The 111,999-nt window shown below is 67.4% G+C and carries 110 protein-coding genes, 2 other RNA genes and 1 pseudogene (1 of these 113 only partly in view); 56 read left to right on the plus strand and 57 right to left on the minus strand.

The genetic code is table 11. The features are described 5' to 3' along the window. Window positions 1-102: 102 nt before the first annotated feature. Entirely contained in the window at window positions 103-1,047 is a 945-nt protein-coding gene (locus tag LRP66_RS05225) for a hypothetical protein (RefSeq protein WP_230481461.1), read from the plus strand. A 196-nt stretch (window positions 1,048-1,243) separates the two neighbouring features. Here LRP66_RS05225 and LRP66_RS05230 read toward each other — a convergent pair whose 3' ends face one another. Together LRP66_RS05230 and LRP66_RS05235 are read right to left on the minus strand one after the other, a co-directional pair. Then, complete coding sequence (locus LRP66_RS05230; RefSeq protein WP_230481462.1) at window positions 1,244-3,457, minus strand: alpha-galactosidase; 2,214 nt, start codon at window positions 3,455-3,457, stop codon at window positions 1,244-1,246. Between the two features lie 101 nt (window positions 3,458-3,558). After that, window positions 3,559-4,815 carry an NAD(P)/FAD-dependent oxidoreductase gene (locus LRP66_RS05235; protein ID WP_230481463.1) on the minus strand — a complete coding sequence of 419 codons (1,257 nt, stop codon included), beginning with the start codon at window positions 4,813-4,815 and terminating at the stop codon, window positions 3,559-3,561. Between the two features lie 139 nt (window positions 4,816-4,954). On the opposite strand from LRP66_RS05235, the gene LRP66_RS05240 reads away from it, so the two are divergent. After that, entirely contained in the window at window positions 4,955-5,170 is a 216-nt protein-coding gene (locus LRP66_RS05240) for a DUF4170 domain-containing protein (RefSeq protein ID WP_230481464.1), read from the plus strand. A gap of 82 nt (window positions 5,171-5,252) precedes the next feature. On the opposite strand, the gene LRP66_RS05245 is transcribed toward LRP66_RS05240, so the two are convergent. The 5 genes from LRP66_RS05245 to carA form a co-directional block, all read right to left on the minus strand. After that, the gene (locus tag LRP66_RS05245) at window positions 5,253-5,891 is read right to left on the minus strand and encodes a rhomboid family intramembrane serine protease (RefSeq protein ID WP_230481465.1); all 639 of its coding nucleotides are present in this window, start codon (window positions 5,889-5,891) and stop codon (window positions 5,253-5,255) included. A 4-nt stretch (window positions 5,892-5,895) separates the two neighbouring features. After that, window positions 5,896-6,372: a transcription elongation factor GreA gene (greA, locus tag LRP66_RS05250; RefSeq protein WP_230481466.1), complete on the minus strand. Its 477-nt coding sequence runs from the start codon at window positions 6,370-6,372 to the stop codon at window positions 5,896-5,898. Window positions 6,373-6,467: 95 nt separating this feature from the next. Beyond that, the gene (carB, locus tag LRP66_RS05255; RefSeq protein ID WP_230481467.1) at window positions 6,468-9,800 is read right to left on the minus strand and encodes a carbamoyl-phosphate synthase large subunit; all 3,333 of its coding nucleotides are present in this window, start codon (window positions 9,798-9,800) and stop codon (window positions 6,468-6,470) included. Then, window positions 9,800-10,069, minus strand: coding sequence for a hypothetical protein (locus LRP66_RS05260; RefSeq protein WP_230481468.1), 270 nt, complete (start codon window positions 10,067-10,069; stop codon window positions 9,800-9,802). The genes carB and LRP66_RS05260 overlap by 1 nt, the downstream gene beginning before the upstream one ends. After that, the gene (gene carA / locus LRP66_RS05265; protein WP_230481469.1) at window positions 10,066-11,250 is read right to left on the minus strand and encodes a glutamine-hydrolyzing carbamoyl-phosphate synthase small subunit; all 1,185 of its coding nucleotides are present in this window, start codon (window positions 11,248-11,250) and stop codon (window positions 10,066-10,068) included. The genes LRP66_RS05260 and carA overlap by 4 nt, the downstream gene beginning before the upstream one ends. Window positions 11,251-11,391: 141 nt before the next feature. On the opposite strand from carA, the gene LRP66_RS05270 reads away from it, so the two are divergent. The 4 genes from LRP66_RS05270 (at window position 11,392) to rpoD (ending at window position 16,529) form a co-directional block, all read left to right on the plus strand. Then, window positions 11,392-11,844, plus strand: a complete 453-nt coding sequence (locus tag LRP66_RS05270; protein WP_230481470.1) for a GatB/YqeY domain-containing protein — start codon at window positions 11,392-11,394, stop codon at window positions 11,842-11,844. 22 nt (window positions 11,845-11,866) lie between these two features. Next, on the plus strand, window positions 11,867-12,427 hold the full coding sequence (locus LRP66_RS05275) for an endonuclease domain-containing protein (RefSeq protein ID WP_230481471.1): 561 nt from the start codon (window positions 11,867-11,869) through the stop codon (window positions 12,425-12,427). Between the two features lie 126 nt (window positions 12,428-12,553). Then, window positions 12,554-14,356, plus strand: coding sequence for a DNA primase (gene dnaG / locus LRP66_RS05280; RefSeq protein ID WP_230481472.1), 1,803 nt, complete (start codon window positions 12,554-12,556; stop codon window positions 14,354-14,356). Between the two features lie 142 nt (window positions 14,357-14,498). Then, window positions 14,499-16,529 carry an RNA polymerase sigma factor RpoD gene (gene rpoD, locus LRP66_RS05285; RefSeq protein WP_230481473.1) on the plus strand — a complete coding sequence of 677 codons (2,031 nt, stop codon included), beginning with the start codon at window positions 14,499-14,501 and terminating at the stop codon, window positions 16,527-16,529. A gap of 67 nt (window positions 16,530-16,596) precedes the next feature. Here the strand turns inward: rpoD and LRP66_RS05290 are convergent, their stop codons facing one another. Beyond that, the gene (locus LRP66_RS05290) at window positions 16,597-17,679 is read right to left on the minus strand and encodes an energy transducer TonB (RefSeq protein WP_230481474.1); all 1,083 of its coding nucleotides are present in this window, start codon (window positions 17,677-17,679) and stop codon (window positions 16,597-16,599) included. Between the two features lie 130 nt (window positions 17,680-17,809). Between LRP66_RS05290 and LRP66_RS05295 the strand changes: the two genes are divergently transcribed. After that, window positions 17,810-18,451 carry a peptidylprolyl isomerase gene (locus LRP66_RS05295; protein ID WP_230481475.1) on the plus strand — a complete coding sequence of 214 codons (642 nt, stop codon included), beginning with the start codon at window positions 17,810-17,812 and terminating at the stop codon, window positions 18,449-18,451. Between the two features lie 215 nt (window positions 18,452-18,666). On the opposite strand, the gene rplS is transcribed toward LRP66_RS05295, so the two are convergent. The 4 genes and pseudogenes from rplS to LRP66_RS05315 form a co-directional block, all read right to left on the minus strand. After that, window positions 18,667-19,059 carry a 50S ribosomal protein L19 gene (gene rplS, locus LRP66_RS05300; protein ID WP_230481476.1) on the minus strand — a complete coding sequence of 131 codons (393 nt, stop codon included), beginning with the start codon at window positions 19,057-19,059 and terminating at the stop codon, window positions 18,667-18,669. A gap of 15 nt (window positions 19,060-19,074) precedes the next feature. Further along, window positions 19,075-19,790 (minus strand): annotated as a pseudogene (gene trmD, locus LRP66_RS05305) (tRNA (guanosine(37)-N1)-methyltransferase TrmD); the annotation flags it as partial. After that, window positions 19,787-20,170, minus strand: a complete 384-nt coding sequence (locus tag LRP66_RS05310) for a type II toxin-antitoxin system VapC family toxin (RefSeq protein WP_230481478.1) — start codon at window positions 20,168-20,170, stop codon at window positions 19,787-19,789. The gene LRP66_RS05310 and the pseudogene trmD, both read right to left, overlap by 4 nt. Next, window positions 20,163-20,435, minus strand: a complete 273-nt coding sequence (locus LRP66_RS05315) for an AbrB/MazE/SpoVT family DNA-binding domain-containing protein (RefSeq protein WP_230481479.1) — start codon at window positions 20,433-20,435, stop codon at window positions 20,163-20,165. The genes LRP66_RS05310 and LRP66_RS05315 overlap by 8 nt, the downstream gene beginning before the upstream one ends. An 86-nt stretch (window positions 20,436-20,521) precedes the next feature. Here LRP66_RS05315 and LRP66_RS05320 point away from each other — a divergent pair, with 86 nt between their 5' ends. Beyond that, the gene (locus LRP66_RS05320) at window positions 20,522-21,430 is read left to right on the plus strand and encodes an NAD(P)/FAD-dependent oxidoreductase (RefSeq protein ID WP_230481480.1); all 909 of its coding nucleotides are present in this window, start codon (window positions 20,522-20,524) and stop codon (window positions 21,428-21,430) included. Here LRP66_RS05320 and rimM read toward each other — a convergent pair. From rimM to ffh, 3 genes are all read right to left on the minus strand, one after another. Then, window positions 21,420-21,980, minus strand: a complete 561-nt coding sequence (rimM, locus tag LRP66_RS05325) for a ribosome maturation factor RimM (RefSeq protein ID WP_230481481.1) — start codon at window positions 21,978-21,980, stop codon at window positions 21,420-21,422. The genes LRP66_RS05320 and rimM overlap by 11 nt on opposite strands. 156 nt (window positions 21,981-22,136) lie before the next feature. Further along, window positions 22,137-22,523, minus strand: coding sequence for a 30S ribosomal protein S16 (gene rpsP / locus LRP66_RS05330; protein WP_007404083.1), 387 nt, complete (start codon window positions 22,521-22,523; stop codon window positions 22,137-22,139). Window positions 22,524-22,580: 57 nt separating this feature from the next. Further along, window positions 22,581-24,101 carry a signal recognition particle protein gene (gene ffh / locus LRP66_RS05335; protein ID WP_230481482.1) on the minus strand — a complete coding sequence of 507 codons (1,521 nt, stop codon included), beginning with the start codon at window positions 24,099-24,101 and terminating at the stop codon, window positions 22,581-22,583. 277 nt (window positions 24,102-24,378) lie between these two features. On the opposite strand from ffh, the gene LRP66_RS05340 reads away from it, so the two are divergent. Next, entirely contained in the window at window positions 24,379-25,923 is a 1,545-nt protein-coding gene (locus LRP66_RS05340) for a putative bifunctional diguanylate cyclase/phosphodiesterase (protein WP_230481483.1), read from the plus strand. On the opposite strand, the gene LRP66_RS05345 is transcribed toward LRP66_RS05340, so the two are convergent. Beyond that, entirely contained in the window at window positions 25,898-26,473 is a 576-nt protein-coding gene (locus LRP66_RS05345) for a DUF924 family protein (protein WP_230481484.1), read from the minus strand. The two genes, LRP66_RS05340 and LRP66_RS05345, sit on opposite strands and share 26 nt — an antisense overlap. Here LRP66_RS05345 and mtaB point away from each other — a divergent pair. From mtaB to LRP66_RS05360, 3 genes are read left to right on the plus strand one after another with little or no spacing between them, the layout of a single operon-like run. Further along, on the plus strand, window positions 26,472-27,716 hold the full coding sequence (mtaB, locus tag LRP66_RS05350) for a tRNA (N(6)-L-threonylcarbamoyladenosine(37)-C(2))-methylthiotransferase MtaB (protein WP_230481485.1): 1,245 nt from the start codon (window positions 26,472-26,474) through the stop codon (window positions 27,714-27,716). The genes LRP66_RS05345 and mtaB overlap by 2 nt on opposite strands. Then, window positions 27,713-28,648 carry a signal recognition particle-docking protein FtsY gene (gene ftsY, locus LRP66_RS05355; RefSeq protein ID WP_230481486.1) on the plus strand — a complete coding sequence of 312 codons (936 nt, stop codon included), beginning with the start codon at window positions 27,713-27,715 and terminating at the stop codon, window positions 28,646-28,648. Before mtaB ends, ftsY begins: the two co-directional genes overlap by 4 nt. Further along, window positions 28,645-29,259 carry a septation protein A gene (locus LRP66_RS05360; RefSeq protein ID WP_230481487.1) on the plus strand — a complete coding sequence of 205 codons (615 nt, stop codon included), beginning with the start codon at window positions 28,645-28,647 and terminating at the stop codon, window positions 29,257-29,259. Before ftsY ends, LRP66_RS05360 begins: the two co-directional genes overlap by 4 nt. Window positions 29,260-29,353: 94 nt before the next feature. On the opposite strand, the gene LRP66_RS05365 is transcribed toward LRP66_RS05360, so the two are convergent. Next, window positions 29,354-29,965 carry a superoxide dismutase gene (locus LRP66_RS05365; RefSeq protein WP_230481488.1) on the minus strand — a complete coding sequence of 204 codons (612 nt, stop codon included), beginning with the start codon at window positions 29,963-29,965 and terminating at the stop codon, window positions 29,354-29,356. Between the two features lie 66 nt (window positions 29,966-30,031). Next, on the minus strand, window positions 30,032-31,081 hold the full coding sequence (gene pspF, locus LRP66_RS05370) for a phage shock protein operon transcriptional activator (protein ID WP_230481489.1): 1,050 nt from the start codon (window positions 31,079-31,081) through the stop codon (window positions 30,032-30,034). Window positions 31,082-31,256: 175 nt separating this feature from the next. On the opposite strand from pspF, the gene LRP66_RS05375 reads away from it, so the two are divergent. From LRP66_RS05375 to LRP66_RS05415, 9 genes are all read left to right on the plus strand, one after another. Beyond that, a complete protein-coding gene (locus LRP66_RS05375) occupies window positions 31,257-31,406 on the plus strand; it encodes a hypothetical protein (protein WP_230481490.1) in 150 nt (49 codons plus the stop codon). 31 nt (window positions 31,407-31,437) lie between these two features. Further along, the gene (pspA, locus tag LRP66_RS05380) at window positions 31,438-32,106 is read left to right on the plus strand and encodes a phage shock protein PspA (RefSeq protein WP_230481491.1); all 669 of its coding nucleotides are present in this window, start codon (window positions 31,438-31,440) and stop codon (window positions 32,104-32,106) included. 1 nt (window position 32,107) lies between these two features. Further along, window positions 32,108-32,401 (plus strand): envelope stress response membrane protein PspB, encoded by a 294-nt coding sequence (pspB, locus tag LRP66_RS05385; protein ID WP_230481492.1) that lies wholly within the window; start codon window positions 32,108-32,110, stop codon window positions 32,399-32,401. Window position 32,402: 1 nt separating this feature from the next. Beyond that, entirely contained in the window at window positions 32,403-32,786 is a 384-nt protein-coding gene (gene pspC, locus LRP66_RS05390) for an envelope stress response membrane protein PspC (protein ID WP_230481493.1), read from the plus strand. Between the two features lie 39 nt (window positions 32,787-32,825). Beyond that, on the plus strand, window positions 32,826-33,122 hold the full coding sequence (locus tag LRP66_RS05395; RefSeq protein WP_230481494.1) for a hypothetical protein: 297 nt from the start codon (window positions 32,826-32,828) through the stop codon (window positions 33,120-33,122). A gap of 13 nt (window positions 33,123-33,135) precedes the next feature. Then, entirely contained in the window at window positions 33,136-33,435 is a 300-nt protein-coding gene (locus LRP66_RS05400; protein WP_230481495.1) for a hypothetical protein, read from the plus strand. 26 nt (window positions 33,436-33,461) lie between these two features. Next, window positions 33,462-33,725 carry a hypothetical protein gene (locus LRP66_RS05405; RefSeq protein ID WP_230481496.1) on the plus strand — a complete coding sequence of 88 codons (264 nt, stop codon included), beginning with the start codon at window positions 33,462-33,464 and terminating at the stop codon, window positions 33,723-33,725. A 22-nt stretch (window positions 33,726-33,747) separates the two neighbouring features. After that, the gene (locus tag LRP66_RS05410) at window positions 33,748-33,987 is read left to right on the plus strand and encodes a hypothetical protein (protein ID WP_230481497.1); all 240 of its coding nucleotides are present in this window, start codon (window positions 33,748-33,750) and stop codon (window positions 33,985-33,987) included. 74 nt (window positions 33,988-34,061) lie between these two features. Next, window positions 34,062-34,463 carry a SufE family protein gene (locus LRP66_RS05415; RefSeq protein WP_230481498.1) on the plus strand — a complete coding sequence of 134 codons (402 nt, stop codon included), beginning with the start codon at window positions 34,062-34,064 and terminating at the stop codon, window positions 34,461-34,463. Window positions 34,464-34,683: 220 nt separating this feature from the next. On the opposite strand, the gene LRP66_RS05420 is transcribed toward LRP66_RS05415, so the two are convergent. Together LRP66_RS05420 and LRP66_RS05425 are read right to left on the minus strand one after the other, a co-directional pair. Then, window positions 34,684-34,977 carry a (2Fe-2S) ferredoxin domain-containing protein gene (locus tag LRP66_RS05420; protein WP_230481499.1) on the minus strand — a complete coding sequence of 98 codons (294 nt, stop codon included), beginning with the start codon at window positions 34,975-34,977 and terminating at the stop codon, window positions 34,684-34,686. Then, window positions 34,974-35,513 carry a J domain-containing protein gene (locus LRP66_RS05425; RefSeq protein ID WP_230481500.1) on the minus strand — a complete coding sequence of 180 codons (540 nt, stop codon included), beginning with the start codon at window positions 35,511-35,513 and terminating at the stop codon, window positions 34,974-34,976. The genes LRP66_RS05420 and LRP66_RS05425 overlap by 4 nt, the downstream gene beginning before the upstream one ends. 184 nt (window positions 35,514-35,697) lie before the next feature. Here LRP66_RS05425 and LRP66_RS05430 point away from each other — a divergent pair, with 184 nt between their 5' ends. Both LRP66_RS05430 and LRP66_RS05435 read left to right on the plus strand, forming a co-directional pair. Continuing rightward, a complete protein-coding gene (locus LRP66_RS05430; protein ID WP_230481501.1) occupies window positions 35,698-37,278 on the plus strand; it encodes a SulP family inorganic anion transporter in 1,581 nt (526 codons plus the stop codon). Continuing rightward, entirely contained in the window at window positions 37,275-37,913 is a 639-nt protein-coding gene (locus LRP66_RS05435; protein ID WP_230481502.1) for a carbonic anhydrase, read from the plus strand. The genes LRP66_RS05430 and LRP66_RS05435 overlap by 4 nt, the downstream gene beginning before the upstream one ends. Window positions 37,914-37,953: 40 nt before the next feature. Here LRP66_RS05435 and LRP66_RS05440 read toward each other — a convergent pair whose 3' ends face one another. From LRP66_RS05440 to LRP66_RS05485, 10 genes are all read right to left on the minus strand, one after another. Further along, window positions 37,954-39,933, minus strand: coding sequence for an energy transducer TonB (locus LRP66_RS05440; protein WP_230481503.1), 1,980 nt, complete (start codon window positions 39,931-39,933; stop codon window positions 37,954-37,956). Window positions 39,934-39,981: 48 nt separating this feature from the next. Next, an RNA gene (gene rnpB, locus LRP66_RS05445) (RNase P RNA component class A) lies at window positions 39,982-40,362 on the minus strand. 160 nt (window positions 40,363-40,522) lie between these two features. Then, window positions 40,523-41,212, minus strand: a complete 690-nt coding sequence (locus LRP66_RS05450) for an N-acetylmuramoyl-L-alanine amidase (RefSeq protein WP_230481504.1) — start codon at window positions 41,210-41,212, stop codon at window positions 40,523-40,525. A gap of 66 nt (window positions 41,213-41,278) precedes the next feature. Beyond that, window positions 41,279-42,175: a CheR family methyltransferase gene (locus tag LRP66_RS05455; protein ID WP_230481505.1), complete on the minus strand. Its 897-nt coding sequence runs from the start codon at window positions 42,173-42,175 to the stop codon at window positions 41,279-41,281. Beyond that, complete coding sequence (cheB, locus tag LRP66_RS05460) at window positions 42,172-43,248, minus strand: chemotaxis-specific protein-glutamate methyltransferase CheB (RefSeq protein WP_230481506.1); 1,077 nt, start codon at window positions 43,246-43,248, stop codon at window positions 42,172-42,174. Before cheB ends, LRP66_RS05455 begins: the two co-directional genes overlap by 4 nt. A 14-nt stretch (window positions 43,249-43,262) precedes the next feature. Continuing rightward, window positions 43,263-43,628, minus strand: coding sequence for a response regulator (locus LRP66_RS05465; RefSeq protein WP_230481507.1), 366 nt, complete (start codon window positions 43,626-43,628; stop codon window positions 43,263-43,265). Between the two features lie 92 nt (window positions 43,629-43,720). Further along, the gene (locus LRP66_RS05470; RefSeq protein WP_230481508.1) at window positions 43,721-44,149 is read right to left on the minus strand and encodes a chemotaxis protein CheW; all 429 of its coding nucleotides are present in this window, start codon (window positions 44,147-44,149) and stop codon (window positions 43,721-43,723) included. Beyond that, window positions 44,146-46,473, minus strand: a complete 2,328-nt coding sequence (locus LRP66_RS05475; protein ID WP_230481509.1) for an ATP-binding protein — start codon at window positions 46,471-46,473, stop codon at window positions 44,146-44,148. Before LRP66_RS05475 ends, LRP66_RS05470 begins: the two co-directional genes overlap by 4 nt. A gap of 60 nt (window positions 46,474-46,533) precedes the next feature. Beyond that, on the minus strand, window positions 46,534-47,178 hold the full coding sequence (locus LRP66_RS05480) for a histidine phosphotransferase family protein (RefSeq protein WP_230481510.1): 645 nt from the start codon (window positions 47,176-47,178) through the stop codon (window positions 46,534-46,536). Beyond that, window positions 47,175-47,630, minus strand: coding sequence for a M67 family metallopeptidase (locus tag LRP66_RS05485; RefSeq protein ID WP_230481511.1), 456 nt, complete (start codon window positions 47,628-47,630; stop codon window positions 47,175-47,177). The genes LRP66_RS05480 and LRP66_RS05485 overlap by 4 nt, the downstream gene beginning before the upstream one ends. 17 nt (window positions 47,631-47,647) lie before the next feature. On the opposite strand from LRP66_RS05485, the gene LRP66_RS05490 reads away from it, so the two are divergent. From LRP66_RS05490 to LRP66_RS05505, 4 genes are all read left to right on the plus strand, one after another. Next, window positions 47,648-48,595, plus strand: a complete 948-nt coding sequence (locus tag LRP66_RS05490; RefSeq protein ID WP_230481512.1) for an RluA family pseudouridine synthase — start codon at window positions 47,648-47,650, stop codon at window positions 48,593-48,595. A 68-nt stretch (window positions 48,596-48,663) separates the two neighbouring features. Then, window positions 48,664-49,569, plus strand: coding sequence for an RNA polymerase sigma factor RpoH (gene rpoH, locus LRP66_RS05495; protein ID WP_230481513.1), 906 nt, complete (start codon window positions 48,664-48,666; stop codon window positions 49,567-49,569). Window positions 49,570-49,571: 2 nt separating this feature from the next. Beyond that, entirely contained in the window at window positions 49,572-50,807 is a 1,236-nt protein-coding gene (locus LRP66_RS05500; RefSeq protein WP_230481514.1) for a flavin monoamine oxidase family protein, read from the plus strand. A gap of 11 nt (window positions 50,808-50,818) precedes the next feature. Then, window positions 50,819-51,244: a GNAT family N-acetyltransferase gene (locus tag LRP66_RS05505; protein WP_230481515.1), complete on the plus strand. Its 426-nt coding sequence runs from the start codon at window positions 50,819-50,821 to the stop codon at window positions 51,242-51,244. A gap of 8 nt (window positions 51,245-51,252) precedes the next feature. Here LRP66_RS05505 and LRP66_RS05510 read toward each other — a convergent pair whose 3' ends face one another. Continuing rightward, complete coding sequence (locus LRP66_RS05510) at window positions 51,253-51,483, minus strand: isochorismatase family protein (protein ID WP_230481516.1); 231 nt, start codon at window positions 51,481-51,483, stop codon at window positions 51,253-51,255. Window positions 51,484-51,586: 103 nt separating this feature from the next. Beyond that, window positions 51,587-52,243, minus strand: a complete 657-nt coding sequence (locus LRP66_RS05515) for an alpha/beta hydrolase (RefSeq protein ID WP_042483786.1) — start codon at window positions 52,241-52,243, stop codon at window positions 51,587-51,589. A 109-nt stretch (window positions 52,244-52,352) separates the two neighbouring features. On the opposite strand from LRP66_RS05515, the gene LRP66_RS05520 reads away from it, so the two are divergent. From LRP66_RS05520 to LRP66_RS05555, 8 genes are all read left to right on the plus strand, one after another. Then, the gene (locus LRP66_RS05520; RefSeq protein ID WP_268992436.1) at window positions 52,353-53,405 is read left to right on the plus strand and encodes a cysteine desulfurase family protein; all 1,053 of its coding nucleotides are present in this window, start codon (window positions 52,353-52,355) and stop codon (window positions 53,403-53,405) included. Next, a complete protein-coding gene (locus LRP66_RS05525) occupies window positions 53,402-54,463 on the plus strand; it encodes a cysteine desulfurase family protein (protein ID WP_230481518.1) in 1,062 nt (353 codons plus the stop codon). The genes LRP66_RS05520 and LRP66_RS05525 overlap by 4 nt, the downstream gene beginning before the upstream one ends. Beyond that, complete coding sequence (locus tag LRP66_RS05530) at window positions 54,460-54,765, plus strand: 2Fe-2S iron-sulfur cluster-binding protein (protein WP_230481519.1); 306 nt, start codon at window positions 54,460-54,462, stop codon at window positions 54,763-54,765. The genes LRP66_RS05525 and LRP66_RS05530 overlap by 4 nt, the downstream gene beginning before the upstream one ends. 97 nt (window positions 54,766-54,862) lie before the next feature. Beyond that, window positions 54,863-55,159, plus strand: a complete 297-nt coding sequence (locus tag LRP66_RS05535; RefSeq protein WP_230481520.1) for a hypothetical protein — start codon at window positions 54,863-54,865, stop codon at window positions 55,157-55,159. Window positions 55,160-55,221: 62 nt separating this feature from the next. Next, window positions 55,222-55,319: signal recognition particle sRNA small type (gene ffs, locus LRP66_RS05540), an RNA gene on the plus strand. Window positions 55,320-55,465: 146 nt separating this feature from the next. Beyond that, window positions 55,466-57,142: a DNA polymerase III subunit gamma/tau gene (locus LRP66_RS05545; protein WP_230481521.1), complete on the plus strand. Its 1,677-nt coding sequence runs from the start codon at window positions 55,466-55,468 to the stop codon at window positions 57,140-57,142. Window position 57,143: 1 nt separating this feature from the next. Continuing rightward, the gene (locus tag LRP66_RS05550; RefSeq protein WP_230481522.1) at window positions 57,144-57,467 is read left to right on the plus strand and encodes a YbaB/EbfC family nucleoid-associated protein; all 324 of its coding nucleotides are present in this window, start codon (window positions 57,144-57,146) and stop codon (window positions 57,465-57,467) included. Between the two features lie 80 nt (window positions 57,468-57,547). Then, entirely contained in the window at window positions 57,548-57,799 is a 252-nt protein-coding gene (locus LRP66_RS05555) for a hypothetical protein (protein WP_230481523.1), read from the plus strand. A 186-nt stretch (window positions 57,800-57,985) separates the two neighbouring features. Here the strand turns inward: LRP66_RS05555 and mtgA are convergent, their stop codons facing one another. The 3 genes from mtgA to LRP66_RS05570 form a co-directional block, all read right to left on the minus strand. Beyond that, window positions 57,986-58,660 (minus strand): monofunctional biosynthetic peptidoglycan transglycosylase, encoded by a 675-nt coding sequence (gene mtgA / locus LRP66_RS05560; RefSeq protein WP_230481524.1) that lies wholly within the window; start codon window positions 58,658-58,660, stop codon window positions 57,986-57,988. 66 nt (window positions 58,661-58,726) lie between these two features. Next, window positions 58,727-58,894, minus strand: a complete 168-nt coding sequence (locus LRP66_RS05565) for a hypothetical protein (protein ID WP_230481525.1) — start codon at window positions 58,892-58,894, stop codon at window positions 58,727-58,729. Further along, complete coding sequence (locus LRP66_RS05570; protein ID WP_443026661.1) at window positions 58,894-59,856, minus strand: threonine ammonia-lyase; 963 nt, start codon at window positions 59,854-59,856, stop codon at window positions 58,894-58,896. The genes LRP66_RS05565 and LRP66_RS05570 overlap by 1 nt, the downstream gene beginning before the upstream one ends. Before the next feature lie 141 nt (window positions 59,857-59,997). Between LRP66_RS05570 and LRP66_RS05575 the strand changes: the two genes are divergently transcribed. From LRP66_RS05575 to LRP66_RS05590, 4 genes are all read left to right on the plus strand, one after another. After that, window positions 59,998-61,233, plus strand: coding sequence for a type III PLP-dependent enzyme (locus LRP66_RS05575; protein ID WP_230481526.1), 1,236 nt, complete (start codon window positions 59,998-60,000; stop codon window positions 61,231-61,233). Window positions 61,234-61,416: 183 nt separating this feature from the next. Next, window positions 61,417-62,466, plus strand: a complete 1,050-nt coding sequence (locus tag LRP66_RS05580) for a 1,9-bis(guanidino)-5-aza-nonane synthase (RefSeq protein WP_230481527.1) — start codon at window positions 61,417-61,419, stop codon at window positions 62,464-62,466. Then, entirely contained in the window at window positions 62,466-62,612 is a 147-nt protein-coding gene (locus LRP66_RS05585; RefSeq protein ID WP_230481528.1) for a hypothetical protein, read from the plus strand. Before LRP66_RS05580 ends, LRP66_RS05585 begins: the two co-directional genes overlap by 1 nt. Window positions 62,613-62,719: 107 nt before the next feature. Continuing rightward, window positions 62,720-63,709 carry an alpha/beta hydrolase gene (locus LRP66_RS05590; protein WP_230481529.1) on the plus strand — a complete coding sequence of 330 codons (990 nt, stop codon included), beginning with the start codon at window positions 62,720-62,722 and terminating at the stop codon, window positions 63,707-63,709. A gap of 123 nt (window positions 63,710-63,832) precedes the next feature. Here the strand turns inward: LRP66_RS05590 and LRP66_RS05595 are convergent, their stop codons facing one another. From LRP66_RS05595 to LRP66_RS05650, 12 genes are all read right to left on the minus strand, one after another. Next, the gene (locus tag LRP66_RS05595) at window positions 63,833-65,716 is read right to left on the minus strand and encodes an XrtA/PEP-CTERM system amidotransferase (RefSeq protein WP_230481530.1); all 1,884 of its coding nucleotides are present in this window, start codon (window positions 65,714-65,716) and stop codon (window positions 63,833-63,835) included. 6 nt (window positions 65,717-65,722) lie between these two features. Further along, window positions 65,723-67,234, minus strand: coding sequence for an exosortase A (xrtA, locus tag LRP66_RS05600; RefSeq protein WP_230481654.1), 1,512 nt, complete (start codon window positions 67,232-67,234; stop codon window positions 65,723-65,725). Between the two features lie 2 nt (window positions 67,235-67,236). Continuing rightward, window positions 67,237-68,397: a TIGR03087 family PEP-CTERM/XrtA system glycosyltransferase gene (locus LRP66_RS05605; protein ID WP_230481531.1), complete on the minus strand. Its 1,161-nt coding sequence runs from the start codon at window positions 68,395-68,397 to the stop codon at window positions 67,237-67,239. Next, complete coding sequence (locus tag LRP66_RS05610) at window positions 68,394-69,431, minus strand: FemAB family XrtA/PEP-CTERM system-associated protein (protein WP_230481532.1); 1,038 nt, start codon at window positions 69,429-69,431, stop codon at window positions 68,394-68,396. Before LRP66_RS05610 ends, LRP66_RS05605 begins: the two co-directional genes overlap by 4 nt. Further along, on the minus strand, window positions 69,428-70,300 hold the full coding sequence (locus LRP66_RS05615) for an XrtA system polysaccharide deacetylase (protein WP_230481533.1): 873 nt from the start codon (window positions 70,298-70,300) through the stop codon (window positions 69,428-69,430). Before LRP66_RS05615 ends, LRP66_RS05610 begins: the two co-directional genes overlap by 4 nt. Beyond that, the gene (locus LRP66_RS05620) at window positions 70,290-71,621 is read right to left on the minus strand and encodes an ExeA family protein (RefSeq protein ID WP_230481534.1); all 1,332 of its coding nucleotides are present in this window, start codon (window positions 71,619-71,621) and stop codon (window positions 70,290-70,292) included. The genes LRP66_RS05615 and LRP66_RS05620 overlap by 11 nt, the downstream gene beginning before the upstream one ends. 19 nt (window positions 71,622-71,640) lie before the next feature. Then, complete coding sequence (locus tag LRP66_RS05625; protein WP_230481535.1) at window positions 71,641-73,386, minus strand: hypothetical protein; 1,746 nt, start codon at window positions 73,384-73,386, stop codon at window positions 71,641-71,643. Beyond that, on the minus strand, window positions 73,383-74,495 hold the full coding sequence (locus tag LRP66_RS05630; RefSeq protein ID WP_230481536.1) for an AAA family ATPase: 1,113 nt from the start codon (window positions 74,493-74,495) through the stop codon (window positions 73,383-73,385). The genes LRP66_RS05625 and LRP66_RS05630 overlap by 4 nt, the downstream gene beginning before the upstream one ends. 8 nt (window positions 74,496-74,503) lie before the next feature. Further along, window positions 74,504-76,015 carry an XrtA system polysaccharide chain length determinant gene (locus LRP66_RS05635; RefSeq protein WP_230481537.1) on the minus strand — a complete coding sequence of 504 codons (1,512 nt, stop codon included), beginning with the start codon at window positions 76,013-76,015 and terminating at the stop codon, window positions 74,504-74,506. Window positions 76,016-76,027: 12 nt separating this feature from the next. Next, window positions 76,028-76,666: an XrtA/PEP-CTERM system exopolysaccharide export protein gene (locus tag LRP66_RS05640; RefSeq protein WP_230481538.1), complete on the minus strand. Its 639-nt coding sequence runs from the start codon at window positions 76,664-76,666 to the stop codon at window positions 76,028-76,030. 93 nt (window positions 76,667-76,759) lie between these two features. After that, the gene (locus LRP66_RS05645) at window positions 76,760-77,986 is read right to left on the minus strand and encodes a pyridoxal-dependent decarboxylase, exosortase A system-associated (protein WP_230481539.1); all 1,227 of its coding nucleotides are present in this window, start codon (window positions 77,984-77,986) and stop codon (window positions 76,760-76,762) included. Then, complete coding sequence (locus LRP66_RS05650) at window positions 77,983-79,473, minus strand: AMP-binding protein (protein WP_230481540.1); 1,491 nt, start codon at window positions 79,471-79,473, stop codon at window positions 77,983-77,985. Before LRP66_RS05650 ends, LRP66_RS05645 begins: the two co-directional genes overlap by 4 nt. Before the next feature lie 656 nt (window positions 79,474-80,129). Between LRP66_RS05650 and LRP66_RS05655 the strand changes: the two genes are divergently transcribed. The 5 genes from LRP66_RS05655 to LRP66_RS05675 all read left to right on the plus strand — a co-directional run bounded on the left by LRP66_RS05655 (window position 80,130) and on the right by LRP66_RS05675 (window position 83,385). Beyond that, a complete protein-coding gene (locus LRP66_RS05655; RefSeq protein WP_230481541.1) occupies window positions 80,130-80,402 on the plus strand; it encodes an acyl carrier protein in 273 nt (90 codons plus the stop codon). Further along, a complete protein-coding gene (locus LRP66_RS05660) occupies window positions 80,399-81,094 on the plus strand; it encodes a hypothetical protein (protein ID WP_230481542.1) in 696 nt (231 codons plus the stop codon). The genes LRP66_RS05655 and LRP66_RS05660 overlap by 4 nt, the downstream gene beginning before the upstream one ends. Continuing rightward, entirely contained in the window at window positions 81,082-81,906 is an 825-nt protein-coding gene (locus tag LRP66_RS05665) for a hydrolase 1, exosortase A system-associated (protein WP_230481543.1), read from the plus strand. The genes LRP66_RS05660 and LRP66_RS05665 overlap by 13 nt, the downstream gene beginning before the upstream one ends. A 75-nt stretch (window positions 81,907-81,981) precedes the next feature. After that, complete coding sequence (locus LRP66_RS05670; protein ID WP_230481544.1) at window positions 81,982-82,839, plus strand: SDR family oxidoreductase; 858 nt, start codon at window positions 81,982-81,984, stop codon at window positions 82,837-82,839. A gap of 24 nt (window positions 82,840-82,863) precedes the next feature. Then, a complete protein-coding gene (locus LRP66_RS05675; protein WP_230481545.1) occupies window positions 82,864-83,385 on the plus strand; it encodes a ferritin-like domain-containing protein in 522 nt (173 codons plus the stop codon). Window positions 83,386-83,506: 121 nt separating this feature from the next. Here the strand turns inward: LRP66_RS05675 and LRP66_RS05680 are convergent, their stop codons facing one another. Then, window positions 83,507-83,884 carry a hypothetical protein gene (locus LRP66_RS05680; protein WP_230481546.1) on the minus strand — a complete coding sequence of 126 codons (378 nt, stop codon included), beginning with the start codon at window positions 83,882-83,884 and terminating at the stop codon, window positions 83,507-83,509. A gap of 169 nt (window positions 83,885-84,053) precedes the next feature. On the opposite strand from LRP66_RS05680, the gene LRP66_RS05685 reads away from it, so the two are divergent. After that, window positions 84,054-85,328, plus strand: a complete 1,275-nt coding sequence (locus LRP66_RS05685; protein ID WP_230481547.1) for a M20/M25/M40 family metallo-hydrolase — start codon at window positions 84,054-84,056, stop codon at window positions 85,326-85,328. Window positions 85,329-85,427: 99 nt separating this feature from the next. Here the strand turns inward: LRP66_RS05685 and LRP66_RS05690 are convergent, their stop codons facing one another. Further along, window positions 85,428-86,411: an RcnB family protein gene (locus LRP66_RS05690; protein WP_230481548.1), complete on the minus strand. Its 984-nt coding sequence runs from the start codon at window positions 86,409-86,411 to the stop codon at window positions 85,428-85,430. Window positions 86,412-86,539: 128 nt separating this feature from the next. Next, a complete protein-coding gene (locus LRP66_RS05695; protein WP_230481655.1) occupies window positions 86,540-87,025 on the minus strand; it encodes a GAF domain-containing protein in 486 nt (161 codons plus the stop codon). 21 nt (window positions 87,026-87,046) lie between these two features. Between LRP66_RS05695 and LRP66_RS05700 the strand changes: the two genes are divergently transcribed. The 4 genes from LRP66_RS05700 (at window position 87,047) to LRP66_RS05715 (ending at window position 89,972) form a co-directional block, all read left to right on the plus strand. After that, window positions 87,047-87,409, plus strand: coding sequence for a hypothetical protein (locus tag LRP66_RS05700; RefSeq protein ID WP_230481549.1), 363 nt, complete (start codon window positions 87,047-87,049; stop codon window positions 87,407-87,409). 84 nt (window positions 87,410-87,493) lie between these two features. Beyond that, window positions 87,494-88,384 carry a 2-dehydro-3-deoxygalactonokinase gene (locus LRP66_RS05705; RefSeq protein ID WP_230481656.1) on the plus strand — a complete coding sequence of 297 codons (891 nt, stop codon included), beginning with the start codon at window positions 87,494-87,496 and terminating at the stop codon, window positions 88,382-88,384. Further along, window positions 88,381-89,025: a 2-dehydro-3-deoxy-6-phosphogalactonate aldolase gene (locus LRP66_RS05710; RefSeq protein WP_230481550.1), complete on the plus strand. Its 645-nt coding sequence runs from the start codon at window positions 88,381-88,383 to the stop codon at window positions 89,023-89,025. Before LRP66_RS05705 ends, LRP66_RS05710 begins: the two co-directional genes overlap by 4 nt. Before the next feature lie 5 nt (window positions 89,026-89,030). After that, on the plus strand, window positions 89,031-89,972 hold the full coding sequence (locus LRP66_RS05715) for a Gfo/Idh/MocA family protein (RefSeq protein ID WP_230481551.1): 942 nt from the start codon (window positions 89,031-89,033) through the stop codon (window positions 89,970-89,972). 134 nt (window positions 89,973-90,106) lie between these two features. Here LRP66_RS05715 and LRP66_RS05720 read toward each other — a convergent pair whose 3' ends face one another. Continuing rightward, the gene (locus tag LRP66_RS05720; RefSeq protein WP_230481552.1) at window positions 90,107-93,154 is read right to left on the minus strand and encodes a TonB-dependent receptor domain-containing protein; all 3,048 of its coding nucleotides are present in this window, start codon (window positions 93,152-93,154) and stop codon (window positions 90,107-90,109) included. 349 nt (window positions 93,155-93,503) lie between these two features. Between LRP66_RS05720 and LRP66_RS05725 the strand changes: the two genes are divergently transcribed. Continuing rightward, window positions 93,504-94,529, plus strand: a complete 1,026-nt coding sequence (locus LRP66_RS05725) for a N(4)-(beta-N-acetylglucosaminyl)-L-asparaginase (protein WP_230481553.1) — start codon at window positions 93,504-93,506, stop codon at window positions 94,527-94,529. Between the two features lie 133 nt (window positions 94,530-94,662). Here the strand turns inward: LRP66_RS05725 and mprF are convergent, their stop codons facing one another. After that, window positions 94,663-97,245 carry a bifunctional lysylphosphatidylglycerol flippase/synthetase MprF gene (mprF, locus tag LRP66_RS05730; protein ID WP_443026662.1) on the minus strand — a complete coding sequence of 861 codons (2,583 nt, stop codon included), beginning with the start codon at window positions 97,243-97,245 and terminating at the stop codon, window positions 94,663-94,665. 337 nt (window positions 97,246-97,582) lie between these two features. Here mprF and LRP66_RS05735 point away from each other — a divergent pair, with 337 nt between their 5' ends. The 3 genes from LRP66_RS05735 to LRP66_RS05745 are packed head-to-tail and all read left to right on the plus strand — an operon-like array spanning window position 97,583 to window position 100,021. Beyond that, on the plus strand, window positions 97,583-98,011 hold the full coding sequence (locus tag LRP66_RS05735; RefSeq protein ID WP_230481554.1) for a hypothetical protein: 429 nt from the start codon (window positions 97,583-97,585) through the stop codon (window positions 98,009-98,011). Next, window positions 97,980-98,669: a winged helix-turn-helix domain-containing protein gene (locus LRP66_RS05740; RefSeq protein ID WP_230481555.1), complete on the plus strand. Its 690-nt coding sequence runs from the start codon at window positions 97,980-97,982 to the stop codon at window positions 98,667-98,669. Before LRP66_RS05735 ends, LRP66_RS05740 begins: the two co-directional genes overlap by 32 nt. A gap of 8 nt (window positions 98,670-98,677) precedes the next feature. Then, window positions 98,678-100,021 carry a sensor histidine kinase gene (locus LRP66_RS05745; RefSeq protein WP_230481556.1) on the plus strand — a complete coding sequence of 448 codons (1,344 nt, stop codon included), beginning with the start codon at window positions 98,678-98,680 and terminating at the stop codon, window positions 100,019-100,021. 171 nt (window positions 100,022-100,192) lie between these two features. Here the strand turns inward: LRP66_RS05745 and LRP66_RS05750 are convergent, their stop codons facing one another. Beyond that, entirely contained in the window at window positions 100,193-103,510 is a 3,318-nt protein-coding gene (locus LRP66_RS05750) for a glycosyltransferase (RefSeq protein WP_230481557.1), read from the minus strand. 188 nt (window positions 103,511-103,698) lie between these two features. Here LRP66_RS05750 and LRP66_RS05755 point away from each other — a divergent pair, with 188 nt between their 5' ends. Next, window positions 103,699-104,448 (plus strand): virulence factor, encoded by a 750-nt coding sequence (locus LRP66_RS05755; protein WP_230481558.1) that lies wholly within the window; start codon window positions 103,699-103,701, stop codon window positions 104,446-104,448. A 20-nt stretch (window positions 104,449-104,468) separates the two neighbouring features. Here the strand turns inward: LRP66_RS05755 and LRP66_RS05760 are convergent, their stop codons facing one another. Beyond that, window positions 104,469-106,139 (minus strand): alkaline phosphatase D family protein, encoded by a 1,671-nt coding sequence (locus LRP66_RS05760; RefSeq protein WP_230481559.1) that lies wholly within the window; start codon window positions 106,137-106,139, stop codon window positions 104,469-104,471. 175 nt (window positions 106,140-106,314) lie between these two features. Between LRP66_RS05760 and LRP66_RS05765 the strand changes: the two genes are divergently transcribed. Further along, entirely contained in the window at window positions 106,315-108,744 is a 2,430-nt protein-coding gene (locus tag LRP66_RS05765; protein ID WP_230481560.1) for a TonB-dependent receptor, read from the plus strand. A gap of 105 nt (window positions 108,745-108,849) precedes the next feature. Next, complete coding sequence (locus LRP66_RS05770; protein ID WP_230481561.1) at window positions 108,850-109,791, plus strand: cell wall hydrolase; 942 nt, start codon at window positions 108,850-108,852, stop codon at window positions 109,789-109,791. Between the two features lie 92 nt (window positions 109,792-109,883). On the opposite strand, the gene LRP66_RS05775 is transcribed toward LRP66_RS05770, so the two are convergent. The 3 genes from LRP66_RS05775 to LRP66_RS05785 all read right to left on the minus strand — a co-directional run. Next, window positions 109,884-110,579 carry an HAD family hydrolase gene (locus LRP66_RS05775; protein WP_230481562.1) on the minus strand — a complete coding sequence of 232 codons (696 nt, stop codon included), beginning with the start codon at window positions 110,577-110,579 and terminating at the stop codon, window positions 109,884-109,886. A 29-nt stretch (window positions 110,580-110,608) separates the two neighbouring features. Further along, window positions 110,609-111,325: a hypothetical protein gene (locus LRP66_RS05780; RefSeq protein WP_230481563.1), complete on the minus strand. Its 717-nt coding sequence runs from the start codon at window positions 111,323-111,325 to the stop codon at window positions 110,609-110,611. A 65-nt stretch (window positions 111,326-111,390) separates the two neighbouring features. Continuing rightward, window positions 111,391-111,999: the end of a PAS domain-containing hybrid sensor histidine kinase/response regulator gene (locus tag LRP66_RS05785; protein ID WP_230481564.1), read on the minus strand. The gene runs 1,980 nt beyond the window's last position; the window shows 609 of its 2,589 coding nt (coding positions 1,981-2,589); its start codon lies off the right edge, out of view; it ends in the stop codon at window positions 111,391-111,393.

Below are 111,999 nucleotides of genomic sequence, written 5' to 3' on the forward strand. Positions count from 1 at the left end.
CTCGATATACGCCATGCCAGAAGATTACACTGCCGAGATGCGCACGGGAATCAGGATCCGCGTTTTCGGACGGTTTCGAACCAATAACGAAAATCCAATCGCATGGATCGCAACGGCCTCCACACCGAGCTAGGCCGTGCCGCCGATCGACTCTTTCACACCATCATCCTCGAGGCGACCGGCAACGATTCCGGCGTGGCTAAACGCATCAAACCCCGCCAGCGCGTCGGATCCAACCTGCGTCGCGTCCAACTCGATCGTGGTTCGGCTGCCTCCCCAATCGTCGTCGATGGGGTCAGACCTGCCGCCCCGCACATAGCCGATAGCTTCCATGGTGAATGTCATAGCCACCTCCGCGTCGTGGCCTTCCTTGCCACGGCCGATCGAGAAATGGAAAACGCCAATGCGCGTGTTCCCGATACCATCTCAATGTTGATCGTACTTGCCGCTGAAGCTTCTTCTGGGTCACAAGTCGGCATGCTGATCGCTTTCCTGCTCGCCGCCGCCGCCCCCGACTGCACGTATGACCGCGCTGCAATGATGGCGCTGCCGCAGCAGGCATTCGATCAGGATACGACCGGCGGTTGGCGCGCGCTGTCGATGCGTGGCTGCGAAGCAGAGGCGGCAGACCTGATCCGTGACTGGCGCGAAACCAACAAACCCGAACGGAACGCGAGTATTCTTTACTGGCATGAGGGTCAGCTTCGCGCCGATCTAGGCCAGAGCGCCGCTGCGATCACGCTATTCGAACGGTCGCGCAAGACGGTCGAGGAAGATCATGGCATGGGCTGGAATCTATATGTCGATGGTAGCATCGCGTTCCTCCGCCGCGACCGCGCTGCCTTCGATCAGTCGCGTGCCGCGCTCGCGGCGTTGCCCAAGCCCGATGGCTTCGATCCGCGCGGCCCCGATGGAAAGCCGATCGAGATTCGTTGGCCGATGAACCTCAATGTACTCGATGGCTTCGCGCGTTGCTGGGATAAGCCGTATAAGGAAGCCTACACGATCTGCTCCGCACCGTTCCGGGTAATGAAGGCAGGCGGATAAGGTCTCTTCTCGGCAAGTAACCAATCATGGGGAAAGAGGCGCATGGATCGGGATGACGGCCGCCTGTGCGGCGCGCTTTCCCATGGCCCGTTCCCAATCCACAATTCCTGAGACTTCCAATTTCGACGGGGAAGCGGGAAGGTCATTCAGACCGACGACGTTCATCCCAGCGATCGAGGTGCCATGCGGCTCCCCCCTACCCCACCGCCTCGAACACGAACGCCGTACCGACGAAATCGCCCTTGAGCGGTGCGCGCAGACCTCGGTTCATCCAATAGGCGCCCGACGCGCGCTCGGGGACGCCCGCGGGTCTTGCCGATCCGTCGAGCATCTTGACCGTGTAGACCCGCGCCGGGTCCAGCCCCTGGGCATGGATCGCCGCCGGATTGTCGCGCCACATCGACGAATGCAGCATCTGGAACAACACGCCCTGCCGCTTGTCGCGGCCGACATACATGGTCGCCGCGGTCGCATTGTCGCCGGTCGGCGACTCCAGTCGGTAGAGCGCGCCGCGCTGCACCGTCTCGCGGATGGTCTTGTACGCCGCGACCCATTTGCGCGCGGTGGCGAAGTCGGCGTCGTTCCACTTGTCGAGGTTCGCGCCGATGCCGAGCCCGCCCTGCATCGACGACAGGAAGCGGTAATCGAGACTGGTGACGCGGGTATTCGCCCAATTGGGGCTGTCGGTGACCCAGGCCATCATGACCGCGACCGGATAGGCGCGGGTGAAGCCGTCCTGGATGCTCAACCGGTCGGCGGGATCGGTATTGTCGGAGGGCCAGACCTCATCGGTCAGCCCGATGATACCCAGATCGACTCGCCCGCCGCCGCCCGAACACGCCTCGATCTCCAGCTTCGGATGCCGCCGCCGCAGTTCGGACAGGATGTAGTAGAGGTTGCGGACATATTCGACATAGACGCGCTGCTGGTCGGCGACCGGCTGTTCGGGCCAGCCCGCCTCGGTCCAGTTGCGGTTATAGTCCCATTTGAGGAAGGCGATGTCGTTCTCAGTCACCAGCTTGTCGAGCACGGTCAGCAGGTGATCCCGCACATCGGTGCGTGCGAGGTTGAGGACGAGCTGGTTGCGCCCCTCGGTACGCGGCCGGTCGGGGAAGTTGAGCACCCAGTCGGGATGCGCGCGGTACAGGTCGCTGTCGACATTGACCATCTCGGGCTCGACCCACAGGCCGAAGTCCATGCCCAGCCCCTTCACCCGGTCGATCAGCGGCTTCAGGCCATTGGGGAATTTGGTCGGGTTGACGGTCCAGTCGCCCAGGCCCGCCTTGTCGCTGTTGCGCGCGCCGAACCAGCCGTCATCGACCACGAACCGCTCGACGCCGATCTTCGCCGCCTTATCGGCCAGCGCCATCTGCCCCGCTTCGGTCACGTCGAAGGCCGTCGCTTCCCAGCTATTATAGAGGACCGGACGCACCCGCGCCTTGTCGCCGTGCGGCAGGATATGGGACACCTCGAACCGGTGGAAGGTCCGCGACGCGCCGCCCATTCCCTCACTCGAATAGCCCGCATAGAAGATCGGCGTGTCGAGCGTCTCGCCGGGCTTCAACGTCCACGAAAAGTCGTAAGGGTTGTACCCGCCCGCGATCCGCACCCGGCCGAGATTGTCCGACGCGACGCTGATCCGGAACGATCCCGACCAGGCCAGTGCGCCGTACCAGACCGGTCCGTCCTTTTCGCTGGTCAGGCCTTCGCGACCGATCGCGAACCAGGGATTGTTGCCATGACCGGTCGATCCGCGACGGCTCTCCAGCACGGTCTCGGCCGCCTCGACCGGCACGGTCTTCTGGGTCCATTCGGCGGCATGGCGACCGGTCAGGTAATGCAGCCGGTAATCGTCCCCGACCGGCAGCGAGAAGACCGCGGCGGCCAGTTGATCGACCCGTACCGGCTTCGCATCGCCGTTGCGCACCCTGGCCGAGCGCGCGACGATGCCGGTCTCCGGATCGATCGTGTAGGTCAGCGTGACGAACAGCGGGCGGCGGATATCGGCCAGTTCGACGGTCAGCGTCTCGCCATTCGCCTTGTGGCTGCGATATTTGAGGACGAGGTCGCGATTGCCGTCGGCGAACAGCGCCTTGACGCCGGGCTCGCTGACCAGCCCTTCGCCCTGCCCCGGATATTCCTGAAGCGTCACCGACCCGGCGGGGTCGAAGCCTGACAACTCGCCCGGCGCCTTCAGGACGATGGGATCACCCGTCTTGACCGGATCGCCCGACACCAGCGGATCGTTCTCCGCGAGCGACGCGCCCCAGTAGAGCGGCTGGAGATAGCCCTTCTCGTCCACCCCCATGGCATAGGTGACGCCACCGCCGTCCAGGCGAAAGACGCGCGCCCCCGCCGGGGCCGTGACCTTTGCGGAGAGGGGCGTTGCGCCAACGGCCAATGCCATCATGCCCACACCCGCCAAAACGACGTTCCGCCACCCCATCACGCTCTCCTGCAAACCTTTGCATTAAGTCTGACATAGCGACGGGGCTCGACGCAAGGCTTTGTTTACGCGGACGGTATGTCCTGTTTCGGCCAAAGCGTCTTCAGCGGCTGCGTGGCGTCGGCCAGTGCCGCCGCGGCGATCACCGCGCCATCGGCGACCAGCGCCTTGCCCTGGACGAAGTCGCGCATCGCGTTGACGCAATCGAGCGCGATCACCCGGCCTTCGCGCAGATACACGACCGAAAAGCTTCGCGTCGCCGGATCACCGCGCAGGATCGCACGATCATGGCCGGTCGACAGGCCGACCGTCTGCAACTTCAGGTCATATTGGTTGGACCAGAACCAGGGCACCGCGTGATAGGCGACGTCGCGACCGACGATCGTCCGCGCCGCGACGGTCGCCTGGTCATGCGCGTTCTGGACCGACTCCAGCCGGATGACCGCCCCGTCGGCGAATGGGTTCACATGCGCGGCGCAGTCGCCGATCGCGAAGACGTGCGGCAGGCTGGTCCGCCCCTGCGGATCGATCGCGACCCCATTCCCGCCCGCCGCCCCCGCCGCGATCAGCGGGGCGACCGAGGGGATGATGCCGATCCCGACGATCGCCATCTGCGCCGCCAGCACCGTGCCGTCCGACAGCCGCACGCCGGCAATCGCTCCGTCGCCTTCCAGGCAGGTGACGCTCTCGTTCAGCCGGATCGTCACGCCATGCGCCCGGTGCTCGTCCTCGTAGAAGCGCGACAGCGCCTCGCCCGCGACGCGCGCCAGCACGCGATCCTGCGCCTCGACGATCGTCACCGCCTTGCCGAACCTGGTCAGCACCGCCGCCGCCTCCAGCCCGATATAGCCGCCGCCGATCACCACGACGTCCCGCACGTTCGGCAATTCGGCGATCAGCCGATCGACATCCGATCGGGTTCGCACCGAATGGACGCCCGCCAGGTCATACCCGTTGCACGACAGTCGCCGCGCATGGCCACCGGCAGCCCAGATCAACGTGCCATAATCGACCAGATCGCCCGCCGCCGTGGTCAGGCATCGTGCCTCCGCATCGACCGCGACGACCCGCTCCCCCAGGCGAAGGGCGATGCGCCGTTCGTCCCAGAAACGCTCCGGGCGGATCAGGATACGCTCGAACGCCTTGCCCCCGGCCAGATATTCCTTGGACAGCGGCGGGCGCTCATAGGGAGGATAATCCTCCTCGCCGATCATCGCGATCGTGCCGTCGAAACCTTCCTGCCGCAGCGCGATCGCGGCCTGCGCGCCCGCATGGCCGGTGCCGACGATGACGATGTCGTAGGAGGTGGGGGTTTCGGTCATGCGCCCGTCCTAGGCGCGAACGCCGCGCGCTGCCAAGGATGATGACCCGATGGCATGACAAAGCGTTGCGATCGCCAATCAGCGTCTTCAATCGGAGCGCGCTTGCCGCTAGGGGAAGGGTAAATCTTCAGGAGACACCATGAGCAAGCTGCACCTCGTGTTCGGCGGCCGCGTCAGCGACCCGCAGACTCTCGATTTCGTCGATCCCGCCGCCCTGGAAGTGGTCGGCGTCTTCCCCGACTATGCGAGCGCCGAAAAGGCCTGGCGCGCCGCCGCGCAGCGGACGGTGGACGATGCCGAGATGAAGTTCGTCGTCGTGCATCTCCACCGCCTGCTGGAGCCGACGCTCGGTTGATTTCGGTGATGGGCGAGGTCGGGGGCGTGGCCTTCGACTTCGCTCGGGCTGAACGGAGGGTGGGGGCAGAGCCCGGCCTTCGTCAGGCGTTACGATAGCGCCACAGCAGCAAGGGCTTGGCGAAGACCAGCCCGGCGACGAAGCCGCCGATATGCGCGGCGACCGCGATCGCGCCCATGCCCATCCCGGCATAGCCGAGCAGCAACTGGATGCCGATCCACCCCGCCGCCAGCCACAGGACATGGGTCATCTCGGCCGATAGCCCCGCCACGCCTTTGACAGCGCGTCGCCGACCGTAAAGCAGCGCATAGGCCCCGACGATCGCCGAAATCGCACCGCTCGCGCCGATCATCGGCATGGCCGAGCCGGGATCCGGAAAATATTGCGCGATCGCCGCCGCATAGGCACCGACGACGTACAGGATGACGACACCGCGCGGTCCCAGGGCCCGCTCGGTCTGCGCGCCGCAATAGACCAGCATGACGAGGTTGAACGCGATATGCGCCAACCCGCCATGGATCAGCGTCGCGGTCAGCGGGGTCAGGATCGTCGGCACGGCAAAGCCGAAATCGGGGGGGAGCGCCGCGCCCTCGAACCGCAGGGGGATGAATCCCGCCGCGACCGCCGCTTCGGGCACCATGCCGGTCAGGATCAGGATCAGCGACACGATCACCGTGACGGCCGCGATGGCCGTCGTCGCCCGTGCCGCTGCCCAGTTCATCGGATCAGATGAATTCGATTTTGCTGACGACGTAGTAGCGGTCGCCCGACGGCACCGTCACCTCGACCTCTTCCTCGAGCTTGCGCCCGATCAGCGCACGGCCGAGCGGCGAGTTGTAGCTGATCCGGCCGGTCTTGGCGTCCGCCTCGGTCTGGCCGACGATCTGATACCTGACCGGCTTGTCGTCCTCGTCGAGCAGCGTGACGGTCGCGCCAAACACGATCTTGTCGCCCGACAAATCCTTCGGGTCGATGATCTGCGCACGGCTCAGCTTGTCCTCGATATCGGCGATCGTCGCCTCCACCTGGCCCTGCCGCTCCTTGGCCGCGTGATATTCGGCGTTTTCGGACAGGTCGCCATGGGCGCGCGCTTCCTCGATCGCGTCGACGATCAGCGGCCGTTCCTCTTTCAGACGCCGCAGATCCTGGGTGAGCTTGTCATAGCCCTCCTGGAGCATCGGCATCTTTTCGACGGTCGCCATAATCCTAGTCCCCAATTCCATACGCATTCCCGGTACGGACCGCCCTCCCCCAGGGGACGAGCGGCCCGCCAGCACATCATGTTCTCATGTCGGGATCAGTTGTGCGAACGCGAATAGTAGGATTGCAGAGGGCGTACTTCAAGACCACGGGTGCCCGCGGTCGCAATCGCCTTGGCCGCCTCGACGCTGGCGGGCGCCGTGGTGAAGTAGGGAATCTTCTGCCCCAGCGCGGCTTCGCGGATCGGCTTGGAGTCCTTCAGGCTCTGCCACCCCTCGGTCGTGTTGAAGATCAGGGTGATGCCGCCGTCCTTGATCCGGTCGACGATATGCGGCCGCCCCTGCGCCACCTTGTTGATCTTCTCGACCGTCACGCCAGCGCGGTCGAGATAATCGGCGGTGCCCCCCGTGGCGACGATGGCGAAGCCCGCCTCCGCCAGCATCCGGGCGGCGGGAACGATCTGCTCCTTGTCGCCGTCCTTGACGCTGATGAACACCGCGCCCTCGGTCGGCAGGACGGTGCCCGCGCCCAGCTGCGACTTGGCGAACGCCGTGGTGAAGTCGGGGTCGATGCCCATGACCTCGCCGGTCGACTTCATTTCGGGCGACAACACCGGATCGACACCGGGGAAGCGCGCGAAGGGGAAGACCGCCTCCTTGACCGCATAATAGTCGATGTGGCGGTCGATCTGCGGCAGGTCGGCCAGCTTCTCGCCCGCCATGACGCGCGCGGCGATCTTGGCGATGGGCGTGCCGATCGCCTTGGCGACGAAGGGCACGGTGCGGCTGGCGCGCGGATTGACCTCGATCAGATAGACCAGACCATCCTTCACCGCGAACTGGATGTTCATCAGGCCGCGAACGTTCAGGCCGCGCGCCAGCGCCTCGGCCTGACGCTCGATCTCCGCGATGATCTCCGCCGACAGGCTGTAGGGCGGCAGCGAGCAGGCCGAGTCGCCCGAATGGACGCCCGCTTCCTCGATATGCTGGAGCACGCCCGCCACGACGACCTGGTCGCCGTCGCAGATCGCGTCCACGTCGACCTCGATCGCATCGCGCAGATACTGGTCGATCAGCACCGGCGCGTCGCCCGACACCTGCACCGCCGTCTGGATATAGTCCTCCAGCTGCTGCGGCCCGTCGACGATCTCCATGGCGCGACCGCCCAGCACGAAGCTGGGGCGCATCAGCACCGGATAGCCGACCCGCTCGGCGACGATCAGCGCTTCCTCGCGGCTGCGCGCGATGCCGTTCTTGGGCTGGTGCAGCTTGAGCTTGTCGACCAAAGCCGCGAACTGCTCGCGATCCTCGGCCAGGTCGATCGCGTCGGGGCTGGTGCCCAGGATCGGGATACCGGCCGATTCCAGCGCGCGGGCGAGGTTCAGCGGGGTCTGGCCGCCGAACTGCACGATCACGCCGACCAGCTCGCCGTTCGACTTCTCGACGTCGAGAATGGCGAGCACGTCCTCGGCGGTCAGCGGCTCGAAATATAGCCGGTCCGAGGTGTCATAGTCGGTGCTTACCGTTTCCGGGTTGCAGTTGACCATGATCGTCTCATAGCCCGCATCCGCCAGCGCGAAGCAGGCGTGGCAGCAGCAATAGTCGAACTCGATGCCCTGCCCGATCCGGTTCGGACCGCCGCCCAGGATCACGATCTTCTTGGCGGAGCTGGGCACCGCCTCGTCCTCGGGCTCGCCGAAGGTCGGGGCCTCATAGGTCGAGTACATATACGGCGTCTTGGCGTCGAACTCGGCCGCGCAGGTGTCGATCCGCTTGAAGACGGGCCGCACGCCCAGCTTGTGGCGATGCTCGCGCACCTCCTGTTCGGTCACACCGCCGGTCATCATCTTGACGACTTCGTGGATCAGACCCGAGCCGCGCGCGATGCCACGATCCATGCCGCGCAGATTGGCCGACTGGAGCGCCAGCCAGGCGAGCCGCTTGTCGGAGAAGCCCATCGCTTTCAGGCGGCGCATCCCCGCCGCATCCTGCGGCAGGCCGTTTGCCATGACCTCGGCTTCGGCGGCGACGATCTCGGCGATCCGCTCGAGGAACCAGGGGTCGTACTTGGCGATCGCATGGACTTCGGCGACGGTGAAGCCCTCGCGCAGCGCCTGGGCGGCGACCAGCAGCCGGTCCGGGGTCGCCCTGGCCAGCGCCGCCTCGATCTCGGCGCGCGGGGCACCGACCAGATGCTCGACATCGTTGAAGCCGCTGAGACCCGTCTCCAGGCCGCGCAGCGCCTTCTGCATGGACTCGTGGATGTTGCGGCCGATCGCCATGACCTCGCCGACCGACTTCATCGCGGTCGACAGGACGGGCTCCGAGCCCTTGAACTTCTCGAAGGCGAAGCGCGGGATCTTGGTGACGACATAGTCGATCGTCGGTTCGAACGAGGCCGGGGTCGCGCCGGTAATGTCGTTCTCGATCTCGTCGAGCGTATAGCCGACCGCCAGCTTGGCCGCGACCTTGGCGATCGGGAAGCCGGTCGCCTTCGATGCCAGCGCCGAGGACCGCGACACGCGCGGGTTCATCTCGATGACGATCAGGCGGCCGTCCTTGGGATTGACCGCGAACTGCACGTTCGAGCCGCCCGTCTCCACGCCGATCTCACGCAACACCGCCAGGCTGGCGTTGCGCATGATCTGATATTCCTTGTCCGTCAGGGTCAGCGCGGGCGCGACGGTGATCGAGTCGCCGGTATGGACGCCCATCGGGTCGATATTCTCGATCGAGCAGATGATGATGGAATTGTCGTTGCGGTCGCGCACGACCTCCATCTCATATTCCTTCCAACCGAGGAGCGATTCCTCGATCAGCACCTCGGTCGTCGGCGAGGCGTCGAGTCCGGCGCGGACGATCGCGATGAACTCCTCGCGGTTATAGGCGACACCGCCGCCGGTGCCGCCCAGCGTGAAGCTGGGGCGGATGATGGCGGGCAGGCCGACCTTCTCCAGCCCCGCCAGCGCCTCCGCCTCGCTATGCGCGATCGCCGAGCGGGCGGATTCCAGCCCGATCTTCTCCATCGCGACCTTGAACTTCTGACGGTCCTCGGCCTTGTCGATCGCCTCGGCATCGGCGCCGATCATCTGGACGCCGAACTTCTCCAGCGTGCCGTCCTCGAACAGCGCCAGCGCGGTGTTCAGCGCGGTCTGGCCGCCCATGGTCGGCAGGACCGCGTCGGGGCGTTCCTTCTCGATGATCTTGGCGACGACCGCGGGCGTGATCGGCTCGACATAGGTCGCATCGGCCAGCTCGGGATCGGTCATGATCGTCGCCGGGTTCGAATTGACCAGGACGATGCGATAGCCCTCTTCCTTCAGGGCCTTGATCGCCTGCGTGCCCGAATAATCGAACTCGCACGCCTGACCGATGACGATCGGACCAGCGCCGATGACGAGGATGGAGGAGATGTCGGTGCGTTTTGGCATTACTTATCTTCCGAAGCTGGTGCGTTGCCGATGACGCCGATCTTGTTCATCGACACGACTGCGCTGACTTTTTTGAGCACGCACTCAATCTTGGCGAAATCGGCATCCGGGTTTCCCCGAAACACGACCTCCCGGCCCCTGAGCACCAACCAGTTGCGCGGTGCGTGGCACGCGTCGGCCATGGCGTTCAGGTCAGCCCGACTCACCTGACGCTGGGGCTTGGTCGGTTGCGCCGCGACCTGCAAGGCAAGTGCGAGCAACACGCTCATTTCCGAAGCGCCCCCACGAACCGCTCGAACAGATAGAAGCTGTCCTGCGGCCCCGGCGAGGCTTCGGGGTGATACTGGACCGAGAAGGCCGGGCGGTCGGTCAACTCAAGCCCCGCATTCGACCCGTCGAACAGCGAGACATGCGTCTCGCGCGCGTTCGCGGGCAGCGTCTCGCGCTCGACCGCGAAGCCGTGGTTCATGCTGGTGATCTCGACCAGACCGTCGGACAGGCGCTTGACCGGGTGGTTCGCACCGCGATGGCCCTGGTGCATCTTGGTGGTCTTGGCACCCACCGCCAGACCCAGCAGCTGGTGACCCAGGCAGATGCCGAACAGCGGCTTGCCCGTATCGAGCAGCTGGCGGATCACCGGCACCGCATAGTCGCCCGTCGCCGCCGGATCGCCGGGGCCGTTGGACAGGAAGATGCCGTCCGGGTCCAGCGCCATCACGTCTTCGTAGGATGCAGTGGCCGGGACCACCGACACCTTCGCGCCCGCCTGAACCAGATTGCGGAAGATGTTGTGCTTGCTGCCATAATCGATCGCGACGACGTGCGGGCGATCCGCGCCCTCCGCGCCCGCATAACCGAAGCCCAGCCGCCACAGGCCGCCTTCGCGCGTCTCGCCCCAGCCATAATGCAGCTCGGTCGACACGTCCTTGGCGAGGTCCATGCCCTCCAGCCCCGGCCAGGCCCGCGCCTTGTCGAGCAGCGCGGCGATGTCGAACTCGCCGGCCGCCGAATGCGCGATCACGCCGTTGGGCGCACCGGCGGCGCGGATGCGGCGGGTCAGCGCGCGGGTGTCGATGCCTGCCAGCCCGATGCGGTTGTGCCGCGCCATCCACCCGGCCAGGTTCTCCACCGCGCGGAAATTGGACGGGGCGGTCGGGTCCTCGCGGACGATCATGCCCAGCGCGTGCGGCGCGTCCGCCTCGATATCGTCGGGGTTCGCGCCGACATTGCCGATATGCGGGAAGGTGAAGGTGATGATCTGGCCCGCGAAGGACGGATCGGTCATGATCTCCTGATAGCCGGTCATCGCGGTGTGGAAGCACACCTCGCCCACGGCATCACCCTCGACGCCGAACCCGCGCCCCCACAACACGTCTCCGTTCGCCAGAACGAGAACACCCGTGGCGCCCTCAGGCTTTTCGGGCATGGCGAATGGCTTGGCGTCGGCCATGATCGGCGGGCACTCCTGCTTGAAATCTCTGCAATGTCGCTAAGTGGCGTCCGCTAGACCCCGATGGCCCATCCGTCAACCGGTTCACGGAAATGCTTCGCTGCGCTATCGTCCCTGCCTTTCAGACAAGACGGACGAGACATGATTCGCGACGACATCAAGGCCGCGCAGGTGGCCGCCATGAAGGCTGGCGATAAGGAAAGCCGCGCGGCGATCAGCCTGATCCAGGCCGCCATCAAGAACCGCGACATCGAACTCCGCACCGGCGAAGCGCCCGCCGATGACGACATGGTCGTGATCGAGGTGCTGCAGAAGATGGTCAAGCAGCGCCGCGAATCGATCGCCATGTACGAACAGGGCGGCCGCCAGGAACTCGCCGACGCCGAAAAGGCCGAGGTCGCGGTGATCGAACGCTTCCTGCCGCAGACGCTGAGCGAGGACGAGACCAGGGCCGCGATCGAGGCGGTCAAGGCGGAGATCGGGGCGAGCGGCATGAAGGACATGGGCCGTGTCATGGCCGAGCTTAAGGCACGCCATGCGGCGGTGCTGGATATGAGCAAGGCGAGCGGGTTGGTGAAGGCGGCGCTGGCGTGATGTGAGTGGGGGAGCGGGCCCGGTGGATGGTTCTAATCTTGAGCGTTGCCCCCTCCCCCAACCCCTCCCGCCTGCGGGAGGGGAGCCTGCTTCGTTTCGTGGAGATGACTACCCTCCGCCCCGAACGCATCCCCTCCCGCAGGCGGGAGGGGACCGAGGGGAGGGCCCCCGCCACTTCCGCGAAAACCGCCCGACGAGGCGCGCACGGGAACTCAGGCTCAATCCGACCGATGCGGAACGGCGGTTATGGCGGGCGCTATCCAGACGCCAGGTCGCGGGCGTCCGCTTCAACCGACAGGTCCCCGTCGGTCCCTATATCGCCGACTTCGCCGCCAGATCCGAAAAGCTGATCGTCGAAGTCGATGGCGGCCAGCACGACGAACGTGCAGCTTACGATGAAGCCCGCACCCACTATCTCGAAACCCAAGGATGGCGCGTCATCCGCTTCTGGAACAACGACGTTCTGGGCAACCTTGAAGGCGTCGTCCTCACCATCGAACGCTCGCTTGCGGCACCGCCCTCCCCTCGGTCCCCTCCCGCCTGCGGGAGGGGAAGCGCCAGAAGCAGCCGCGATCCCGATTAGCTCCCCTCCCGCAGGCGGGAGGGGCTGGGGGAGGGAAAGCGACGCGCGTTCGGGAGCCCAGCCGCACACCCCCACCCCTTGCCAGAAACCCCCTCCTCCGCTACACATTATAATCGCGAGGACGCCATGAGCCTGACCCCGCAATTCCTTGACGAGCTTCGGGCTCGCACCAGTCTGTCGGCACTGATCGGCAAGACGATGAAGCTGCAAAAGGCGGGCCGGGAATATAAGGGCTGCTGCCCTTTCCATAACGAAAAGACGCCGAGCTTCTACGTCAACGACGACAAGGGCTTCTACCACTGCTTCGGCTGTTCGGCGCATGGCGACGCCATTCGCTGGATGACCGACCAGCGCGGGCTGCCCTTCATCGACGCGGTCAAGGAACTGGCGCAGGCCGCCGGGCTCGACATGCCCGAACAGAACCGCCGCGCCGCGCAGAAGGCCGAGCGCGCCAAGGGCCTGCACGACGCGATGGCCGATGCCGCCGCATGGTTTTCGGAACAGCTGGGCGGCCTGTCGGGTGGCGATGCGCGCGAATTGCTGAGCCGCCGCCGGGTCACGCCCGAGACGGCGCGCACCTTCGGCCTGGGCTTCGCGCCGGACAGCCGGGGCAAGCTGAAGGCGGCGCTGAAGGATTATGGCGACCCGGCGCTGATCGAGTGCGGGCTGCTGATCAAGGTCGACGGCAAGGAGCCCTACGACCGGTTCCGTGGTCGGCTGATGATCCCGATCCGCGACGCGCGCGGTCGGGTGATCGCGTTCGGCGGCCGGATCATCGGCGACGGCGAGCCCAAATATCTCAACTCGCCCGACACCCCGCTCTTCGACAAGGGGCGCACGCTCTACAATCTCGACCGCGCCGCGCCCGCCGTGCGCAAATCCGGCCGCGTGCTGGTGGTCGAGGGCTATATGGACGTGATCGCCCTCGCCCAGGCCGGGATCGAGGAAGCGGTGGCGCCGCTCGGCACCGCGCTGACCGAGCATCAGCTCGAACGGCTGTGGCGGATGGTCGACGTGCCGACGCTCTGTTTCGATGGCGATGCCGCGGGACAGAAGGCCGCGATCCGCGCCGCGCACCGCGCGCTGCCGCTGCTCCAGCCGGGCAAGAGCCTGTCCTTCGTCACCCTGCCCCAGGGCCAGGATCCCGACGATCTGGTGCAGGAAAAGGGTGCGGCGGGGTTCGAGGCCGTGCTGACCCGCGCCACGCCGCTCAGCGACCTGCTCTGGCAGTCGGAGATCGCGCAGGCCCAGACCGACACGCCCGAGGGCCGCGCCGCGCTGAAACAGCGGCTGGAGGAACTGGCGCAGCAGATCCCGCACAAGGATCTGGCCTACGAGTATAAGCGCGCGATGATGTCGCGCTATTTCGACATCTTCGGCATTCGAAAAGCCAACGCAGAAAAGCTTCGGCAGGCGGTTGCAGAATCTTTCCGCAATCCTGGCAGGGGTTTGGACTATGCGTTCAAAAGGGCCGTGCTGCTTGGACTTATGCGCCACCCTTCTGTTTTATCGAGTTACATTGACGAGGTGCAGCGCCTAAAAATCGAAGATCGTTATCTCGATAAATGGCGGTCACACCTCGTAGATATAGCTTTCCAGTATAAGTTCCTAACCGAAAGCCTGGTCGAACAGATAATATCGCAGACTGATGTAGCGCCAATCGAAGAGCGCAATTACACTCGCGACCTAGCCTACAGCTTCTACCGTCGTTCAGCACCCCCGGAGCAAGCTTGTGAGGATTTACGACACGTGATCGAGATCATGCTTGCAGAGGCAGAGACTCATGAAAATCTTCGGCAAGCGATTGACGCATTTAAACGCGAACTGACGCCCGAAACGTTCGAAGCTCAAAATAAAGCTCAAAGAGATCATCAGCGTAAACAGAGCGAGCTAGCAGACTGGGTCGAACAGATGGGGGAGGCCGCTTGATACAGGCACCTTCGCGCCCCATATCCGGGGCATATTGGGCGAGTTACGCCCACACTGGAAAATTACGCATGGCCCCCTCACCCGCTTGCCAAACCGGCGGTGTGCGTGAAAGAGGCCGGGCATTGAGACCCGAGGGCATTTGATGGCGAAGGCGAATATGGCGGCGGATACGACCGATACCACGGAAACGGGCGATGCGCCGCTGATCGACCTGAACGAGGCGTCGATCAAGAAGTTGATCGCCCGCGCCAAGAAGCGCGGCTACATCACCTATGACCAGTTGAACGAAGCGCTGCCGCAGGATCAGATGTCCTCCGACCAGCTCGAGGATATCATGGCCGCCCTCAACGAGATGGGCGTCAATATCGTCGAGAATGAGGAGCAGGGCGAGGACGGCGAGTCCGAAGAGGAAGCCGACGACGCCGCCGACAGCAACGACGGCGACGGCGATGCCGGGCCGCAGCTCGAGACCAAGAAGAAGGAAACCGTCGATCGCACCGACGATCCGGTCCGCATGTACCTGCGCGAAATGGGCGCGGTGGAACTGCTGTCACGTGAGGGCGAAATCGCCATCGCCAAGCGGATCGAGGCGGGTCGCGACACGATGATCCTGGGGCTGTGCGAAAGCCCGATCACCTTCAACGCGATCATCGACTGGTCGACCGCACTGAACGAAGGCACGATGCAGCTTCGCGAGATCCTCGATCTCGACGCGATGCTGTCCAAGGACGCCGGCCCGGAAAATCTGGGCGAGGAGGACGAGGACGACAATGGCGAAATCAGCGCCAAGAACGCCGGTCCGCAGTTCAAGGAAGAAGAAGAACCCGAAGAGCCCTCGGTCGACGGTGAGGACGAGGAGGGCGGCGAACGCCGTGGTCCGCGCGCCGAGGACGAGGAGGAGGACAACACCCTCAGCCTCGCCCAGATGGAGGAAACGCTCAAGCCGCAGGCGCTGGAGAAGTTCGCCAACATCACGAGCATCTACAAGAAGTTCTCGAAGATCCAGCAGCAGCGCCTGGAGTCCATGGCGCTGGGCGGCGAATTGTCGGCGGCGGACGAGCGCAAATACCACAAGCTGCGCGAAGAGCTGACCGCCGAGGTCGAGAGCGTGCAGTTCCACAATGCCAAGATCGAGTTCCTGGTCGACCAGCTTTACGCCTTCAACCGCCGTCTGACCGCGCTGGGCGGCCAGATGCTGCGTCTGGCCGAGCGGCACAAGGTCAACCGCAAGGATTTCCTCGACCGCTATCTGGGCCATGAGCTGGACGAGAACTGGCTCGACACGGTGCGCGGGCTCGACAAGAAATGGGGCAACTTCGCCACCAACGAAGCCGCGACCGTCGACCGCATCCGCAGCGAGATCGGCGAGATTTCGCAGCAGACCGGCATGGCGCTGACCGAATTCCGCCGCATCGTGAACATGGTGCAGAAGGGCGAGCGTGAGGCGCGCATCGCCAAGAAGGAAATGGTCGAGGCGAACCTGCGCCTCGTCATCTCCATCGCCAAGAAATACACCAATCGCGGCCTGCAGTTCCTGGACCTGATCCAGGAGGGCAATATCGGCCTGATGAAGGCGGTCGATAAGTTCGAATATCGCCGCGGTTACAAGTTTTCGACCTACGCGACGTGGTGGATCCGTCAGGCGATCACCCGCTCGATCGCGGACCAGGCGCGGACCATCCGCATCCCGGTTCACATGATCGAGACGATCAACAAGCTGGTCCGCACCAGCCGCCAGTTCCTGCACGAGCAGGGCCGCGAGCCGACCCCGGAAGAGATGGCCGAGCGCCTCTCCATGCCGCTGGAGAAGGTGCGCAAGGTGATGAAGATCGCCAAGGAGCCGATCTCGCTCGAAACGCCGATCGGCGACGAGGAGGATTCGCATCTGGGCGACTTCATCGAGGACAAGAACGCGGTCATCCCGGTCGATGCGGCGATCCAGGCGAACCTCAAGGAAACGGTCACCCGCGTCCTGGCCAGCCTGACCCCGCGCGAGGAACGCGTGCTGCGTATGCGCTTCGGCATCGGCATGAACACCGACCACACGCTGGAAGAGGTCGGGCAGCAGTTCAGCGTGACCCGCGAACGCATCCGCCAGATCGAGGCCAAGGCGCTCCGCAAGCTGAAGCACCCCAGCCGCAGCCGCAAGATGCGCAGCTTCCTCGACCAGTAAGGTCGCGCACGAGGCTAATGAAGAGGGCCGCCGGTCGGAGGACCGGCGGCCCCTTTTTTCATGGGCCCTACAGACGCGTCGTCAGCAGCCTGGCCGGTCGGGCCTTGCCGGTCGCCGGGGCCGGTTTGACCGCCGGGCAGGTCGACAGCTGAATATGATCGCGCGCCAGCTTCGGGCAGAGGGCGGCCGTCAGGTCCGCCTGAAAAGCCAATTGCTGATCGTGCATCCAGGCGGTGAGCCCCTGCAGCAGGTCGAGGTTCAACCTAGTCCATTTGGCGAGTTCGGGATGATCGAACATGGCCATGCCCAGGGCCTGACGATCGGCCTGCGACCATTCTTCGCCATGATGGATGCTCTGATACCCGATGCCCGACGAGAAGAAGGCGGTGATCTTTCGCATATCGTCATCGGTCAGGCGTGCGGCATAATAGCCCAGCATGTGGTCGAGATTGCGCCGACGGCTGCGTTGCCACGCGGCATCATAGGCGGCGTGCATATCGGCCTTGGCCAGAGACTGGGCGCGCGGGGGTAGGCCTCCAACAGTCTTGGCAAAGCGCTCCTCCGCCAGCGAACGGCCCGCATCTTCCATGTGCTGCTGATCATTGTCCTTGGCCACGACCTGCATCATCCGGTCGGCGAGCGCGAGCCGCTCGGGCGTTGTCGGCAGGTCCGCAGGCAACGGAGGCGCGCCGAGGGTCTTGAGAAAGGCCATTCCCTCATTAACGACCTTCTGGTCGCCTGCGGGAAGCGCCGCGGGTGGAGTGCCCCCCACCGCAGCGCCGCTGCCTTCCGGAATCTGCCACCGAAAGCTCATGACCGGCGTCGTCGCGGCAATCGCCTGTCCAGTGGCATCGTGCGCCGGTCTGAAATGCGCACGCTGGGTCAGGACCGTGCAGGTCCGCGCATCGAGCAGCGGATGGCCGCTGCTGTTCGCCACGTGACACCCCGCGACCATGCCATTTGCATCGACGTCGAGCTGGACCGACACCCGCCCCTCGTTCCCCGCCCGCATGGACGCGGGCGGATAGTCGTCGGGATGCACCCAGTCCGTCACGGGCCCTTCCGGCACGGGAGGCGCGGCCGCCGTCTGCGCGGCGACCGGCATCGCCGCCAGACAGGATGACATTCCCCAGATGACGATCGAACGCATGACTTTCCCCCCGAAATGACCCCTCTTCCACTCTCCCATCGGACGTATCGGCGCGCTGACCATCGGGTGACATCACAGTCAGGCGCTCGCCCCCTCCACAAGACGGGGGGAAGGCGGTAATCGGGGTGCCATGAAGTATGCGTTGCCGTTTCTCGCGCTGCTGACCGCAGCCGCCCCCGCCAATCAGAATGTCCCCCGTCCCGGCTATGTCCGGGTGCAGCTCAACACGTCGGAGGGGCCGATCGTCGTTGCGCTCGACACGCGTCACGCGCCCGCGACCAGCACCAATTTCCTCGCCTATGTCGATGACGGCCGGTTCGACGGCACGGTCTTCTATCGCGCCGCGCGCGACAAGCGGAACCCGAAACAGGGTTTCGTCCAGGGCGGCATCCGGACCGATGCGCGACGCATCCTTCCCCCCTTCCCGCTGGAGACGACGGCGAAGACGGGGATCAAGCATCTCGACGCGACCATTTCGATGGCGCGCGGCCAGTCACCCAAATCGGCGGGCGGCAATTTCTTCATTACCGTCGGCCCGACCCCGGGCATGGACGCGCGGCCGGGCTATCCGGGCTATGCCGCGTTCGGGCGGGTGGTCGCCGGCACGGATACGGTGAAGAAGATCCTCGCCAAGCCGTCGGGCGGCGGCATGGACGCGATGAAGGGGCAGATGATCCTCCAACCCGTCCGCCTGATCACCGCCAAACGCCTGGACGGCAAGCCCAAGCCCACCGGCGAACCCAAGGTATGGTTGATCAACTTCGGAGGATGAGGTGCGGCGTGTCCCCCGGCCTTCGACCTCGCTCAGGCTGAACGGTGATCGGGAATACACCACGCCCCTATACGCCCGCCTGCCTCGCCCCACCCTCCGTTCGCACCGAGCGAAGTCGAAGTGGACGGACGGGCGGAAAACGAAAAGGGGCGGCGACACCGCTCGGTGCCACCGCCCCTTTCCCTGTCGAACCGCTGGACGGTCCGCCGCACCGATTACTCGGCGGCGGCAGTGCCCTTGGCCGGACGCGTGTCGCGACGCTCGGCGATACGCGCCGACTTGCCGGTGCGGCCACGCAGATAGTACAGCTTGGCACGACGCACGGCGCCCTTGCGAACGACCTCGATCGAGTCGACGTTCGGCGAGTAGAGCGGGAAGACGCGCTCCACGCCCTCACCGAAGGAGATCTTGCGGACGGTGAACGACGAGCCCATGCCCTTGTTCGCGCGGGCGATGCAGACGCCCTCATAGAACTGGACGCGGGTACGCTCGCCTTCGACGACCTTCACACCGACCTTCAGCGTGTCGCCGGGGCGGAATTCGGGGATCTTCTTCGTCTCGTTGAACTTGGCGATCTGCTCAGCTTCGATCTGCTGGATCACGTTCATGACACTATTCCTCAATCGTCGCCGCGCGCCAGAGGGCGACCGACCCGAACGCCCTCATGACGTTCCCAAAGGTCCGGCCGCCTTGACCGTGTATCCTCGCAAGCCATGGCATGACGCCATTTCGCGATTTTCGCATGATCCCCCGATCGCAGCACTTCAGGGATCGTGCGCCCTTCCCACTCAGCAGGTCGGGTATATTGCGGATATTCGAGGAGGCCGCTTTCGAAGCTTTCCTCGACTCCACTGGAAGCCGCGCCCATTACGCCGGGAAGCAGCCGAACGCAAGCGTCGAGCAGCACCAGCGCCCCCATCTCGCCCCCCGACAGGATATAGTCGCCGATCGAGACCTGTTCGATGCCCCGCGCCTCGAACAAACGCTCGTCGAAGCCCTCGAACCGGCCGCACAGCACGGTGACACCCGGCCCCGCCGCCAGCTCGCGGACGCGCGGCTGGGTCAGGGGGCGCCCACGCGGCGTCATCGCCAGGACGGGCCGGTCGTCGGCCACCGAATCCACCGCCGCCGCCAGCACATCGGCGCGCAGCACCATGCCCGCTCCGCCCCCGGCCGGGGTATCGTCGACCGAGCGATGCCTGTCGGTGGCGAAGTCGCGGATCTGCACCGCGTCCAGCGCCCAGCGATCCTCCCGCAGTGCCCGCCCCGCGAGTGAATGGCCCAGCGGTCCGGGAAACATCTCCGGGTAGAGCGTCAATATCGTCGCGCGAAAGGTCACAGCGTCCAATTCTCGATGGTTAGGCCGGGGATGTCGGCAAAATCGGCTTCGTTGTTGGTCACGAGGGTCAGGCCCGTCGCCCGGGCGTGGGCACCGATCAGCCTATCGAAGCGACCTCGGCGAAACGGTATATCCGCATATGCCGACGCCGCGCGTTGGTCGAACGGCAATATGGGCACCCGATCAAAAAAGCGATCGAACGCCGCCACGGCCTCTGTACCATGGTGCTCCAGTCCGCGCATGATCTCCGCATAGGTGATCGCCGACGCGACGGCGGCGCCCGGCTCGCACGTTGCCAACCGCCGTGCCGCACGACCGCTCGCGTCCCGAAGGACATAGATGCAGATATTGGAATCGAGCAGATAGCGCGGCTCAATCACGGCCGAGCAGCTTCCCGTCCCAGTCCAACGCACGAGGCTCCATTTCGAAGTCTTCCCGCTCGATCGGCTTCAGCCACGGCATCGAGCCCGCGATGCCGGTCAGGTCGATCGTCTTTCGCGGCGCCTTAACCGGCTCGAACACGAAACGCCCCTGTTCCTCGCGCAAGGTCATCTCCGTTCCTTCGGTCAGTCCCAGCGCGGCGGGCAGGCGCAGCGCCAGCGAATTGCCCGATCGGAAGACCTTCGCCTGATAGTCCTTGCTCATGACCGCTCCGTATATACATCGCGTATATACACCCTCCGCCGTCGAATGCCAAGGAACGTTGCCCGCGCTCGCGCTTTGGCCCCGCCATGGACGATTGCATCATCATCGGCGCGGGGCCCGCAGGACTGACGGCGGCGATCTATCTCGCGCGCTATCACCTGCGCATCCATATGTTCGACAGCGGGTCCAGCCGCGCCGCGATGATCCCGTGCACGCACAACCATGCCGGTTTCCCCGAGGGGATCAGCGGCAAGGCATTGCTGTCGCGGATGCACGATCAGGCCCGGCGCTATGGCGCACATTGCACGCCGCACCGCGTGACCGCGATCCGGCCCGAGGACGGCCATTTCCGCATCGTCACCGACGAGCGCGAATATGCCACGCGCACCGTCCTGCTCGCGACCGGCGTGGTCAATCACCGTCCCCGGCACCTGCTGCCCGAGGTGCACGATCCGGCGCTGGAGCGCGGGCTGATCCGCTATTGCCCCGTCTGCGACGGCTATGAGGTGACCGACAAGCGTGTCGGCGTCATCGGCACAAGCGATCATGGCATGCGCGAGGCCCTGTTCCTGCGCGGCTTCACCCGCGACGTGACGCTGATTGCTCCCGAGGAAGCGCACGACCTCGATCCCGAATGCGCCAGGGCGCTGGACGATGCCGGGATCCCGCATATCGACGGGCCCTGCGGCGGCTGGGCGATAGAGGGGGACCGGATCGCGCTCGACACGGCGAGCGGGCGGATGACGTTCGACAGCGTCTATCCGGCGATGGGGTCACGGATCCGTTCCGAACTGGCCGTGTCGGCAGGTGCGAAGGCCGACCCCAGCGGATGCCTGGAGGTGGACGATCACCAGCGGACCTCGGTCCCCGGACTGTTCGCGGCGGGGGATGTGGTGAAGGGGCTGGATCAGATCAGCCACGCCATGGGCGAAGCCGGGGTCGCGGCCACGACGATCCGCAACCTGTTGAACGAGCAAAGCCCGATCAGGCGATGAAGGCGCGCTCCACAACCAGGCGATCCTGATCCCATTCGGGCACGGCCTCGACCTTCATCGGCACCATGAAGCGGCGGCCATCGGGCCGTTCGATCTCCAGCACGTCGCCCGCGCCGAAATTCTCGATGAGCGCGACATGGCCGAGCGCTTCGCCATCGCTGGCGATGGCGGGCAGCCCGATGATGTCGGCATGATAATATTCGCCCTCCCCGAGAGGGGGCAGCGCCGAGCGAGGGACCGTCAGTTCGGTGCCGCGCAGCGCCTCCGCGGCGTTGCGGTCGGTGACCTCGGCGAAGCGCGCGATGACGCCGTTCGATCCCTCTCGCGCCGACTTCAGGGTCAGCGCGCCGTCGTTGAACGAGCGATAGTCCGACAGGTCGTCGGCAAACACCTTCAAGCGGACCTCGCCGGTGATGCCGTGCGCGCCGATGATCACCGCCAGCGTGACACGCGGCTCACCCGTTGGGGGAGTCGCCGTCCCCGTCGGGGGCGTCGTTTCCGCCTTCGGCGGGGTCTGGCGCGGAGACGCCTTGGTTGGTCGCGTCGTCATGATCGTCGGGTGCGGTCCGGGGATCGGGTTCGGTCGGCGGGGTCATGCGCTATCTCCTAAGCCTTTGGCTGAGGGAAACGCATGGCCCCGCATTCCGATGCCATTGCATGCGATCTATCCGTCATCCCGACCTGAGTCGGGATGACGGACGAACGATTACGCCTCGGCGGTTTCTTCGGCCGGAGCGTTGGCGGCTTCCTGAGCGGCCTTCAGCTTCTCGGCACGCTCCTCGGCGCGCTCGGTGGCCTTTTCGCCAGGCTTCGCCTTGTTCGGGTTGTTGCGCGCGGCGCGCTCACGAACGCCGGCGGCGTCGAGGAAGCGGGCGACGCGATCGGTCGGCTGCGCGCCATTGGCCAGCCAGTGCTTCGCGCGCTCGGCGTCGAGCTGCACGCGCTGGTCATTGTCCTTGGCGAGAAGCGGATTGTAGTTGCCGATCTTCTCGATGAACTTGCCGTCGCGCGGCGCACGGGCGTCGGCCACCACGATGCGGTAGTAAGGGCGCTTCTTGGAGCCACCACGCGACAGACGAATGCTGAGAGCCATATTATAGTCCTTGAGTTGAAACGTTCGAATTCACCGGCATTCCGTCCGGCGCGGGGGTTATTTCTTCTTGAGGAGATTCTCGAAGCCGGGGGGCAGCTTGGGCATCCCGTCGGGCAGCTTGCCGCCGCCCATTCCGCCCAGACCACCACCGGGCAGGCCGTTCGAGCCCGCCTTGCCCAGCATCTCGCCCATCTGCGGGCCGCCCAGCGCGTTGCCCAGGCCGCCAAGCCCGCCCTTGCCGAGCATCGACATCATGCCCTTGATGCCGCCCATCTTCTTGATCTTCTTCATCGCCGTGGACATTTCCTGATGCATCTTCAGGAGCTTGTTCACGTCCTGCACCGTGGTGCCCGAACCCTTGGCGATGCGGATCTTGCGCTTGGCGTTGATCAGCTCGGGCTTGCCGCGCTCCTTGGGCGTCATCGAGGTGATGATCGCATCCATGCGGAGCAGGATCTTGTCGCCACCGGCATCGGCCAACGCGTTCTGCGCCTTCTTCATGCCCGGCATCATGCCCGCCAGCGCGCCCAGGCCACCCATGCGGCGCATCTGTTGAAGCTGGCCGCGCAGGTCGTCCATGTCGAACTGACCCTTGGCCATCTTCTTGGCCATGCGCTCGGCGTCTTCCTGCTGGATAGACTCCGCCGCGCGCTCGACCAGCGACACGACGTCGCCCATGCCCAGGATGCGACCCGCGACACGCTCCGGATGGAAGGCCTCCAGCGCGTCCATCTTTTCGCCGACACCGGCGAACTTGATGGGCTTGCCGGTGACCGCGCGCATCGACAGCGCCGCACCGCCGCGCGCGTCGCCGTCCATGCGGGTCAGCACCACACCGGTCAGCGGCACCTGCTCCGAGAAGCTGGTCGCGACGTTCACCGCGTCCTGGCCGGTCAGCGAGTCGACGACGAGCAGGATTTCCTGCGGCCGGGCGATCTCCGCCACCGCCTTCATCTCGTCCATCAGCGCCTGGTCGACGTGCAGACGACCGGCGGTGTCGAGCATCAGGACGTCGAAGCCCTGGAGCTTGGCGGCCTGCATCGCGCGGCGCGCGATCTCGACCGGCTGCTGCCCGGCGATGATCGGCAGGGTCGACACCTCGACCTGCGTGCCCAGCGTCGCGAGCTGTTCCTGCGCGGCCGGGCGATTGACGTCGAGCGACGCCATCAGCACCTTCTTGCGCTCACGGCCCATCGCCCCGCCCGACAGCCGCTTGGCGATCTTGGCGGTGGTGGTCGTCTTGCCCGAACCCTGAAGACCGACCATCATCACGACGGCGGGGGGCGTCACGTCGAGCAGCAGCTCGCTGGCATCCGCGCCCAGCATCGCGACCAGCGCGTCGTGGACGATCTTGACGACCTGCTGCCCCGGCGTGATCGAGCGAAGGACGTTCTGGCCGATCGCCTGTTCGGTGATCTTGTCGACGAACTCACGTGCGACCGGCAGCGCGACGTCGGCTTCGAGGAGCGCGACGCGCACCTCGCGCATGGCGGTGCGGACATCCGCCTCGGTCAGCGCGCCACGGCCGCGGAGGCGGTCGAAAACGCCGCCAAGCCGATCGCTCAAGCTGTCGAACATAGCCTCACCTCGTCAAAACCCGGCCCGAAAGCCAACGACATCCCACCAAACGCAAAAGCGCCGGCGGGCGAAACCTCGCCGGCCAGCGTGCACCCTTGGGCGCTTCACTTTCACATTCCGAAACGGAACCTGGCGGGGCCTGTATGGGAAAACGCCGCGCGGCGCAAGTCGTGACCCGTCGCCCCCGCCCGCGAAGGCCGACGCGTTCCGGCGCATAGCGGGGGCGGACGGGCGCGGCGTTAACGGGTTGTACACTCCTACATGCGACCCATTCTCCATGTCCGGGTCGCACCAGAACAATGCCAGTGCCAATGTCCCCGCACGCCTGTTGAGCGTTGCGGTGGCGGGCGGCATGATCCTGCTGGGTGTGGCCATCATACTGATCCAACTCGGCCTGGATCTGCCCGCCAAGCTCCTGTTGTCGGCGACGGCGGCGGCCTCGGCACTGGTCTATTGGCGGCTTCCGGCGCTCCAGTCGCGGATACGCGCCGATCCCGAACTGCGCGATTCCCTTACCGGGCTCGCCAATCGCCGTGCGTTCAACGATAGCGCGCAGACGATGATAGAGGCGATGCGCCGTCGCAAGCGTGGCGTCGCGCTTCTGTTGCTCGACATCGACCGGTTCCGCGCCTTTGCCGGATCCTTCGGCCATGACGCCGGGGACAGCCTGCTCCAGCATGTCGCCAAGACGATCCGGGCGGAGGCGCCGTCGGAGGCGATCGTCGCGCGGTTCGAAAGCGATTGTTTCGGCTGCCTCGTCTCGTTCGACCCGCGCGCCCGCGAGCGGATCGATCGACTGGCCGACCGGCTCGCCATTCGCCTGGGCCAGCCGGTCCGCATGGCCGATCAGGATTTCGCGCCCCGCACCGCGATCGCGCTCAGCCGGATCATCGGCGATGACGGCAGCGTCGACCAGCTTGTCCGCGAGGCCGATCTCGCGCTGATCGCCGCCAAGGCGCGCGGCGACGGCAAGCCCCTGTGGTTCGAGCCCGCGATGCAGGACGCGATGGCCGAGCGCAACATCATCATCACCGACCTGCGCACCGCGCTGGCCGAGGGGCACATCACCCCCCGCTTCCAGCCGCAGGTCGATCTGGGCACCGGCCGCCTGACCGGGTTCGAGGTGTCGGGGCATTGGGAACATCCGGTGCTGGGCGCGATCACCGCCGACCGCTTCCTACCGGTGGCCGAGGCGTGCGGCCTGTCGGGCGACGTGTCGCTCAGCCTGATGCGTCAGGCGATGGCGGGAGCACGCGACTGGGATCCGTCGATCACCCTGTCGGTGCCGCTGGTCGCCTCGCAATTCCAGGATGCCTGGCTGGCGCAGAAGATCATCAAGACGCTGACCGAGTGCGGCTTTCCCGCGCACCGCCTGGAAATCGAGCTGACCGAGAATGCGCTGTTCGCCAACCTCGCGCTGGCGCAGTCGATCGTCGTCAGCCTGAAGAACCAGGGCATCGCGCTGGCGCTCGACCATTTCGGCAGCGGTCATTCCAGCCTGGCGCATTTGCGCGTCCTGCCCTTCGACCGGGTGCGGATCGATCCCGATTTCATCCGCAACATGACCGCCGATCCCGATTGCAGCGCGATCGTCTCGGCCATCGTCCAGCTCGGCGACAATCTGCACCTGCCGATCGCCGCCAAGGGGCTGCGCGACTCCGAGACGGAGTTGCGCCTGCGCGAGATTGGCTGCTCGCACGGCCAGGGTCCGCTCTACGGCCCGATGCTCGACCTGGCGCAGGTGCGTCAGTTGCTCGCCGAGAAGCGCCTGCTCGCGGGGGTTTCCAGCGCGCCGGTTACCACCCCGCGTCTGGCTGGCTGAGATAGGCGCGTTCCGCGTCGGTCGTCGCCCGGCCGAGCGCCGCGTTGCGGCTGGGGAACCGACCATGGCAACGGATGACATCACGGTGATCCCGCGCGAAGCCCAGATTGTCCTCTCGCCCCAGTTCGGCGAATTTGGCGACGCTGAGATCCTGCATGGAACGCGACTCGGCGTGCATCAGCGGCATGTAGAGGAACACCCGCCGATCGGGCGGATAACGCGCCTCCCACCCCGCATCGATCGCTTGCAGGCACAGGGCGAGCGCCAGGGGATCGGCGGCGAAGGCTTGGGCCGAGCCCCGGTGCACATTGCGCGAAAACTGGTCGAGCAACAGGATCGCCGCCAGCAGCGTGTCCGGATCGTCGCGCCAGCCGATCGCCCCGGTCGCCATCACCCGATCGCGCGTCGCCCCGAACCGCTCGGCGATCACCCGGTCGAGCGACTCGTCCTTGGCGAAATGCCGGTCGGGTGCCAGACCGAACCAGAAGTCCAGCACGTCCTGCGTCTCCGCGTGGACACGTCGTTCATCCATCCCTAGATCGGCAGTCATGTCGTCCCTCCCTGGGCCCGAGATCATCAGTCTGGGCTGTCGCCTCAATATCGCCGAAAGCGAAACGATCCGCGCGCTGGCCGCCGGGCGCGCCGACACGGTCGTGGTCAACAGTTGCGCCGTGACCAACGAAGCCGTCAAGCAGACCCGCGCCGCGATCCGCCGCGCGGCCAAGGCGCGTCCCGAGGCGCAGATCGTCGTGACCGGCTGTGCGGCGCAGATCGATCCGGACAGCTTTGCCGCCATGCCCGAAGTCGCGCGCGTGCTGGGCAATGCCGACAAGCTGCGACCGGAAAGCTGGGCGTCGGCCGAGCCGATGCTGGTCACCGACCTGTCGCGCGTGGTCGAGACCGCGCCGCACCTCGCGGCCGCCTTTGCCGGTCATGCGCGCGCCTTTGTCGAAGTGCAGAATGGCTGCGACCACGCCTGCACCTTCTGCATCATCCCGACCGGGCGGGGGCCAAGCCGTTCGGTGCCCGCCGGGCTGGTGATCGAGCGGATCGCGCGCGCGGTGGAGCTGGGCCACCGGGAGGTCGTGCTGACCGGCGTCGACCTGACCAGCTATGGCCATGACCTGCCCGGCGCACCCAGCCTGGGCCTGCTGGTCGAGCGTATCCTGACCCATGTCCCCGCCCTGCCCCGGCTGCGCCTCTCCTCGCTCGACTCGATCGAGATCGATGACCGGCTGTTCGAACTGGTGACCGGCGAGGCGCGGGTGATGCCGCATCTCCACCTCTCGCTCCAGGCGGGCAACGACCTGATCCTGAAGCGGATGAAGCGCCGCCACAGTCGCGCGCAATCGGTCGCCATCGTCGAGCGGTTGCTGACCGCGCGGCCCGACATCGCGATCGGCGCCGACCTGATCGCGGGCTTCCCGACCGAGGACGCGGCGATGGCGGCGGATACGCTGGCGCTGATCGACGATTGCCAGATCGTCCATGCGCATATCTTTCCCTATTCGGCGCGCGACGGCACCCCCGCCGCGCGGATGCCGCAGGTTCCCCATCCCCTCCGCCGCGAGCGGGCGGCCCGACTGCGCGAAGCCGCCGCACGCCGTCGCCGCGAGTGGCTGGCGCGCCAGGTCGGCCAGACCCGCGAGGTGCTGGTCGAGCGCCCCGGCACGCGCGGCCACGCGCCCGACTTCGCCGACATTCATTTTTCCTCCGCCACCGAACCGGGCCGCATCGCCCGCGTTCGGGTCACGGCGGCGACCGAAACCCATCTGATCGGACAATTGGCATGAGTTCTTCCTCCTCCTGGCACGACAAGCTGCTCGGCGGTTTCCGTCGCACCTCGGACCGGCTGGTCGGCAATCTGGCGGGCCTGGGCACCGCACGGCTCGATGACGACACGCTCGACGAGATCGAGGAAGCGCTGATCGCCTCCGACCTCGGCCCCGAAACGGCGGGCCATATCCGGACCCGGTTGGCCGAGGGCAGCTTCGAGCGGAACATGGAGGATCTGGGCATCCGCCTGGTCGTCGCCGAGGAGGTGGAGAAGGCGCTGGCCAAGGTCGCCACCCCGCTGGAGATCGACGCCTTCCCCCGGCCGCAGGTGATCCTAGTCATCGGCGTCAACGGATCGGGCAAGACGACCACCATCGCCAAGCTGGCGCATCTGTTCATGGAACAGGATTACGGCGTGATGCTGGCGGCGGGCGACACCTTCCGCGCCGCCGCCATCGGCCAGCTCGCCACCTGGGCCGAGCGCGTGGGCGTCCCCATCGTCTCGGGCAAGGAAGGCGGCGACGCGGCGGGCATCGTCTATGAGGCGGTGAAGCAGGCGACCGCGACCGGCATCGACGTGCTGATCGTCGACACCGCCGGACGCCTCCAGAACAAGCGCGAGCTGATGGACGAGCTGTCCAAGATCCGCCGCGTGCTCGGCCGCCTGAACCCCGAGGCGCCGCACGATATCCTGCTGGTGCTCGATGCGACCACCGGTCAGAACGCGCTCAACCAGATCGAGGTGTTCAAGGACGTGGCGGGCGTCACCGGGCTGGTCATGACCAAGCTGGATGGCACCGCGCGCGGCGGCGTTCTGGTCGCGGCGGCGGAGAAATACGGCCTGCCGATCCACGCCATCGGCGTCGGCGAGGGCATGACCGACCTGCGCCCCTTCGACGCCAACGAAGTCAGCCGGATCATCGCCGGGATCGAGGGAGGTCGCAAGTGAGCACGCAGCAGAAGGAAGCGAGCGCCGCGCTCAAGGCCGGGATCGAATATGGCCCGCTGGTCCTGTTCTTCGCGGTCAATTTCCTCGCGCCGATGGGGCCGCTGACCCGCGTACTGGTCGCGACCGGCGTCTTCATGGCGGCCACCGTCGTCTCGATGATCGTCAGCAAGGTGAAGCTCGGCCGCGTCTCGCCGATGCTGTGGCTGTCGGGCCTGTTGGTCGTCGTGTTCGGCGGCCTGACCCTGTATTTCCACGACGAACGCTTCATCAAGATGAAGCCGACCATCGTCTATGCGATGTTCTCCGCGCTCCTGTTCTTCGGACTGGCGACCGGGCGACCGCTGATCCAGCTCGTGCTGGGCAGCGTCTATTCGGGGCTGACCCCGGTCGGCTGGCGTAAGCTGACCCGCAACTGGGCGATCTTCTTCGCCTTCATGGCGGTGCTGAACGAGGCGGTGTGGCGCAACTCGACCTGGGACTTCTGGGTCGGGTTCAAGCTGTGGGGCGCGATGCCGCTGACGCTGGGCTTCGCGGTCGTGAATATCCCGATGCTGATGAAGCATGGGCTGAACGCGGACGACGCGAAGGTCGACGACCCGCCGGTGGAGTGATTTAAATTCCTCCCCTTGCAGGGGAGGAATAGACACGAAAAAGGGCGGCCCCGGTGGAGCCGCCCTTTCCTTGTCCGAACCGGACGTCGCGAAATTACGCGACCGCCGCCTCGTACCGGCGACCGGCCTCGTCCCAGTTCACCACGTCCCACCAGGCCTTCAGATAGCCCGGACGGTCGTTCATATAGGTCAGGTAATAGGCGTGCTCCCACACGTCGTTACCCAGGATCGGCGTGCCCTTGTCGGCGACGACGTCCATCAACGGATTGTCCTGGTTCGGGGTCGAGGTGACCTTCAGCTTGCCGTCGGCGTCCGCGATCACCCAGGCCCAGCCCGAGCCGAACTGGCCCGCACCCTTGGTGTTGAACTCGTCCTTCAGCTTGTCGAGACCGCCGAACGCCTCGATGGCTTCGGCCAGCTTGCCCGAGGGCTGGGTCGTGCCGGGCTTGGTCATGATCTTCCAGAAGAAGTCGTGGTTCCAATAGCCGCCGCCATTGTTGCGGACCGCCGCCGGGGCCGACGAGATGTTCGCGATGATGTCCTCGATCGACTTGCCCTGGAGCGAGGTGTCCGCCGCGATCGCCTCGTTCAGCTTGTTGGTATAGGCCGCATGATGCTTGTCGTGGTGGAAGGTCATCGTCTCCTTGGAGATGACCGGCTCCAGCGCGTCATAGTCATACGGCAGGGGCGGCAGTTCGAAAGCCATGGTGATTGCTCCTTTGGGGTTTGCCTGTGGCAACGCCGGGCGCTCCAAATGGCTCCCCGAGCGGAGTTACGCAACCGTTCCGATCAGATCATGGCGGCGAAGCGCGTGACGAAGCTGGTCGTAGCTCAGCCCGAGCGCTTCGGCGGTGGTCCGCTGGTTGAAGCGATTCTCGGCCAGCGCCTTGGTCAGCAGCTCGCGTTCGAACCGCGCCACCCGCGACTTGAAGTCGGACGGACCGATATCGCACGCCGCCACCTCGTCACCGTCATTCGCCGGAGGCGCCGCGGACGGGGATGCGCCCGGCTGTTCGCTTTTCGCGGCGGCGGGCGACTGGCCCTGCGGGCGGTAGGGGGAGCGGAACGGGTCGATCTCGATCAGGTCGATCGGTCCTTCCCGGTCCCAGCGATAGACCGCCCGCTCGACCACGTTGCGCAGTTCCCGGACATTGCCCGGCCAGCGATGCTCCATCAGCGCATCGGTGGCGGCGGCGCCGAAGCCGGGCCAGTCCTGCCACCCGATTTCCGCCGCCATACGCCGCCCGAAATGATTGGCGAGCAGCATGATATCGCTCTTGCGCGCGCGCAGCGGCGGCAGCGTCACCACCTCGAAACACAGTCGGTCGAGCAGGTCGGCGCGAAACTGGTGCGCGGCGACCTTGTCGGGCAGATGCTCGTTGGTCGCGGCGACGATGCGCACGTCGACGCGCAGGGGGCGCGACGAGCCGATCCGCGTCACCTCGCCATATTCGACCGCGCGGAGCAGCCGGTCCTGCGCCGCCATCGACAGCGTTCCGAGTTCGTCGAGGAACAACGTCCCGCCGTTCGCCTCCTCGAACCGCCCTGCCCGCGCCTTGGTCGCGCCGGTGAACGCGCCCGACTCGTGCCCGAACAATTCGGCCTCGATCAGCGTCTCGGGTAGCGCCGCGCAGTTCATGACGACCAGCGGCTGGTCCCAGCGACCGCTCAGCCGGTGGAGGCGTTCGGCGACCAGCTCCTTGCCGGTGCCGCGCTCGCCGATGACCAGCACGGGCCGGTCGAGCGCGGCCGCACGGCTGGCGCGTTCCAGCGTGTCCAGAAAGGCCCCCGACTGGCCGATGACCTGACTCGTCCGCTCCATTCCCAACAGGTGGCGGATTTTCCCAACGCTTGGCAAGAGCGCAATCGTTGGCCGAACGCAACTATTTCACAACCATCTGTATTTGCGGCATTTTTGGAATTGGCACGCGTCCTGCAATGCTTCTGGCATCCCGCCGATGAGCGGACCAAGACAATGATATCAGGGAGTTTCCACCATGTTCGCCACCACCGTCACCCGCCAGATCGCCGCCATCGCCTGCACCGTCGTGATGAGCGCCACCTGCCTGATGGGCGCCCTCGCCCCCGCGCATGTTGCCGTCACCGACACTGCACCGGTTGCGGCGATCGAGGCTCCGGTCGCATAATCCCCGAATAGTCGCCATCAAGGAGTATCCGATGGGCATTTTCTCCCGCACCCGCGACATCGTCGCCGCCAATTTCGCCGACCTGCTGGACAAGGCGGAAGACCCCGCGAAGATGATCCGCATGATCATCCTCGAAATGGAGGAAACGCTTGTCGAGGTGCGCGCCTCCGCCGCCCGCACGATCGCCGACCAGAAGGAAATCCGCCGCCACATCATGAAGCTGGACCAGCTTCAGGACAGCTGGACCGAGAAGGCCGAGCTGGCGCTGTCGAAGGATCGCGAGGACCTGGCCAAGGCCGCGCTGATCGAGCGCCAGAAGGCGGCCGACATGGCCGACCAGTTGAAGGCCGAAGTCCAGGTGCTCGACGATGCGCTGCGCGCCTCGGAAGAGGACATCGCCAAGCTGCAGAACAAGCTGCGCGAGGCGCGGACCAAGCAGAATGCGGTGCAGACCCGTCTGGAAAGCGCCAACAACCGCTATCGCCTGCGCGAGATGTGGAACGGGCCGAAGACGCACGACGCGTTCAGCCGCTTCGACGTGCTGGAGCGCAAGGTGGACGAGGCCGAGGGCCGCGCGGAAGCGCTGGGCCTGGGTTCGAACCCCAAAACGCTCGAGGACGAGATCGCCGAGCTGCGCGCGTCCGACCGGGTCGATGCCGAACTCGCCGCGCTCAAGGCGCGCCTGAACAAGGGAGAGTGAGATGGAGGATATCGTCACCCCCGGCGTCGCGATCGTCACCCTGTTCATCGCGCTGCCCTGGCTGATCCTGCACTATGTCACCAAGTGGAAGCAGGCACCGAAGATCACCCATGAGGACGAGCAGTTGCTCGACGAGCTTCACCTGCTCGCGCGGCGGCTGGAGGACCGGGTGAACACCGTCGAGCGCATCGTCGCCGCCGACAATCCCAACTTCAAGCCCAGCCTGTCGCAGTCCGAATGGCGCTCCGAACCGCGCCTCGGCCAGACCGACTACAGCCTCGATCGGAGGAACTGAGATGACCGCCAGCCGCACCAATTTCTACCTCGACAAGCAGAATGCGAAGTTCAAGGGCGTCTGCGCGGGGATCGCCGACTATACCGGCGTCGACGTGATGTGGGTCCGCGTCGCCGCGGTCCTGCTGACCATCACCGGGGTCGGCTTCCCATGGGTGCCGGTCGCCTACATGCTGATCGCCTGGATGGCGGCGGCCAAGCCGATCGGGCTCTACCAGTCGGACGAGGACGCCAAGTTCTGGCAGGGCGTGCGCAGCAACCCGCGCCGCTCGACCGCCGAGGTCCGCTCGAAGTTCCGCGATCTCGACCGTCGCCTCGCCGATATCGAGCTGCACTATACCAGCCGCAACCGCCAACTGGCCGACGAGATCGACAGCCTGCGCTGATCGTCCGGCCGCAACCAAATCTGAATGGGAGTAAGGATTATGGCATGGGGAGGACCGGGTTTCGTCCTGGCGATCATCGCGATGTCGACGATGGGTTGGGTCGTGACCACCTGGATCCGGGCAAAGCACGGCTACAGCCTGGACGGAGAATGGGGCGGCACGGTCGGCAAGACCGGCATGGCCGACGAACGCAAGGTCGAATTGCTGACCGCCGAGAACCAGAAACTGGTCGGCCAGGTCTCTCGACTGGAAGAGCGGATCGCGGTGCTGGAGCGGATCGCCACCGACCCCGCCGAGCGGACCGCGCGCGAAATCGACAGCTTGCGCGATCGCTGAGAGGAAAATTACGATGCCAAATCTTTTCGCCGTCCTCGGCATCATGATCCCGGTCCTGGGCATCAGCTGCGGCCTGGTCGCCATCATCGGCGGCGTGTTTCTCAAGCCCTGGTTCGCCCTCCGCGAAAAGCAGCTGGCCACCGAAGCCTCGATGGTCGCCGAAAAGGCGGCGCAATACGCGGCCCAGACCGAACGGCTCGAACAGCGGGTCCGGGTTCTGGAGCGGATCATCACCGATCGCGGACTGGCGCTGAGCGATGAGATCGACGCCTTGCGCATTGGCGGTGAAACGGCCGCCCACATCGAACACTGATAAAAATCTAGAGGGGAGTTACCGCTATGAATGGCGGACAGTTCATGGTCGTCATGATCGTCGCAATCGTGATGATCGCCAACATCTTCAAGGCGAAGCACAAGCATCGCGGCGCGATCGGGCCCGAGATAATCGAGCATCTGCGCGGCGAGGGCAGTCGCGACACCCAGGCGCTACGCGCCGAGGTTCAGCAGTTGAAGGACCGCATCCAGGTCCTCGAACGCGTCATCACTGATCAGCACAAGAGCATCGACCTCGACCGCGAGATCGAGCGGCTGCGCGATCGCTAATCGAGCCGAAGGGACAGGGATCATGAACGAGACCAATCTCTACATCGTCCTCGCCACTGCCGGTCTCGCCGGTCTGGCGATGATCGTCACCGCCGGGCTTGCCGGTTGGCGTGGCTGGTTGCAGCTCAAGAGCCGCGAATATGACCGCAGCCACGACATGCCCTATCCGCCCGCCAGTTCGGCGGCGTCGCGGATCGAGATGGCGGACCTCAAGGAGCGGATCCGCAAGCTCGAGGCGATCGCAGCGGGCGTGGACCTGTAACCATGGCGGCACCCGCGATGCCAGCGGGCGCTGCCCGGTTGTCGCCGGGCGCGAACCACGTTAGCGCGAGGGCCATGTCCGACCTTGCCGAAATCCGCGACGAATATGAATTCCTCGACCCCGACGATCGCTATCGCCTGCTGATCGATCTCGGTCGCGCACTCGAGCCGATGCCCGAGGCGCTCAAGACCGACGCGACGCTGGTGCGCGGCTGCTCCGCTTCGGTCTGGGTCTATCCGACCAAGAGCGAGGGCAAGGGACTGCATTTCCTGGCAGATTCGAATGCGGCGATCACCAAGGGGATCATCGCGCTAGTGCTGAAGACGGTGCAGGACAAGGCGCCTGCGGACATTCTCTCGACCGATATCGAGCGCGAGCTCGCGCCGTTCGACCTGAAGAATCAGTTGAGTTCGAACCGGACCCAGGGGATTCCGAACATGATCGCTCTCATTCGGGAAACCGCCGGGCGGTATTGAGCGGCGTTGGGCTCGGTGAGACACCGTTGCCCTCCCCCATCCCCTCCCGCCTGCGGGAGGGGAGCGGTTGGTGGCGAGGGCGGTTTTCCCCAAAGCCAATCTCGCCCGAGGCCAGCCGAGTCTGATTAGCCATATGGCCGCCTCTGGCCGCTCCCCTCCCGCAGGCGGGAGGGGCTGGGGGAGGGCCCGAAGTCTCACCGAGCCCCCCACTATAAAACCATCACCCCCGCCCCAACCGCGCGGCGATCGCCTCGACATCCTCGTCGGGCGTCACCACCAGCCATTCGCCCGGCCGCCGCCCGTCCACCAGCGTCACCGCATTCTTCGGGCACAAGCCGAGGCACTTGGTCTCCACCACGCCCACCGAGGCCTTGCGCCCCTTGCCGAAGAGGCGCTTGAGCGCCTTGGCCAGCGGCGTCTTGCCCTTGGGCCCGAACCCACCGCCGACCTTCTTCGAGCATTTGCCGCAGACCAGAACCGTCGCCTCCCAATCCGCCTTGGCGCGACGGATCATTCGGGCTTCCAGCTCCGCCGTTCCTCGGCGGCGCGCAGGACTTCGTAGGCCGCCTGCACCTGCTGGAACTTCGTGGCCGCCTCGGGATCGCCGGGGCGGATATCGGGATGATTGGCCTTGGCCAGCCCGCGCCACGTCGCGCGGATCAGGTCGAACTCGGCATCCGGCTCCAGACCCAGCGCATCGAGCGCGCGCATCTCGTCGCGCGAGCGGGTGCCGTCGCCCGGCCCTGCCCAGGCCTGGTGCTTGGACTGGGCATAGCCTGCGCTGGTCCGGCGTTCCGACGCCTCGCGCGCCGCGGCTTCCTCGGCGCTCAGCCCCTGAAAATAGTCCCAGCCGCGATTATACTCGGCGGCGTGCGTTTCGCAGAAATACCAGCGATCGGGGCTGTTGGGTGATTTGGGCGCGGGACAATTGCCCGGCTGGTCACAGCCATGCCGGTCACAGATTCGCACCGGCTTGGCCTCACGCGCCGCGCCATAGCTGCGCCAGCGGGGAAAACCCCAGTCGTTGGATCGGGTAGAGGAACGCGCCACGCCGTCGATTTAAGCGACTTCGCCGCAGGTGCAAGCATGGACGCGAAGGCTTTCGGGTCGCGGACCGGCGAAATGGCCAGGGAAAGGCTTGACCGCCAGCCGGTCGCTCATCATGAATTATACGTCATCATATATTCATGTCCGTTGCGGACATATGCGGACAATCGCGCAGTCAGGAGCCGCCATGGCCCAAAGTCGTTCCTTCCTGGCCACCGCAAGAGCGGACGTGCCGGCCTCGATCGTGGTGGCGCTGGTCGCGCTGCCGCTTTGTCTGGGGGTCGCCGTCGCATCGGGCGCGCCGCCCTTTGCGGGGATGATCGCCGGGATCGCGGGCGGACTGGTCGTCGGTTTCCTGTCCAAGTCGCCGCTATCGGTGGCGGGGCCCGCGGCGGGCCTGACCGTGATCGTGTTCGAGGCGATCGAGCGACTGCCCAGTTTCCAGGTCTTCCTGCTGGCCGTGGTACTGGCGGGCGTGCTCCAGCTCGCCTTTTCCTTCACGCGGGCGGGCGTTCTGGCCGAGTTCGTCCCCTCCTCCGTCATCACGGGGATGCTTGCGGCGATCGGCCTGATCCTCATCCTCAAGCAGATCCCCCATGCGATCGGCTATGACGGCGATTTCGAGGGCAGCTTCGAATATGCCAGCCGCGCGGGCGGCAACACCTTCACCGACCTGTGGACGAGCATCAGCAACGATATCGCCCCCGGCGCGGTGCTGATCGGCGCGGTGTCGCTCGCCTTCCTGTTCTGGTGGGATCATGCCAAGCCGAAGCAGGGCCCGCTCCGGCTTCTGCCCGGTCCGCTGGTCGTCGTGGTGATCGGCGTCGTCGGCAACATGCTGCTCGGCGCGCTCCGCCCCGACTGGCAGCTCGTCGGCAGCCATCTGGTGCAGGTGCCGGTCGCGGGCAGTGCGTCCGAGTTCGTCGGCCAGTTCCAGTTGCCCGACTTCGCGGCGATCGGCACCGGCGCGGTGTGGACGACGGCGATTACGCTCGCCATCGTCGCCAGCCTGGAATCGCTGCTGAGCGTCAAGGCGGTGGACGAGCTCGATCCCCGCCGCCGCACCACCGACAAGAATTGGGAATTGATGGCACAGGGCGGCGGCAACATCGTCTCGGGTCTGCTCGGCGGTCTGCCCGTCACTTCGGTGATCGTCCGCTCCTCGGCCAATGTCGATGCGGGGGCGGAGAGCAAGCTGTCGACAATGTCACATGCCACCTGGCTGCTGCTGTCGGTCGCGCTGATCCCGGTGGTGCTGAACCAGATCCCGCTCGCCGCGCTGGCCGCCGTGCTGATCGCCACCGGCTACAAGCTGTGCAAGCCCAAGCTGTTCACCGAGCGCTACAAGCAGGGCTGGACCCAGTTCATCCCGTTCATCGTGACCATCCTGGCGATCCTGCGCACCGATCTGCTGATCGGCATCCTGGTCGGGCTGACCGTCGGCTTCGTCTTCGTCGTGGCGCGCAACTTCCGCCCGGCACTCACCTTCGCCTGCGATGGCGAGGACTGCCTGATCCGCGCGCGACGCAACCTCTATTTCATCCACAAATACGAATTGCAGAAATCGCTGGCAAAGGTGCCGGATGGCGCCAACCTGCTGATCGACCTGTCGTCGACCTCATATGTCGACCTGGACAATGTCGACATCGTCAACGCCTTCATCAAGGGCGCCGAGTTTCGCGGTATCACCGTGATCGTGCGCGGCGACATCGCCGAGCGGACCGCCCCGATGATCAACGCCCCATCGACCGGAGTGCGCTACGCATGAGGGAATATAAGCAGCTCCTGCTGGCCAATAAGGCGTGGGCGACCGAATTGCTCGAGGAGAAGACCGACTTCTTCCAGCGCCAGACGGTGGGCCAGAAGCCCGATTTCCTCTGGATCGGCTGTTCCGACAGCCGGGTGACCCCCGAACAGATGACGATGACCCCGCCGGGGGGCATGTTCCTGCACCGCAACATCGCCAACCTGGTTCATGACGACGACCTCAACCTCTTGTCGGTCGTCCAATATGCCGTCGACGTCTTGGGGGTCCGCCACGTTATCCTGTGCGGTCATCATGGCTGCGGCGGCGTGCTCGCGACGCTGCAGGGCGGGACCGAAGGGCCCGTCGACCAGTGGCTGGCCAATGCGCGCGACGTGCTCCACCGCCATCAGGACGAGATCGACGCGCAATCGGACGAAGGCGCGAAGGTCAACCGGCTGGTCGAAGTCAACGTGATGGAACAGCTCCGCCATCTCGCGCGGCTGGATACCATCCAGAGGGCGTTCGCCGAGAAGCGCGAGCTATGGCTCCACGGCTGGGTCTACGACATTCGCGACGGGCATATCAAAACCCTGCTCGAGATCGATGCGACCACCGATCTCGACGGACTCGAACGCCCGGACAAGGTTCTGATCTGAGGCGATGACGGGCCGGGACCGCCCTTCCCGGCCCGCTCCGTCAGCGCGGCATTCGGAACACGATATTGTTCAGGCTCGCACCACATCCGACGCCGCCATCGGGCCGGAACGTCTTCTGGTAGCGGATCGCCGCGAAAGTCTTTTCCGCCGCCTGCGAGAAGATGAATGGCGGATAGCTGACGATCGTCCGCGTGTTCGAGACGCGGCCGTCCGCGCCGATATCATACTGGTTGCGCACCCAGCCTTCGAAGCCCCAGCGCTGCGCCTCCTGCGGGAAGGCGCTGGCACCGGGCATCGCCACCGGCTTGGGCATCGCGTCCAGCATCGCGCATTGCGAGGCGGTCAGCCCGCTCTTCTCGAAGGTCTGGCGGGCCAGGGCAAGGTCGCCCTTGCGCTTGGCGATCGACGCCAACCGGATCAGCGCGCCCACGCGTAGCGTGTTGTGCGGTTCGAGCGCCGCATCGTCGGCCACCTGTTGCAGGTAAGGCGCCATCTCGTTCTCGCCGCTCCGATCCGCGATCAGCACACGGAGCGCCGCACGAGCCTCCGGATCGTCGACATAGGGTTTCTCGCTCAGCATCGGTCCGATGGCGGCGGCATAGCGACCGGCCGAGCGCCACTCGCGAATGCGCCCCTCGCGTGCGGGGATCGCGAAGACCAGACGGGCGGTCGCGGGCATGTCGGACCGTTCGGCGAGCGGCTCCGCCCGCGCGAGCAACGCGGCACGCTCGTCGCTGCCCAGGGTCGGGTTGCGGAGCATCGCCGCCGAGATCGCCAGGATGGCGGGTGTCTGCCCCTTGGCCTCGGCGGCGGCCAGTTCGGCACGTTGCCGGGTCAGCGCCTCGCCGCCGACCTGCCGCGTATCGGCCTGACCCGCGACGCCCTTCTGATCCAGCCACCGGACGAAGCTGTCATTGATCGTGCTAAGGACCGAGGGGCGGGTATAGGCCGTCGAACAGCGCATCTCCAATCGGACATTGTACCGGAAGAAGGGCGGAAGTTCCTTCAGTTCCTCGGGCGACCAGACCCAGTCCTGCACCGAGCGGGCAAAGGCCAGCGCCTTGGTTCCACCGCCCGATGAATAGACGGGCTCGATGCCGAAGACGGAGCCGTCGTCGCCCACGCTGAACTGGATGACCGCGACATCCTCCGGCTTCAGATCGGCCTCGCCGCCGCAATCGGGCGGGTTGATCACGCTGGCCGGTCGGAACTCGCCCTTGGTCGACCGACCCGCGCCGGTATAGGCCATATATTCCCGCGCACTGTCCTCGTGATGCGTCAGCAGCGCCGCGATGGCGGCGTCCGACCGGGCCGCGACGTCGCGAAGGTCGACACGGTCCAACGTCATGCCGCCCAGCAGCGAGACGACCTTGGGCGCCATCCGGTTGGCGTCCTCCAGACGGCCGGTGTTCATCGCGAGGCGCAATGCGACCTGTGACAGCATCGCCTGATCGATCTTGCCCAGCTTGACCCTGGTCGCGAGCGCATCGACGCGATCGAGCGTCGCCTTGGCCTGGACCGGATCGGTGAAGATCTGCACCCTCGCCGCCGCCACCATCGCGGCGACGCGGCCGATATCGTCGGGCGACGCGGCTTCCGCCTTGGCATATTGGGCCGAGGCATCGGCGTAATCGAGCGCGTTGGTCGCGATCCCACCAAGCTTCATGAAGGCGTCCGAACGATCGACGGCGAGCGTCGGATCGCCGGCGGGAAGCGCCGCGAGACCGGCACGGATCGTCGCCGCCGCCTCATCGACCTGGCCCAACCGGAACTGCGCGGCGCCCTTGCGCACCATCGCGATCGCCCAGGTCCGACCGCCCGACTTCGCCCGCCCCGCCAGCGCGGTCCATGCGGCGAGCGAGGCGGCCGGATCCTTGCCCTGATCGAGCTCGGTCGCGGCGTCATATTGCTGTTGCAGCGTCGGCGCGGCGCCGGGCGGTGCCGCCTGCTGCGCCACGGCGACGGCCGCCGTCATGGCAAGGCTCGCGGCCAAGGCCGTGCCTGCAACCCACTTCGTCATGATACCCCCCAACCTTTGTTCGGGACACGCTCGCCCAAATCGCGAGGAAAAGCCAGAGGGCCTGTAAGCCGGGTTCTGTCCACCGGCCAAAGCCGGATAGGCGACCATTCTTCTAGGACGATGTTCGCACATCGCCTCAAGCAACCAACCCGGATAGCGGGCGGGAACACGCCCCGACGCTTTCGCGCCATGCCATCCCTATTCGGTCTTGCTCCCGGTGGGGTTTGCCATGCCGTTCCCGTTACCGGGACCGCGGTGCGCTTTTACCGCACCCTTTCACCCTGACCTGGCCGAAGCCGTGGCCGTCTGCTCTCTGTGGCACTGTCCCTGGGGTCGCCCCCGCCGGGCGTTACCCGGCACCGTCGTTCCGTGGAGCCCGGACTTTCCTCGCCCCCGGTTTCCCGAGGCCGCGGCCGCCCGGCCCTCTGGCTGCGGGGGCTGTAGACGGATTGGCGGGCAGGGCAAGGGGTTTGTGGTGGCATCAGGGCATGGGCTTCGACTTCGCTCAGCCCGAACGGTGGCTGGTATCGGCCCCCTCCCCCCGCGCTCGGTTCAGCCCGGGTGAGGTCGAAGGCCGAGGGGCTTGCCCTCAATCATCCCCCTGCGGACGCGGCAGCAGCAGCGCGAGCAGGATCATCCGGCATTCCGCGTCGATCTCGCCATCGATCAGTTCCGGGCGAAATCGCCGCTGGAACGCCATGATCGCCGCCATCCGGTCGGTCACGTCATATCCGAACCGCTCCAGCGCCAGGCAGAACCCGGCCTCGGTCCACATCGGGTCCATCAGATTGCGGGTCGGTCGCGGCAGCGCGAGCCGCCGCCGCGCCAGCGCGCCCCAGGGAAACAGCTCGCCCGGATCGCGCTTCCGCGCGGGTGCGATGTCGGAATGGCCGACGATGTTGCCGCGCGTGATGCCGTGCCGCTTCTGGATATCCGCGACCAGTTCGATCACCGCCGCGATCTGTTCGTCGGGAAAGGGGCGATAGCCCCAGTCATGGCCGGGATTGACGATCTCGATCCCGATGCTCGCCGAATTGACGTCCTCGATCGAGCGCCAGTGCGAGCGCCCCGCGTGCCAGGCGCGGTTCTCTTCGTCGACCATGCGCAGGACCGTGCCGTCCTCGGCGACCAGGTAATGGCAGGAGACCTTGGCCTCGGGGTCGCGCAGGCGCGCGATCGCGGACTCCGCATCCTGCATCCCCGTATAGTGCAATACGATCATCGTGATGGGCAGGCTACGCGCGTCGAAATTGGGCGACGGCGTTTCGACGATCGTCATGCAACCTCCTGAGCGACCCCGGTTCGCCGCCTCTGTTAGCGGCATAGCGGGCGCAAGGATATGACTTCATGCGCGGCGAAGGGAATCCCCGCCCTGCCCCTTTTCGTACACGCCGCGTCCGGCGGGCGCGAGCTGGAACAGCTCGGTCTGGCCGATCACCGTCTCGCCCGCGCCCAGGATCAATGCGGCCGACGGGCGCATGGCATCGGCGATGGTCCGGAAGGCGCGCCGCTTGGGTTCGGGCGCGAGGTAGAGCATCACATTGCGGCACAGGACGATGTCGAACAGGCCCCCCGGCGCGGGATCGGCGACCAGGTTCATCTGGCGGAAGCCGACATGGCGGAGAAGTTCGGGGCGAACCGCCCATTCATTGCCCGGCCGCCCCTCGAACCAGCGGACGAGATGCCGGATCGGCAGGCCGCGCTGAACCTCGAACTGGGTGAAGCATCCGGAGCGCGCGCGCGCCAACGCCCCATCGGACACGTCGGTCGCGACGATTTCGGGCACCGGCGTCCCCGTCGCCTCATGGCGTTCGGCGAAGAGCATCGCGATCGACAGCGGCTCCTGCCCCGATGAACATCCGACGCTCCATATCCGGGGACGGCGCCCGGTCCTCTCCACCTCGGCGGCGATGGAGAGGAGCTGGTCGAAGACATGCGGGTCGCGGAAGAACGACGTCTCGCCATTGACCAGCAGGTCGACCACCCGCCCGGCCAGCGTCGGATCGCGACCGTCCAGCACCGCCATGACCAGCTGGTCGAGCGTATCGAACCGCCGCTCGCGCATCAAAGGCAGGAGGACGGTGTCGACCCGCGTCGAGCGGTGGCTGACGATCTGCTGCCCGGTCCGCGCCTCCAGCAGCGCGGTCAGGACGGTCAGCGCCTGGCCCGATGCGGGTGCCGTCGCCGGGGCGACGGACCGTCCGGACATGCTGGGGGACCAGCTCATACCCGGCATCGTCATGCCCCTGCTCCCGCCGCGATCATCGACCCGATCGCGCCGGGGGGCAGGACGCAGTCGGCCAGGCCGTTGGTCACGACCGCACCCGGCATACCCCAGACGACCGAGCTGTCGCGATCCTGCGCGATCACCGTCGCGCCCGCCGACTTCATCGCCCGCGCGCCCTCCATGCCGTCGCGTCCCATGCCCGTCAGGACGATACCCCAGGCGCGGTCGCCCCAGACCTCCGCGATCGACGCGAACATCGGATCGACCGAGGGGAGGCAGCCGCTGCTCGCCCGGTCATGCCGCAGCCGGATCGACGCGCCGCCATCGGCCAGGGGCGCGAAGGTGACATGCGCGTCGCCCGGCGCGACGAGGATCCGACCGGCGCGCACGCGCATCCGGTCCTCGGCGACATCGCAGGGGCGGCGCGCCACCGTGGTGAGCTGCGCGGCGAAGAACGGCATGAACGAGGCGGGCAGATGCTGGGTGATGACGATCGGCACGCTCAGCGTGACGGGAAGCTGCGTCAGCAGCTGCGCCAGCGCATGGATGCCGCCGGTCGACGCGCCGATCCCGATGATCTCCGGACGGGGATGGCCGATCAGCGCCGCCGGAAGGCTCGCCGCCGCCGCGCCGCGCTCCGCCGGACTGGCCAGCGCGTCGAGCTTGTGGAGCAGCGCCTCCGAGAATTCCGACAGGCCCTGGGGTTTGGGCTTCACCAGCGTATCGGCCGCGCCGTGCGCCAGCGCCTGCACCGCCGCCGCGCCGCCGGTCGGGGTGGAGGAGGACACGATGATGATCCGCGCGCCCTGCCCGGCCGCGAGCAGGCTCGGCAGGGCGGTGATTCCGTCCATGCCGGGCATCGCCACGTCGAGCAGGATGATATCGGCGCGCTCGGTTGCCAGGAAGGCCAGGGCGGCATCGACATGCGCCACCGCGCCGACCACGGCGAAGCGGGCATGGGGTTCGATCTGCCGGGCGATAAGCGCGCGGGCGACGGCCGAATCATCGACGATCAGGACGCGCGTCGGGGCCGAATAGCTCGCCGGCACCGCCTGCGACGTCACGCCGCCCTGATCCCGAACCGCCATCTCGCCCTCTGACGTCAGATCATGCCGACGAGCTGGAGCTTGCTTTCCAGCGTGTCGCGATCGAACGGCTTCATGATATATTCGTCCGCCCCGGCATCGATCGCCGCGCGGATATGCGCCATGCCGTTTTCGGTGGTGCAGAACACGATTCGCGGACGCTGCGGCAGATTGGCCTCGCGAAGCGCGCGCAGGAAATCCATGCCGCTCATCACGGGCATGTTCCAGTCGAGCAGGATCACGTCGGGCACCGATTCCAGGCACGCCTCAAGCGCCTCGCGCCCGTCCCCGGCCTCGCGGACCTGAAGGTCGAGCGTTTCCAATATGTGCCGGGCAACCTTTCGGATCACCTTGGAGTCATCGACGACGAGACAGGTTTTCATGCGGCACGCCTTGCTACTGATGCGCTATCATTCCGATCCCACCGGGACCTTGCTTCGATGATAGCGATTGAAAAGTAACAGGCGGGTTAATCTCACGCCACGATGGGCACGCCATGCGGCACCAGTCGCGACAGGTCGAGGATCAGCAACGGCTCGCCGTCGCGCACCACCATGCCGTTCGCCGCGCGGCTCCAGGCGCCCCGGCTTGGCGGGACATGCGGCATCGGGCTGGTTTCGAACGTCTCGATATCCTCGAGCGCGTCGACCAGCATCGCATAATAATGCCCGTCCTGCAGCGTGATGACCGCGCGTCGGCTCTGCGGCGCCATCGGCGGCAGTCCCAGCGCGCGCCGGGTATCGATGACCGTCACGACCCGGCTGCGCAGTGCGGTCAGGCCCCGGACCGAGGGCTCGGCGCGCGGCACCGCGACGACGTCGCCGATATCGACCACCGAGTCGACCTGGTCGGCGTCGAACACCACGCCCTGGCCCGCGATGCTGGCGATCAGGAACAGGGTCATCGGCCGCCTCCCCGACGGGCATGGCCCGCCACCGCGGCGATCAGCGCCGAACGATCATAGCGATAGATACTGTCGGGATCGGCGGGCATGTCGCGCTCGCGCCGCAAACGGACCACCGGCGCGCCGGACGCCTCCGATGGCGCGGCATCGTCGTCCATCATCAGCCGCACGGCGGGTGCCTCGTCCTTGAGCAGTTGCAGCGCGCAGCGATAGCCGTTCGCCTCCAGCACCGGACGCAGGAACCGGTCCATCCACGCCGCCCCCGCGCCGTCGAGCAGGCAAAGCGGCGGCCGCGCCCCCTCTCCGGCGGGCGCGACATCGACGAACAGCGCGAGCGGGTCGAGTATCTCGACAGGCAGCCCGTCCCAGACCGCGATGCCCAAAATCTGGCCCTGCCCCGGTGCTGGCGCGATATCGGCGGGAAGCTGGATGATCTCGATCGCGCCGCGCATCGCATAGGCGCATTCGCTCTCGCCATCGGTCAGGCGCATCACCTCGATCTCGCCGCCCGATGCCAGATCGCGGGGCGCGACGCCTTCGCCATGGTGCAGCGGGATCGTCGTCTCGCCGACGATCAGGCGAACGAGGCCGCCCAGATGATGGATCGCCGACACCGGCGCCTTTTCGACCCGGTCGATCGCGCCAAGCGGAATCGCCCGACGCACGCCATCCAGATCCTCGAACAACAGCGCCGGGGCGGTCGCCTCTTCCTCGACCTCGGCGACGGCGGCGATCGCCGCGCGCTGGAAGCGGAGACCCGCCGCCTGCGCCAGCCCGCCACCATCGAGCAGCAGCATCGGCAGGCCGCTGTCGGGCAAGGTCTGTCCGGCGTAGAGCCCAGTCGCCATCACGGCGGGCGCCGCGGGCTTCACCACCACCTCTTCGGTATCCAGCACGTCGTCGACGCCCAGCGCATAGTCGCCGTCGCGCGTCGCCACGATCACCAGCGTCGTCGGATCGCTCTCGCCAACCGTCAGGAACGGCCCGAGCGGCAGCATCGGCAGGCGACGCCCGCGCACCGTGGCGATGCGGATATCGCCGACCGGATCGATCCGCACCTGATCGCCACGCAGCTTCACGATCTCCTCGATCGTCTGCCGCGCGATCGCAAAGCGCTGGTCGCCGACCGCGACCACGATGGTCGACATGATCGACAGGGTGAGCGGCACCTGCACCGTGATGGTCAGCCCGTGCCCCGGCCGATTGTCGAGCGCGACGCGACCGCCGACATGCTCGATATTGGCCTGCACCACGTCCATGCCGACGCCGCGTCCCGACGTGGCGGTGACCGCGTCGCGGCTGGACAGGCCGGGTTCGAAAATCAGGCGCAGCTTTTCCGCCGGGGTCATCGCCGCCACCTCGGCCGCGCTTCGACGTTCGCTCGCCATCGCCTTGGCGGCCACGCGCGCCACGTCGATCCCGGCGCCGTCATCCTCGACCTCGATCAGGATCTGGTTGCCCGACTGACGCGCGCTGACCCGGATCTGACCGGTCTGCGGCTTGCCCAAGCGGCGGCGTTCGGCTGGCGTCTCGATGCCATGGTCGATCGCGTTACGGATGATGTGGACCATCGGGTCTCGCATCATCTCGATCATCTCGCGGTCCAGCTCGACATCCGCGCCTTCGATGCGCAGCGACACCGCCTTGCCCAACTCGGCCGCCACGTCGCGCACCAGCCGGGGCAGCGCGGAAAACAAGCCGTCGACCGTCTGCATCCGACTGCGCGTCACCGTGTCGCGCATGTCCGCGACGGTCAGCGACAGCCGGTCCAGCGCCGCCTCGACACGCGGGTCGAGCACATCGTCGCGCAGCCGCCGCGCCAGTTCGTTGCGCGCCAGCACCATGTCCGACATGCCGCTCATCATCCGGTCGAGCAGGTCGACATTCAGACGCACGCTGCGCGGCGCGATGCGCGGCGCGGTCACCGCGCGCTTGGCGGGGGCGACGGGCGCAGCCCGCTTTTCGGAAAGCGCGGCGATCAGCGCGGCGTCGTCCGAATCGTCATGCGGGGTGCCCGCCGCGATCGCCTCGACGATCGCGCCGATCCGGTCGACGATGGCGAGCACCGCATCGACCAGCGCGGTGTCGGGCACCCGCTCGCCATCGCGCACGGCGGCCAGCACATCCTCCGCCGCATGGCTCAATCGGGCGAGGCGCGGCAGGTCGAGAAAGCCGCAGCTTCCCTTCACGGTATGAACGAAACGGAAGATCGCATCGAGCCGCGCGCGATCGGCCGGCGCCGCTTCCCACGCGACGATTTCGCCGGAGAGCGCCTCCAGCGTTTCGCGAGTCTCGGCAATGAATTCCTGCAGCAGGTCGTCCATAAGTCCCCGAGGGAGCGAAATTTCCCACTCCCTCATGCCGCTACAAGATTAAAAGGGCGTTTACCCCGCGCGGATCGCCGAACCCAGGATCATCGTGTTGGGAGCGGGTTCGGTGACCAGGGTCATGCCGCCATGCTGCGTGGTCAGCGTGTGGATCAGGAAGGCGGGGGCGGTGCGCGATCCCAGCGGCTCGATCCCCTGCCCCTCCATCAGCGTTCGGCGGATTTCGGGATCGAGCAGGATGCGTGGCCCCTCGATCCGGATCGCGATCTCGATCGCCTCGCGACCGGCCTCGGCACCGATGTCGATCGTACCGCCGCGTGCGAGCGCCTCTGTCGCGATCAGCGCCAGGTTCATCAGGATGCGGACGGCGGGCTTGGGCAGGCTGGGTTGCTCGACCAGCCAGCCGAGCGTGGTGCGGCGATTGTCGACCAGCAGCCCCTCGATCGCCGCCTTGGCCTCACCCATGTCGACGCGGTCGGCGAACCCGCCGCCAGCACCGAACGCCAGCCGAAAGAATTTCAGCTTGTTAGCCGACGCACGCGCGCTGTCGGCGAGCAATTCCATACACCGTTCGCGCATCGCCGGATCGGTTTCATCGGCGAGCAGTTCAAGCCCGTTGTTGAGCGCCCCCACCGGCGACAAAAGATCGTGGCACAGTCGCGAACACAACAGGCTCGCGAAATCCACCGGGCTGACGTTCATGCAAAATCCCTCGACGAATGGCCCCCTTGTGGCGCGGCTGTCACATCGACGCAAGCAAGGTCGAGCGGATCGAACCGACCATGACGCCGACCCGCCGCCACCGCGCGCCAGGCGGTGACCGTACCAGCGGGCCCCGCGATCAGCCAGATCGTCCCGTCCGGCGCGGCGTCGGCGGCATCGCGGGGTGACGGCTCGGCAAGCCCAGTGGGATGCGAATGATAATGCCCGATCACCGCCGGACCGCCGCACCGCGCCGCCCGGTGCGCCGCGATCAGCGCCGCCGGATCTATTTCGAACCGGTGCCACGGTTCGGTGGCGACATTGGCGCAGGGCAAGGCGACGGCGATATGCGCGCCCCGCCCAAGCAGCAGTCCGCAAATCTCCCGGTCGGGCGAGGCGGCGGCGCATTTGTCGATCAAATCCAGCGCATCGCTTGAAATCGTTACGGTCATGCCCAATTTATTAGGCCATGGACCGGGGGGTTTCCATCATCGATGCGCGGATCGCGCCCACAGCGGATGGCTGGCGGTTGGACCGCGCGCTGGCCGATGCGGTGCCGACTCTGTCGCGCGAACGGCTGAAGGTGCTGATCGCCAGCGGCGCGGTCACCCGCGACGGCACGATGGCGCGCGACCCGGCCAAGCGCGCGGCGGCGGGCGACGTCTTCCAGGTCGCGGTGCCAGCTCCGACCCCGGCGCATAACGAACCGCAGGATATCCCGCTCGTCATCGCTTATGAGGACGATCATCTGATCGTCATCGACAAGCCGGCCGGGCTGGTCGTCCATCCCGCGGCGGGCAATCTGGACGGGACGCTGGTCAACGCGCTGCTCCATCATTGCGGCGGATCGCTGTCGGGCATCGGCGGAGTCGCGCGGCCGGGGATCGTCCACCGGATCGACAAGGATACCTCGGGGCTGATGGTCGCGGCCAAGACCGACCGTACGCATGAGGGGCTCGCCAGACAGTTCGCGGCGCATTCGATCGACCGCCGCTACCGCGCGATCACCGGCGGCATCCCGCGTCCCGCCGACGGCACGGTCGACGCACCGCTCGCGCGCAGCCCGCTCAACCGCAAGAAGGTCGCGATCGTCCAGAGCGGCAAGCGCGCGGTCACCCATTACCGGACGATCGAAAAGTTGAACAACGCCGCGCTCGTCGAATGCCGTCTGGAGACGGGGCGTACCCATCAGGTCCGCGTTCATATGCAGTCATTGGGTCACGCCTTGCTGGGCGACCCGGTCTATGGTAGAACAAAGGGTGCTCAAAAAGCCCTGCTCGACTCGCTCGATTTCCGGCGCCAGGCCCTGCACGCGGCGCATCTGGGCTTTATTCATCCCATAAGCGGTAACGCTTTGGCGTTTGAGAGCCCGATGCCCGCCGATATGCAGGAACTGTTCAGTCGGCTTCACGTATAGCAGAAGACCGCCTCGCACCCGATGACGGGACGAAACGGAATGACGCTCCAGAAAGGGAGATAAGGATCATGGCAAAAGGCAGCAACGTCCCGGCGACGATTCCTGCGCTCGGCGGGGAGCAGTCGCTCAACCGCTACCTGGCCGAGATCAAGAAATTCCCGATCCTTGCCCCGGAGCAGGAATATATGCTCGCCAAGCGCTTCCAGGAGCATGGCGATCCGGAGGCGGCGGCGCAGCTCGTCACCTCGCACCTGCGTCTCGTGGCCAAGATCGCGATGGGCTATCGTGGCTATGGCCTGCCCACCTCCGAGCTGATCTCGGAGGGGAATATCGGCCTGATGCAGGGCGTGAAGAAGTTCGAGCCCGATCGCGGCTTCCGCCTGGCCACCTATGCGATGTGGTGGATCCGCGCCTCGATCCAGGAATATATCCTTCGGTCGTGGAGCCTCGTGAAGATGGGCACCACCGCCGCCCAGAAGAAGCTGTTCTTCAACCTGCGCCGGATGAAGTCGAAGCTCGACGCGTTCGAGGACGGCGACCTGCGCCCCGAGGACGTGACCAAGATCGCCACCGATCTGGGCGTCAACGAGGACGAGGTCATCAGCATGAACCGCCGCATGGCGATGGGGGGCGACACCTCGCTCAACGTCTCGATGCGCGAGGATGGCGAGGGCCAGTGGCAGGATTGGCTGGCCGATGACGCGCCGCTCCAGGACTCGGTCGTCGCCGAGCAGCAGGAGGCGGACGTCCGCCACGGCATGCTGGTAAGCGCGATGGACGACCTGAACGACCGTGAAAAGCACATCCTGACCGAGCGTCGCCTGACCGACGATCCCAAGACGCTGGAAGAGCTGAGCCAGGTCTATGGCGTCAGCCGAGAGCGCGTCCGCCAGATCGAGGTGCGCGCGTTCGAGAAGCTGCAAAAGGCGATGATGCGCATCGCCGGTGAAAAGCGGCTGCTGGCGGCCGCCTGAGCATGACCGGCCGCACCGTCGTCATCGGCGGCGGCGCGGCCGGGATCGCGGCGGCAAGGACGCTGCATGACGCTGGCGCCGAAGTCCTGCTGATCGAAGCGGCGGACCGGCTTGGCGGGCGAGCGCGGAGCGTCCGGTTGCCGACCGGCCATGTCGTCGACCATGGCTGTGGCTGGCTTCATTCCGCCAGGCGCAATCCCTGGACCGCCATAGCCGAACAGGCGGGCTTCACCGTCGACCGCCGCGCACCCAACTGGGACGCGCAATGGCAGGATCTGGGGTTCCCGCCGGACCAGCAGGCGGCGGCGGACGATGCCTTCGAACAATTCGAAACAGCCGCCCTGGCCGCCTGTAGAGGCCCGGACCGCCCGCTATCCGACTTCGTGGCGACCGACGATCCCTGGCGGCCGATGATCGATGCCATATCGGGCTATGTGAACGGCGCGGCGCTTGTCGACGTCTCGCTGCATGATTGGGCGGCCTATGAGGAGGCAGCGAGCGAGGACAATTGGGCGGTGGTCGAAGGCTATGGCACCGTCATCGCGGATCACGCGCGCGGCGTACCGATTCGAACCGGCGTGACCGCGACCCTGATCGACCATCGCGGTCGGACGATCCGCATCGCGACGTCGCACGGGACGATCGAAGCCGACCGGGTCGTCATCGCCGTACCGACGACCGTGCTGGCGGAAGGCAGGCTGCGCTTCGATCCGCCTCTGCCCGCCAAGCAGGACGCCGCCGCGGCCCTCCCGCTCGGACTCGCCGACAAGGTTTTCCTGTCGGTCGAAGGCCCCCTGCCCTGGCCCGCCCATGCCCATCTGACCGGCAATCCGCATAGCGCCTGTACGGCCAGCCACCGCCTCTCGCCCTTCGGCTGGCCGATCGTCGAGAGCTTCTTCGGCGGCCCCTGCGCCGAGGCGCTGGAGGAAGATGGCGCGGCGGCGGCCTTCGCGATCGACGAACTGGTCGCACTTCTCGGTAGTGATTGGCGCAGGCGTTTCACCCCGCTGGACGCGACGCGCTGGCGCGGTGTCCCCCTGATCGGCGGCAGCTACAGCCATGCGAGGATAGGTCATGCCGACGCGCGCCAGGCGCTGGCCAGGCCGGTCGAGGACCGCCTGTTCTTCGCGGGGGAGGCCTGCTCGCGCGAGGATTTTTCAACCGCGCACGGGGCCTTCACCACTGGCGCCGAGGTGGCCAGGACCATCTTCGATCCGGAGGTTCATCGAACCGCATGACGACAATCCCCATGCAGCTTCCCATTGGCTACACGCTGCGTCCCGATGTGGCGGCCGTGGCCGACTATCTGCGTCTCCGCGAGATTGCCGGACTGACCCCGCGCAGCGTCGCAGCGGCCGAGGCCGGCCTGCCGCGAACGGTCTTCGGCGTGACGATCGAGCATGATGGCCGCGCCGTCGCCATGGGCCGTATCGTCGGCGACGGGGCGCTTTGTCTGCAAATCGCCGATATCGCGGTTGATCCTGCGCATCAGAGCCGCGGGCTTGGCAAGGCTGTGATGGCTGCGCTGATGGCGCATGTCGCGGATCGGACCAGCGCAGAGGTCTATGTCAATCTGATCGCCGATGGCGATGCGCACCGGCTTTATGCGCAATTCGGGTTCGAGCCGGTCGCCCCCCTTTCGCAAGGCATGGCTTGCTGGGTCCATACGCGCTGACGACAATTTTACAGGTCGGCCAGCACCGCCGCGCTGTCCGTCACCTCGGCAAAGTCCGCTGCCAGCAAACCCATCGTCACGTCGAAAATCGTCTGCGCGTCCAATCCGGCGGAAGGCAGGTCGAAGCCGATGACGGCGTCACCGATCACGCTGATCCGATAGCCGAGATCCGACGCCGAACGCACGGTCGAATTGACGCAGAACCCCGCGACCGCTCCGACCACATAGAGGTGCGTCACGCCGCTTGATGGAGATGGCTTCGCCGTCGATTTCGCGCCCGCACGCCGTGTCGGGATATCCCGACATCGCTGGAGGAAGCGGCGACAGGGGACGCCCTGCCCCTCACCGGATCGGCGAGTTCGGGTCCAGTCGCATGTCCAGATACCGGTCCACCGACCCCATCAGTTCGGGCATCTCATGCTCGAAGAAGTGGTTGGCCTTCGGAATGGTGTCGTGATGGATGGTGATGTGCTTCTGGGTGCGCAGCTTGTCGACCAGCTTCTGGGTCGCGGCCGGGGTGGCGACCTCGTCGGCTTCGCCCTGGATGATGATGCCCGAGGAGGGGCACGGCGCCAGGAAGGTGAAGTCGTACATGTTGGCGGGCGGCGCGACCGAGATGAAGCCGCGAATTTCCGGGCGGCGCATCAGCAGCTGCATCCCGATCCATGCGCCGAAGCTGACGCCCGCGATCCAGGTGGTCGAGGCTTCGGGGTGGAAGCTCTGCACCCAGTCGAGCGCCGAGGCCGCGTCGGACAGTTCACCGATGCCGTTGTCGAACACGCCCTGGCTCTTGCCCACGCCGCGAAAGTTGAAGCGCAGCGTGGCGAAACCGCGCCGCTGGAAGGTCTTGTAGAGTTCCTGGACGATGCGGTTGTTCATCGTGCCGCCCGCATTGGGGTGCGGGTGCAGGATCATGGCGACGGGCGCGCGCGGACGCGGAGCGGGAGCGAAACGGCCTTCGAGGCGGCCTTCGGGGCCAGGAAAAATGACTTCAGGCATCAAAACTCGCCGATCTGGATCGCGCTGGTGGAGCGCCGGGAACCTTGCGCTATATAGGCGGGAAGCCCCTTTTCGCAATTGTTCGATCATTCCAGTTAGGCAACGAACCCTGTCCCGTCTTTACCTCGATCATGCCGCGACCACCCCGATGACCGACGCAGCCCGCGCCGCGCTGGTGGAGGGGTGCGCGATCTGGGCCAACCCCTCCTCCCCCCATGCCGAGGGTCGCGCCGCCAGGCGTGCGCTGGAGGATGCGCGCCTCGCCATCGCCCGCGCGCTGGGCTGGCGCCACGAGTTGCTGTTCACCAGCGGGGCCAGCGAGTCCCTGGCCATCGCGCTGACGCGGTCGATGGCGACCCGGCGCTTCGTCGGCGCGATCGATCACGACGCGGTGTTGCGGGCCGCGCCGGATGCGATCGTGATCCCGGTCGGGCACGACGGCATACTCGACCTGCCCGATCTGAGCGGCCCCCGCGCGGTGGTGACGGTGCAATGGGCGAATAGCGAAACCGGCGTTCGCCAGCCGATCGCCGCGCTGGCGGAAACGATCCATGCGAGCGGCCACATCCTGCTGGTCGATGCCGCGCAGATGCCCGCCGGAGCGGATCCGGAAGTGATCGCCCATGCCGATCTGGTCGCGCTGTCGGCGCACAAGCGTGGCGGCCCGCCGGGGATCGGCGCGCTGCTGGTCCGCGGCCTCGCGCTGCTGGAGCCCAGCGGCGGGCAGGAGCGCGGCTATCGCCCCGGCACGGAAAACATGCCGGGCGTGCTGGCCTATGCCGCCGCGCTTGCCGAGCCCGAGCCCGATCATGAGGAATTGCGCGCCTATTGCGACGATGCCATACGCCGCTCGGGCGGGATCGTCGTCGCCGATGCCAGCCGCCGCCACCCCGCCATCGCAAGCTACCACATGCCCGGCAAGCCCTCCGCCGCGCAGTTGATCCAGTTCGACCTGGCGCGAATTTCCGTCTCGGCGGGCAGTGCCTGCGCCAGCGGCAGCCTGAAGCCCAGCCACGTCCTCGCCGCGCTGGGCTGGGACGTCGAGGCGGGCCGCGAGGTGGTGCGCGTCAGCTTCGGGCGGACGACGACGCGCAATGACGTGGATCGCTTCGTCGCGGCCTGGCGGGCGATCGCGCGGGGCAGGCGGGTGGAAGCGGCGTGACCTATCTCGACTATCAGGCGACGTCACCGCTTGCGCCGGAAGCTCTGAAGGCCATGCTGCCCTGGCTGGAACAGGGCCACGCCAACCCGCATTCCCCGCACCGCGCCGGGCGACAGGCGCGCGCCGCCGTGGAGGTCGCGCGCGATCAGGTCGCGGCGCTCCTGCCCTCGGGCGGGCGCGTCGTCTTCACCAGCGGCGCGACCGAGGCGCTCAACTGGGCGATCAAGGGAACGCGCGGCGGGATCGTCACCACCGCGATCGAACATGCCGCCGTGCTCGATACGGCGAAGGCGACCGGTCGACCGCTGGCCATCATGCCGGTCGATGGCGAAGGCGTGACCCAGGCCGCACCGATCCCCGAGGGAACCGGGCTGGTCGCCGCGATGCTGGTCAACAACGAGATCGGCACGATCCAGCCCGTCGCCGCGCTTGCCGAGGACGCCCATCGCGCCGGCGCGTGGATGCTGTGCGACGCGGTGCAGGGCTATGGCCGCGTCGCCATCCCCGATGCGGTCGATCTGGCCGCGATCTCCGCGCACAAGATCCATGGCCCCAAGGGCATCGGCGCCCTGTGGATCCGCGACGGCATCACCCTGCCCCCGCTGCTTCATGGCGGCGATCAGGAAGGCGGGCGCTCGGGCACGCTCAGCCCCGCGCTCTGCGCCGGATTCGGCATGGCGGCCAGGCTGATGGTAGAGCGAAAGGATGCCGACATGGCGCATGTCGCACGGCTGTGGTCGCTGGCGGTCGAGCGGCTGGGCCCCGATTGGGCGATCAACGGAGCGACCGGGCAGCGCTATCACGGCAATCTCAATATCCGCCGCGACGGCCTCGACGTCGCCCGGCTGATGTCCGATTGCCGCGACATCGCTTTCTCCGCCGGAAGTGCGTGCGCCAGCGGATCGGGGCGGCCGAGCCATGTGCTGGCGGGGCTGGGCCTGAGCGACCGTGAGGCCAGATCCTCGATCCGGTTGGGCTTCGGCCGCTACACGACCGAGGCGGGGTTCCTTGCGGCGATCGACCGTATCGACGCGGCGGCGCGGGAGCAGCGGCGATGATCGCGCTGACCTTCGTGACGAACGACGACCGGACGATAGCCACCGACGCCGCGCCCGGCGAGACGCTGCTCCACGCGGGGCAGCGTGCGGGGCTGCCCCTGGAAGGGACATGCGGCGGACAGATGGCGTGCGCCACCTGCCATGTCCTGATCGACCCGGCCTTTGCCGATCGTCTGCCCGCGTCGACGGCGGAGGAGGAGGACATGCTCGATCTGGTCCCCGACGCGACCCGCGCCAGTCGCCTGGCCTGCCAGGTCATCCTGACGCCCAGGCTCGACGGATTGATCGCCCGGCTTCCATGAACCTTTGATAACAGTGGGGTTCAGGCATCGATCATCGGCCGTCCCGCATTATTCCCCTATGCTCGCCGAAAGGCGGGTCCACCGGGAGTAAAGCGTTATGAAACTACTTGCTGTTTTGGGCGCCGGTCTGATCGCCGTGTCGGGCGTTGCCGCCGCCACCCCCGCCGATGCCGCGCCGCATGATCGCTGGGGCCATGGCCCTGGACGGGATCGCGGGCCGGGCTGGCATCATCGTGGTCCCGGCTGGGATCGCGGACCGGGTTGGCATCGCGGGCCTGGCTGGAATCGCGGACCGGGCTGGCACGGCAACGGCTATGGCTATGGCCGCCCGCGCGTGACCTGCCGCTGGGTCCGGACCTGGAACGGTCCGCAGCGTCAGTGCTTCCGCCGCTGATCCGATCTTTGGTGCCGGTGGGATAAACACTTGATCCCCCGGCACCGTTTCGCCATATGCGCGGCGGGAGTCGGGCGGACGTAGTCATCGCCAACCCGGTCAGGTCCTGACGGAAGCAGCCGCAACGATTTCGCTGCGGGTCGTCCCGGCTCCCACCTTCCACCTGTTGCCAAGTGCATCGCCCGCTTTTCGACCGCTCCGGCGCTGGAGGGGATGATGGGCTTCACGATTATACCTGACGCCGCGCGCCCGAGCGCCTATGTTGGTGCGCGATGATTTCCCTCACCCCGACCAACCAGAACCGACATGGCTGATTCGTTCGACCTGGGCGAACCGCCCCAGCCCGCAAAGGCCGAGGCGTATCGCGTCCTCGCGCGCAAATACCGGCCGCAGACCTTCGACGCGCTGATCGGGCAGGACGCGATGGTCCAGACGCTGGGCAACGCGATCAAGCGCGACCGGCTGGCGCACGCGTTCCTGATGACCGGGGTGCGCGGGGTGGGCAAGACCTCCACCGCGCGGCTGATCGCCAAGGCGCTCAACTGTGTCGGCCCCGATGGCACCGGCGGCCCCACCATCCAGCCTTGCGGCGTCTGCGAACCCTGCCGCGCCATCGCGGAGGGCCGCCATATCGACGTGATCGAGATGGACGCCGCCAGCCACACCGGCGTCGACGACGTGCGCGAGATCATCGAGGCGTCGCGCTATGCCGCCGTCTCCGCACGGTTCAAGATCTACATCGTCGACGAAGTCCACATGCTCTCCAAGAACGCGTTCAACGCGTTGTTGAAGACGCTGGAGGAGCCGCCCGCGCATGTGAAGTTCCTGTTCGCCACCACCGAGGTGAACAAGGTTCCGATCACCGTCCTGTCGCGTTGCCAGCGGTTCGATCTGCGGCGGATCACGGCGGACAAGCTGGCGGCGCATTTCGCCGACATCTGCGTCAAGGAAGGCGTGTCGGCGGAGGACGAGGCGCTGATGCTGGTCGCGCGCGCGGCGGAAGGGTCGGCGCGCGACGGACTGTCGATCCTCGACCAGGCGATCGCCCATGCCGATCTGGAGGGCGGCGGCGTCACGGCTGGCGCGGTTCGCGAGATGCTGGGCCTGTCGGACCGGGGTGCGGTGCGTGACCTGCTCGGGCTCATCCTGAACGGCGATGGCGCGGGCGCTCTGGCGTCGCTCCGGCGGCAATATGATTATGGCGTCGACCCGCAATCGGTGCTCCGCTCGCTTCTGGAGACGGTGCACGGCATCACCCTGACCAAGGTCGGCACGCCGCCCGACGCGGCGCAACCGCTGGAGGAACGCGCCGCGCGCGAGGAATGGGCGGGAACGCTGAGTTTCCCGGCGCTGCACCGGCTGTGGCAGTTGTTCCTGAAGGGCCATGACGAGGTCGCCCGCGCCGCGCTGCCGATCGAGGCGGCGGAAATGGCGTTGCTCCGCGCGATCCATGCGTCGACCCTGCCCGATCCGGGCGAACTGGCGCGACAGATCCGCGACGGCGGCGTTTCCACCCCGAGCGCTCCACAGATCACGCAGGCCGCCGCTCCCGCTCCCGCTCCCGCCCCCGTCGCCATCGCCGCGCCCGCCGCACCCGAACCTCCCAAACTGCCCGACAGCTTCGTCGCGATGATCGACCGGCTCGACGATATGGGGCAGCTGGCGCTGGCCGCGCGGTTGCGCCATGGCGCGCGTCTCGTGCGTTATGCACCGCCGGAGGTGGCGTTCAGCGGATCGCGTCCGATCGCGGCGGACACGCTGAACGAACTGACGGCCGCGCTGAAGACCTCGACCGGCCAGGTCTGGCGCGTCACGATGGAGGACATGCCCGGCCAGCCGACGCTGCACGAACAGCAGGTCGCGGCCGAGGAAGCGATCAAGACCGCCGCGTGGGAATCGGACATGGTCCGCGCCGCCCGCGAGGCTTTCCCCGAGGCCGAACTGATGGATTGGCCCGGCAAACGCAGTGTGAACGGAGCATGATGTGAAGAATCTCGACGAAATCCTGGCGATGGCCCAGAATGTCCAGACCGAACTGGAAAAGGCGCAGGCCAACCTCGACACGATCGAGGTCGAGGGCGTCTCGGGCGGCGGCCTGGTCAAGGTGAAGGCATCCGCCAAGGGCCGGATCATCGGCATCACCATCGACGACTCGCTGATGCAGCCGTCGGAAAAGGGGATGCTGGAGGATCTCCTCGCCGCCGCGATCAACGACGCGCGGACCAAGGCGGACACCGCCTCGGGCGCCGAGATGTCGAAGATGACCAACGGCCTGCCGCTGCCGCCGGGATTCAAGCTGCCCTTCTGACAGCGCGCTCCGGGATATCGTTTCGGGAACGGTACGCCGGTCATGGCGTTGCATCCTCCATCAACAGAGGAGGGAATGTCATGGCCGACGAACGTGTTACCGAAACCTACGGAACCCAGCCGCACTCCACCACCGTGATCGAGCGTCGTAGCGGCGGCGGCGGCATCGCGATCGCCATCGTGCTGCTGGTCGCGGTGCTGGTCGGGGGCTTCTATCTGTTCAGCCGTGGCGGTGCGGAGAACCGACGCGACGCGGCGGTGACCTCTGCGGCCAAGAGCGTCGGCGATACCGCCAAGAAGGCGGGCGACGCGATTTCGGGCGACGCGAAGTAATCGGCGCGGGCTTCGTCGCTTGCGGCGGAGCCCTCCCCCATCCCCTCCCGCCTGCGGGAGGGGCGTGTTCTTGGCGAGCCGCACGCGCCATTCGCGGCCTTGTTTGATCCTGCACTATCGACCATCACGCCCCTCCCGCAAGCGGGAGGGGATGGGGGAGGGCAAGGTGTCTCACCGAGACCGCCCCTACCGAATGCAGGCGTCCAACCCCTGCCGCCGTACCACCCCGACATAGCGGGTGATGACATTGCCATGCCGCCGCACGAACCCGGTCGGCGCCACCGCCGCCCGCTTCTTGGGCAACGGCAGGACGGCGGCGATCCGCGCCGCCTCGGTCGGCGACAGATGCGAGGCGTCATGTCCGAAATAGCGCATCGCCCCGGCATTCGCGCCATAGGTCCCGATGCCCGTCTCGGCGACGTTCAGATACACCTCCATGATCCGCCGCTTGCCCCACAGATGCTCGATCAGAAAGGTGAACCACGCCTCGAAACCCTTGCGGACATAACCGCCGCCCTGGAAGAGGAAGGCGTTCTTCGCGGTCTGCTGGCTGATCGTCGAGCCGCCACGGATTCGCCCGCCCTTGGCGTTGCGATAGGCCGCGCTCGCCATCGCCTTGAAGTCGAAACCGTTATGCGAACAGAAGCGCGCATCCTCGCCCGCGATCGCGGCGCGGGCCATGTTCGGGTCCATCTCCGACAGCGGCATCCAGTCCCTGGTCACCTCATGCCCGCCGATCGAATCGCCCAGCATGGTGAAGGTGTAGGGCGGCGGCACGAAGCGATAGATGCCGACCCAGACGACACTGAGGATCACAAAGGCGAGCACGGCCTTCAGGGCCCAGCGAGCGATGCGGAACATGGCGGGCTCTTAGCGGGGTTTGCCGGGCACGTCACTTGCCGGAACGACCCTCCCGGCACGCGGGGATTATGGCATCGTCCAGATCAGCACGTTGCCCACCAGCACCACCGACATCACCAGCATCAGCACCCCCTTCAACCGCTCGCCGCGCCGGAGGGTGACGATCCCGCCCGCGACACAGGCGAAGGCCGCCAGCATCGCGAGTGCGGGCGCAGCCTGTGCGATCCCGTCCATCAGCCGGCCAACACACGCGCATAGGCGGCGCGGTCGACATTGCCGCCCGACAGCAGGATCAGCATCCCCTCTTCCGCCGCGACCTTGCGCGCCAGCAGCGCGGCCAGCGCCACCGCCCCGCCCGGCTCCACGACCAGTCGCAACCGTTCCGCCGCAAAGCGCTGCGCCGCCGCGACCTCCGCCTCGCTGACCGCGACACCCTCCGCACCGCGTCTTGCCAGCACCTCGAAGGTCAGTGGGGACACGCGAGTCGTCTGGAGCGAGTCGCAGGCGGTCGGCGGCGGATTGTCGCCCACCGGCTCGATCCACCCCGCCTCCAGAGACCGACGCATATCGTCCCAGCCTTCGGGTTCGACCACCGTCACCCGCGCCTCGGGCAATGCCAAAGTCAGCCCAGCGGCCAGCCCGCCGCCGCCACAGGGCGTCACGACATGGGCGGGCGCAGCCAGACCCAGCGCCGCCATCTGCGCCGCCGCCTCGATCCCTGCGGAACCCTGCCCCTCGATCACCCAGGGATCATCGAAACTCGGCACCAGGGTCGCACCGCGCGCCTCGGCAAGCCGACGCGCGATCTTCTCGCGGCTTTCGGTCGCGCGGTCGTAATCGACGATCTCCGCCCCCAGCGCGAGCGTGCCCTCGCGCTTCGACACGGGCGCATCGGCGGGCATCACGATCGTCGCGGCGATTCCCAGACGACGCGCGGCCCAGGCGATTCCCTGCGCATGATTGCCCGACGAAAAGGCGACCACGCCCCGCCCCCGCGAATCCGCGTCCAGCGCGGTCAGACGGTGCCACGCGCCGCGCAATTTGAATGCCCCGATCGGCTGTAGATTTTCCGCCTTGAAAACCACTGTTTTCCCATTGATCTGAAAGGGAAAAATCGGGGTCGGCGGGAGGATGCGGGCGATCTTTTCCGCGGCGTCGCGGACCCCCGCTTTTGTCGGCTGTCTCAGGATTGTCACTTTTTATCTCCGACACCCTCTCTACCGCTTTACATTCGAAAACGCCGACCCTATTTCGCGCCTCCGCTGCCCCATGGGACTTCCAACCGCAAGGCAGCTTTTTGTCACCGTATGCCGTCAGGCAATTGGAGGTCCCTTGAGTTGCACCAGAATCATCGCGCGCTGGGGCTAGCTGCCCACTCGACCGCCGTCCCCTCCAATCTGGAGCGCGGCATCGACATCGCCAAGCGTCGTCCGGCTGATCCGGTCACGCTGCTTCGCCCGCACGCCGCTGCGCGCGCCGCCCGATTCTTCGTCGAGAAGTTTCCGGGTCGGCCGATGTATGCGGTGAAGGCGAATCCGTCCGCGGATCTGATCCAGATCCTGTGGGACAATGGCATCACCCATTTCGACACCGCCTCGATCGCGGAAGTTCGTCTGGTGAAGTCGGTCGTTCCCCAGGCCGTCTGCTGCTTCATGCATCCGGTGAAGTCGGAAGAGGCGATTGCCGAGGCCTATTTCACGCACGGCGTCCGCACCTTTTCGCTCGACTGCCTGGAAGAGCTGGAGAAGATCGTCCGCGCCACCAAGGGTGCGACCGACCTGACCCTGTGCGTCCGGATGCGCGTGTCGTCCGAATATGCCAAGCTCAGCCTGGGGTCGAAGTTCGGCGTCAGCCTGGAAGAGTCGAAGGACCTGCTGATCGCGACCCGCCAGGTCGCCGATGCGCTGGGCATCTGCTTCCATGTCGGCAGCCAGACCATGACCCCCGACGCCTATTCGGCGGCGATGGAGCGGGTTCGTGCGGCGATCGTCGCGGCGGCGGTCACGGTCGACGTGATCGATGTCGGCGGCGGTTTCCCCTCGGCCTATCCGGGCATGACCCCGCCGCCGCTGGAGCGTTTCTTCGAGACGATCCACCGCGCGTTCGAGAGCCTGCCGGTGTCCTATTCGGCCGAACTCTGGGCCGAGCCGGGCCGGGCGCTGTGCGCGGAATATTCTTCCGTAGTGGTGCGCGTCGAGCGTCGTCGCGGCAATGAGCTGTACATCAACGACGGCGCCTATGGCGCACTGTTCGATGCGGCGCATATCGGGTGGAAATATCCGGTCCAGCTGCTGCGCGAGCCGAGCTCGGACGCGCGCGACATGGACTTCAGCTTCTGGGGCCCGACCTGCGACGATCTCGATTTCATGCAGGGTCCGTTCCCGCTGCCCGCGGACACGAACACCGGCGATTATTTCGAGATCGGGATGCTGGGCGCCTATGGCCAGGCCATGCGGACCCAGTTCAACGGCTTCACTTGCCATGAGTTCGTCGTGACCGACGACGAGCCGATGTTCTCGGTCTATCGCGACGAGGTCGAGCCGGTCCGTCCGGCCAACGTCGTCAAGCTGTAACCCAGCGACCCTACCACGACCTTATCCCCTTCCGCTCCGGCGGGAGGGAATGGGGTGGCATTGCGGTTTCGACCGCGATAAGGCCCCTTCCCATTCCGAACCCGCCGGTCGCGCGAGTTCGGGCCAGCCGGGTTACCGCGTCCCCAATAACGACGACGGCTTCTCGATGATGATGGAACCATCATGACCGACACGATCAACGACAACCGTAAGGCCGAGCTGCTCTCCAGCGTGGTCGAGCATATCGACATCACTTCGTTCGACGCCCGCCCGATCATCGATTCGATGGGCAAGATGAGCTTCACCAGCCGCGACCTGGCGCGCGCGACCGGCATCTACAACCAGATGCTGGCCGACAAGGACTGCTCGATCTTCCTGGTGATCGCGGGTTCGACCTCGGCGGGCGGCTGCATGGACCTCTATGCCGAGCTGCTGCGGTCGAACATGATCGACGGCATCGTCGCCACCGGCGCGTCGATCGTCGACATGGACTTCTTCGAGGGCCTGGGCCACAAGCATTATCAGGCGCTGGAAGTGCCGGACGACAACACGCTGCGCTCGCTCTACATCGACCGCATCTACGACACCTATATCGACGAAGAGCAGCTTCAGGACTGCGACCACACGATCGGCAAGATCGCCGACTCGCTGGAGCCGAAGCCCTATTCCAGCCGCGCCTTCATCCGCGAGATGGGCAAGTATCTGGTCGAGCACGGCAAGAAGGACAACAGCCTCGTCAAGCTCGCCTATGAGCATGACGTGCCGATCTTCTGCCCGGCCTTCGTCGATTCGTCGGCGGGCTTCGGTCTGGTGAAGCACCAGGTCGAGCGGGCCAAGGAAGGCAAGCCGTACATGGTGCTCGATGCCATCGCCGATTTCCGCGAGCTGACCGACATCAAGATCAAGGCGGGCACCACCGGCCTGCTCATGATCGGCGGCGGCGTGCCGAAGAATTTCATCCAGGATACGGTGGTTTGCGCCGAGATCCTGGGCCATGACGATGTCGAGATGCACAAGTACGCCGTGCAGATCACCGTCGCCGACGTGCGCGACGGCGCCTGCTCGTCCTCGACGCTGAAGGAAGCGGCGAGCTGGGGCAAGGTGGACACGACCCTCGAGCAGATGGTATTCGCCGAAGCTGGTTCTGTCATGCCGCTCCTCGCCTCGGACGCCTATCATCGCGGCCATTGGCGTGAGCGCGTCAAGCGTCGTTGGGGAGCGATTTTCGACTAATGCTGGAATTTCTGGAACGGGAACAGCTTGCCTATCTGATCATCGCGGCAGTGCTGTTGTCGGTCGTGGCATTCACGATCCCCTATATGCGTCGGCGCAAGCGAGAGAAATTGCGCCGCCGCGGGATCAAGAAGTACGGCCATTAATGTCAGGGGGCGGCACCGCGAGGTTCCGCCCCTTTTCACTTGCCGAGCGGTCGACGCCCCGGCACCCTCGTTTCGCCAAGCGCTATCATGCGCCGGGATTCGAGGGGATGCATGTGATCGACCGACGTTCTCTGATCGGTGCCATGGCCGCTGTGCCGCTCGCGGCGCGGGCGACGGCCCAATCCACCCCCGCTCCCGCGGGTGGCATGACGCCCTGGCCGCCCGCCGAGCATTTCCCGCTCTGGCCTGGCCGTCCGCCCGGTGCGCGCGCCACGCTCCCCAGGCCCAACCCGTCGATGAACGGCCCGGCGGGCCAGCAGAATCTGTGGCTGCGCGGTACGGCCAATCCCATCGTTGCGGTATTCCGGCCCGAGCGGCCCGATGGTCGCGCGGTGCTGACCATTCCCGGCGGCGGCTATGGCTTCGTGTCGATCCAGAATGAGGGGATCGACGTCGCCCGCACGCTCAACCCGCATGGCATCACCGTCTTCGCCCTGTCCTACCGCCTCCCCTCGGAGGGGTGGGACGATCAGGCCGACGTGCCGCTGCAGGATGCGCAGCGCGCGATGCGCCTGATCCGCGCCAATGCGGGGCGGTATGGCATCGATGCGGCCAATCTCGGCATCGTCGGCTTCTCGGCGGGCGGCCATCTGGCCGCGTCGCTGACCGTCGGTTACGATGACAAAGTCTATGCGCCGATCGACGCCGCCGACCGCCAATCGGCCAAGCCGCGCTATTCGGGGCTGGTCTATCCGGTCGCCAGCCTGTCGACGCCGAGCACCCATATCGGGTCGCGCGACAATCTCCTCGGCCCCAACCCCGACCCGGCGACCAAGGCGCGCTATGACACGCCGCGCCGGATCAATGCGAGCACGCCGCCGCTCTTCCTCGTTCACGCGGTGGATGACGGACTGGTGCCGATCGACCAGTCGCTCGACGTGCTGACCCAGGCGCGCGCGGCGAAGGTGCCGGTCGAGGCGCATTTCTTCGAACGCGGCGGCCACGGGTTCGGCGCGCTGAGCGCGCCGGAGGGCTCGCCCGAGCGGCTATGGCCCGATTTGTTCGACCGGTGGATCGCTCAGACGTTGAAGGGGTGATGCCCCTCCACCACCCGGCTGCGCCGGGCGGTCCCCCTCCCCCAGCATAGCTTGGGCCAGCGTAGCTTGGGGAGGAATGGGCGTTCGACCGCGCCCACTTCGCCCGGTGCGAACGCCGTGCCGTCAGAACAGCCGCGCCAGGCTCCGCTCGAGCATCAGCATCTGCCACAAGGTCCGGCCGTGATCCGCCCGTCCGGCGCGGTGGTCCGCCGCCATCCGTCCCAACTCGGCGAGCTGGAACCACCCCGTCTCGCGCAGCAGTCCCGAATGCTCAAGCCGCGCGGCATCGTCGGCGAGCGCGCCCCGGAACCACGCGCTGATCGGCGTGACGAACCCCATCTTCGGGCGATAGAGGATGTCACGCGGGAGGTAGGGTTCCAGCGCCTTCTTCATAAGCCACTTGCCCTGCCCCTTGTGTATCCGCATCGCGGCGGGCAGGCGGGCGCCATATTCGACCAGCCGGTGATCGAGCAGCGGCTCGCGCGCCTCCAGCCCGACCGCCATCGAGGTGCGATCGGTCTTGGTCAGGATATCCCCCGGCAGCCAGATCTTGAGGTCGGCATATTGCGCGCGGTCGATCGCGTCGCGGGCGGGCGCGGCGCGCATCGCGGCGACGTAGCGATCCTCCGCGCGGTGTCCGCCCAGCGCCGCCTTCGCCTCGTTCGAGAACAGGCGCGCCCGCCATTCCGGGCTGGTGACGCCGACCGCGCGCGCATAGGCCTCCGCCCCGTCCATGCCCAGGGCGAGCAGCGTGGTCCTGGCGCGCAAGGGACGCGGCGCCCAGTCCGCCTTGGGATAGACGCGGCCCAGCGTGCCGAAGAGCCGGTTGCGCAGATTCGCGGGGATCAGGCCGCGCACCCGCTCCTCACCCGCATGGAAGACATGGCGGCGATAGCCCGCCAGCGCCTCGTCCGCGCCGTCGCCCGACAGCGCGACGGTCACATGCTCGCGCGCCATCTCGCACAACCGGTAGGTCGCCAGCGCCGAGGCATCGGCGAAGGGTTCGTCGAAATGGGCGACCAGCGTGTCGATCAGCGCGAAATCATCGGCGCGGACCACCCGCTCGGCATGATCGGTGGCGAAGCGCCGCGCCACCGCCTGGGCATGGCCGCGCTCGTCCAGTCCGGCTTCCTCGAACCCGATGGTGCAGGTGCGGACCGCGAGCGCGCTGGCCTCCGCCATCAGCGCGACGACGCCCGAGCTGTCCACCCCGCCAGACAGGAAGGCGCCCAGCGGCACGTCGGCGACCATCCGGCTGGTGACCCCCTCGCGCATCCGCTCGAGCAGGCCTTCGGCCAGTTGCGCGGGCGACCCGGTTTCGCGGTGCGAAAAGTCGATGTCCCACCAGAGGCGCGGGCGCGGAACCGGCTTGCCGCGCTCGATAAGCAGGAAATGCCCCGCGGCGAGCTTCTGGACCCCGGCGACGATGCTCGCGTCGTCGGGGACGTAACCGAATGCGAGATAATCCTCGACCGCGCGAATGTCCGGGCGACGGCGGAACAGCGGATGCGCGAGCACCCCCTTCATCTCCGAGGCGAAGGCGATCGCGCCATCGGGCAGTTCGGCCCAATGGAGCGGCTTCACCCCCAGACGGTCACGCGCCAGGAACAGCGATCCCGCCTTGGCGTCGTGGATGGCGAAGGCGAACATGCCGACAAGCCGATGGAGCATCGACGGCCCCCAATGCCGCCAGCCATGCAGCAGCACCTCGGTATCGCCGTCGGTCCGGAACACGGCGCCGCGCGCGCGCAATTCGTCGCGCAAAGCGCGGTAATTATAGATCTCGCCGTTGAAGCAGACCGCGACCTCGTCCTCGACCATCGGCTGCGGCGAACCGGCTATGTCGATGATCGACAGTCGCGCATGGGCGAAGCCGACGCCGGGCGCGGTCCATATCCCCTGCCCATCGGGTCCGCGATGCGCCTGCGCCCCGATCATCGCGCGCAGCCGGGCGGGATCGACCGGCTTGGGCGTGGCGGGGTGGAAGAGACCGGCGATCCCGCACATGCGCGGTCAGCGCTGCACAGTCACGTGGCCGGTCAGGCGGTCGGCGAACCGGTCGACGGGGCCAAGCGCGCGCACGAACGCCTCGATCGCGGTAGGATCGTCGCCCTCGCTCGCGACATGCACCGCCACCGCCATCTGGCGCTGGCCCAGCAAGCGGGCCTTCATCGTCTCGATCTTCACGCGTCGCATATCCGGGGTCAGCCTATCGCCGATCCGATACCATGTCGCAACGTCGCGCTGGACCTGTTGGCCATTCGGCCCCGTCGTGACCAGCCGGACGGTGTCGCCGCCCGCGATCCGCCCGAGATCGGCGACGCGGATCCATCGATCATCCTCGTGCAGGATGCCGGTGCCGAACGCGCCCAGCTTGCCCCCCTCGCGCTGGCCGGCGAAGACCCCCACCGCCAGGTCGACCTGATGGCCGTCCGCGTCCTTGTAGCTGCGCAGCAGGACGGCATCGGCACCGGGATAATCGGGCCGCCAGGCGCTGCGCTGTTCCGCCGGGGTCCAGCCCGGCACATCGGGCAGGCCCATGCTGGCGGGCAGCATGGCCCGGCGCCCGCCCGCATAGCTGCTCCAGCTCGGATAGACGGCGGTGATCGCCAGCGCCAGGATCGCGGCGAGCAGCGGGTCGATGCGGTGCCCCGGCATCGCCTGCAATCGCAACGGATCGAAGGCGGGATCGTCGGGCGAGCGGTCGAAGAATTGCCACCCGATCGCCAGTACCGCCGCCATGACGAGCGCGAAGAAGACCCAGCCGAAGATGATATGGTCGACGCCCCCCGCCACCTCGATCGAGGTCTTGTCGGCGGCGAAGATCGTTCCCCAGGCGCGAATGCCGTTGGCGATGACCGGGACGATCAGCGACACGGTCATGAAGATGCCGCGCCGCCAGGGCGACCTGAAGCACAGATTGGCGACCAGCGCGGCGAAGGCCACCATGGCGAGGACGAATTTGGAGCCCGAACAGGCCTCCGCCACTTCGAACCAATAGCGTCCGGCGTGGATGAGCACGCCGTCGGCCGAGGCGGGAATACCGCTCCAGTCGAGCAGCGGCATGACGATCGACACGGTGATCTGCTGGAGCGGCTTTTCCAGTTCCGCCCCGAACGGCACCAGGAACCAGGCATAGGCGAGCGGGAACAGCAGCCCCCGCGCGACCATCGGGCCGAGCAGGGTCACGACCAGCCCCTCGACCACCGCGACCAGCCCCATCTGCCGGATCAGCGCGACCGTCGCCGACTCGCCCAGCAACCAGATCAGACCGCCACCCGCGACCAGGATCAGCCCCGGCCACCAGGCGACGGGGGTCAGTCGCGACAGCTCGGCACGACGCTGCCAGACCAGCCATCCCACCACCGGGCCGATGAAGAGGCAGTGGCCATAGGTCGTGCTGGTCCACCAGATTTCGACCAGATGGGCCACGTCACGCGCGAACAGCGCCAGCACCACCAGAACCGCCGCGCCGAGCAGCCCCAGATGATAGGGCCAGCGCCCCGCCTTCACCCCCTCGCCCATCGTCACGACGCCACGTCCCCCAGCAGGTCATCGAGCGGCGCGAGACGCGCCGTCCAGTCATAGCGGGCGAGCACCTGCGCCCGTGCGCGCGGATTATCGGTGGGGCCGTTCAACGCGGCGATGACCTTGTCCGCGAAGTCCCGGTCGTCGTTCGCGACCGCGATGGTGCCGTCATGATCGATCCCCTCCGCCGCCGCGACCGAGGCGACGACGGGGCGTGCCATCGCCATCGCCTCCAGTAGCTTGTTCTGGATCCCGCGCGCCAGCGTCAGCGGCGCGACGCAGACGGCGGCGCGGGCCAGCCAGATGCGGGTATCGGGCACCTCGCCGGTGACGATCACCCCCTCCCCCGCCAGACGTCGCACCGCCGGGCTCGGCGCACGCCCGACGATGGCGAAGCGCGCCGCCGGACGCTCGGCCCGAACCAATGGCAGGATGCGCGTCACGAAGCGCGTCACAGCGTCGATATTGGGGCGATAGTCCATCTGCCCGGTGAAGACGATCAACGGCGCGTCAGGCCGCTCCAGGGCCATTGTGGCGGGATCATAGGCCCGGGCGTCAATCCCGTTCTCGATCGCCACTATCCGTCCTTCGCCGCCGCCCGATCGGAACAGCGCCGCCTCGGCCTCGCTGACGAACAGGGTGGCGTCGACCTCCTGTCCAACCTGGCGCTCGTAATCACCCAGCCGCTTCGCCTCGCGGGCCAGGACGCCACGCATCGGCCAGCGGGCGGTCCCGGCCAGGGCGGCGAATTTGGCGGAGTCGACATCGACCATATCCATGATCGTCGGTTCGGCCCCGCGATACTGCGCCATCTGGCCGGAGAAGACGTAGCTTGCCGCAAGACGATGCCCGGCCCGCACCCGCGCAACCGCGCGCGACATGGCGGGATGCGCGAAGGCGGGAAGCGAGATCGGCGCGCCACTGGCCAATGCCTGGATCGCCGCGACGGGCATCGGCTTGGTCCGTCGGACGATATGGCAGCTGGCCAGCCGTTCGCCGATAGCGGGCGGCGGATCGAAATCCGCCTCGCCCTCGCCAAAGGCGCAGAGGTGGACGCGCCAGTCGCGGGTCAGGTGGCGCAGCACGTGATAGCTGCGGATCTTGTCGCCGCGATCGGGGGGAAAGGGCGCACGATGCGCCAGGAACAGCAGGTCCCTCACCCAAGGCCCCGTGCGATCGGCGGCCCCGCCAGCCTTGCCGCCCAGACCGGCAACCGCTTCCACACCGCGATCATCAGCGCATATTTGGGATTGAGCGGGTTGATCGTGCGCGGCCCCGTCATGCTGCGGCTGGCATAGACCAGCGGCCGCCCCTCGAACCCCCAATTCTTCTTGAACGCCGCCGCGCCCGTTCCGACCTTCGACCGGCCGAAGTCGAACCGGTGGCAGCCGCGTTCGCGGGCATGTCGCATCAGCGCGAAATACATCATGTCATTGGCGCGCAACCCGCGTGCCGCCTGCGTACCCCCGCCCCAATAGGGATAGACGGTGCCGCCATGATAGAGGTTGAGCACGCTCGCCACCGCGCGTCCCCGATGCCGTATCGTCAGCACATCGGCGTCCATCCGCGCGACCGCCTCGCGGAATAGCCCGGCCGGAAAGACCGGCGTCCCCAGATTGCGGACCGACTCGGCATAGATGCGGTAATGCTCGGCCAGCATCGCCGGGTCACGACCGACCGCGACGTCCAGATCCTGCGACAGCGCCTTGCGGACCTCGGCGCGCTGTTTGCGCGGGATCGCCTTCAATTCGGCCTCGTCGTCCGCCGCGATGGGTCGGACGAAGCCGAGGTAGCTCTCCGCATCCGCCGCCCACCCGCGAGGAACCGGCCCGCCGCGCAGCTCGACCGAGCCGATCCTGCGCTCCCCCGCCAGGGTCCAGGCCGCATCGGCCAGCGCGTCGCCCCCCTGCCCCAGCACGCCGCCGTCGACGCCGAAGCCGGTCGACACCATCGCCGCACCGAACAACGGCGAACGGATTTCGCTCAGCGGCAGGACGCCGGTGATCGCCCCCGCCGCATCCTCGGCCACCAGATAGTGCGCGCGCTGCCCACATCCCGCCGCACCGGCGCGAAGCCAGCCGGTCAGATGAAAGGGCGTGCCCGCGGCCTGCGCCGCGACGAAAGCATCGATCCGCGCGCATTCCGCCTCGCGCGCCAGGTCGGCGACGCGGATGCTCGGCACGGTGAACGTCATGCCAGACGCGCCGCTTCCTCGGCCGCGACATGATCGACCCGGCCCCAGTCATGCCGGGTCAACAGGCCGCGCAGCTTGCCCGCCATCGCGCCGAGCCGACTATAATGCCGGACGCGCGAGCGAAGCGGCGCATCGGCCACACGGGGCTGGTCCGGATCGACCTCCCAGGGGTGGAAATAGAAGATCGCACCATGCGCGTCGCGATTGACCTGCCCGACCGCGACATCGGTCAGCTTGGCGGGCAGCATCCGGAAGAAGCCGCCGCCGGTCGCCAGCCGCCGCGCACCGAACTGCGCGACCGTCACCGGCAATTCGATCAGCCCGGAATCGGCCAGCGGGCGCCATGCGTAACGCGGCGACTCGGCCCAGCCATAATGATCGTGGCGAAGCGGCGCGACGCTGGAGGAATAACGATAGCCCGACTCGGCCAAGACCATATGCGCCCAGGGCGTGCGGCGATCAATCGAGAAGCTCGGCGCGCGATAGCCGGTGACGGCCTGTCCGCCCGCATCCTCGATCGCCGCCCGCGCGCGCGCGAGGTCGGCGCGAAACTGGTCGGCGGTCATGGTGAAGACGCGCTGGTGATCCCAGCCGTGGCTCGCCATCTCATGCCCGGCATCGACGATGCGGCGGATCAGCGCGGGATGGCGATGCGCGACCCAGCCCAGCGTGAAGAAGGTCGCCCGCGTGTCGGTCTCGGCGAACAGCGACAGGACGGCGTCGGTATTGGCCTCCACCCGGCTGTCCAGGCTGTCCCAGTCGGACTTGGCGATCGTCTTTTCGAAGGCCCCGACCTGAAACCATTCCTCGACATCGACCGACATGCCATTGCGCGGCGGAGCGGCGGCAGCCGCGCCCTCAGGCGGCATGGCCCCACTTCCCCGGACGAATGGTCGACACCTCGTCGCGACGCGCATCGCCACCGCGATTGTCGATCTCCGACCAGTCGACCAGCAGGGTCAGGACGCGGCGCAGCGCCGCTTCCTGTTGCTCCAGCCGGGCCTCGAGCTGCGCGACCCGGTCCTCGAGCGCGTCGACCGACGGGGCGGCGGCGGCCGGAGCTTCGATGAGGGGTTCGGGGACGGGCTCGGGAGCGGGTTCGGCTACGGCCTGGGGCACGGGCTGCGGCTTGGGGCGGAGCGATACCGGTTCGGGGGCGGGCGGCGGGGCGACGACGCGGTAGCGCGGCGTCTCGGCCTGCGGCGTGACGGGCGTGCGCACGATCGGGTCGGCCGGTGCCTGCGGCGCGGGACTTCCGGCGACCGCGACGTTGATCGTCGCGCCGCTGAGCTTGAACGAGCGCATTGCGGACGCGCTGAATACCGGGCGTTCCTCGACGGGCGACGCCTCGGCAACCGCCGGGCTGCGGTCGCCCCCCAGATCGGCGGCCATGTCGGCCGCGACGCTCCGGACCGTGTCGGCGCCGATCATTTCGATCCCCTCGACCGCGGCCTGCAACAGGGCGCGCCCCGCCAGCACGTTCAGGCGACGCGGCACGCCCCCCGACACCTCGTAGAGCGCATCGAAGGCGTCGGCGGCGAAGTCGGGGCGTCCCGTCCATCCCGCGACGGCCAGGCGGTGCGCGATATAGTCGGGGACTTCGTCGGCTTCCATCGGGTCGAGATGATGGATGGCGATGACGCGCTGCCGAAGCTGTTCGACCGCCGCCGAACCGAGCAGGCGGTCGCGGAATTCGGGCTGGCCGACCAGCAGGATCTGGAGCAGCGCATGGCCGCCCGCCTGGAAGTTGGAGAGCATCCGAAGTTCCTCGAGCGAGGCGAGCGGCAGCGCCTGCGCCTCGTCGACGATCATCAGGATGCGGCGACCGTCACGCGCGATGCCGTTGAGCGCGCGCTCGATACCCGACAGCAGCGACGCCTTGGACAGGCCGTGCCCGTCGACGCCAAGCTGTTCGGCCAGAACGCGCAGAAGGTCATGCGGCTCGACGGCGGTCGATACGATGTGAAGGATCTTCAAGCGCCGCGAATCGATGGTCTCGACCAGATGGCCGACCAACGTCGTCTTGCCCGCGCCGACATCGCCGGTGATGACGATGAAGCCCTCGCCCTGCGCCAGGCCATAGCCGAGATAGGCCATCGCCTTGCCATGGGTGGCGGTCTCGTACCAGAAACGCGGGTCCGGCGTCAGTTGAAACGGGCGCTCGCCCAGACCGAAATGGGTCTCGTACATCATCGTGCCTTTCGGCCGGTCAGAATTGATATCTTGCGGCGATCAGGGCCTGCGCCGCCAGGGCGTTGGTCAGGTCGCCGACCGTGAAATGATACAATCCCACCGACGCGGTTGTTCCGAGCCGTCCGAAATTGCGGTAATAACTGGCGGTTGTTCCCAGCGACACCACATCCTCGGACCCCGCCAACCTACTGGCATAATAGTTAACGAAGCCATTCACGTTAAGCCCCGAATTGCGGCTGAGCGCGTGGCCGAAGAAAATCTGCGCGTAATAGCTGTCGTCCTCGGCGCCATAGACGATGAGGCCGGGGGCCTGGTCGGGCGCGAACAGCCGCCGATTGGCGTAACCGATGCCGAAGCCCAGCGTCGAGCGCCCACGCGACAGCGCTATCGTCGCGTCGATCCCGCGCGCGCGGTAGACCGATGTCTGCACCGATTGCAGCACGTCGTTGAGGCACCCGCCGGGCGTCGTCCCCGTCGCCGAGAAGGTGCAACCGTTGAACTGCTGCCCGAACGCATCGCGCGTTTCGATGAAGTTGGTCGGCAGGTTGGACAGGCCGTTGCGCAACTGCCGCCCGAAGGTCTGGATGCCGTCATAGACCGCGGCCTGGATCATGACGTCGCGCGACGCCTGATAGCGCGCCAGGCCGGTGACGCTGAGCGAGCCGTACCGCTCGCCGACATGCCCCTCGACCGAGGTGCGGCGGTTGGGGCGCCAGATCACACCCGCGTCGTAATAGACGCCCTCGGTTCGATAGGCGATTCGTCGCGGCCCGTCGGGATCGGTGAGGAAACGGCCACGGCTGTCGACCAGCGGGCGACCGGCGGCGTCCAGCTCCGCGTCGCGCTGGCTGGTCTGGATGCGCTCATAGCCGACCCCGGCGGTCAGCGCGACATAGGGTGAAATCGGCTTCAGCACGTCGCCGCGCACGAACCAGCCCTCGTAACGCTGCGCCAGTTGTCCGGCATCGTCGCGGTCATAGGCGGCGTTGAACGACAGGCCGACTGGCGCCACCGCGCCCGGCCGCGCCGTCGCGCTGAACGTGGCGAGCTGGTTCACGCTGTCGCTGAAATAATCGAGGCGCGGCACGCCCGGCGCCAGGCCGCCCACCCCCGGCGTGTCGACCCGCGTATAGCCCAACCGGTAATTGGCGGCGATCTGCACCGGCCCCGCCTGCGTGACCAGCGACGGACCGATATAGGCCGAATAGATTTGCGAGATGTTGCCGATATCGCCGACCAGAACGCCCGGCGCCGCGCCCCGGATATCCGCACGACTGCGCGTCGCCAATGCCCCGCCGTCGATGCTCAGCTCGCGCGTGACCCGGTAGCTGCCGCGCGCCAGCCCGCTATGCACGTCACCCGATCCCGCCTCGTCGCTCCAGCCGATACGATGTTCGTAGCGATAGCTGATCTGCCCCTCGGCCCGCGCGGTCGACACCGCCGCATTCACCCCGGCGGCCAGCGTCGTATAGGTGACGACATCGCCGCGATTGAGGTCGGCGCTGAGCAACTGTCCCACTTCGACATAGGGGGTCAGCCTCGCGCGCGGCCGGTCGGGCCGTGTCGTATCGCCGCTCGTCGTACCAGGCGCGGTGCCCGGCTGGGTCGGATCGGCGTTCGTCGGCACCGGCGATGCGCCGCCCGGCACCGTGCCTGGACCAACGGGGGAAACCGCGCCGCCCTGAACCTGGGCGACGAGCGCGGTCGGCCATGCCGCCAACCCGCACACGGCCCCGGTCAGAAGGACGCGCGCACGCGTCACAGTGCGCCGTCTTTCCCATATTTGCCGTAATAACCGAACCGGCGGCTGCCGGGGACGAAGGCGACGCTGTTGAGGACCAGCTGGATATGCTCGCAAGCGTCGAGCAGCGCGACCGCCGCCGAGACCTCGCTCTCGGGCGTGCGGTCGGCGCGGACGACCATCATCACCTGCCCCGCCAGCATCGCCAGCACCGAGGCGGGCGACGCCGCCAGCGCGGGTGGCGAGTCGAAGATCACCAGCCGACGCGGATTGGCGGACAACAGCCGCTGCACCACCGCACGCGTCCGGGCGGAGGCGAGCAGTTCGGTATCGCTGGCGGTGCGGGTGCCACATGCCAGGACCGAGAGATGCGGCACGTCGGTGCGGATCACCAGCGACTCGACATCGATGCTGCTATCGTCCAGCGCGTCGAGCAGACCCGGCCCCTCGGCCAGACCGAGCCGCGCCAGCACGTCGGGCTTGGCGACGTCGGCATCGACCAGCAGCACCTCGGTATCGCGCTCGGCCGCGAGCGACAGCGCCAGGTTGACCGAGCAGAAGGTCTTGCCGTCCTGCGGCCGCGCCGAGCAGATCAGCACGACGCGCGCGCGGTCGGTCTCTCCCCCCTCGGCCAGCCGGTGGCTGGTGATGATCAATTGCCGCTTCACCAGCCGGAATTCCTCGGCCAGCGGCCCGATCGGCGCGCCGGGGACGATCATGCCGTTCTCGGCCAGCATCGCCCGATCGACCATCGCCACGTCCGAGAAGCCCGGATTATATTCGCTGGCCAGGAATTCCTCGTCGCCCGGCTGTGCCAGGAACTCCGCCGGAATGGCACTGAGCGAGGCGGGCAAGGCCTCGTCGGGCTGCGGCGCGACCGGGGATTCGTCTGGCGCGATCAAGGCGGGCGGGGTCCAGGCGGGCGGCGTGTCCGGACGCGAGGTTTCAGGCGCGGGTTCGACGACCGGTTCCGGCACGACGGCAGCGACGGACTCGACCGGCGGCGCGGGTGACGCTGGCGGCACGGTTGGCGCTGGCGGCGGGGGCGTGCGCGCATATGTATTGAAATCATACACGTTCGCCGCACGCTCGAGCAGCGACTGTTCCCGGCGGGGTTTGGTGGGTTTCACGCTTTCGTTCACGCGGCCATTCCCCGTTGCAATAGCTCGATCGCCAACACCATCACATAGGCGCCGCCCAAGGCCGCCGTCCCGCCAAGGAACAGTTTCAACCGCTGGGCGCGTGCCGTCGCCTGGCCACGGGTCACGACCTCACCGATCGCGCCGATCACCGGCATCCCCATCGTCCGCTGGAGCGACTGTGGCGTGGTGAAGGTCTGGCGCAGCTTGGACAGGGCGAAGGCCGATCCGACGCCGAGCCCCAGCCCCGCCGCGAACACCATGCTGAGCAACAGCATCCGGTTGGGTGCGGTCGGCGCGCGTGGATAGGTCGGCGGGTCGATCTCGCTGAACCGCATGGCATCGGTCTGGTTCCGCGCCTGGCCGCGCAACGCGACCTGTTCGCGCTGGCGGAGCAACTGGTCGTAGCTGTCCTTCAACACCTGGTAGTCGCGATCATTGGCCCCCTGCGCCGCCGTCGCGTCGGGATCGCTCGACAGGCTGGCGTTCAGCCGGTCGAGGTCGTTCTGCAACTGCGACTTGCGGATCTTCAGGCTGGCGAGCTGTGCCTGCTTCTCCGCCGCCATCGACTGCAGCGACATGTAGAGCGGGTTGGGCTGGCCGCCCACCGCGCCACCCGCCGGTTCGGCGCGGACCGCCGCCTGCGCCGCCGCAAGCTGGTTCTTCAGCGCGACGACGTCCGGATGGTTCTCGGTATAGCCGCGTGCCCGCGCATCGGTGAGCTGGCCCTGGATCGTCGCCAGCCGCGCCCGCGCGGGGCTGACCGCCGCACCGCCGCCGTCGCTGACCGCGCGCGGCGTCCCCGCCAACTGGCCTTGCACCGCCGCGAAGCTGGACTGGGCGGCGGCGAGGTCGCTGTCGACCTGCGCCATCTGCGAACGGGCAAGCCCGATCCGGTCCGCGACCGACCCCGTGCCGGGCAGGCCGCCCAGGAACTGGTTCTGATACTGGGCCCGCCGCGCCTCGGCGATCTGGAGCTGTTTCTGCCGGTCACTCAACTGCTTGTCGAGGAAGGTCAGGCTCTGGTTGGTATTGTTGCGATCGCCGACCAGATTGGATTCGACGAAGATGTCGATCAGCTTCTGCGCAACCTGCTGCGCCAGCTTGGGGCTGGACTGGGTGACGGTGAGCTGGAAGATGGTGTCCTGCTGGTTCTCGATCTTGATCGCCGAAGCCAGCGCCGACACGCGCGCCGCGACATCGGCGTCGCTCGACACCGTCGCGGCGAGATCGGTCCCGCGCACCACCTTTTGCAGGTTGATCGCGGAGATCAGCGTCTGGCGGACGCGGTCGACCGAATCCATGTCGTTTGGCTGACCATTGGTCATGCCGTCGGGCAGGATCTGCGAATTCTGGACCGCGATACGTGCCCGCGATTCATATTTGCTGGGGATCTGCGCGACGAACAGCCACCCCACTATGCACACCGCCCAGGCCACCCCCAGCGCCAGCCAGCGGCGGATCCAGATGGCGTGGATCGCGATGCGGATCTCGTCCTGAATGCTCGACACCTGCGATCGACCTCAGAACATCGATTCGGGGATGATGATGACGTCGCCCGGTTCCAGCCGGACATTGGCGCTGGAGTCGCCCTTCCGAAGCAGGTCGTTGATCTGCAACGCATATTCTTGCTGCTTGCCGGTCTGGCGGTCGGTCCGAACCAGCTTGGCCTTGTTACCGGCGGCATATTGGTTCAGCCCGCCCACCGCGATCATCGCGTCGAGCAGCGTCATGTTGGCGCGGTAGGGGATGCTGGCCGGTCGCTCGGTCGCGCCGACGATGCGCACCTGCTGGCTATAGGTCCCCGAAAAATTCTCGACGATCACCGAGACGATCGGATTGGAGACATATTCCGACAGCGCCTTCTTCATGTCGTCGGCGAGCATCGAGGGCGTCTTGCCGACCGCGGACATGTCGTTGACCAGCGGCGTGGTGATGCGACCATCGGGGCGCACCTGGACCTTGGTCGACAGGTCCGGATTGCGCCAGACGAAGATGTTGAGCGTGTCGAGCGGGCCGATCACATATTCCTCGCCCGGCTGCTCCTTGCGCGCGACATAACCGGCCGAGGGCAGCCCGGACTTGTTGCCCGGCGTCGAGCACGCGGTCAGCGTCGAGGCGGCAAGGCCTGCGACCAGAAGGGGACGGGCGAACGATGCCATGCGAACAAGTCTCCTGAACCATCCGGCCCGAACACGGGGACGAAAGGCAAATTGCGCACGGTCGGCTATGCCACCCAATAGGTGAACATAGAGTTATGCCCTTGCGACCGCACCCATCTCTTCCCCGGCGGGGGGATGACCGAGAAAGGCGGCCGGGCTCGCCGACGCGCCATAGGCACCCGCCAGGAAGATCGCGACCACATCGCCGACCTGTCCCGCTGGCAGCGCGACCTTGTCGCCGAGCCGGTCGAGCGGGGTGCAGAGCGGCCCCACGACCGACACCGTCTCCACCGGCTCCGTCCCCATCGCATGGGCCAGCGCCAGGGGATAGTTGCGCCGGACCACCGTGCCGAAATTCCCGCTCGCCGCGAGCTGGTGATTGAGCCCGCCGTCGAGGATCAGGAAGCATTCCCCTCCGCTCTCCTTGCGATCGACGACCCGCGCCAGATACACGCCCGCCTCGGCGACCAGCCAGCGGCCGAGCTCGATCGCGAACCGACTGTCCGCCAGGATCGCGGGCCTGTCGGACACCGCCTGCTCCAGCGCCGCGCCAACCACCTCTATGTCGAGCGCGGTGTCCCCCGCGAAATAGGGTACGCCGAACCCGCCGCCCAGGTTGACCAGCGGCGGCACCTGTCCCGCTTCGTCCGCCAGCCGGGCCGCGAGCGCGATCGTCGCCGCCTGGGTATCGATGATCGCCTGCGGGTCGAGCGCCTGGCTGCCCGCATAGATATGGAAGCCGCGCCAGTCCGCCCCCGCCGCGACCAGTTGGCGAACCAGCGCTGGCACGCGTTGCGCGTCGATGCCGAAGGGCGACGGTCGGCCACCCATCTTCATCCCCGATCCGCGCAGCTCGATATCGGGGTTCACCCGCACGGCGAGGCGAGGCCGAACCCCCAGTCGCTCGGCGATGGCGAGCGCGCGCATCGCCTCCCCCTCCGACTCCAGGTTCAGCGTGACGCCGCCGACGATCGCGGCGGACAGCTCCGCGTCGCGCTTGCCGGGCCCGGCGAAACTGACCGGCCTGCCCAGCCCCGCGACCTTGGCCAGCTCGCCCGCCGAGGCGACGTCGAAGCCGTCGACCATGGCCGCCATCGCCGATAACAGCGGCGCGAAGGGATTGGCCTTGATCGCATAATGAAGATCGATCGACGGGAACGCCGCCCGAAACCGCGCCGCCCGCGCCGCGACGATCGCGGGGTCGTAGACGAACAAGGGCCCGTCCCTGCCCTGCATCCAGTCATTCGCGGTCCGCCCGGCGACGATCAGCGCGCCCTGCTGGCGCGCGAATTCGGGGGGGATGGGCCCCATCGGCTTCATCGGGTGCCGTCCTTGTCCAGCAGCGCCCGGCGCAAGGCGGCGCGGTCGAGCTTGCCGTTCGCGTTGCGCGGCAATTCGTCATGCCAGTCATAGCGGACCGGCTGCATGAAATTGGGGAGGTCGCGCTTCAACCGCGCGCGCAGGCCGGGCTCCGCCGCCGCATCGCCCGCCACTGCCACGACGATCGCCTGCCCCTGCGCCTCGTCGGCCATGCCGATCGCGACCGCCTCGCGCGCCTCGCCGCCCGACAGCACGGCCTCCTCGACCTCCTGCGGGCTGATCCGGTTGCCCGCGACCTTTATCATCTCGTCATCGCGCCCGATGAAGCGGAGCAGTCCGTCCGAGCCCTCGACCACGGTATCGCCCGACCAGACCGCACGCGGCCATCCCGGCGCGGGGCGGAAACGCCGTGCCGTCCGCTCGGCATCGCGCCAATAGCCCTGCGCGACCAGCGGCCCGGCATGGACCAACTCACCGGGCTCTCCCGTCGCCGCCGGGCTGCCATCGGGACGCAGCACCATCAGTTCGGCGAAGGGGATCGCCCGCCCGATCGCATCGGGGTGCGCGTCGATCAGCGCCGGGTCGAGATAGGTCGAGCGAAACGCCTCGGTCAGGCCGTACATGGCGTAGAGATCCGCCGCCGGAAACCGCTCGCGCAGGCCCCGGACCAGCCGCTCGGTCAACGCGCCGCCGGAATTGGTCAGGCGGCGGATCGGCGCGATCGCCTCCTCCGGCCATGTCGCCGAAAGCAATTGTGTCCACAGCGGCGGCACGCCGGCGATCGTCGTCGCAGCGGTCCGCGCGACGGCCTTCACCACGTCTCGAGGGGTCAGATAGTCGAGCGGTGCCACCGCACCACCCGCCGCCCAGGTCGAGAAAAGCTGGTTCTGCCCATAGTCGAAGCTGAACGGCAGGACCGCGAGGACGCGGTCGTCGGACGCCATCCCGAGATAGCTCGCCACCGACACCGCGCCGTACCAGAGGTTGGCATGGCTCAGCATCACGCCCTTCGGCCGCCCGGTCGACCCCGAGGTGTAGAGGATCGCCGCCAGCGTATCGGGGTCGGCGGCCGAGGGGGGCAACCTATCCCCCTCGCCCAGCTCCACGACCAGCCGCGTCGAGGCGGGGACATCGCCATCCTCCAGCGTCGCCGCGCGCGGCGCCTGGGTCAGCAGCATCGCGGCCCCGCTATCGGCCAGGATATGCGCGACCTGCGCCCGCTTGAGCAGCGGATTGACCGGCACATGCACCAGCCCCGCTCGCGGCGCCGCGAGCGGCATCAAGGCGGCAGCGCGCGTCTTGGGCAACCAGCTCGCCACCCGGTCGCCCGGTGCGAAGCCCTGCGCCGCGAGCCACCCGGCAAGCCGGGCGACGGCATCCTCGATTTCGGCATAGCTCAGCGTGCCCTCACGCAGGATCAGCGCGGGCGCGTACGCCGCGCCGCGAAGGACATGGTCGATCGGATAGGCGGTCGGATCGAGGGTCATCGGGCCATCTACAGGGCGCGAGGGGATAAAGTCGAGCCAAGGCGGGCATGGCACTCGCCGTGCCCGGCAAGAGGTGTGAGTCCACTGCCACTCGCCTACTGGGGAGGGCCTGGGTTTCCGGCACGCGCCACGCACCCGAACCCGCTTCCGGCAAAACTCGAAAAGCAGAAGCGGCGGGCTTAACCCGAAACCGTGTCCCCTCCCCCAACCCCCTCCCGCCTGCGGGAGGGGGCTTGGTCCAGCCCTCGCCGCCAGTCCACCGCCACTCCCCTCCCGCAAGCGGGAGGGGCTGGGGGAGGGCCTGGGTCTCCTGCACGCGCCACGCAGCCGAACCCGCTTCCGGCGAAACTCCAAAAGCAACAGCGGCGGGCTTAACCCGAAACCGCGGCCCCTCCCCCAACCCCCTCCCGCCTGCGGGAGGGGGCCAGGTCCAGCTCTCGCCGCCAGTCCGTCGCCACTCCCCTCCCGCAAGCGGGAGGGGCTGGGGGAGGGCCTGGGTCTCCCGCACGCGCCACGCTCCCGAACCGTCTGCCAGCAACGCCACGATCGAAGCCGCCACCTTGTCCCACCGCAACCCCGAAGCCTTCGCCGGTTGCCCAACGCCCGTCGCCGCACTAACGCTTGTCGCAGAGACACGAACAGCGGGACGACAGGGTTTGGAACTCCAGGCGAGCGGAGATGTGGAGGCGACGGTGCGCGGCGTGCTGGCCGATGTGCTGGGGCTGTTGCCGGAGCGCGTCGCGGGCTTTCATGCCGGGACGCCGCTGTTCGGCGCGCTTCCCGAACTGGACTCGATGGCCGTCGCGGGCGTGCTGACCGAGCTCGAGGATCGGCTCGGCATCCTGATCGAGGATGACGAGGTCGATGGCGAGATGCTGGAGACATTCGGCCAGCTCGTCGCCTTCGCCAACGCCAAGGCGCCCGCTTGATCGACCATTATGACTGGCCCGGCGGGCGCGAGGCGATGTTGCGCTTCGGTCCCGCCCAGGGGCCGGTCGTCCTGGTCGCGCTGCCTTTCTGGGAAGAGGCCAATCGCATGCGCAGCGTCGCGGTGGCGATGCTGCGGCGGCTCGCCGATCACGGCATCGGCGGCGCGCTGCCCGACTGGCCGGGCACGGGGGAAAGCCTGGTCGAGACCGAACGCACCAGCCTGATGCAATGGCGTGACGCGCACCAGGCGGCGGCCGAGGCGCTGGGCGATCGCCGTTGCTATGGCGTGTCGATCCGGGGGGGAGCGTTGGTCGACGGCTTCGCGCTGCTGGCGGGGCGGTGGCACCTGACGCCGATGACAGGCGAAGCCGTGCTGCGCGACGTGATCCGGCTACGCGCGGCGGCGGGTCTGCGCGGCGACGACCATGGCCTGTTCGGGGCGGAGTCCCCCGTCCGGGTCGCGGGCAATCGCGTATCGCCGCATTTCCTGGCGGGACTGGCGGGCATGGTGCCGTTCGATGAGCCGGACACCCCCCGCCGCGTCGTCCGGCTCGGCCATGACCGCGCCGCCGCCGACCGTGTGATCGACGCCGTCCCCCCCTGGCGCCGCGCCGAACCGCAGGACGACCCGGCGCTGGCGACGATATTGGCGCAGGACATCGCCTCATGGATCGCCGCATGCGAAGGCTGATCGCCTTTCCCTGCCACGACGCCACCCTGTTCGGCACGCTGGACGAGGGGACGCAGCCGACCGGACTGCTCATCGTATCGGGTGGCAACGAACCGCGCATGGGCGCCCATCGCGGCCAGTCGATAGTGGCGGCGCGGATCGCCGCGCGGGGCTATCCGGTGTTCCGCTTCGACCGGCGGGGGGTCGGCGACAGCGAGGGGGTGAATGGCGGCTGGGAGACGAGCGGCCCCGACATCGCCGCTGCCGCTGCGGCCTTTGCCGAGCATGGCGGCTGTAGCCACATGGTCGGCTTCGGCAATTGCGACGCCGCCGCCGCCCTCGCGCTGTTCGGGCAGGAGGCTGGACTGGCGCGCATTCTCCTGTCCAATCCGTGGCTGGCCGACGAGCCCGATCCCCTGCCCCCGGCCGCCGCGATCCGCCGCCATTATGCGCGCAAGCTCATCGATCCGCGCGAATGGCTCCGGCTGGCTCGCGGCGCGGTGGACATGGGCAAGCTGCGCCAGGGATTGACCAAGATCGCCGCGCCCCCCGCCCCGCTCGACGCGACGGCGGCACCGCTGCTCGGGGCGATCGCCGGATGGGGCGCGGATGCCGACATCGTCGTCGCGCGGGGCGATGCGACGGGCGTGGCATTCCGCGCGGCGGCACGGAGCCAGAACTTCGCGATCGAAGCGCTTCCGACGGACTCGCACAGCTATGCCGACGCGCTCGACCGGCTCGAGCGAGCGATCCTCGCGCGTCTTGCCGCTCCGATATCGGACGGGGCGAGCCGAGATCGCGACGTCGCACGGGAACTGAAAAATAGCGGTTAATATGTTTTAAGATCAGGATTTTTACCGGAACGGCTCTCCGCCCCGTTTATTGGACCGGGCAAGGAGAGACGGTCCATGAACGAACGCCCTACCCCACCCCAGCCAGAGCAGCAGCAGGCCATGCCCGGCCAGACCGAGGCGATGGACCCGCGCCCCGATCATGGCGAGCATAGCTATGTCGGCCATGGCAAGCTGACCGACAAGAGGGCGATCATCACCGGTGCGGACAGCGGCATCGGTCGCGCGGTCGCCATCGCCTTCGCGCGGGAGGGCGCGGATGTGGTGATCGCCTATCTCTCGGAGGACGAGGACGCGGCCGAAACCCAGCGGCTGGTCGAGCAGGCGGGCCGAAAGGCGCTTCTGATCCCCGGCGATGTGAGCGATCCGGCGCATTGCCGCACCATCGTCGAACGCACCGTCCAGACCTTTGGCCGGGTCGACATATTGGTCAACAACGCCGCGCATCAGGCGAGTTTCCAGAAGGTCGAGGACATCAGCGACGAGGAGTGGGAGGTAACCTTCGCCACCAACATCCATGCGATGTTCTATCTGGTGAAGGCCGCGCTGCCGCATATGGGCGAGGGTTCGTCGATCATCAACACGACCTCGATCAACGCGGACAAGCCCAACCAGCAGTTGCTGGCCTATGCGACGACCAAGGGCGCGATTCACAATTTCACCGCCGGGCTGGCGCAGATGCTCGCCGAGAGGAAGATCCGGGTGAACGCCGTGGCGCCGGGCCCGGTCTGGACGCCCTTGATCCCGTCCACCATGCCACCCGAAGCGGTGAAGAGTTTCGGCCAGCAGACGCCGATGGGCCGCGCCGCGCAGCCCGCCGAACTCGCGCCGCCCTATGTCCTGCTGGCGAGCGGCGAGGCCAGCTACATCAGCGGCGCGACGATCCCCGTAACCGGCGGCACCCCCTTCCTCTGATCCCAACCCAAGGAGCGATGATCCATGGCATCCCTACCCAATGACGTCGTCGCGGCGGTCTTCGTCGCCGGCCTGAAGAACGCCCATGCCGTCGAGCATCAGGCGCTGGCGCTGATCGACCGGCAACTCGATCATCTGTCCAACTATCCCGACGTGGCCGATCATCTGCGGATGCACCGGGGCGAAACGGAGCAGCAGATTGTCCGGCTGGAGGATATCCTCGATGGCTTCAACGAAAGCCGGTCGCTGCTGAAGGATGCGGCGCTCAGCTTGTCTGGCAATATGGCCGCGCTCGGGCACACCTTCGCCCCCGACGAGATCCTGAAGAACAGCTTTGCGAACTTCGCCTTCGAGAATTTCGAGGCGGCCAGCTATAAATCCTTGTTGACCATCGCCGATGTCGGCGGGTTCGGCACCGCCACGCCGCTGCTGACCCAATCGCTGAACGAAGAGCTTTCGATGGCCGCCTGGGTCGACGAGAACAATGCGACGCTTACCCGCCGCTATCTGGAACGCCGCGCGGCGGGGGAAACCGCGAGCCACTGATCGGCGGTCTCGCTATCGAAAGCGGCGAGCCAGGCACGCTGCCGGGGTCGTTTGAACGAGAGCCTCTTCAGAAAGCGGACATGAACCCGCCCCGAGCCATCCGGCCCGGGGCGGTGTCGCATCAGGCACCGACCGGTATCGTCTTGCCCGTCGTCCGGTCCAGCGCCCTGGCGGTCAACAGGTCCAGCGCGGTGGCGACCGCCACGAATCCGATCGCGCCCCATATCGCCTGCCGACCCGGTGAGCGTCGCGCCGAAAAGGCCAGCGTCCCCAGATCGAGCAGGTCGCCCGCCACCCGGTTCCACACCCGTGCCGAATGGGCCGGAGCCTGGAGCAGGCCGACGCCGGCCACCACCTCGCGTATGCCATAGGCTTTGACGGTCCGGGCGCCTCCCGGCACGGACAGGCGCTCGGCGATCCGGCGCGAGGCGAACAGTTCGGCGGCACCGAGCGCGAGCGAAAAGAGGCCGAGGCCCAAGCTGACGGATTTGGCGTTCATGATGATCCCTCGTCGATGAAGTGGGTCTCCGGGCAACGCGAGCCCCCCTCGAGCCTTTCCACAAATCGATATAGGTCAGTCACTTAATCCCATATCGACAGCAGCGGCCGATCGGTGCCGAGCCAATCCTGCACTTGCCTCAATTGTCCTGCTCGGCCAGTCTGATGCGATGATCCTTCCCCTGCTCCTCGCCGCCGCCGCCCCCGCCGCCGCGACGCCCGCCGCCGCCCCGTCCCCCGCCCGATTGAAAGCCGATGTCGAGGCACTGGTCGGTTTCGGCACGCGGCACACCGCCTCCACCGTCGGCGATCCCAAGCGCGGTATCGGCGCGGCGCGCGACTGGGCGGCCAGGCAGTTCGAGACGATCGGTCAGGGCTGTAACGGCTGCATCACCGTCGAGCGGATCAATCGCCGCTTCATCGGCCCGCGCGCGCCGGGGGGCGTGATGGTGGAGGACGTGCTGGGCATCCAGCGCGGCCGCGATCCCAACCGCGTGGTCATCGTCGGCGCGCATATCGACAGCCGGGTGACCGACGTGATGGATACGACCTCGGACGCGCCGGGTGCCAATGACGATGCCTCGGGCGTGGCGCTGGTCCTGGAGGCGGCGCGGCATTTGTCCAAGCAGCAATTCGACGCGACCATCGTCTATGCCGTCTTCTCGGGGGAGGAACAGGGGCTGTGGGGCGCGACCCTGCTCGCCGACACCGCCAAGGCACGCAACTGGCGCGTCTCGGCGATGCTGAACAACGATATCGTCGGCAACACGGTCGGCCAGGGCGGCGTGCGCGAGGCGCGATGGGTCCGCGTCTTCTCCGAGGGCATCCGATCGTCCGAGGATCTTCCCCAGCAGATGCAGCGGCGCGGCAATGGCGGCGAGGATGACGGGCCCAGCCGCGCTCTGGCCAAGGCGATCGACGGGGTCGCGGCGAAGCTGGGCGGACTCGACGTGTTCCTCGACCGGCGGCCCGACCGGTTCGGTCGTGGCGGCGATCACGAGCCGTTCCTGAAGCTCGGCTATCCCGCCGTCCGCTTCTCGGTCGCGAACGAGGATTGGGACGCGCAGCATCAGGATCTGCGCAAGGAGGGCGCGATCGCCTATGGCGATACGATCGACAAGATGGACTTTCCCTATCTGGCGAAGGTCACCGCGATCAACATCGCCACGCTGGGTCGGCTGGCGGCGGCACCGGCCGCACCCGACAAGGTGACGATCAGCGGCGCGCTGTCCCGTGATACCCAGGTCGAATGGGCGCCGGTGCCGGGCGCGGTCCGCTACCGCGTCCACTGGCGCCGCAACGACGCGCCCGACTGGACCCAGTCGCGTGACGTGACGGAGACCAAGGCGGTCCTGTCCCAGACCCCGGTCGACGACCATTTCGTCGGCGTGTCGGCGGTTGCGGCGAACGGGGCGGAGAGCCTGGTCACCTTCGGCGGGCGTTGACGGATGGAAGTGGGATGCCGCCCCGAGGGAGTGAACGGAGCGGCATCCCGATTTTCAACCCGGCGTCTCTCGGGTTGAAAGCCCCCCTGGGGGAGAGGGTCAGCGGCGCGACGCGCGGCCACTCGCACGGGCGCGTCGCGGCGTCGATCCTGTGATCTCGGTCGTGGTGGTCGTCGTTGTCGTGGTAACCGGCGCTCCCTGTACCACAACCGTCGTCGTCGTGGGAGCAGGATAATAATAGCCGCCATCGTAATAACCTGGCTGGCCCGAGGCGAGCGTGCCGACGGTCGTCGTGGTGGTGACGGTGGTGCCGTCGCGCGTCTCGATCCGGCGGCCCATGGCGGGCGGAGGCGGCGGGGGCGCATAGCCGTCCGAATAGGCATAACCGGGCGCGCCGTAATCGTCATAGCCCGGCGGCATGTGCCGCCGCCGGTCCTCGGCGCGGTCGATGGCATAGCCCGCCGCCGCACCGACGCCCGCGCCGATCAGCGTACCGCCAAGCCGGTTGCCGCGCCCGGCGATGACATTGCCAGCGACCCCGCCCGCGACCGCCCCGATCGCTGCGCCGCCAAGGCCGTCGTCGCGACGCACCGGCGGCGGATAGCCCGCGCCCGCATAGGCCGATTCCCCGCTACCGTCCCAATCCAGGCCGGGCACGCTGTCATAGACGGTGCCGCGCGGATCGATCAGGATCGCATCGTCATAATAGCGCGACCAGCGATAACCCATTGGCGGCCGTGGCAAGGGATAGCGCGACCAGTCGTCGACGGCGAAGCGCCGGTCGTTCCAATAGGTGGGCAGCATGGTCCCGCGAACCGGTCGGCGATAGGCCGCCCAACCACCCGGCGCATTCGCACCGCCCCACCAGCGGCCCTCGATACGGCTGCCCCAGCGTGCGCCGCGCGCGGGCGGCGCACCGACCGTGCTGGTCGATACCACCGGGCGCGCCGGGGAAGCGGATGCGGGCGGGGCGATATCGGGACGCGGATAGCGCGCCCCCGCCTGTCCGGACGCCGGAGCACCCGACGCCAGGCCCATGGCCATGCCGGTCGACAGCGCGATCAGATGCGGCATTCTGCGCATGGCGAGACCCAATTCCCCTGTTCATGGCCGCGACGCTCCTGTCGGGTCGCTGGCGAAACCAGGATTTGATACCAGCGGCCTAGCCGTGTCGGAAGCATCACCGCGCGTCCCGAATCGGGTCAGGCGGGTCAGGCGACGATGCGTGGGGCCAGCAGGGTCATCAACGCCTCACAGCCCGCCTGATCCTCCTCGTCGAAGCGACCGGGCACGGGGCTGTCGAGATCGAGCACGGCGATGACCGCGCCGTCGTGCAGGATCGGCACCACCAGTTCCGACCGGCTGGCCGCGTCGCAGGCGATATGGCCGGGGAATTCGTGGACATCGGCGACCCGCTGCGTCCGCGCGGTGGCGACGGCGGTGCCGCACACCCCCTTGCCGACGGGGATCCGGATGCACGCCGCCTTGCCCTGGAACGGCCCGAGCACGAGCTCGCCGCCAACCATGCGATAAAAGCCGGACCAGTTGAGGTCGGGCAGATACTGGCCGATCAGCGCGGCGGCGTTCGCCATGTTGGCGATGGCATCCGCCTCCCCGCTGGTCAGCGCGTCGAGCGCGACGTGAAGGTCATGATAAAGCTCCGCCTTCGATCCGGCGGCGATGTCGAACTGGTACATGCGGCGGATGTACGCGGCCATGTGCCCGGCGTCATCCCCTCACTTTCCGCGAACCTGCCGGGCGCCCATATCCCGGCCATGACCTTCGACCTCGGCAAGGCAATGCGTCGCAAGGAGGAGCATGAATCCGCGCGGCTGGAGGATTTCGCGTTTCGGCGGCGCGTGCGTGCCACGCGGCTGCTGGCGGAGCGACTCGATCTCGACCCGCTCCTCGTTCCGGCTTGGGTGGCCGGGCATGGCGAGGCTTCGCTGATCGATCGCCTTGCGACCCTGTCGTCCCACCGAGCCGACACGGTGGCACAGCTTTACCAGGACTGTCTCGCCAGCGCGTACCGTGAACTGGTTGCGGAACGCGGCGATCCCACCCCGCATCGGCTGGCATGAACTCGGCGTTCGGCCGTGCTTGCGCGCCCCGGTTTATTGTCTTACAAATCGCCCGATAAAATGACAGGAGAGGTCGTGCCCGCCGTGCCATCAGACGTGACGCCCGCCTATATCGCGATCGACTGGGGCACCACCAATCGCCGAATCTATATCCTGGCCGATGACGGTGCGATGATCGATACGGTGCGTGACGATCGCGGCGTACTGGCGATGCGGCCCGAGGACTATCCCGCCGAGATCGCGGCGATCCGCCAGCGCTTCGGCGCGCTGCCGGTGATCGCGGCCGGCATGATCGGGTCCACGCGCGGCTGGCGCGAGGCGGCCTATGTCCCCGCCCCCGCCGACCTGCCGACGCTGGCGCGGGCCGCGACGCGGATCGTCGAGGAGGATGTCGTGATCGTCCCCGGCGTCTCGCTGCTGACCGACAGCCGCGCCGACGTGATGCGCGGCGAGGAGGTGCAGGTACTGGGCGCGATCGCGGCGGGTCTCGCCCCCGCCGACGCCCTGTTCGCGCAGCCCGGCACCCATAACAAATGGGTCCATACCGAAGCGGGGCAAATCACCGACTTCGCCACCACCATGACGGGGGAGCTGTTCGCGCTGGTCAAGGGGCACGGCATACTCGCCGGGATGCTCGACGGCCCGGTGGCCGACGGCATGGCGTTTCGCGACGGCCTGACGCGGGGCAGCGGCGCGTGCGACCTGACGGCGGCGCTGTTCGGCGTGCGCGCCGCCGTCCTGCTCGGCCGCATCGCGCCGGAAGACGCCGCCGCCTACGCCAGCGGACTGCTGATCGGCAGCGACATCGGCGCGGTGCCCGATATCGCGGGGCGCAGCGTCCACCTCTTGTCGAGCGGGCTTCTCGCCGACCTCTACACCATCGGAATCCGGCAGCGGGGCGGCGATGTCGTCGCGCTCGACAGCCATGCCGGGTTCCTTGCCGGACTTCACGCCATTCGGGAGCATTTGTCATGACGGACCCCGCCCAAAATCCTGCACAAGCGCAATTCGACAGGGCCTTCGCCGCCTGTCCGCTCGTCGCCATCCTGCGCGGCCTGACCCCCGACGAGGCGATTCCCGTCGCCGACGCACTGGTCGAGGCGGGCTTCACCCTCATCGAGGTGCCGCTCAACTCGCCCGATCCCTATGACAGCATCGCGGCGATCGCGGCGCATGTCGGGGACCGGGCAATCGTCGGCGCTGGCACCGTGCTGACCACAAACCAGGTCGACCAGGTAAAGGCGGCGGGCGGCACGCTGATCGTCTCGCCCAATACCGACACGCAGGTGATCGCGCACAGCGTCGCGCAAGGGCTGATCTCGCTGCCCGGCTATTTCTCGCCGTCCGAGGCCTTCGCCGCGCTGAAGGCGGGGGCGCACGGCCTGAAGCTGTTCCCGGCGGAGGGCGCCTCGCCCAGCTTCCTGAAGGCGCAGCGCGCGGTGCTGCCGCGTGACGTGGCGGTGCTGGCGGTTGGCGGCATCACGCCCGACAACATGGCCGAATGGCGCGCGCATGGCGCGGACGGCTTCGGGCTTGGTTCCAATCTCTATCGCGCGGGCAAGCCGGCGGCGGATGTCGCCGTGTCGGCGCGCGCTTATGTCGAAAAGGCACGCTGATACCGATGACCGACACGATCCGTCTCGCGCTGGTCGGCATGGGCAAGATCGCCCATGACCAGCATGTCCCCGCCATCGCGGGGAACCCGGCCTTTGAACTGGTCGCGACCGTCAGCCGCTCGCCCAACGGGGTCGAGGGCGTGCCGCATTTCCATGACATCGCCGAACTCGCCGCCAGCGACGTGACGGTGGACGCGGTGGCGCTCTGCACCCCGCCGCAGGTCCGCCACGCCATCGCCGCCGCCGCGCTGGCGAACAACTGGCACGTATTCCTCGAAAAGCCGCCGGGGGCGACGCTCGCCGAGGTGGCGGTGCTGGAAGAACTGGCGGCCAAGGCGAACGTCACGCTCTTCGCGAGCTGGCATTCGCGCTATGCGCTCGGCGTCGAGCCCGCGCGCGAGTGGCTGTCGACCCGCAAGGTCACCTCGGCGGCGATCACCTGGCGCGAGGACGTGCGGCAATGGCATCCTGGCCAGGCGTGGATTTGGGAAGCGGGCGGCTTCGGCGTGTTCGATCCGGGCATCAACGCGCTGTCGATCGCGACGCACATCCTGCCCGAGCCGTTCTTCATCGAGCGCGCGACACTGGACTTCCCCGCCAATCGCGACGCGCCGATCGCCGCCGACGTGGCGTTCCGCACGACGGACGGCACGCCGGTGACGCTCGACCTCGACTGGCGGCAGGAGGGCCATCAGAGCTGGGATATCGTCGTCGAAACCAAGGACGGGACGCTGAAGCTGGCCGAGGGCGGTGCGGTTCTCACCCTGCCCGACGGCTCGACCCCGCATCAGGAGGAAGGGCTGCACGGGGAGTATCCGGGCCTTTATGCCCGCTTTGCCGAGTTGGTGACGGGCGGTCGGTCGGACGTCGACATCGCCCCGCTGCGCCACGTCGCCGACGCCTTCATGCGCGGCAAGCGGCGTGAGGTGGAAGCCTTCGTGGAGTGATCGCGTTTCGGGGGTGATCCCCGGGCCCTCGATCGCTTGGGGAATAAAAATAAGGCCGGTTGTCCCGTGGGACGACCGGCCTTTTCAGTTCAGGGATTGGCAAGGGGCCGAAGCCCCTCGCCGGGGGGGGAAGCTTAGAAGTTGATCGTGGTCCCGATCGCGATGTTGCGACCCAGCGAGTCGTAACGCTGCGGGATGGTGTTCGTCCGCGCCAGGCTGATATTGTACGAATCCGGCACGATCGGCGCGGACCGGTCGAGCAGGTTGTTGGCGATCAGGCGCAGCGAGAACTGCTTCGCGATCGCGAAGTTGAGCGCCAGGTCGAAATAGTTCTGCGGCGCGACCCGGTAGAAGTTGGTCAGCGCACGATCCGGCGTGCCACCGATCGCGGGATCGCCCGAGTTGTTGGCGTTCGTCAGCGAACCGACATAGCGCCAGTTGAACGACGCGCTGAACTTCTTGTCGAGCGTCGTGTAGGTCGTGCGCAGGCCATGGCTCCACTTCGGGATGAGCTGACCGCAGCCATTGCCGTAATAGCCCGCGCAGTTGCGGTTCGGCTGGAGCGGCGAGTCCTGGCCACCGGCATTGGTGGTCAGCGAGCCGTTGAAGCTGAAGTCCAGGCGGCCGATCGCGACCAGGTTCAGGGCATATTGCGCCTGGAAGTCCCAGCCCTGCGCGACCGAGGTGTAGTAGTTGGTCGTGCCTTGGCGGATATAGCCGCCGTTGAACAGCGTGCCGGTCGTTGGATTGCGGACGATCCCCTGACAGAAGAACTGGTCGCCGCCCGAACGCAGACAGCCATCGGTGTAATAGCTGTAGTCGTTATAGCCGAGCGAGTTGTCGATCTTGATCCGGTAGCGATCGACCGAGAAGACCAGCCCCTTGATGAAGCGCGGCTTCAGGACCAGGCCATAGGTTTGGGTATAAGCGGTTTCCGGATCGGCGGTGAAGCCGCCCGACTGTACCGCGCAGGCGGCGCTGCCATTGGGGGCGGTGCCGTTGCTGCACAACAGGCTCTGGCTGCCGTACAGCGCGTCCGACAGGCCCGTCGCGCGACAGACCTCACGCGATGCGATCGGCGCGCCATAGGTGACGCCGTTCGGACCGGGGATCGGCGTGGGGGCGCAGAAGTCGGTGAAGGTGCCGGCACCGCCATTCGCGAACGCGATATTGGTCGCCTGGCGGATCTCGACCACGGTCGGCGCGCGCTGCGCCTTGTTGAACGAGGCGCGGAAGGTGATGTCGCTGACCGGTGCCCAGACGCCCTCGACCTTCCAGGTGTTGAAGGCCTTGGGATTGCTGCTGTACTTCGACACGCGGTAGCCGCCGTTGAGCTGGACCAGCTCGGCGAACGGCTTGTGCTCGATCAGCGGGGCCTGGACCTCGATATTGGCCTCGAGCACGTCCTGGCTCAGATCGGTGTCGGCCCCGCCGACCGCGTTCAGATAGGCGGTGTCGGCGCGCGACTTCAGCGTGTCCTTGCGATATTCGGTGCCCAGCGCGATCGCCAGGCCCTGCTCGGCGAACGGCGAAGTGATGCCGTAGCTGGTCAGGTCGCCCGTGACGTTCGCCTGAACGTCGTACAGCGTGCCGATCGTCTGGTTGGTGCCGGTGCTGAACAGATAGTTGATGAGGGCGGGGTCGGTATTGCCCGCGCTGAAGATATCGAAGGGCACGCAGCCTGCCGCACCGTTGGCGCAGATCGGATTGGCCGCCGTACCGCCGACATTGACCGCATTCTGCAGGTTGCCGGGGACGCGGATGCTGGGGATGTAATCCTGATGGTTGCGCGCATAGACGCCGCCGACGTCATAGGTCCACGCATCGCCCACCTTGCCGCGCACGCCGCCCGTCAGGCGCAGGCCGGTGTTGATGTAGGTGTCGGGGCGATCGTTGTTCTCGCCCAGGCGATAGGCGAGCGTGACCGGCACGCTGGTCAGCCCGGTGCCGCAACCGATCGCGGTCGCCTGCGAACCCGACAGATAGGGGTTGTTGCAGTTGACGTTGACGGTGCCGCTCGCGATCGTCGGATAGTTGTTGTACGACTTGTCGCGGAACCAGATGCCCGAGGCATAGAGCTCGGCTTCGGGCGCGAGGTCGAGCGTGGCGAAACCACCCGCATTCACCCGCTCCGACGGACGCTGATAGGCATAGCCGCTGAAATAGTTGGAGGCGTTGCCCGGCCCGGCGGCGAACGGCACGAAGGTGCGCGTACCGTTGGGATTGTTGACATATTGCGCGCCCTGGTTCGGGCCGACCTGCGGCGTGATGAGGCCGCTGGTCGAGCTGCTCGGCGTCAGGCCGCACGAGAGCGGGCCGTTCTGCTGAAGCTGGGTCAGGTAACAGCCCGAGTTGGACCGCGCATCGACACCGATCTCGCTGGTCTGACGGTAATTGACGAAGCCGCTGACGTGCAGCTTGTCGTCGAGCAGCTTGGTGCCCGCCGTCAGCGTCAGGTCGGCGCGGCCGCCGTCATTGGCCAGGCCGCGTGCGCTGCCGAAGCCGGCCGCCCGCGCGAGCGGCGACACGATCGTGTCACGGTTGTTGTGGTTGAAGAAGTTGTAGTTGGCGTCGAGCTGAACGCCCTCGAAATCCTTGCGCAGGACGAAGTTGACGACGCCCGCGACCGCGTCCGAACCATAGACCGACGAGGCGCCACCGGTCAGCACGTCGACGCGCTGCAGCAACGAGGTCGGGATGATGCCCGTATCCTGGCCGTTCTGCGTGCCCAGGCGCTTGCCGTCGATCAGGACCAGCGTGCGCTCGAAGCCCAGGCTGCGCAGCTTGATGCGCTGGCGACCGTCGGAGTCGTTATAGGTCTGCTGGCTGTCGGGCGCGACCTGCGGCAGGCGGTTCAGCACGTCCTCGACATTGACGGCGGCCTGCGCCTGGATGTCCTGGCGCGTGACCGAGGTGATCGGCGCGGCGGACGCGAGATTGGGGCGCGAGATGCGCGTGCCGGTGACGATGACCTCGCCGTCGTTGCTCGCCTGCGGCGTGCCGGAGATCGCCGCCGAACGCGTCGCGGCGGCATCGGCGCTCAGCGCGGCGTCGCTGTTCTGATTGGTAGCGCTGTCATCCTGCGCGGTGGCCGACCCGGCCTGCTGCGCGAATGCGGGCGCAGCGAGCATCATCGATGCGGCCGACAGGGCCAACCAAGATGCGGACTGGTGGATTTTCATACAACTCCCCTACGTCCCGGTTGATGGGCTACCGGGTGCGCGGGAACGACAATGCTTTTGTCATATTCCGTCAATACCTAATGAATACCACTGCATAACCCATTCGGTTATTCGGTTAACGGTGTAACCTCAAAGACACAAATTCAATCGATTCAATGCTTTGGTATAATATGTCTTGGCGATTGGCCTGAACGATCACGCTATCCGATAGCGTTCCCAACGAATCGTGAATTGCCGATCCGTATATTGGTTTCATATCGGTCGACCCACCGGGCTTGCAGCATGGGCATTCCCCCCGCACAATCGGGCATCGATGGTGCGCCACGCACAGCAAATGGGGACGGGACGGATGCAACAAGGTCGGCGCGGGTTTCTGGGCGGCATCGCCGCGTTCACCGGTGCGGGCGCGCTGACACGGGCGGCGCCGCTGTCCGCACAGGCGGCGACGGGGCGCGCCACGATCGTGTCGACCTGGGACTTCGGCGCACCGGCCAACGACGCCGCCTTCGCCGCCGGGCGCGCGGGCGGTTCGCTGATCGACATGGTCGAGGCGGGCGTGAAGGTGCCGGAGGCCGATCCCAACAATCATTCGGTGGGCTATGGCGGCTATCCCGATCGCGACGGGCACGTCACGCTGGACGCGGTGATCATGGACGATGCGGGCGGGGTCGGCGCCGTCGCCGCGCTGGAGGATACGGTCCATGCCATTTCGGTGGCGCGCGCGGTGATGGAGCACACGCCCCACACCTTCCTGGTCGGCGAGGGAGCGACCCGGTTCGCGCGTGATCGCGGCTTTCCCCGGGTGGACCTGCTGACCCCCGAAGCCGAGAAGGCCTGGCGCGACTGGCTCAAGACGCAGAACTATCGCCCCGTCGCCAATAGCGAGACCGGGACCTATGGCACCGGCCGCCCCGGCACGCCGGGTGGCGCGCTCGATCACGACACGATCGGGATGCTGGCACGCGATGCGAGCGGACGGATGGCGGGAGCGTGCACGACATCGGGCATGGCGTTCAAGATGCGTGGCCGGGTGGGAGACTCGCCGCAGGTCGGATCGGGACTCTATGTCGAACGCGGCGTCGGCGGCGCGACCTCGACCGGGCTGGGCGAGGAAGTGACGCGCACCTGCGGCACCGCGCGGGTCGTCGCATCGATGCGACACGGAATGACGCCGCAGGCGGCGTGCGAGGAAGCGGCGCGGCATATCGCCAGCTTGCGCGGCGATGCGATCAAGGGGGTACAGGTCGGCTTCCTGGCGATGGACACGGCCGGACGGATCGGTGCGTTCTGCCTGTTGCCGGGCTTCACCTATGCGGTGACCGACGCGGCCGGACGGACACGGGTGGAAAAGGCACCGTCGCTGTTCAGGGCCTGATGAATTCCTCCCCGGCACGGGGAGGGGGACCATCCGGAGGATGGTGGAGGGGGGCTTCCACAAGGAACGTTCTCTGCGGCCCGCCCCCTCCACCAGGGCTACGCCGCGGTCCCCCTCCCCGTGCCGGGGAGGATCAGTCGGCCTCTCCGCCATCGGCGATCAGGGCGTTCAGGTCGCGCAGCGCCTTGACCAGCCCCAGTCCGCGCGGGCCCGCGATATAGCGCGGCGCCCATTCGGGCTGGAACTTCTCCTTGTAGGCGCGCAACCCGCGAAAGCCGTAGAAGCGCTCGCCATGCCGGAAGACCAGCGCCGCGACCTTGGCCCAGGTCGGCGCCATCCGCCGCCCGACGACCCCGGACAACGGCGCGAGGCCCAGTGCGAAGCGGGCATAGCCCTCCGCCTGTCCCCACAGCATCAGCTCGACGAACAGATAGTCCATGACCCCGCCGGGCGCGTCCTCGACATGCCGCATCAGGTCGACGGACAGCTCGCGCTTGTCCCCCGCCTTCCAGATATTGGCGAAGGCGACGATCCGCCCCTCGACCCGCACGATCGCGCAATCGGTCAGCGCGAGATAGTCGGGATCGAACCGCCCCAGGCTGAACCCCTTCTCGCCATGCCCCTTGGCCGCCAGCCAGTCGTCGGATACCGACTTCAGCTCGGGCAACAGCGACGGCACCTGCGCGGCCGGGATGATCGCGAAACTCGCATTCTCGCGCGTGCGGAACCGGTTGAGCGTCTGGCGAAGCCCGCGCATACGCCCGCCCTCCAGCGCGAAACCGGCCAGGTCGATCAGCGCCTCCTCGCCATATTTGATGATCTGCAACCCCATCTCGATCGCGATCTCCAGCGCGTCGGGGGTGATCTGGTAGAGCAGCAACCGCCCCTGCGCCGCATCGGCCAGCGTGCGGAGCTGCCACAGCAGGTCGGCCCAGGCGGCACGCGGGCCGACCGGATCGCCCATCGCGATCCAGCTGGTGCCGCGCACCTGGTACATCACGAAGGCGTCGCCCTCGGGCGAGAACAGGAAGCGCTTGTCGCCGAGCAGCGCCAGTGCGGCATCGGTCCGCTCGGCCTGTTCCACGATCGACAGGACCTGCGCCATCGCCGGGTGATCGGCCTCGCCCGGCGGCGCGGCGAGGAACAGCCGCCAGACGCCCGCCGCCGCGAGCATGACGGCCACACCCAATCCGGCGCGAAGAAAGCGCGAGGCATCGTCCGACAGTGCGAACCGCCACCAGAGCGATTCCTGATAATCGACATGCTTATAGGCGAAGAAGCCGATCCAGCCGGTGCCGACGATCACCACCGCCACGCTGAACAGCCAGGCGGGCGAGAGCGGCCGCGCGACGAGCGACGTGCGACGATAAAAGGCGCGTCGGCTCATCTGCAGGAACAACGCGATGCTCAGGCAGACCGCCGCCTCCTCATAGTCGATACCCTTTGCCAGCGAGAACACCGCCCCCGCGACGAGCAGCGCGCGCGCCGCCAGGCTCGCCCCGTCCAGCCGTCGATAGAGCCCCGGCGCGAGCAGCAGCAGGCCGGTGCCGACCAGGCTGGCGGCGAAATGCGATGCCTCGATGAAGGGCAGCGGCACGATATGGACGAGTTGATGGACGCGCTGCGGAATGGCGGGCAGCGATCCCGACAGCAGCAGGATCGCGCCACCGCCGAAACAGGCCGCGCTGAGCAGCGTCGGCGCGATCCCCAGCATCACCCGCCTGATGTCGCGCAGCGCCTTGACCGGCCGCCGCCGTGCCTCGTCCCATGCCAGCAGCGCGATGCCGAAGGCCAGCGGGATCAGATAGTAAAGGACACGGTAGGCGATCAGCGCGGCGAACAGCTCGGTCCGGTTGGCGGGCACGGTCGCCAGCACCACCGCCTCGAACACCCCGATGCCGCCGGGCACATGGCTGACCAGCGCGACGATGATCGCCATCGCATAGGCGAGGATGAAGGCGGGGAGCAGGTCGGGCGCGGCGCCCGGCAACAGCACGAAGAGCGCGGCGCTGGCGCAGGTGAGATCGAGCGTCGCGATGCCGCCCTGTGCCAAGGCCTGCGTCGCGGTCGGCAGGGGCACGCTCCACGCACGCCAACCCACCCGGCGTCCGGGCCGCAGCGCGCACAGCAGGATGAGCAGCAGCGCCACCGCCACCACCGCACCGCCCAGCCAGCGGACGACGGCCTGATCCAGAACCAGTGCCTCGACGGTGATCGGCCCGTCATGGAACAGCAGGCCCAGCCCGGTGACGGTGAACACCCCGAACCAGAAGGTCGCGCTGGCGATCGCGATGACGCGCGCGATGTCGGGTCCGTCCAGCCCCGCCGCGGCATAGACGCGGTAGCGCGCCGACCCGCCGGTCAGCAGCGCCAGTCCCAGATTGTGGCTGAGCGTGTAGCTGGTGAAGGAGGCCATGGCGGCGGTGCGCCAGCGCAGGGGACGCCCGATCACGCGCAGCGCGATCACGTCGTAGAAGGTCAGCGCGATATAGCTGGCGATGGTCAGTGCGATCGACAGCGCGATCTGATGCGGATCGATCGCGTAGAAGGCGGATCGGACATCGGCCAGGCGTATCTGGCGAGTCAGGTGGTGCAGCGCCGACAGGCCGAGCGCGACCAGCAGAACGACCGCGCCGACCGCCAGATAACCGCGCCGGGCCTTCGCATAGGCGGCCAGCCGTTCGAGCATCGCCACGGGACGCGACGCCTCCGTCACGCCCTGTAACCTGTCACGACCGTCATGGCCGGATTAGCCGTCATCATATCCCCGCTCACGCGCACCCTGTTCGTTATTACCGTTACTTGGCGGTGGCGTAGCGCGGCATAGAACCGGCGGCGCCCTCCCCGCCTTACGGCGGCATGACAAGTTCGTCATCCGGGTCGGTGCCGCCTTGATGACAGAAGCGTCATGCTTCGCCCACCCTTCGCTCAGGTGCCTCTGCCTAAAAGGTGATGGTGAAAGGAAAGTTCATGCCCGCCGCCTACCAGGCCATCACCGTCGTGACCGCCGTCGCCGCATCGCGCGCAGCGGGCGTGCCGGGATCGGTGCGCCGGTGAAGGGGCTTCGCATCGTCGGCTGGAGCGCGGGGCTCGCCGCACTGACGGGTGGCGCGGTGGTCGCGCTGCTCGTCGGGCATATGCCGCTCCATGCGGGCACGCGCGCGCCGTCGATGCTCTATGGCGCGACCTTCGCGCCCGCTGGCGAGGATCGGCCGGGGCTGGTCGTGACCAGCGTGCGCAGCTACGTGGCCGATGACGCTTCCGCCGGAACCAAGCCGCCACTCCAGGTCGGCGACACCGTCCTCGCGATCGACGACCGGCCCGCCACCTCCCTCTCCCTGCTGCGCGAGGAAGCGGCGCGCGGCGGCGATTCCCCCGTCCGGCTGCGCGTCGCGCGCGACCATGGCCTCATCACGATCACGCTGCTAAGAAGCGGGTCGGGAGGACTTCGTGGCCAACAGGATATTGCTGATCGAAGATGATCGCTCGACGGCGGACTATATCGCCAACGGGTTGCGGGAAGAGGGATTCCTGATCGATCATGCCGCGAACGGACGCGACGGCCTGTTCCACGCGACCGACGGCACCTATGACTGCATCATTCTCGACCGGATGCTGCCCGGCATGGACGGCATGTCGGTGCTCGCCGCGATCCGCGCCGCCGGGATCGATTCGCCCGTGCTGATCCTGTCCGCCCTGTCCTCGCCCGAGGACCGGGTCGCGGGGCTGACCTCGGGCTCCGACGATTACCTGACCAAGCCCTTCGTCTTCGCCGAACTGCTGGCGCGGGTTCGGCTGCTGATCCGGCGGGGCGGCACGACGGGCGCCGCGGTGCAGACCAAGCTGGTGTGCGACGATCTGGAGATGGACCTGCTCGCGCACCGGGTACGGCGTGCGGGCAAGCCGATCGACCTGCAGCCGCGCGAATATCGACTACTCGAATATCTGCTACAGCATGTCGATCAGGTCGTGACCCGCACCATGTTGCTGGAGGGGGTGTGGGATTTCCATTTCGACCCCAACACCAACGTCACCGACGTGCATATCAGCCGCCTGCGCAAGAAGATCGATGAAGGCTTTGCCCGCCCGCTTCTCCATACGGTTCGCGGTTCGGGCTACAAGCTGGGCGTCGAGAAATAGCGCCCGCCATGCTCCGCTCGACCACGCTGCGCTTCGCGTTACTGGTCTTTGCGCTTCAGTTGGTCGGGGCGGGCGTCATGGTCGGCATGGTCCGCCACCTGACCCGCAGCGAAATCGCGGCGCAGGCGGAGGATGCGGCGAGCGACTTGCGTGACGAATTGTCGGGTGTGTGGGTCAGCGGTGGCCAGGCGGCGGTGCGCGCGGCGGTCGACCGGCGGCTGAACACCGATCGGCTGCCGCAATCGGTCATCCTGCTGACCGATGCGCGTGGGCGTTTCGTCGCGGGCAATATCGCCGACTGGCCCCCCAATGTCCCCGCCCCCGGTGCCGCGACGATCGAGATATTCCGCATCGGTCATTCGCAGCCCGAGCGGATGCGGGTGACCGCGATCCGCCTGCCCGACGGATCGCGGCTTCTGGCGGGACGCGTGGTGGAAAGCGAACTGCGCGTCGCGCTGGCGATGGAAGAGGCGATGGCGGTCGGCATGGCGGCGGCGATCGTCCTCGCCGCGCTCGCCGCCTGGGCCGCGGCGCGGATGATCGAAGCCCGGCTGGAGGGCACCGTCGCCACCGCGCATGCCGTTGCGGGCGGCGACCTGTCGCGCCGGGTCGTGCCCAATGGCGGCGACGACGCCTTCGACGCGCTGGCGCAGGCGGTCAACGCGATGCTCGACCGGATCGCGCTGCTGATGACCGAGCTCAAGGTCGCGACCGACGGCCTCGCACACGACCTGCGCTCACCCCTCACCCGGCTTCGCTCCACGCTCGACCGGGCGATGGCCGAGTGCCGGGACGAGAATGCCCGGATCGCGGTCGCGCGCGCGCTGGACGAGGGCGACAGGCTGCTCGCCATGCTCGACACCGCGTTGCGTATCAGCCGGGCCGAGGCCGGGCTGGGCCGCGACGCCTTCGTCCAGGCCGATCTGGCCGAGATGATCCGCGACGTCGCCGACATGTTCGAGCCGCTTGCCGAGGATCGCGGCATGACCATCCTTGCCGAGGGCCCCGAGACGCTCGTCGCAACGGTTCACCGCGAATTGCTGGGGCAGGCGATCGCCAATCTGATCGACAATGCGCTCAAATATGGCGCGGGGGCCATCACCGTGCGGGTCGAGCCCGGCCCGGCTGTCGTCGTCGCCGACGACGGCCCCGGCATTCCGCCCGAGCGGCGCGAAGAGGCGCTCAAGCGGTTCGGGCGACTGGACGCCGCGCGGACCGAGAGCGGTGCGGGGCTGGGCCTGTCGCTCGCCAGCGCGGTGGCGCATCTGCATGGCGGGTCGCTGTCGCTCGGGGACCATGCGCCGGGGCTGGTCGTGCGGATGACGCTCGCCCCCGAGACCCGTTCGGTCTGAGCGAAGGCCCCTCCACCACCGGACTGCGTCCAGCGGTCCCCCTCCCCATCGGAGATGGGGAGGAATTTAAGAGCCCCATTCCTCCCCAAGCTATGCTTGGGGAGGGGGACCATCCGAAGGATGGTGGAGGGGCAAGAACCCCGCCCCTCCACCACCCGGAGGATCCAGGGCTTACGCCCCCACATTGCCCGTCCGCTCGAGCTTGCCCCAGCCGACGATCCACCCGCCGATCGCCGAGCTGATCGCGCGGAGCACGACCCAGTACATGATCTGGCGATAGACCAGCCGCTGCGCGACCAGCAGATGCGCGGGGTAGCGCACCCGGTTGCCGTCCAGCCGATACGCCATCCACCCGCACAGCACGTCGACCGAGGTGAATACGATCCAATAGGCCGCCATCTGGAACACGTCGGTATGCGTCTGCGCCCAGCCATGCTGCGCGACGCGGACCGAGGTGCCGATGATCGACAGGATCAGCGACAGGTCGATCAGCGGGGAGATCGCGGCGAACAGGATCTGGAACAGCCACGCCTGCGGCAGGCCGACCCGCGCCAGACCCTTGGGCCGCCCGGTGCGCAGCACGGCGCGGTGCTTCCAGAGGCACTGCAACGTCCCGAACGCCCAGCGATAGCGCTGCTTGGCCAGCGCGCGGAAGGTCTCGGGCGCTTCGGTCCAGGCGACGGCGCGCGGATCGTAGGTGACGCGCCAGCCCGCCCGCTGGATCGCGATGGTCAGATCCTGATCCTCGGCCAGCGTATCCTCGGGATAGCCGCCGACCGCGTCGAGCGCGGCGCGACGCCAAGCACCCACCGCGCCGGGCACCACCGTCATCGCGTCGAAGCCCGCCAGCGCGCGCCGCTCGAGATTCTGCGCGGTGATATATTCGACCGCCTGCCAGCGTGTGACCAGATTGACCCGGTTGCCCACCCGCGCATCGCCCGCCACCGCGCCAAGCCCGGGATCGGCGAACCAGCGGGCGAGCTTGGTGATCGTCTCCGGCTCGAACTGGGTATCGGCGTCGAGCGCGATCACGACCTCACCGGTCGCGTCACGCAGCGCGCGATTGAGCGCCGCCGCCTTGCCGCCGTTGGGCAGGGTCAGCAGGCGGACGCGCGGTTCACCGGCAAAGGCCTCGCCGACCACCGCGCTGGTCCGGTCCTTCGATCCGTCGTCGACGACGATGACCTGAAGCCCCGGATAGTCGCTTGCCAGCACCCGCGCGACCGACTGGGCGATCACCCGCTCCTCGTTGAAGGCGGGGATGATGACCGAGACGCTGGGTGTATATTCGGGCGGCACCGGCTTCGACCGGCGGCCCTGGAACCAGGCCAGCCCCGCCATCACCACCGCCCGCGCGATGCCGAGCGCGATGGCGAGGTAGAAGAGCCAGGCCAACGCCGCCGACAGCGTCGCCAGGATGACGAAGATCGCGACGTCGGTCCGCACCGCCAACAGATCCTTGCCCTCGACCAGCGGCATCGCCTGATCGCGGCTGACCCCGACAAGTTGCGAGGCGGCGACGAAGCGATACCCCTCGGCACGCAGCGTATCGATGATGCGCGGCAGGGCCTCGACCGTCTGCTCGCGGTTGCCGCCGCCGTCGTGCAGCAGGACGACGTTCGCCGAATTGTCGGGCGTCGCGCCGTGGACCTGCTCGATCACCTCATGCACGATCTTGTCGGTGCCCGGCGTCTGCCAGTCGTTGGGATCGACGTGCAGCCCGACCACCGTGTAGCCCAGGTTCTGCGCGATCAGCGCGGGTCCGATCTCGTCCGCCGTGGTCGGCTCGGCGTCCCCGAAATAGGGCGCGCGGAACAGCGTCGTCGAGCGCCCGGTATAGGCCTGGATCAGCCGCTTGGTGGCGTTCAGCTCCAGCTTGATCGTCCGCTCGCCCGTCGTCGCCATATTGGGATGGGTATAGCTGTGATTGCCGATCTCGCTGCCGTCCGCGACGATCCGGCGCAGGAGCTGTGGATGCTGGAGCGCATTCTCCCCGATGACGAAGAAGGTGGCGGGGACATGCTCGCGCTCCAGCACGTCGAGGATCTTGGGCGTCCATTCGGCGTCCGGCCCATCGTCGAAGGTCAACGCGATCGTCTTGGGGAGCGCACCGGCACGCTGCACGACATAGGGCGTCGGAAAGGCCTGGTAGGTCTCGTTCCGGATGATCGCATCCTTGTCATACTGCACCGTCCGGCGGCCTTCGGTCGGCTGTGCGGTGATGCGCAGGATCTCGCCCGGCCCCTCGACATCGGTATTGAGCGGCGAGGTGATCGTGCCCAGCCGGGGGATGACGCCGCGCGCCGTGCTGCGGAAGGCGGCGAAGTCGGCCCACAGCCCGGGATCCTCGCTGCCCAGCTGCCAGAAGGCGACATCGTCGATGCCCAGCCGCTTGAGCGCCTGGAGCTGGTTCCAGCTGCTGGCCGCGTCGAGCATCCAGACGGTGTGATGCTCGCCACCCTCGTCATAGGCGAAGCCCGCATTGCCGCTGGCGGGGTCGAAGCTGACCTTCGCCTGGCTGTCATGCGCCATCAGCCACGCTTCCTCGATCGACTTGGCGTCGGCGGGTTCGGGCGGGCCGCTGGTCTTGGTCGTCCAGTCATAGGCATAGCTGCCCAGCGCGACGATCAGCTTGTCGCGGCCCACTTCGCGAAGCGCCTTCTCGCTGTTCTGGAGGAACCAGGGCTGCGACGCGATCGGGCCGGGCGTGCCCGACTGCCAATGCTCGTCATAGGCCATCAGGATGACCCGGTCGACGACGCGCGCGATCGGCTTCAACTGCCACGCCTCATCCTCGGCGGGCACGGTCACGGCCAGCACCGCCCCCTTGGGCAGATGCGCCTTGATCCGCTGCAACAGGCGCGGATAGCGCGCCATCGCGCTGGCGGGCAGGTTCTCGAAATCGATGACCAGCCCCGACTGGCGGTTGACGGTGACCGACTGCCCGAGTTGCGACGCCAGCTTCTCCGACGCGGCCGGATCGGCGATGATCCGCGCGATCGCCTGGCCGTCCCATTCGTCCGCCCCCAGATTCTGGACCATGGGCAACAGGCGCGGCGGCTTGGCGGCACGCGCCAACAGGCTGGCGAGCTTGGGATCGTTGCTGATCTGCAATTGCGCGCGGGGCCCCGCGACGTTCATCAGCGAGGGGACCAGCCAGTCGATCTGCCCCATATGCGCATGGACCGAGGCCAGCGCGGAATCATTGCCCGGCGTATAGAAGGCGATGGTCAGCGGGGTATGTTCCTGCTCGACCGCCTTGCGCGGCAGCCATTCGCCCCGCCGCCCCTTGAGCTGCGCGGTCGGCTCCAGCGTCATCGCCTGGCGCCGTGCGAAGGGCAGCGGCAGCACGCCCGAATTGGGCACCGCGACCAGCGTCGTGGCAAAGGCGATCGCCGCGATCACCACCGCCACGATCAGCACCCCGACGCCGCGTCGCGCCCAGGCGCCACGACGACCGGTGGGGTCAAAGAAGATCGGGTTGGTCACGGACGGCATTCCTCGCGGCTGGTCATCGGCCATGCGGCGGCCACCAGCCGTCTCATGTCCTTGTCTTTTTCGCCGATGACAGATCGGGCGCATAGAGCGGGTGATCATAACATTACAGATTTTTCATGACCGCTATCGGTGTCACATCCACGGGTGACAGCGGCCAGACGCCGGGATTAGGAAAGGGCATGTCCGATCGACTGGCCCATCTTCGTCGCCATCGTGGCCGTTACCTTGGCGCGGCGTTGCTACTGCTCGTCGGAGCCGCGTCTATCCTTCTCTATTCCGGAAGTTATTTCGACCGCGACCCGTTTACCCGCTATCCCGCGGCGGGGCGTCCCCAGCCGATCCTGGTCCTGTCGCTCTCGGGCGACATGGGGCTTCGCTACGGCATGAGCGGGGTGGTCGCACGCGATCTCGGCCAGCATGGCATCGCGGTTCTCGGCGTCAATTCGCCGGTCCTGTTCCGCAAGCGCCGGACGCGCGAGCAGGTCGATGCGCTGATCGCCGACCTGATCCGCCGCGCCGCGAGCGAAGCGGGCGACCGGCGACTGGTCTTGCTGGGCCAATCCTACGGCGCGGACATGCTGCAGACCGGGCTGGCGCGGCTTCCCGCCGATCTGCGCGCGCAGGTGTCGTCACTGATCCTCGTGGTGCCGGGCAAGACCGCCTATTTCCGCTCCGACCCGTCGGGCATCGCCTATATGGGCCGCCCCGACAGCATTGCCGCCTCTACCGCCAACAGGCTCGACTGGCTGCCGCTGACCTGCATCTACGGCGTCGAGGAGCGCGACAGCCTGTGCCCGCTCCTCAAACTGCCCAACGCGCATGTCGTCGCCATGCCCGGCGGCCATTATCTGAACCATGACGACGCCGCGCTGAACGCGCACATCCTGGCCGCCGTGCGCGCCCGCCCCTCCCCCGCCCCGATACGCTGACGGAGGAGGCCAGGTGCGGGTCAGGCGCCGACGGTCTCGATCGGCGCGGTTGCGCCCGCGCGCGTCCGCCACGTCGCGACACAGGCCTGCGCATAGGGTTTGGCCATCACGGTCGACACCGTCATGAATCGCGCCGTCGCGGCGTCGCGGGTCAGCGTCAGGTGCAGATAGCCCTTCGCATCCTGATCGCAGAAGCGGACGACCTTCGCATTCGCCTCGGCGATCTGACGCCCGATGCCGGGGAACAGCGCGCCCCAGGACGGGCTGGTGATCGCGGTCGCGCCGAACTCGGCCGCGACCAGCGCGCCCGTACCGTCATACAGGTCGTTCGCCCAGGCGGCATGGCTGTCCCCCGACACGACGACAGGGCGACTGCCCGCGCGCCGGAACGCCGCATAGAGCCGCTCGCGCGCGGCGGGATAGCCATCCCAGCTATCGAAATTCATCGGCAGGCCCGCGCGATAGGATTGCTGCGCCGCCGCAAGCTGCGCCCGGATCGCGCTCGGCAGCGGGACGACCAGCGCGGCGTAGCCATCCGCCCCCATCTGTTTCTCCAGATCGGGGCCGTCGACGCGCGCCATCACCACCTGATTGCCGATCACCTGCCAGGGCCGTCCGGCGGCGACCGAGGCGGACAGGGTGCGCTCGATCCAGCCGAGCTGGTTCGTGCCCAGCAGCTCGCGATCCGGGCGCGCCCGTTCGGCCATCATCGTGGCATATTCGGAAGGCTCGGGCACCTCGCCCTTGGCCGTCACCTGCTTCGACCGTGCGAGCAGCCTCGTCTCCAACATCACCAGCGTCGCGAGATCGCCGAAATCGAAGCTGCGGTTGATCGCCGCCCAGGGCTGGCCGGGCCGGGGGTCGCGGATCGGCATCCATTCGAAATAGGCCTGCATCGCCGCCGCCTTGCGCTTGCCCCAGTCGCCCTCCGTCCGGGGATCATGGTTTTCCGCGCCGCCGATCCAGTCGTCATTGGCCACCTCATGGTCGTCCCACACGCAGATGAAGGCGGCGCGCGCGTGCGCGGCCTGCATGTCGGGGTCACGCTTCACCTGCGCATGGCGCGCGCGATAATCGGCGAGCGACAGGATCTCGTGCGTCGGCTCGGGCAGACGGCCGAGCTTGCGGCCGATCTCGCCGCCATAGCCGTCCGCGCCATATTCGTAGATGTAATCGCCGAGATGCAGCACCGCATCGAGCCGCTCGGACCGCGCGATCGCATCATAGGCGTTGAACAGTCCGCCCGGATAAAGCTGGCACGACACGACCGCCAGCACCACGTCCTCGACCCGCCCGCGCGGCAGGGTACGGAACCGCCCCTCGGGCGAACGCTGGCCCGCCGCCGTCTCGAACCAGTAGCGATAGTCGCGGCCGGGCCGCAGCCCCGTCACCTCGACCTTGGCGGTGAAGTCGCGCGCGGCCCGCGCCGTCACGCGCCCGGTCCGCAGCCCGACCGCCTCGCCCGGCTCCATCGGCGCGACGTGCCAGGTCAGCGCGACATCGCCCCCCTGCCCCTCCGCCGGGGTCGCGCGGGTCCACAATATGGCACCATCGGGCGCGGGATCCCCGCTGGCGACGCCATGCGCGAAGCGGGCCGCTGGCGCCGCCGCCTCGGCGATCGTTGCGGGCAGGCCGAGCGTCGCACCGCTTCCCATCAGAGCCATGGCGCGGCGGCGGTTGATCTTCGTCATCATCGGAATCCTTTCGCCACGGACCGCTAAAGCCCGCACGCGACAGCGAAATGGCGGCGGGATGACGGTTCGGCGACACCCGCGCCGATCGTCACAAATCCGCCGCACGCCGGACACCGACCGGTAATCCCTTTCGCCTAAGCGACGGTCATCGGGGTATTAATCGGGGGACAAGATGAATTCGACCGTGCGCCGCACGACGCTGGCCGTGCTTTTGGCGAGCCTGTCGCCGATCGCCTTGACGCAGGCGGCCACCGCGCAGGCCATGATCCAGCCGCAGGACGATGTCCGCGACGACACGCAGGACGAGGTGATCGTCACCGCGCAGAAGCGCGAGCAACGGATCGAGGACGTACCCGTCACGGTCAGCGCCGTCTCCGGCGCACGGATGGCCAATCTGGGCGTCAATTCGCTGTCCGAGGTCGCCCAATATATCCCCGGCCTCCAGATCCAGGAGCAGAGCGCCAACAATCCGGGCTTCGTCATCCGCGGCATCACCTCGGACTCGGGCTCGGCGCAGCAGGGCGCGAGGGTGACGCTCTATTATAACGGCATCGATATCAGCCGGACGCGCGGCGCCTATCAGGACCTGTACGATATCGAGCGGATCGAGGTGGTGAAGGGCCCTCAGGCGACGCTGTTCGGCACCGCCGCCGCAGTCGGCGCGATCAGCATCGTCTCCGCCAGGCCAAAGGCCGGAACCGAGGGTGGCCTCATCGCCTCCTACGGCAATTTCGACCGCACCCAGGTCTCGGGGTATCTGAACGCGGGCAACGAGACGCTGGCCGGGCGGATCGCCTTCGCCTACAAATATCGCGACGGCTATGTCCGCAACATAGCGGGCGATCCGAACGTCCCCAACCAGGATCAGGGGCGCGTCGATCAGGATGACCTCAACGGACAGGACCAGCGCGGCGTGCGCGGCTCGGTGCGCTGGCGTCCCAATGGTTCGGTCACCGCCGACCTCGTCCTGACCTATGACGGACAGCGCAATCCGGGCACCGCGTTCAAGAGCCGCGTCTTCGCCCCCACCGGCGGGCAGACCGGCGATTACGGCTATGTCGAATTGTCGGGCTCGCCCTTCTCGGCCGACGTGCTGGGGCGGCGCAAGCTGGGGCTGACGCGCAACGTCTATGACGCGAACCTGACGGTCGCGGTGGATGTCGCGCCGGGCGTCACCTTCACCACCGTCAACGGCTATCGCCGCTTCGACGCGCTCGAGATCTTCGACGCCGATGGCGGCCCCGCCTGGTATCTGGAGTTCGGCGAGGACGCCAAGGGCGACCAGTGGAGCCATGAAAGCCGCTTCGCCTTCGATGGCGCGCATTACCGCGCCTCGATCGGCTGGAACGCCTTTTTCGAGAACGGGCAGCAGCGCGTGCCCTTCTCGACCGAGGAAGGCACCTATCTCGCCTGCTCCACCGCCGCCGATTTCGCGCCGGTGCGCCAGTTGCTGGGCTCGGTGGGACTGCCGACCGGTACGGCCTGCGTCGCGCCGAACGGCACCATCCTCGGCGCGCGCGCGACCGCGATCCTGTCGCGCGGCACGGCGACCGTCATGCCCTATAGCGCCAGCTTCACCAATTTCGGGCGCAACAATACCTACTCCATGTTCGCCGATGCGACGTGGATTCCCGACCCCGCGCTGGAGCTGACCGCCGGGGCCCGCGTCCTGATCGAGGATCGCCGCTCGGGATATAGCAGCGTGATGCCCGACAGCCGCCTGCTCGCCGCCGCCGGACTGTTCACCAGCCTGCTCGGCGCCGCGAATACCAAGGGCCAGGTGTATGAGGCGCAGCGCAGCTATGCCGCGATCCTGCCGCGCTTCAACGCGCTCTATCGACTTGGCGGCGACTTCAACCTCTATGCGACGGTCAGCAAGGGCCGCCGTTCGCCGGTCGTCCAGCTCGACGCGCAACGGATCGTGCCGCTGACCGTCGCCAATTCGGGCGCCATCCCCCGGCTCCAGATCGTGCCGCAGGAGGATGTCTGGAACTACGAAGGCGGCATCAAGGGGCGGATCGGCGCGTTGAGCGGCGCGGCCTCGGTCTTCTATCAACGCTATAAGGGGTTTCAGGTCACCGCCTTCGAAAACGGCCGCACGGTGACCCGCAGTGCGGGCTCGGCGAACAATATCGGCGTCGAGCTGGAGGCCAATTGGGCCGTCCATCGCTGGCTCAGCCTGTTCGGGACCTTCGCCTATATCGATGGCGGCATCGCCGACGATCCGGCGAACGGCGTGTTCGCGGGCAATCGCTTCCGGCTCCAGCCCGATACCACCGCCTCGGGCGGCGCGACCCTTCGCGTGCCGGTCGGATCGTCCGCGACCTTCTATGCCACGCCGAGCGCCACCTATCGCTCCAAGGTGTATTTCGAACTGCCCAACAGCGAGGCGATCTCGCAGGGCGGATATACGCTGGTCAACCTGCGCGCCGGGGTGGAGTTCGGCGCGGACAGCCGCTTCCATGTCGGCGGCTTCGCACGCAACCTGACCAACAAGCGCTATCTGATCGACGCGGGCAACACCGGCGGCACCTTCAGCGCACCGACCTATATCGCGGGCGAGCCCCGCTTCTACGGCGTGGAAGTGGGCGCGCGGTTTTGAATTTCTCCCCTCGCCCCTTTCGAGGGGAGAGGGGAGATCATGTCGATCCGGCCCGAATTCGGTGACTTAACCGCTTCCTAACCCCCCACCCCGTAAAGCGCCGTCATGAGGCAACGGGCTTGGATCGGGAGTGACGTGCTGCGCTGGATGCTTGCGGTGGCGGCTCTGGCGGTCGCCACCTCGTGCACGCCGTCGCGGCATCCGCCCGCGCACCTGACCCTCGACGTGCCATCGCCGACCGCGCGGACGCTGCTGCGCCAACTCGCGCTCGACGTGCCCGAAAGCGACCTGCCCGAAACGCTGGCGGCCAACACCCCGATCGAGATGGCCGCGGCCCCCGCCTTCACCGGGATCGCCCACAGCGCCGAGGACGCCGCCCGCGCCGCCGACTGCCTGACCGCCGCGGTCTATTACGAGGCGCGATCGGAATCGGTCGATGGACAGCGCGCCGTGGCCCAGGTCGTGCTCAACCGCGTTCGCGACCGCGCCTTTCCCAAGAGCATCTGCGGCGTCGTCTACCAAGGCTCCAAACGCTCGACCGGCTGCCAGTTCAGCTTCACCTGCGACGGATCGATGCTCCACCCGCGCGAGCCCGCCGCCTGGGCCCGCGCCGCCGCCGTGGCGCAGGCCGCACTGGCAGGGCTGGTCTATGCGCCCGTCGGCGCCGCGACCTTCTACCATGCCAATTACGTGCTGCCCTGGTGGGCGCCAAGCCTCAACCGGATCGGCGCGATCGGCAGCCATATCTTCTATCGCTGGAAGGGCGCACTCGAACGCGACCTCTCCTTCCGCCAGGACTATGCCGGGATCGAACCCAGCATCCCCGCTCCCGCCCCCGCCACACTGGCCAGCACGCCCCTCGAAGGGCTCGAGACAATGGGGGGCGTGACCATCCATCGCGGCGATCCGCGCGACACCGTCGCCAAGCCCGTCGCGGCGGTCGCGGCCAGCGTCCCGGTCACGACGGCCGGCGTTCGTATCCACCGCAATGGGTTTTCCCACGCTCCGACCGAGGTAGCGGTGAGCGAGGAACGCGATCCGAGCTGAACGATCGTCATCCCGGCGAACGCCGGGATCTCTCACGACCCGGTCCTCGATCCGCCAAACCCCCGGCCTTCGCTGGGGCGGCGACGCGCCCGTTACCCGATCGTGTCGATCCAGTCGGGCAGGTCGCCCAGTCTTGCAAGCTCGCGAAAGCGCGGATGGTCGGTGGGGCTGTCCCCGGCCTCATGGCTCCACGCCAGCGGCTGCGGGATATAGGCGGCCCACGCGCCCGCCTTCAGCGCGGGAAGGATGTCCGAGCGCATCGAATCCCCCGCCATCACCGCCCGTTCGGGCGCGACGTCATGGCGGGCGAAGACGCGGCGGAAGGTGTCGGGCGTCTTGTCGCTGACGATCGCGACATCGGCGAAATGCGCGCCCAGGCCCGATGCGGCGAGCTTCGCCTCCTGGTGCAGCAGGTCGCCCTTGGTCACGAGGACCAGCCTTCCCCGCTCCGCCAGCGCGGCCATCGTATCCGCGATGCCGTCGAGCAATTCGACCGGATGCGCGAGCAATTGCCGTCCCGCCTCGAGCAACCGCGCGACCAGTTCGGTCGGCAGCGTCGGCCCCGCCAACTCGACCGCCGTCTCGATCATCGACAGGGTGAAGCCCTTGGCGCCGTAGCCATAAAGCCGTAGGTTGCGCGCCTCGCAGCTTTCAAGCGTCGCGCGCGCCACGCGTGCCTCGGCAAAGGGGGCAAGGAGGCCGACCAGCGCCTCCTCCGTTTCCGCGAAGTGGCGCATATTGTGCCAAAGCGTGTCGTCCGCATCCAGGCAGATCAGCTCGATGGCCATATTCCGTCTCCCAGTTGGCCGATGTCTCATCACAATTCGCGGATGATTCGCAATCCCAGCCGCGGCCGGAAGCGCTCGCCCCGCGCGCGCTCGGCGCCGACGCCACCCTGCACGCCCATCTTGCCGACCGCGCGGTGGATCTGCGGCATCAGCAGCCAATAGGCCCCCTCGCCATTCTGCCGATTGACTTCCAGCCCGACCACGGTGTCGCGGTTCAGGTCGTAAAAGGTGGAGTGATTGACGATCGTCCCCGTCTCGTTCCCCTCGCGCAGCGTCACGTCGCCGACGCCGAGCATCGTCATCGTGCTCCACCGCTCGCCAAAGCGATTGCCGAGCAGCCAGAGCAGGGTCGAGGTCCAGCCGCCCGCCTCGCGGTCGTGCAGCCCCAGATACTGGACGCCGTGCACCCCGCGTCCGCCCCGGATCGTGCCCAGCTTGCCTTGGAGCCCCATCTTGTACTGGACGACGCGGTTGTTGATCAGCGGCAGTTCGAGCTCGACCGCCAGGCCGTCGGCCACCGCCCATTCGACCTCGGGCGCCCATTCCAGCTCGCCGCGCGGACCGGTCAGGTCGCGCTGCGCCAGTGCATTCACCTCGATCTCCCCCGCCTTCGCGGTCAGCGGGCGGATCATGTCGAACACCATCGGCTCCGGGATATCCGGCCCGTCCTGCGCGGATGCGGGGGGCGTCAGGCCCAACAGGCTCGCGCCCAGCAGGAACAGGGCGTGGCGGCTGGTCTTCATCATGTCGAACTCCCGGTCGTCGTCGTCATGCGGTGCCGCACGCGATCCGACGGCCGGGTCGCGCGGGATCAGGGGATATGCGGATCGTAACGACGCGCCGCCGCGCTCATCGCGGCCTGTATCCCCTTGACCAGCGCGTCCACCGTGAACGGCTTGGTCAGCAACTGCATCCCCGGCGACAGATGGCCGCTGTTCAGCACCGCGCCCTCCGCATAGCCCGTGATGAACATGACATTCAATTCATGTCGTAATTCTCGCGCGGCTTCGGCGAGCTGGCGACCGTTCATGCCACCGGGCAAGCCGACATCGGTGACGAGCAGGTCGATCCGCGTGGGCGAGCGCAAGATCGCCAGCCCCTCCGCGCTGTCCGCCGCCTCGATCACCCGGTAGCCCATGTCGCGCAGCACATCGACGATCATCAGGCGCACCGTCGCCTCGTCATCGACGACCAGCACCGTCTTCTCCCCCGACCCCGCCGGGCTTTCGGGAATGCGGGTCGGGTCGTGCGGTTCGGGCTGCACCGGTCCGTCATGGCGCGGCAGATAGACAAAGACGGTCGTGCCCAGCCCAGGCGTCGAATGGATCCGCACCTGTCCACCCGACTGCTTGGCGAAGCCGTATATCATGCTCAGCCCCAGCCCCGTCCCCTGCCCCAGCGGCTTGGTGGTGAAAAAGGG

It is taken from the genome of Sphingomonas sp. Leaf21, assembly GCF_916858675.1.
Taxonomy (GTDB): Bacteria; Pseudomonadota; Alphaproteobacteria; order Sphingomonadales; family Sphingomonadaceae; genus Sphingomonas.

What these genes read in the sequence shown, in the direction of transcription:
- LRP66_RS05710 (WP_230481550.1), top strand. Translation starts at nt 88,381, where the DNA reads ATGACGGACCCCGCCCAAAATCCTGCACAAGCGCAATTCGACAGGGCC.
- pspB (WP_230481492.1), top strand. Translation starts at nt 32,108, where the DNA reads ATGGAGGATATCGTCACCCCCGGCGTCGCGATCGTCACCCTGTTCATC.
- carB (WP_230481467.1), bottom strand. Translation starts at nt 9,800, where the DNA reads ATGCCAAAACGCACCGACATCTCCTCCATCCTCGTCATCGGCGCTGGT.
- LRP66_RS05315 (WP_230481479.1), bottom strand. Translation starts at nt 20,435, where the DNA reads ATGAGCAAGGACTATCAGGCGAAGGTCTTCCGATCGGGCAATTCGCTG.
- LRP66_RS05455 (WP_230481505.1), bottom strand. Translation starts at nt 42,175, where the DNA reads ATGACGATGCCGGGTATGAGCTGGTCCCCCAGCATGTCCGGACGGTCC.
- LRP66_RS05225 (WP_230481461.1), top strand. Translation starts at nt 103, where the DNA reads ATGGATCGCAACGGCCTCCACACCGAGCTAGGCCGTGCCGCCGATCGA.
- LRP66_RS05535 (WP_230481520.1), top strand. Translation starts at nt 54,863, where the DNA reads ATGAAACTACTTGCTGTTTTGGGCGCCGGTCTGATCGCCGTGTCGGGC.
- LRP66_RS05530 (WP_230481519.1), top strand. Translation starts at nt 54,460, where the DNA reads ATGATCGCGCTGACCTTCGTGACGAACGACGACCGGACGATAGCCACC.
- rpsP (WP_007404083.1), bottom strand. Translation starts at nt 22,523, where the DNA reads ATGGCTCTCAGCATTCGTCTGTCGCGTGGTGGCTCCAAGAAGCGCCCT.
- LRP66_RS05545 (WP_230481521.1), top strand. Translation starts at nt 55,466, where the DNA reads ATGGCTGATTCGTTCGACCTGGGCGAACCGCCCCAGCCCGCAAAGGCC.
- pspA (WP_230481491.1), top strand. Translation starts at nt 31,438, where the DNA reads ATGGGCATTTTCTCCCGCACCCGCGACATCGTCGCCGCCAATTTCGCC.
- LRP66_RS05590 (WP_230481529.1), top strand. Translation starts at nt 62,720, where the DNA reads ATGCATGTGATCGACCGACGTTCTCTGATCGGTGCCATGGCCGCTGTG.
- ftsY (WP_230481486.1), top strand. Translation starts at nt 27,713, where the DNA reads ATGAGTTCTTCCTCCTCCTGGCACGACAAGCTGCTCGGCGGTTTCCGT.
- LRP66_RS05500 (WP_230481514.1), top strand. Translation starts at nt 49,572, where the DNA reads ATGACCGGCCGCACCGTCGTCATCGGCGGCGGCGCGGCCGGGATCGCG.
- LRP66_RS05480 (WP_230481510.1), bottom strand. Translation starts at nt 47,178, where the DNA reads ATGAACGTCAGCCCGGTGGATTTCGCGAGCCTGTTGTGTTCGCGACTG.
- greA (WP_230481466.1), bottom strand. Translation starts at nt 6,372, where the DNA reads ATGGCGACCGTCGAAAAGATGCCGATGCTCCAGGAGGGCTATGACAAG.
- rpoD (WP_230481473.1), top strand. Translation starts at nt 14,499, where the DNA reads ATGGCGAAGGCGAATATGGCGGCGGATACGACCGATACCACGGAAACG.
- pspF (WP_230481489.1), bottom strand. Translation starts at nt 31,081, where the DNA reads ATGGAGCGGACGAGTCAGGTCATCGGCCAGTCGGGGGCCTTTCTGGAC.
- LRP66_RS05675 (WP_230481545.1), top strand. Translation starts at nt 82,864, where the DNA reads ATGGCATCCCTACCCAATGACGTCGTCGCGGCGGTCTTCGTCGCCGGC.
- LRP66_RS05640 (WP_230481538.1), bottom strand. Translation starts at nt 76,666, where the DNA reads ATGGCATCGTTCGCCCGTCCCCTTCTGGTCGCAGGCCTTGCCGCCTCG.
- LRP66_RS05615 (WP_230481533.1), bottom strand. Translation starts at nt 70,300, where the DNA reads ATGCCGCCTGAGGGCGCGGCTGCCGCCGCTCCGCCGCGCAATGGCATG.
- LRP66_RS05400 (WP_230481495.1), top strand. Translation starts at nt 33,136, where the DNA reads ATGCCAAATCTTTTCGCCGTCCTCGGCATCATGATCCCGGTCCTGGGC.
- LRP66_RS05770 (WP_230481561.1), top strand. Translation starts at nt 108,850, where the DNA reads ATGAGGCAACGGGCTTGGATCGGGAGTGACGTGCTGCGCTGGATGCTT.
- LRP66_RS05435 (WP_230481502.1), top strand. Translation starts at nt 37,275, where the DNA reads ATGAGGGAATATAAGCAGCTCCTGCTGGCCAATAAGGCGTGGGCGACC.
- LRP66_RS05395 (WP_230481494.1), top strand. Translation starts at nt 32,826, where the DNA reads ATGGCATGGGGAGGACCGGGTTTCGTCCTGGCGATCATCGCGATGTCG.
- rpoH (WP_230481513.1), top strand. Translation starts at nt 48,664, where the DNA reads ATGGCAAAAGGCAGCAACGTCCCGGCGACGATTCCTGCGCTCGGCGGG.
- LRP66_RS05690 (WP_230481548.1), bottom strand. Translation starts at nt 86,411, where the DNA reads ATGCGCAGAATGCCGCATCTGATCGCGCTGTCGACCGGCATGGCCATG.
- LRP66_RS05565 (WP_230481525.1), bottom strand. Translation starts at nt 58,894, where the DNA reads ATGGACGGGATCGCACAGGCTGCGCCCGCACTCGCGATGCTGGCGGCC.
- LRP66_RS05650 (WP_230481540.1), bottom strand. Translation starts at nt 79,473, where the DNA reads ATGACCCTCGATCCGACCGCCTATCCGATCGACCATGTCCTTCGCGGC.
- LRP66_RS05670 (WP_230481544.1), top strand. Translation starts at nt 81,982, where the DNA reads ATGAACGAACGCCCTACCCCACCCCAGCCAGAGCAGCAGCAGGCCATG.
- LRP66_RS05420 (WP_230481499.1), bottom strand. Translation starts at nt 34,977, where the DNA reads ATGATCCGTCGCGCCAAGGCGGATTGGGAGGCGACGGTTCTGGTCTGC.
- LRP66_RS05440 (WP_230481503.1), bottom strand. Translation starts at nt 39,933, where the DNA reads ATGACGAAGTGGGTTGCAGGCACGGCCTTGGCCGCGAGCCTTGCCATG.
- LRP66_RS05645 (WP_230481539.1), bottom strand. Translation starts at nt 77,986, where the DNA reads ATGAAGCCGATGGGGCCCATCCCCCCCGAATTCGCGCGCCAGCAGGGC.
- LRP66_RS05685 (WP_230481547.1), top strand. Translation starts at nt 84,054, where the DNA reads ATGATCCTTCCCCTGCTCCTCGCCGCCGCCGCCCCCGCCGCCGCGACG.
- LRP66_RS05410 (WP_230481497.1), top strand. Translation starts at nt 33,748, where the DNA reads ATGAACGAGACCAATCTCTACATCGTCCTCGCCACTGCCGGTCTCGCC.
- LRP66_RS05340 (WP_230481483.1), top strand. Translation starts at nt 24,379, where the DNA reads ATGTCCGGGTCGCACCAGAACAATGCCAGTGCCAATGTCCCCGCACGC.
- dnaG (WP_230481472.1), top strand. Translation starts at nt 12,554, where the DNA reads ATGAGCCTGACCCCGCAATTCCTTGACGAGCTTCGGGCTCGCACCAGT.
- LRP66_RS05470 (WP_230481508.1), bottom strand. Translation starts at nt 44,149, where the DNA reads ATGACCCTGTTCCTGATCGCCAGCATCGCGGGCCAGGGCGTGGTGTTC.
- carA (WP_230481469.1), bottom strand. Translation starts at nt 11,250, where the DNA reads ATGGCCGACGCCAAGCCATTCGCCATGCCCGAAAAGCCTGAGGGCGCC.
- LRP66_RS05780 (WP_230481563.1), bottom strand. Translation starts at nt 111,325, where the DNA reads ATGATGAAGACCAGCCGCCACGCCCTGTTCCTGCTGGGCGCGAGCCTG.
- LRP66_RS05555 (WP_230481523.1), top strand. Translation starts at nt 57,548, where the DNA reads ATGGCCGACGAACGTGTTACCGAAACCTACGGAACCCAGCCGCACTCC.
- LRP66_RS05375 (WP_230481490.1), top strand. Translation starts at nt 31,257, where the DNA reads ATGTTCGCCACCACCGTCACCCGCCAGATCGCCGCCATCGCCTGCACC.
- LRP66_RS05295 (WP_230481475.1), top strand. Translation starts at nt 17,810, where the DNA reads ATGAAGTATGCGTTGCCGTTTCTCGCGCTGCTGACCGCAGCCGCCCCC.
- LRP66_RS05665 (WP_230481543.1), top strand. Translation starts at nt 81,082, where the DNA reads ATGCGAAGGCTGATCGCCTTTCCCTGCCACGACGCCACCCTGTTCGGC.
- LRP66_RS05775 (WP_230481562.1), bottom strand. Translation starts at nt 110,579, where the DNA reads ATGGCCATCGAGCTGATCTGCCTGGATGCGGACGACACGCTTTGGCAC.
- LRP66_RS05345 (WP_230481484.1), bottom strand. Translation starts at nt 26,473, where the DNA reads ATGACTGCCGATCTAGGGATGGATGAACGACGTGTCCACGCGGAGACG.
- LRP66_RS05620 (WP_230481534.1), bottom strand. Translation starts at nt 71,621, where the DNA reads ATGTACGAGACCCATTTCGGTCTGGGCGAGCGCCCGTTTCAACTGACG.
- rimM (WP_230481481.1), bottom strand. Translation starts at nt 21,980, where the DNA reads ATGACGACGCGACCAACCAAGGCGTCTCCGCGCCAGACCCCGCCGAAG.
- LRP66_RS05505 (WP_230481515.1), top strand. Translation starts at nt 50,819, where the DNA reads ATGCAGCTTCCCATTGGCTACACGCTGCGTCCCGATGTGGCGGCCGTG.
- LRP66_RS05405 (WP_230481496.1), top strand. Translation starts at nt 33,462, where the DNA reads ATGAATGGCGGACAGTTCATGGTCGTCATGATCGTCGCAATCGTGATG.
- LRP66_RS05595 (WP_230481530.1), bottom strand. Translation starts at nt 65,716, where the DNA reads ATGTGCGGGATCGCCGGTCTCTTCCACCCCGCCACGCCCAAGCCGGTC.
- LRP66_RS05260 (WP_230481468.1), bottom strand. Translation starts at nt 10,069, where the DNA reads ATGAGCGTGTTGCTCGCACTTGCCTTGCAGGTCGCGGCGCAACCGACC.
- LRP66_RS05430 (WP_230481501.1), top strand. Translation starts at nt 35,698, where the DNA reads ATGGCCCAAAGTCGTTCCTTCCTGGCCACCGCAAGAGCGGACGTGCCG.
- LRP66_RS05695 (WP_230481655.1), bottom strand. Translation starts at nt 87,025, where the DNA reads ATGTACCAGTTCGACATCGCCGCCGGATCGAAGGCGGAGCTTTATCAT.
- LRP66_RS05270 (WP_230481470.1), top strand. Translation starts at nt 11,392, where the DNA reads ATGATTCGCGACGACATCAAGGCCGCGCAGGTGGCCGCCATGAAGGCT.
- cheB (WP_230481506.1), bottom strand. Translation starts at nt 43,248, where the DNA reads ATGGCGGTTCGGGATCAGGGCGGCGTGACGTCGCAGGCGGTGCCGGCG.
- LRP66_RS05680 (WP_230481546.1), bottom strand. Translation starts at nt 83,884, where the DNA reads ATGAACGCCAAATCCGTCAGCTTGGGCCTCGGCCTCTTTTCGCTCGCG.
- LRP66_RS05235 (WP_230481463.1), bottom strand. Translation starts at nt 4,815, where the DNA reads ATGACCGAAACCCCCACCTCCTACGACATCGTCATCGTCGGCACCGGC.
- LRP66_RS05240 (WP_230481464.1), top strand. Translation starts at nt 4,955, where the DNA reads ATGAGCAAGCTGCACCTCGTGTTCGGCGGCCGCGTCAGCGACCCGCAG.
- LRP66_RS05515 (WP_042483786.1), bottom strand. Translation starts at nt 52,243, where the DNA reads ATGCCTGAAGTCATTTTTCCTGGCCCCGAAGGCCGCCTCGAAGGCCGT.
- LRP66_RS05465 (WP_230481507.1), bottom strand. Translation starts at nt 43,628, where the DNA reads ATGAAAACCTGTCTCGTCGTCGATGACTCCAAGGTGATCCGAAAGGTT.
- LRP66_RS05745 (WP_230481556.1), top strand. Translation starts at nt 98,678, where the DNA reads ATGCTCCGCTCGACCACGCTGCGCTTCGCGTTACTGGTCTTTGCGCTT.
- xrtA (WP_230481654.1), bottom strand. Translation starts at nt 67,234, where the DNA reads ATGGGCGAGGGGGTGAAGGCGGGGCGCTGGCCCTATCATCTGGGGCTG.
- LRP66_RS05490 (WP_230481512.1), top strand. Translation starts at nt 47,648, where the DNA reads ATGGACCGGGGGGTTTCCATCATCGATGCGCGGATCGCGCCCACAGCG.
- LRP66_RS05715 (WP_230481551.1), top strand. Translation starts at nt 89,031, where the DNA reads ATGACCGACACGATCCGTCTCGCGCTGGTCGGCATGGGCAAGATCGCC.
- LRP66_RS05755 (WP_230481558.1), top strand. Translation starts at nt 103,699, where the DNA reads ATGTCCGATCGACTGGCCCATCTTCGTCGCCATCGTGGCCGTTACCTT.
- LRP66_RS05230 (WP_230481462.1), bottom strand. Translation starts at nt 3,457, where the DNA reads ATGATGGCATTGGCCGTTGGCGCAACGCCCCTCTCCGCAAAGGTCACG.
- LRP66_RS05760 (WP_230481559.1), bottom strand. Translation starts at nt 106,139, where the DNA reads ATGACGAAGATCAACCGCCGCCGCGCCATGGCTCTGATGGGAAGCGGT.
- mtgA (WP_230481524.1), bottom strand. Translation starts at nt 58,660, where the DNA reads ATGTTCCGCATCGCTCGCTGGGCCCTGAAGGCCGTGCTCGCCTTTGTG.
- ffh (WP_230481482.1), bottom strand. Translation starts at nt 24,101, where the DNA reads ATGTTCGACAGCTTGAGCGATCGGCTTGGCGGCGTTTTCGACCGCCTC.
- LRP66_RS05610 (WP_230481532.1), bottom strand. Translation starts at nt 69,431, where the DNA reads ATGACGTTCACCGTGCCGAGCATCCGCGTCGCCGACCTGGCGCGCGAG.
- LRP66_RS05320 (WP_230481480.1), top strand. Translation starts at nt 20,522, where the DNA reads ATGGACGATTGCATCATCATCGGCGCGGGGCCCGCAGGACTGACGGCG.
- LRP66_RS05415 (WP_230481498.1), top strand. Translation starts at nt 34,062, where the DNA reads ATGTCCGACCTTGCCGAAATCCGCGACGAATATGAATTCCTCGACCCC.
- LRP66_RS05245 (WP_230481465.1), bottom strand. Translation starts at nt 5,891, where the DNA reads ATGAACTGGGCAGCGGCACGGGCGACGACGGCCATCGCGGCCGTCACG.
- rplS (WP_230481476.1), bottom strand. Translation starts at nt 19,059, where the DNA reads ATGAACGTGATCCAGCAGATCGAAGCTGAGCAGATCGCCAAGTTCAAC.
- LRP66_RS05485 (WP_230481511.1), bottom strand. Translation starts at nt 47,630, where the DNA reads ATGACCGTAACGATTTCAAGCGATGCGCTGGATTTGATCGACAAATGC.
- LRP66_RS05290 (WP_230481474.1), bottom strand. Translation starts at nt 17,679, where the DNA reads ATGCGTTCGATCGTCATCTGGGGAATGTCATCCTGTCTGGCGGCGATG.
- LRP66_RS05765 (WP_230481560.1), top strand. Translation starts at nt 106,315, where the DNA reads ATGAATTCGACCGTGCGCCGCACGACGCTGGCCGTGCTTTTGGCGAGC.
- LRP66_RS05365 (WP_230481488.1), bottom strand. Translation starts at nt 29,965, where the DNA reads ATGGCTTTCGAACTGCCGCCCCTGCCGTATGACTATGACGCGCTGGAG.
- LRP66_RS05450 (WP_230481504.1), bottom strand. Translation starts at nt 41,212, where the DNA reads ATGACGATCGTCGAAACGCCGTCGCCCAATTTCGACGCGCGTAGCCTG.
- pspC (WP_230481493.1), top strand. Translation starts at nt 32,403, where the DNA reads ATGACCGCCAGCCGCACCAATTTCTACCTCGACAAGCAGAATGCGAAG.
- LRP66_RS05475 (WP_230481509.1), bottom strand. Translation starts at nt 46,473, where the DNA reads ATGGACGACCTGCTGCAGGAATTCATTGCCGAGACTCGCGAAACGCTG.
- LRP66_RS05720 (WP_230481552.1), bottom strand. Translation starts at nt 93,154, where the DNA reads ATGAAAATCCACCAGTCCGCATCTTGGTTGGCCCTGTCGGCCGCATCG.
- LRP66_RS05580 (WP_230481527.1), top strand. Translation starts at nt 61,417, where the DNA reads ATGACCGACACGATCAACGACAACCGTAAGGCCGAGCTGCTCTCCAGC.
- LRP66_RS05725 (WP_230481553.1), top strand. Translation starts at nt 93,504, where the DNA reads ATGCAACAAGGTCGGCGCGGGTTTCTGGGCGGCATCGCCGCGTTCACC.
- LRP66_RS05585 (WP_230481528.1), top strand. Translation starts at nt 62,466, where the DNA reads ATGCTGGAATTTCTGGAACGGGAACAGCTTGCCTATCTGATCATCGCG.
- mtaB (WP_230481485.1), top strand. Translation starts at nt 26,472, where the DNA reads ATGTCGTCCCTCCCTGGGCCCGAGATCATCAGTCTGGGCTGTCGCCTC.